Here is a 114,542-nt window from a genome sequence, read left to right as displayed (position 1 = left end):
CTCGCGCATCGACGCTTCGTTGATGCCCTGGCCACGGGTGAGCGCCTTGAGCTGCTCGTACGGGTTCGGCAGGCCGTGGCGACGCATGACGGTCTGCACCGCTTCGGCCAGCACTTCCCACGCGGCGTCGAGGTCTTCGGCCAGTCGTTGCGGATTGGCGCTGAGCTTGCCCAGGCCGCGCTGCAACGCGTCGAAACCGATCAGCGCGTGGCCGAACGCCGTGCCGAGCGCGCGCAGCACGGTGGAGTCGGTGAGGTCGCGCTGCCATCGACTGATCGGCAGCTTCGCGGCGAAGTGCTCGAACAACGCGTTGGCGATGCCGAAGTTGCCTTCGGCGTTCTCGAAGTCGATCGGGTTGACCTTGTGCGGCATGGTCGAGGAGCCGACTTCGCCGGCCTTCACCGCCTGCTTGAAGTAGCCCAGCGAGATGTAGCCCCAGATGTCGCGGCACAGATCGATCGCGATGGTGTCGATGCGGCGCTGCGCGTCGCAGATCTCGGCGATGCCGTCGTGCGGCTCGATCTGCGTGGTGTACGGCTGCCAGTTCAGGCCGAGCGAATGCACGAAGCGCTCGGAGAACGCCGGCCAGTCGATGTCCGGATAGGCGGCGACATGCGCGTTGTAGTTGCCGACCGCGCCGTTGATCTTGCCCGGCATGCGCGCGGCGGCGAGCGTTTCGCCCTGGCGTTGCAGGCGCGCGACGACGTTGGCGATTTCCTTGCCGACGGTGGTCGGCGACGCGGTCTGGCCGTGCGTGCGCGAGAGCATCGGCAGGGCGGCGTGTTCGTGCGCCATCGTGCGCAGCGTCTGGATCAGCGCATCGAGCTTGGGCAGCAGCACGAACTGGCGCGCCTCGTTGAGCATCAGCGCGTAGCTGAGGTTGTTGATGTCCTCGGAGGTGCAGGCGAAGTGCACGAATTCCAGCGCCGGGCCAAGCTCCGCGTCGTCCTTCAGGCGCTCCTTGATGAAGTATTCGACCGCCTTCACGTCGTGATTGGTCGTGCGCTCGATCTCCTTCACCCGCGCGGCGTCGGCCGGCGAGAGCTTGTCGGCCAGCCCGCGCAGGCGCGCGGCGGCGGCATCGGAGAAGGGCGCGAGTTCCACGATGCCCGGCTCGGCCCCCAGCGCCAGCAGCCATTCCACTTCGGCCTTCACGCGCGCCTTGATCAGGCCGTACTCGGAGAAGATCGGGCGGAGCGCGTCGACCTTGCCGGCATAGCGGCCATCGAGCGGGGACAGGGCTAGCAGCTGGGCTTCTACGGACATGGCGGGGTTCATGGGCGAGGCAAACCGCGATTCTACTACTCCTGTCCGGCGCGGCCCTCGCGGCCGGCCACCGGGCGATACGCGCGCAACGCGGCCGGCGTAAGCTCGGGGCCTTCGAACCGGAGGACCATTCGATGCCCAGGCAGGCAAAGGCGAGGCAGCCCCGCCGCGACAGCGGCTTCCGTACCGAACGCGACAGCATGGGCGAACTGCAGGTGCCCGCGCAGGCCCTGTGGGGCGCGCAGACGCAGCGGGCGGTGCAGAACTTCCCGATCTCCGGCCGTCCGATGCCGCGCGAGTTCATCCGCGCGCTGGGCCTGATCAAGGCCGCGGCGGCGGAGGTCAACGGTGGCCTGGGCCTGCTCGGCAAGGGCGCCTCGCAGTCGATCCGCGCCGCCGCGCTGTCGGTGGCCTCGGGCGAACACGACGCGCAGTTCCCGATCGATGTGTTCCAGACCGGTTCGGGCACCTCCAGCAACATGAACGCCAACGAGGTGATCGCCGCGCTGGCGAACGCGTCGGGCCGGACCGCCAAGGCGATCCATCCCAACGACCACGTCAACCTGGGCCAGAGTTCCAACGACGTGATCCCCACGGCGATCCGGGTGAGCGCGCTGATCGCCACGAGCGGGCAGCTGCTTCCCTCGCTGAAACACCTGCGCCGCACGATCGAGCGCCAGGGCAAGGCGCTGGGGAAGATCACCAAGACCGGCCGCACGCACCTGATGGACGCGATGCCGCTGACGTTCGCGCAGGAGTTCGGCGCGTGGGCGTCGCAGCTGGCGTCGGCGCAGGCGCGCATCGAGGATGCGCTGGTGCGCGTGCGGCGGCTGCCGATCGGCGGCACCGCGATCGGTACCGGCATCAACGCCGACGCGCGTTTCGGCAAGGGCATGGCGAAGGCGTTGTCGGCGCTGTCGGGCGTGAAGTTCGATTCGGCCGACGACAAGTTCGAAGGCATCGCCTCGCAGGACGATGCGGTCGAGCTGTCGGGCCAGTTGAACGCGCTGGCGGTCGCGCTGATGAAGATCGCCAACGATCTGCGCTGGATGAATTCCGGGCCGCTGGCCGGCCTGGGCGAGATCGAACTGCCGGCGTTGCAGCCGGGAAGTTCGATCATGCCGGGCAAGGTGAACCCGGTGATTCCCGAAGCGACCTGCATGGTCTGCGCGCAGGTGATGGGCCACCACACGGCCATCACGGTGGCCGGGCAGAGCGGCAATTTCCAGCTCAACGTGATGCTGCCGCTGATCGCCTACGACCTGCTCGATTCGATCCAGCTGCTCGGCAACGTGATGCGCCTGCTGGCCGACAGCGCGATCGCCGACCTCAAGCCGCGGCCCGATCGCGTGCGCGAGGCGCTGGACCGCAATCCAATCCTGGTCACGGCGCTCAATCCGATCATCGGCTACGAGAAGGCGGCGGCGATCGCGAAGCAGGCCTACAAGGAGGGCCGGCCGGTGCTCGACATGGCGGCGGAACTGAGCGGCTTGCCGGTGAAGGAACTGCGCGCGCTGCTGGATCCGGCGGCGCTGACGCGCGGAGGGATCCATGAGGGGGGCGGTGGCGGCGGGTGAGATCCCGCGCCGTTGTTCGTTCGCCGCAAGGAATCGGGATAGCGAATCGCTGGAATGATCGAAGTGGGAGCTGATCGCCTGACGGCTCGGCGTCTCGCTCTCAAGCCCCTCTCCCAGCGGGAGAGGGGGTGGGGTGAGGGGCGACGAAGCGGACGCGATGAACAGTCGTGGCGGAACAGTGCTGTGTTGTCCCCTGGTCGCAAGTCGAACGCCCGCGCCTTACCGCCTCGAAGGCGCCTCCGAAGCCTCCGCCGCTTCCTCCGCCGCCGAAGCCGCAACCTTGTCGCCCTTGTCCTTCGCGTCGCTGCGGCACTCGTCGATGTCCGACTGGGTCAGGTCCGCGTAAGGCCTGAATTCCGGCAGCGCCTCGGCGAGACGGTTCTGCGCTTCCATCATCCCCGGCAACGCATCGCACAGCTGCAGCGCGGCGGTTTCGACCTTCGACGTCTGCGCTTTCACCGCGCGTTCGATGTCGTCGTCGGAACCGCCGGTGAAGACGCTCTTCAGCGATTCGGTCACCGCGTGCGTCGCCAGGTCCGCGCCGTGCAAGCCGATCTGCATGCCCGCGTTGGCGACGTCGACCACGTGGCGGCGATACTCGAGCAGCAGCGCACGCTGCTGCGGCGTCACGGCCACGGGCGCGCCGTCGATGATCAGGTCGCCCTTCGGCGAGAGTTCGACGCGCCTGCCGTCCTTGCCGCTGTCGATGTTGATGTTGCCTTCGGCGATTTCCTTCTTCGCCTCGGCCAGCGCCTCCTGCACCGCGGTGGACACGATTCCGCCGGTTTTCGCCGGCTGCGGGGCGGCCTGCTGCGAGGAGGGATCGGCACTGCACGCGGACAGCAGCATGGCGCCGGACAGGGTCGCGGCAAGGGCAACGAGGCGCAGGGTCATGGCGAAGGTCCTTGGAGGAAGTGGCTTGGATGCAGGTGTGAGGATCAGTCGTCGGACGGCATGCTGACGCGGCCCTTCACGCCGCTGTGGTCGACGCCGCCGCTGCCGACGCGACGCACGGTGAGGTTGCCGCCGACATCGTGCGCATCGAGGCCGCCGGAGCCGATCTTGCCGGCGTTGACGTCGCCGCCGACCTGGTTCGCCTCGAGCCCGCCGGAGCCGATGCTGTCGACGCTGACGTTGCCGCCGACGTCGCGCAGTTCGACCTCGCCGGAACCGACGCTCCCGACCTTGGCGTCGGTCTTCACCCGACGCGCCTTCAGGTCGCCCGAGCCGACCGAGAGCACGTGCAGCGAACCGATCGTGTCCAGTTCGATGTCGCCGGAATTGACGTCCGCCGTGACCAGTCCGCGGATGTTGCGCGCCTCGACATCGCCCGAGCCCACGTCGGCGCTCAGCGCGGAGGCGCCGTGCACGCGCGCGTCGCCGGAGCCGACATCGAGCTGCACCAGCACGTTGTCCGGCACGCTCGCATCGAGCCTGAGGTAGGCGTAGTTCGTGCCGCCGAAATTGAAGTTGATCGTGTCCTGGCGCTTCGCGGTCACGATCAGCTTGTCGCCCACGCGCTGCTGGGTGAGCGAGAGCTCCTTGAGGCGGTCCGCATTGGACGCGCAGGCCGTGCCCTTCACGGCGCCCTTCGCGCCGGGCGAGGCGTTGACGGTGAGGTCATGCGGACCGATCTCGAACATCACCGACTTCACGCCGGTGAAATCGAGGGTGAGGTTGCGCGGTTCGGAATTGGTGCATTCGTCGGCGAGGGCCTGGCCGGCGAACAGGGCGAGGGGCAGGAAGGCGAAGGCGACGGTGGGTTTGCGCATGGTGTTCTCTCCGTGAAAGGCCCTACTGGGATGCGCTCGACGTGCCTACGGTTGCATCGTGCACGGGGCTCCGGTGGAGCTTAGGGCCTGGCGTTGTCGAGCGTTGGTGCTGGTATTTCGTGCTCCTGCGCTGCCTTCGAACGCGTTCTCGATGCCATCGTGGCGCTACGTTGCGGGCTTCGGGTTACCCGGCCCGGCCATCCATGGCCGGTCATCCGGCAGGCCACGCGGCGGTGCCGCGTCGGCGGTCTGCCTCATCCTTCATCCCGCCAGCGACGCAGGCGGATCGCACCGAAGATCATCACCGCGCCGGCCACCGCACCCACCCACAGCTGCGGCGTGGCGAGCACCGAATACATCGTGCGCAGGCTCAGCAGGGAGTGCACCGCCTGCGGGCCGTCGAAGTCGACGTTGGCCGTCTGCGCCGCGTCGAACCACGAACCCGGCGCCACGCTCAGCAGGCTGCGGGCCACGACGTTCTTCCAGAACCAGCCGGTTTCCAGGTCGAACAGCTGCATCAGGTCGAACCAGCTGACGAAGATGCCGGCGAACACCGGGATCATGATCGCCCACAGGAACGGCTTGCTGCGGGCCCAGGCCGAGCAGAGCATCAGCCAGCCCACGGTCGGCAGCGCCCACAGCGCATAGACCGGGATCGAGGCGATCAGGTGCAGGCTCACCTTGAGCGGGCTCGCCGGACCCCACAGCATCGAGATCGGGTTCCCGCCGTGCAGCACCACGACGAAGCTGTAGAGGACCATCGAACCGAACACCGTCGCGATGGCCGCGATGGCGGCGATCGCCGGCGCCATCAGCGTCGCGCTGGCGACCTTCGACAACACCGTGTCGCGGTCGGAGATCGGCAGCGACTTCCAGAACAGCACGCTGCGGTCGCGGCGGTCGTCGTACAGGCTGCCCAGACAGTAGAAGAACACCACGAAGGCCAGCACGATGAAGGGCCAGCTCGCGGCCATGTACAGGCTCGCGTCGATGACGCCGCCGAACTCGTGCAGCTCGCTCGGGCTCATGTTCGCGGTCAGCTGCGACAGATCGAGTCCGTTGACCTGGAAGCTGCCGCCTTCGACGTTGATCGTCGCGCGGTCGGGCACCTTGCGCAGCAACACCTCGCCCGCGCCGACGCCCATCAGCGTCAGCAGCAGCAGGATGCCGCCAGCCACCAGCGGCGCCCACAGGAAGCCGCCCTTGTGCTCCCAGAACTCGCGCTTGAGCAGCATCTTGAACGTGTGCGTCGGGTGCTTCGTCGCCACGGCGGTGGAGCGGGGGAGCTCGTGGGATTCATTGATCGCGTTCATGCGTAGGTCCCCTTCATGGTGGCGACGAACAGGTCGGCCAGTCCCGGCGTGCGGGTTTCGCCCAGGCCGGCGAGGTGCTCGCGCGGCACGCCGTCGAACAGCATCACGGTCTTGCCGAAGGGCAGGGCGCGTTCGTCGATCGGCTTCAGCGCGCGCGCGTCACCGGTGCGGTCACCGTTGACCATCACTTCGGTGAAGCGCTCGCCGAGCGTTTCCATGTCGTTGTTCAGCACGACCTTGCCGTCGCGGATGAACATGACGTCGGTGAGGATGTGCTCGATTTCCTCGACCTGATGCGTGGTGACCAGGATGGTCTTCTCCTCGTCGAAGTAGTCCTCCAGCAGGCGCTGGTAGAACTGCTTGCGGTAGAGGATGTCCAGGCCCAGCGTGGGTTCGTCGAGCACCAGCAGGCGCGCGTCGATGGCCATCACCAGCGCCAGGTGCAGCTGCACGATCATGCCCTTGGACAGCTCGCGCACGCGCATCTGCGGCTTGAGCTGGGTGTGGGCGAGGAAGCGTTCGCACTTGGCGCGATCGAAGCGCGGATGCACGCCGGCGACGAAGTCGATGGCTTCCTTCACCCGGATCCAGCGCGGCAGCACCGCGACGTCGGCGATGAAGCACACATCGCGCATGAGTTCGTCGCGTTCGGTGCGCGGATCGCGACCGAGCACGCGCAGCTCGCCTTCGAACGGAATCAGTCCGAGGATCGCCTTCAGCGCGGTGGTCTTGCCCGCGCCGTTGGGACCGATCAGGCCGACGATGCGGCCGGCGGGGATCTCGAACGCGGTGTCGTCCAGAGCGAGCTTGTTCTTGTAGGCCTTGCGCAGGCCGCGGGCGCTTACGACCGGGGCGGCTGCGGAGACGAGCGAAGCGGAGGCGTTCATGGCGAGCCTGCCTTGGCCGGGGTGAGCAGGTCTTCGGCGGTGAGGCCCAGCCGCAGGATGCGTTCGAGCACCAGCGGCCACTCCTCGCGCAGGAAGCGTTCGCGTTCGTTGAACAGCAGTTTCTTTGCCGCCTCTTCGGTCACGTACATGCCAAGACCCCTGCGTTTCTCGACGAGTGCCTCGTCCGCCAGTTCCTGGTAGGCGCGCGAGACGGTGATGGGATTGAGCTGGTACTCGGCGGCGACCTGGCGCACGGAGGGGAGGGCGTCCCCCGGCTTCAGGATTCCGTCGAGCATCATCGCGATGACGCGATCCTTCAGCTGGCGATAGATCGGAGCGCCGTCGCTCCATTGGATTGCGGTCATGGTTCAGCCCCGCGGTGCGAATGAGAAATAAGGCATGACTAGGGTTTGCCGGCGATGCCGGGCGGCGGTCCGTGCCTTGTGTTCGGTGTCGCTGTCGCGTTCGGTGTCTTCCGACACGGCCTTGGCGAGGGCCGTGGCGGTGGCGATCTCGGCCGCCAGCGTCGCCGCGTCGGCCAGGGATTCGACCCGGTCGGTACGGCGCTCGATGCTGCGGGTCAGCGCGTCGAGGTGTTCGCGCTGGCTGCGCGAGGTGTCGCTCGGCGTGAAGGTCGCGTCGACCGGACCCAGCCGCAGCGCGACGCCGCGGGACTGCGCGGCGTGCGGAGCCGGCATCGCCAGCGCCAGGCACAGCGCCAGGGTCGAGGCCGAAGCCAGGAGGGCCGTGAGGGAGTTCTGGAACCTGCGGTTCATGGTGAACGTCCTGCTCGTTAGTAGACCGGTGTTGTAGGCAACTATAACACCAAAATACGACCGGTCAACCGGCTTCCACCCAACTGATGGCATAGCCGACGAGCGGTCGCCCAGGGACCCGTTCAGCCGGCGGCGGGCGAACGTCCAAGCATCGGCCCCGGGCGGTCTCCTGTCTTTGCGGTGGATGTCCGCTGGCGCGCCGGGCGATGCGCGGCGATGCTCTCCCGGATCTCGTCCGGCTCCAGCACAAGGTGCATGCATCGCGTGCACGAACGCCGGGCGATTGCCGCCGCGCGCCCGTGCCGCGACAATGCACGGCTTGCGCGCGCCGCAACACGATGGCGCTTCGCAAGGCGCCGGCAGACGCCGGACGACGACACCCATACGGAGTAGGTTCCCGATGAAGGCAATGATGCGCGGCGCCGCCGTGTTGCTTACCACTGCGGCCACGCTGATCGGCGCGGCGGCCTATGCCCAGGACAAGAGCGTGCTGACGACCGAGAAAGAAAAGAACAGCTACATGGTGGGCACCGACATCGCCCAGTCCATCACCCCGCTGTCGCCCGACATCGACCTGGCCGCGTTCCAGCGCGCCATCCAGAACGCGTTCGACGGCGGCAAGCCGCTGATCACCGAAACCGAGGCGCAGTCCGTCGGCCCCGCGCTGATGCAGCGCATCGCCGTGCGCACCGGCCAGGCGCCGGAAGGCGCGAAGGCGCCGGACGTGCCGAAGGACAAGGTCGCCTACCTGGTCGGCGCCGACGTCGGCCGTTCGCTCGCGCCGATCAAGGACGAACTGGAACTGCCGGTGGTGATCCAGGCCATCCGCACCGCCTTCGACAAGGGCCAGCCGCTGCTCAGCGAAGCCGAGCTCGGCGCGGTGCGCCAGTCGTTCCAGCAGAAGGTGCAGGCCAGGATGCAGGCGCAGGCCGCGCAGATGGGCGAGAAGAACAAGGCCGAGGGCGCGAAGTTCCTCGCCGAAAACAAGGCGCAGAAGGGCGTGATCACGACCGGTTCGGGCCTGCAGTACATGGTGATCCGCCAGGGTTCGGGCCCGCGTCCGAAGGCCACCGACCGCGTTCGCGTGAACTACGAGGGCAAGCTGCTCGACGGCACCGTGTTCGACAGCTCCTACGCGCGCAACCAGCCGGCCGAGTTCGCGCTCAACCAGGTCATCGCGGGCTGGACCGAAGGCGTCGGCATGATGCCGGTCGGCAGCAAGTTCCGCTTCTGGATTCCGGGCGATCTCGCCTACGGCGCCAACGGCACGCCGGGCGGCCCGATCGGCCCGAACGCCACGCTGGTGTTCGACGTCGAACTGATGGGCATCCTGTAACACCGCGACGACCGGACACCGGGCGTATCGCGCATCGCCGCGGTACGCCTGTCGTTCAGTTCGCCGCTGGCAGTTTGTCAGGCCGCAGCGTCGGGACGGGCTTTCCGTTCCGGCGATCCTTCACCACTGGAGCCCTTGCCCGATGAAGTTCACCCCGCGCCACACCGGCCTCGCCCTGGCCGTCGCTTCGCTCGCCGCGCTGACCGCCGCCTGCAACAAGCCCGCCGACACCGAAGCGAAAAAGGATGCCGCCACCGCCGAGGCCGGCAAGGACGGCGCGCAGGCGATCCCGGGCCTGGCGACGGAGAAGGAACAGGTCAGCTACATGATCGGCATGGACATGGCGCGCTCGCTGGAACCGGTGAAGGGCGAGATCGACCTGGACACGCTGCACAAGGCGCTCAAGACCTCGCTCGAAGGCGGCAAGCCGCTGCTCGACGAGAAGCAGGCCGGCGAGATCCGCGAGACGTTCGCGAAGAAGATCCGCGAGCAGCAGATCGCCAAGCTCAAGGCCGATGCGAAGAACAATGAGGAAGCCGGCGCGAAGTTCCTCGCGGAGAACGCGAAGAAGCCGGGCGTCACCACGACCGCTTCGGGCCTGCAGTACCAGGTCGTCACCGAGGGGAAGGGCCCCAAGCCGACGGCGACCGATGTGGTCAGCGCGCACTACAAGGGCACGCTGCTGGACGGCAAGACCTTCGACAGCTCCTACGACCGTGGCGAGCCGGCGACGTTCGTGCTCGCGCAGATGGTGCCGGGCTGGCAGGAAGGCCTGACCCTGATGCCGGTCGGCAGCAAGTTCCGCTTCTGGATCCCGAGCAAGCTCGCGTACGGCGAGCAGGGCGCCGGCCCGATCGGCCCGAACCAGACGCTGGTGTTCGAAGTCGAGCTGCTGGACATCGTGAAGCCGGGGCAGGGCAAGCAGTAAACGGGTGAAGAGAACCGGAAGCGAGCAGGCTCTTCACTCGCCACTGGTTACCGTGCACCCCTCGCCACGCTCGGAGTAACTGCATGCGCGTCACCATCTTCGGAACGGGCTACGTTGGCCTGGTCACCGGAACCTGCCTGGCCGATGTCGGCCACGACGTGGTCTGCGTCGATATCGACCAGGCCAAGGTCGAAGGCCTCAACCGCGGGGTGATCCCGATCTACGAGCCCGGCCTGGAGCCGATGGTGAAGGCGAACCATGCCGCCGGCCGGTTGAGTTTCACCACCGACGCGGCGGCGGCGATCGGTCACGGCGATGTCATCTTCATCGCCGTGGGCACGCCGCCGGACGAGGACGGCAGCGCGGACCTCAAGTACGTCCTGGCGGTCGCGCGCACGATCGGCAAGCACCTGGAGCGCCCGTCGGTGATCGTGAACAAGTCGACGGTGCCGGTCGGCACCGCCGACAAGGTGCAGGCGGCGATCGCGGAAGAGCTGCGCGCGCGCGGCGCCGACATCGCGTTCGAAGTCGCGTCGAATCCCGAGTTCCTCAAGGAAGGCGATGCGGTCAACGACTGCATGCGTCCGGACCGCATCGTCATCGGTTCGGCGAGCCCGAACGCGGTGGAACGCCTCAAGCGCCTGTACGCGCCGTTCAACCGCAACCACGAGCGCATCGTGGTGATGGACGTGCGCTCCGCCGAGCTGACCAAGTACGCCGCCAACGCGATGCTGGCGACCAAGATCAGCTTCATGAACGAGATCGCGAACATCGCCGAGCGCGTGGGCGCGGACGTGGAAATGGTGCGACAGGGCATCGGTTCGGACCCGCGCATCGGCTGGCACTTCATCTACCCGGGTGCCGGTTACGGCGGCTCGTGCTTCCCGAAGGACGTGCAGGCACTGCATCGCACCGCGCAGCAGCACGGCTACACCGCGCAGTTGCTGGGCGCGGTGGAAGGCGTCAACGAGCAGCAGAAAGGCCACCTGTTCGAGCTGATCCAGCGCCACTACGACGGCAACGTCAAAGGCAAGACGTTCGCGGTGTGGGGCCTGGCGTTCAAGCCGAACACCGACGACATGCGCGAAGCGTCCAGCCGCCGCCTGCTGCAGCAGCTGTGGGATGCCGGCGCGAAGGTGCGCGCGTACGACCCGGAAGCGAGCGAGGAAGCGCACCGCATCTTCGGCGATCGCGACGACCTGGTGCTGTGCGATTCCGCACGCGCCGCGCTCGCCGACGCCGATGCGCTGGTGGTCGTCACCGAATGGAAACAGTTCCGCAGCCCGGACTTCGCGCGCCTGAAGCAATCCGTGGCCGACGCGGTGATCTTCGACGGCCGCAATCTGTACCACCCGGATGAAGTCGAGGCCGCGGGACTGGCGTATTACGGCATCGGGCGCGGGCGCTCGATCCGGAAGGCCTGAGATGACCGGCGAACGCGACAAACTCGAACGGCGCCTGGTCGACCTGGAAATGCGCGTCGCGTTCCAGGAGCAGGCGCTGTCGGAACTCAGCGACGCGCTGGCCGCCTCGCGCGACGAGGAAGCGCGCAACGCGCTGGCGATGCACCGCGTGATCGAGGAACTGCGGCAGATGCGCGCAGCGCTCGCGTCGAACCCGTTCGCCGCCGATCCCTCGCAGGAACCGCCCCCGCCGCATTACTGATCGCCGGCGAACCGCGTGCGGCCGGGCCGCGCGCGGGCGCCTCCGGCTGCCTATACTTCGGCCTGCAGTCCTTCCTTCTCGCAGCAGCATCATGAGCAACAGCCTCCGCGACCAGTTGATGGGCCTGGGCTTCAAGCCCGCGCCCAAGCCCGAGCGTCCCGCGCATGCCAAGGGGCCGCATCCCAAGGGCGGCAAGCCGGACCATCGATCGGGTGGAAAGCCACACGGTGCACAGACGCAGGGCGCGCAGCCGCAAGGCGCGAAGCCGCAAGGTCGCCCGGATGCCCGCCGTCCGGACGGCCGCAAGCCGGATGCGCGCAAGCCCGGTTCGCGCCATGGCGGCAAACCGCAAAGCCGCGAGGACATCGACCTTGCGAAGGCCTACGCCATCCGCGCGCAGCGCGAGAAGGACGAGCGCATCGCCGCCGAGGCCGCCAAGCAGGAAGAAGCGCGCAAGCGTCGCGAGGCGCGCGCGAAGCTCGCCGAACTGGTCAAGGACCAGGCGCTGAACGACGCCGCCGCCGAGATCGCCCGCCATTTCCCCTATGGCGGGAAGATCAAGCGCATCTACGTCAACGACGCGCAGCTCAAGCAGCTCAACGCCGGCGAACTCGGCGTGCTGCAGATGGACGGTCGTTACCTGCTGGTGACCGCCGACCTGCTCGCGCAGGCCGAAACGATCTTCGCCCCTGCGGTCGCGCTGAAGGTCGATCCGAACGCCCCGGCCGAGGACGATCCGTACGCCGATCCGAAATACCAGGTGCCGGACGACCTGGTGTGGTGATCGCGGCGCGCGCGCCGATCCGCCGCGCGCGTTCTTCGACGCTGAGCGAGCGCAGCCGCTCGCTCGATTCCTGTTCCGCCTCGCGCCCGGATCACTCCGGGTCGTAGTCGAGGTTCGACGCCAGCCAGCGTTCCGCCTGCGCGAGGCTCACGCCCTTGCGGCGCGCGTAGTCCTCGACCTGTTCCTTCGATACGCGGCCGACGACGAAGTACTGGCTGCGCGGATGGCTGAAGTAGTAGCCGGACACCGCCGCCGCCGGATACATCGCGAAGCTCTCGGTCAGGCGCACGCCGGCCCTGTTTTCCGCGTCGAGCAGGCGGAACAGCGTCGCCTTCTCGCTGTGTTCCGGGCATGCCGGATAACCGGGCGCCGGGCGGATGCCGACGTAGGCTTCGTCGATCAGCGCATTGTTGTCGAGCGATTCGGATGCGGCGTAGCCCCAGAATTCCTTGCGCACGCGCTCGTGCAGGCGTTCGGCCAGCGCTTCGGCGAAACGGTCGGCGAGCGCCTTGAGGAGGATCGCGTTGTAGTCGTCGTGATCGGCCTCGAAACGCGCGATGTGTTCCTCGATGCCCAGCCCCGCCGTCACCGCGAAGCCGCCGATCCAGTCCTGCCGCCCGCTGTCCTTCGGCGCGATGAAATCGGCGAGGCAGAAATCCGGACGATCGGCCGGCTTGTCGACCTGCTGGCGCAGGAAGTGCAGGGTGGTCTGCATGCCGTCCGCATCGACGACGACGTCGTCGCCGATCGCGTTCGCCGGCCACAGCGCGAACACGGCTTTCGCGGTCAGCCACTTCTCGCCGACGATGCGCTTGAGCATCGCGCGTGCGTCGCGATACAGCTCGCTGGCCTGCGCGCCGACCACTTCGTCAGTGAGGATCGCCGGATACTTGCCCGCCAGTTCCCAGGTGTTGAAGAACGGCGTCCAGTCGATGTAATCGACGAGTTCGGCGAGCGGGTAGTCGTCGAACACGTGCACGCCGGGCTGCCTCGGCGCGGGCGGCGTGTAGTCGCCCCAACCGCCGTCGAAGCGCTGTCCGCGCGCCTTTTCCAGCGACACCAGGCGCTTGCCGTCGCCGCGCTGGCGGTGGCGCTGGCGGATCTCGGCGTAATCGGCGTCGTTGGCGGCGACGAAATTGCCGCGCAGGTCCGGGCTGATCAGCGACTGCGCGACACCGACCGCGCGCGAGGCGTCCTTCACCCACACGGTCGGCGACTTGTAGTGCGGATCGATCTTCAGCGCGGTGTGCGCGCGCGACGTGGTGGCGCCGCCGATCAGCAGCGGAACTTCGAAACCCTGCCGCTGCATCTCGCGCGCGACGTGGCTCATCTCTTCCAGCGACGGGGTGATCAGGCCGGACAGCCCGACAAGATCGGCGTTCTCCGCCTTCGCGCGATCGAGGATCACCTGCGCCGGCACCATCACGCCCAGGTCGATCACATCGAAGTTGTTGCACGCCAGCACGACGCCGACGATGTTCTTGCCGATGTCGTGCACGTCGCCCTTGACGGTCGCCATCACGATCTTGCCGTTGGACTTGCCCACGTCGCCGGTGCGCAGCTTTTCGGCCTCGATGAAGGGCAGCAGGTAGGCGACCGCCTTCTTCATCACGCGCGCGGATTTCACCACCTGCGGCAGGAACATCTTGCCCGCGCCGAACAGGTCGCCGACGACGTTCATGCCGTCCATCAGCGGACCTTCGATCACGTCGAGCGGACGCGCGGCCTGCACGCGCGCCTCCTCGGTGTCGGCCTCGATGTACTGGTCGATGCCGTGCACCAGCGAATGCGACAGGCGTTCGCGCACCGGCTTTTCGCGCCACGCGAGGTCCTCGACCTTCTTCTCGCCCTTCCTGCCCTTGTACCGGTCGGCGATTTCCAGCAGGCGTTCGGTCGCGTCGCTCCGGCGATTGAGGACGACGTCCTCGACACGCTCGCGCAATTCGGCGTCCAGGTCGTCGTACAACGGCAGCGCGCCGGCGTTGACGATCCCCATGTCCATGCCCGCCTTGATCGCGTGGTACAGGAACACGACGTGGATCGCCTGACGCACCGGTTCGTTGCCGCGGAACGAGAACGATACGTTCGACACGCCGCCGGAGATGTGGCTGAACGGGAAACGCCGCTTCAGCTCGCGCGTGGCCTCGATGAAGGCGACGGCGTAATCGTTGTGTTCCTCGATGCCCGTGGCGATGGCGAACACGTTCGGGTCGAAGATGATGTCTTCCGGCGGGAAGCCGATTTCACCGGTCAGCAGCTTGTACGCGCGCGAACAGATCTCGATCTTGCGTTCGATGGTGTCGGCCTGGCCGGCTTCATCGAAGGCCATCACGACCACCGCGGCGCCGTAGCGGCGCACCAGTCGCGCCTGGCGCAGGAACTCGGCTTCGCCTTCCTTCATCGAGATCGAGTTGACGATGCCCTTGCCCTGCAGGCACTTGAGGCCGGCCTCGATCACGCTGAACTTCGAGCTGTCCACCATCACCGGCACGCGCGCGATGTCCGGCTCGGCGGCGATGAGGTTGAGGAACTCGACCATCGCGCGCTCGGAATCGAGCAGGCCTTCGTCCATGTTGACGTCGATCACCTGCGCGCCGTTCTCGACCTGCTGGCGCGCGACCACGACGGCCTCGTCGAGGCGGCCTTCCAGGATCAGCTTCTTGAACTGCGCGCTGCCGGTGACGTTGGTGCGCTCACCGACGTTGATGAAGTTGCTTTCCGGCGTGATCTGCAGCGGCTCCAGGCCACTGAGGCGCGTCTGGCGGGGAAGGGAGAGGGTCATTACGGTCGGGGAATCCGTTCGCGTTGGCGCGGAAAGACGAGGGGTTCGGTTCGATGCGACCAACGATCAGGCCGCCGCGACCAGCGACGGCAGCGCACGCGGCGCGACGCCCTCGACCGCCTTCGCGATCGCCGCGATGTGCGCCGGCGTGGTGCCGCAGCAGCCGCCGACGAGGTTGAGCAGGCCGGAGCGGGCGAATTCGCCGAGCACGTCCGCCATGTCTTCCGGCGTTTCGTCGTAGCCGCCGAATGCGTTGGGAAGTCCAGCGTTCGGGTGCGTGCTGACGTACGCATCGGCGACCTGCGCCAGCACGTCGACGTGCGCGCGCAGGTCCTTCGCGCCGAGCGCGCAGTTCAGGCCGATGGCGAGAGGTTGCGCGTGGCGCAGCGAATACCAGAACGCTTCCGCCGTCTGCCCGGACAAGGTGCGGCCGGACGCATCGGTGATCGTGCCCGACACCATCACCGGCAAACGCACGCCGCGCGCGTCGAAGGCTTCCTCGATCGCGAACAGCGCTGCCTTGGCGTTGAGTGTGTCGAACACGGTTTCGACCATCAGCACGTCGGCGCCGCCGTCGATCAGGCCGTCGGCGGCTTCGCGATAGGCGACGCGCAGTTCGTCGAAAGTGATCGCGCGGAATCCGGGGCGGTTCACGTCCGGGCTGAGCGAGGCGGTGCGACTGGTGGGGCCGAGCACGCCGATCACGAAGCGCGGGCGCGACGGATCGTTCGCTTCGGCGGCGTCGCAGGCTTCGCGTGCGAGGCGCGCGCCGGCTTCGTTGAGCTCGCGCGCGAGGTGTTCCAGCCCGTAGTCGGCGAGCGACACGGTGGTCGAGTTGAACGTGTTGGTCTCGATCAGGTCCGCGCCGGCGTCGAGGTATTGCGTGTGGATGCCGCGGATGATCTGCGGCTGCGTCAGGCTCAGCAGGTCGTTGTTGCCGCGCTGGTCGCGCGCGCAGCCGCAGTTGTCCTCGTGCACGTGTTCGACGTGGTCCCAGGCGTGGTCGTAGCCCTTGGCGAAGCGCTCGCCGCGATACGCGGCTTCGTCCAGCGAATGCTGCTGGATCATCGTGCCCATGGCGCCGTCGAGCACGAGGATGCGTTCGGCGAGCAGGCGCTGGAGGGCCTGGGCGCGCTGCGGGTTGAGCCAGGGCAGGGAGGTCGCGATCGGCGAGCTGCTTTTGACTTCGACGTTCATGATGCCTTCCTCGTGCGCTTTTCCGCGGGTGTCCGGTCACCGGTCCCCGGCTTCTTCCCGATCAACGCGATCACCTCGAAATGCGGCGGCCTGCGCTCGCGCGTGACGGTCTCGCAACTCGTCACCTCGATGCCGGCCTTCGTCGCGAACTTCTGCAGGTCCTTCTCGCCGAAGCCCAGGTTCACGTGGCCGTAGGCTTCGACCACGTTGCGGTGTTCGTGGCGCGCCAGGCTGGTGAGCAGCAGCCGTCCGCCCTGGCGCAGCACGCGCGCGGCCTCGGCGACGGCCTGCGCGGGATGCTCGGCGTAGGTGAGCGCGTGCATCAGCACCACCAGGTCGAAATGCGCGTCGTCGAAGGGCAGGGCGTGCATGTCGCCCTCGCGCACCTCGACGTTCTTCAGCCGGCGCAGGCGCTCGGACGCGGCGAGCACGACCTTGGTGCTCGAATCCAGGCACACGTAGCGGTGCGAATGCGGGGCGAGCAGTTCGGCAAGCACGCCGTCGCCGGAGGCCACGTCGAGCACGTCGCCCGGCTCCAGCAGGGGCAGCGCGGAACGGGCCATCGCTTCCCAGGTCCGGCCCGGCGAGTAATGGCGCTCCATGTCGCCGGCGACGGTGTCGGCCCAGTTCTGGTCGGCGGCACGGGAGGCCAGCACGTCGGCGACGCGTTCGGCGTCCTGGCGCAGCAGCGGGTCGTCGCTGCCTTCGCGCAGGGTGCTCCACAGGGCGCGCTGCGCGCCATCGAGGGCGCCATCGTCGAAGCGATAGTAGGCCGACACGCCGGCGCGGCGGTCGCGCACCAGCCCGGCTTCCTTCAGCTTGGACAGGTGGGTGGACACGCGCGGCTGGGCCAGGCGCGTGATGGCGGACAGCTCGGCGACGGTGAGTTCCTCGCGCTCCAGCAGCGCCAGCAGGCGCACCCGCGTGGCGTCGGCGAACACCTTGAGCCGTGAGGACCAGCCTTCCAGATCCATGCTTCATCAACCTATCGCGATACAGCGATAAGTTTCGGCCCGCGAGGGGGCCAGGGTCAAGCAGGGCGGCAAGCAGGACGGTGATAGCGCTCGCTTTCCGGTGCCGCGCGTGCGGGATTGTTCGAAAACGGGCGGAATCGCGCGGGTCCGTGCGTCCGACCACCCTGGCGTACCTGCGAATCCCGCACGGGCCGGCTACAATTCGCAGGCTGTTTCGCCCAACGTTCCAGAAGACCAGAGCACGAGGTAGCCCACGTGGATTTCCGCTTCACCGAAGAGCAGTTGATGATCCAGGATGTGGCCCGCCGCATCGCGCAGGAAAAGATTGCTCCCAGCGCCGAGCACCACGACAAGACGGGCGAGTTCCCGCTCGAGAACATCCGCACGCTCGGCGAGAACGGCCTGATGGGCATCGAAGTGCCGGCCGAGTACGGTGGCGCGGGCATGGATCCGGTGAGCTACGTGCTGGCGATGATCGAGATCGCCGCCGGCGACGCCGCGCACTCGACCATCATGTCGGTCAACAACTCGCTGTTCTGCAACGGCATCCTGAAGTTCGGCACCGAGGAGCAGAAGCAGAAGTACGTGCGCGCCATTGCCGAAGGCCGCGAGATCGGCGCCTTCGCGCTGACCGAGCCGCAGTCGGGCTCCGATGCCACCGCCATGCGCTGCAAGGCCACGAAGCAGGCCGATGGCACCTATCTCATCAATGGCAAGAAGAGCTGGATCACCTCCGGCCCGGTCGCCAAGTATTTCGTGCTGTTCGCGATGACCGAGCCCGACAAGGGCGCGCGCGGCATCACCGCGTTCCTGGTCGACGGCGAACGCGCCGGCTTCCATCGCGGCAAGACCGAGCCCAAGCTCGGCATCCGCGCCTCGGCCACGTGCGAGATCGAATTCGCCGACTACGTCGCGCAGCCCGACGAAGTGCTGGGCAAGGAAGGCGAGGGCTTCAAGATCGCGATGAGCGTGCTGGACGCCGGCCGCATCGGCATCGCCAGCCAGGCCATCGGCATCGCCCGCGCCGCCTACGAGAAGACGGTCGAGTACGTGAAGGAACGCAAGGCCTTCGGCGCGCCGATCGGCACGTTCCAGATGACCCAGGCGAAGATCGCCGACATGAAGTGCAAGCTCGACGCAGCCACGCTGCTCACGTTGCGCGCGGCCTGGCAGAAGGGCGAGTTCGACAAGGGCGGCGCGCGCTTCAGCAACGAGGCGGCCATCGCCAAGCTCACCGCGTCCGAAGCGGCGATGTGGATCACCCACCAGGCCGTGCAGATCCACGGCGGCATGGGGTATTCGAAGGAAATGCCGCTGGAGCGTTATTTCCGCGACGCCAAGATCACCGAGATCTACGAAGGCACCAGCGAGATCCAGCGCCTGGTGATCGCCCGCAACGAGACCGGCCTGCGCTGAAGGCCGGCCGGCACCCGCCGCCAGCACGAACCCGACATGAAACGCTTCGGATCGTCACGTCCAACCGCCTGCCCTGTTGATCGCGGTCGCGATCGTCGCCCGCGCGAGGACGCCGCAACAGCGGCTCCGCGCCAGATCGTGTCCGCGAACAGCCCGTACTGAACCGTATCCCCCGGCCCGCGCGATGAGCGTGGGCCTTCTTTCATTGGAACTTCCGTTGCCATGAGCACCAAACGTAACGCTTCCGCCAAACCCGCCAGCAAGACCGAACCGGCCAAACGCACGCCCGCGAAGCGCGCGACCACCCAGACCCGCGCGAAGGACGACACCGTTTCGCTGGAACCCATCGTCGAGGCGATGCGCAAGCGCCTGCCCAAGGCGCGCCACGCCGAAGCCGAAGCGTTCATCAACGCCTTCTACAAGCGCATGAGCAGCGACGAGCTGCCGCAGCATGACGCGAGCGGCTGGGCCGAGCTGGCCGTGGACTTCCTGGATTTCGCCCGCGCGCGCAAGCCGGGTTCGGCGCTGGTGCGCCTGTTCAACCCGACCATCAAGGGCGAGGGCTGGGATTCGACGCATACCGTCATCCAGATCGCCAACGACGACATGCCGTTCCTGGTGGATTCGGTGACGATGGCGCTGGCCGAGCAGGGCATCGGCGTGCACGTGCTGGGCCATCCGGTGGTGACGTTCGATCGCGACAAGACCGGCAAGATCCTCGCCGTCGGCGAAGGCCTGCCCGAATCGCTGATGCACCTGGAGATCGACCGCCAGCCGGCCGAGGCGATGCCGAAGATCCAGAAGGCGCTGGAATCCGTGCTGGGCGACGTGCGCGCCTCGGTGCGCGACTGGCCGCAGATGAAGGCGAAGATGCTGGCGGTGGCCGACGAACTGGGCCAGCGCAACCTGCCCGTGAGCGAGGCCGGCAAGCGCGAGGCGCAGGAATTCCTGCGCTGGGCGGCCGACAACCACTTCACCTTCCTGGGGTATCGCGAATACGAAGTCGTCCAGAAGGGCGGCGAGGAAGTGCTCAGCGCGATCAAGTCCAGCGGCCTGGGCCTGCTGCGCGGGAAGGACGTGGGCAAGCCGCGCCTGCTGACCTCGCTCGCCGCGCACTACATGCCGCAGTCCGGCGCGGTGGACGCGCTGATCCTCACCAAGACCAATTCGCGCGCGACGGTGCATCGTCCGGGCTACATGGACTACATCGGCGTGCTCAGCTTCGACGCGAAGGGCAAGCCGGTGCGCGAGGAGCGCTTCCTCGGCCTGTACACCTCCAGCGCGTACAACCGTCGCCCGTGGGACATCCCGCTGGTGCGCGAACGCCACAACTACGTGATGCAGCAGTCCGGCCTGAAGCCCGACAGCCACAGCGGCAAGGCGCTGCGCCACATCCTGGAATCGCTGCCGCGCGACGAGATGTTCCAGTCGAGCGAAGAGGAACTGCTGCGCACCGCGACCGGCATCCTCGGCCTGCAGGAGCGCGTGCGCAGCAAGCTGTTCCTGCGCCGCGACCGCTACGGCCGCTTCTTCTCGGTGCTGGTCTACATCCCGCGCGACCGCTTCAACACCGACGTGCGCCTGCGCATCGAGGCGATGCTCAAGCGCGAACTGCACGGCGAACACGTCGATTCCTCGGTCACGCTGGGCGGCGAATCGCCGCTGGCGCAGGTGCACCTGATCGTGCGTCCGAAGTCGGGCGAAGCGATCGAAACCGACAGCGCGAAGATCGAAGCCGAGCTGGCGAAGCTCGTGCGCAACTGGCAGGACGACCTGCGTGAACGCCTGGTCGTGCGTCATGGCGAACAGCGCGGCCTCACCATGGCCAACACCTACGGCCGCGCGCTGCCGGCGGGTTACATCGAGGACGTCAGCGCCGACGTGGCCGCCGACGACGTCGAGCACCTGGCCGCGCTGACCGGTCCGGACGACCTGCGCCTGAGCCTGTACCGCGCGCACAACGGCGACGGCGGGCTGCGCTTCAAGTTCTATCGCCAGAACGACGACATCCCGCTGTCGGACGCGCTGCCGATGATGGAGAACATGGGCCTGCGGGTGATCTCCGAGCATCCGTACCGGCTCAACGCGAACGGCCGGACGCTGTTCGTGCAGGATTTCGAGGTCGAGACCTCGAACCCGAACCTGGACGTGTCCAGCCTCGACGAGACCTTCGAGGACGCCTTCGCGCAGATCTGGCGCGGCAACGCCGAGAACGACGGCTTCAACCGGCTGATCCTCACGGCGAACCTGTCGTGGCGCCAGGTCGCGATGCTGCGCGGCTACTGCAAGTACCTGCTGCAGGTCGGCGTGCCGTTCTCGCAGAGCTACGTGGAGGAGACGCTCAACCGCTATCCGCTGCTCGCGCGCCTGCTGGTCGAGCTGTTCGAAGCGAAGTTCGATCCGGTCACCGGCAGCGAATCCAAGGCGCAGATCAAGGCCGGCGTGGAAGCCTTCCGCGCACAGCTTTCCGCGCTGGCGAACGGCGACGAAGCCACGCTCGCCGCGCTGGAGCCGATGCTCGACGCCCGCGCCGGCAAGCGCGACGCGCAGGTCGAGGCCACGCGCAACGCGCTCAAGGGCCTGTTCGACCGCGTCGCCAGCCTCGATGAAGACCGCATCCTGCGCAGCTTCATCGGTGTGATCGACGCCACGCTGCGCACCAGCTACTACATCCAGTACAAGGACGGCCTGCGCGCCGATGGCGGCCCGGCCGACTACATCAGCTTCAAGTTCGATTCCTCGAAGGTGCCGGACCTGCCGAAGCCGCGTCCGTACCGCGAGATCTTCGTCTACGGTCCGCGCGTGGAAGGCGTGCACCTGCGCTTCGGCCCGGTGGCGCGCGGCGGCCTGCGCTGGTCGGACCGCCGCGAGGACTTCCGCACCGAAGTGCTCGGCCTGGTGAAGGCGCAGATGGTGAAGAACACCGTCATCGTGCCGGTTGGTTCGAAGGGCGGCTTCATCGCCAAGCAACTGCCGGATCCGGCGGTGAACCGCGACGCGTGGTTCAACGAAGGCGTGGCCTGCTACAAGCGCTTCATCAACGGCCTGCTGGACATCACCGACAACCTGGTGGACGGCAAGGTCGTGCCGCCGGCGAACGTGGTGCGCCACGACAACGACGATCCATACCTGGTCGTCGCCGCCGACAAGGGCACGGCGACGTTCTCCGACATCGCCAACGGCATCGCGCGCGCGCACGGCTTCTGGCTGGACGACGCGTTCGCCTCGGGCGGTTCGGTCGGCTACGACCACAAGGGCATGGGCATCACCGCGCGCGGCGCGTGGGAGTCGGTCAAGCGCCACTTCCGCGCGATGGGCCGCGACAGCCAGAAGCAGGACTTCACCGTGGTCGGCGTCGGCGACATGTCCGGCGACGTGTTCGGCAACGGCATGCTGCTGAGCAAGCACATCCGCCTGGTCGCGGCGTTCGACCACCGCCACGTGTTCATCGATCCGAATCCGGACGCCGCGTCGACGTTCAAGGAACGCCAGCGCATGTTCAAGCTGCCGCGTTCGAGCTGGGACGACTACGACCGTTCGCTGATCAGCAAGGGCGGCGGCATCTACCCGCGTTCGGCCAAGTCGATTCCGCTGTCGGCCGAAGCCAAGACCGCGCTGGGGATCGACCCGACGATCACGGCGATGAGCCCGGCGGAACTGCTCAGCGCGATCCTCAAGGCGCCGGTCGACCTGCTGTGGAACGGCGGCATCGGTACCTACGTGAAGGCGACGAGCGAGACCAACGCCGACGTCGGCGATCGCGCCAACAACGCGCTGCGCGTCAACGGTCGCGAGCTGCGCTGCAAGGTGGTGGGCGAGGGCGGCAATCTCGGCATGACGCAGCTGGGCCGCATCGAGGCCGCGCAGCATGGCGTGCTGCTCAACACCGATTTCATCGACAACTCCGCCGGCGTGGACACCTCCGACCATGAGGTGAACATCAAGATCCTGCTCAACGGCGAGGTGCAGAAGAAGAAGCTGACGCTGCCCGAGCGCAACAAGCTGCTCGCGCAGATGACCGACGAGGTCGCGCAGCTGGTGCTCACCGACAACTACCGCCAGAACCAGGCGCTGAGCCTGATGGAGCGGATGAGCGTGCACCGCCTGGGCTCCAAGCAGCACTTCATCCGCACGCTGGAGTCGCAAGGCCTGCTCGATCGCCAGATCGAGTTCCTGCCGAGCGATGCCGAGATCGCCGAGCGCAAGTCGCGCGGCCAGGGCCTGACGCGTCCGGAACTCGCGGTGCTGCTGTCGTACAGCAAGATCGTGCTGTTCCAGCAGCTGCTGGAGTCGGACGTGCCGGAAGATCCGTACCTGTCGAAGGAACTGGTGCGCTACTTCCCGCAGCCGCTGCAGGCCAAGTACGCCAAGGCGATGGAAGGCCATCGCCTGAAGCGCGAGATCATCGCCACGGCGGTGACCAACTCGATGGTCAACCGCATGGGCGCGACCTTCACCCTGCGCATGACCGAGGACACCGGCCGCACGCCGGCCGAGGTCGCCGAGGCCTACACCATCGCCCGCGAGGCGGTGGACGCGCGCGACCTGTGGGCGCAGATCGACGCGCTCGACGGCAAGGTGCCGGAGTCGGTGCAGGTCGATGCGCTGCAGGTCATCTGGCACCTGCTGCGCTCGATGTCGCGCTGGCTGCTGTCGCGTCCGGGCAAGATGCCGGAGATCACCGCGGCGATGTCGCGTTACGGCGACGGCCTCAACGCGGTGCGCGCCTCGCTGCCGACGGTGCTGTCGGGCATGCGTCGCGATGCGTACGAAGCGCGCATGGCCGAGTGGAAGGGCAAGGGCCTGCCGGCGCAACTGGCCGAACAGCTGGCCGCGTTGCCGCTGCTGGAGTTCGGCTGCGACATCGTCGAGATCTCGCTGGCCCGCAAGCTCTCGCCGGTGGAAGTGGCGAAGGCGTACTTCTCGCTGGGCCAGGCGCTGAGCCTGCCGTGGCTGTACGAGCAGGTCGAACAGCTGTCGGTCGACGGCCGCTGGCAGGCGCTGGCCCGTGGCGCACTGCGCGACGAACTGGCCACGCAGGCCCGCTCGCTGGTCTCGCAGATCCTCGCCGACGGCGGCAAGAAGCCGGTCGAGCAGAAGGTCGAGGCGTGGCTCAAGCGTGACGACTCGTCGCTGCGCTTCACCCTCGCGATGTTCGCCGACCTGCACAACCAGAAGGCGCTGGACTACCCGACGCTGTCGGTGGCGGTGCGGAGGTTGGCGCAGGTGGCTTCGGTCGGGGCGTAAGTGCGCTGAGGATTGTGTGGATGAGAAGGCCCGGCGAATGCCGGGCCTTCTTCATTTCGCCAGCCCCTCCCGTCGGGAGGAGGGCTTAACACCGCGACCGGTTATGCTGCGCCCCTGACCCCCGGAGCCGCCGATGACCGCGACGCCACGCATCGCCTTCCTCGCCAGCCACGCCGATGGCGCGCAGCGCGCGCTCGAAGCCCTCACCGCCCAGCACGGCCAGCACGCGCCGGAGGATGCGGACGTGCTCGTGCCGCTCGGCGGCGACGGATTCATGCTCGCCACGCTGCACCGCTACGCCGCGCTGGGCAAACCCGTGTACGGCATGAAGCTGGGCACGGTCGGTTTCCTGATGAACCATCACGACGGCGACGGCCTGCTCGGTCGCCTGCACGCGGCCGAGCCCGCGGTGCTGCGGCCGCTGGAGATGGTGGCGCAGACCGAATCGGGCGCGACGGTCGGCTCGCTGGCGTACAACGAAGTCTCGCTGCTGCGCCAGACCCGCCAGGCCGCGCACCTGCGCATCGACCTCAATGGCGAGACGCGTCTGGACGAGCTCATCTGCGACGGGGTGATGGTCGCCACGCCCGCCGGCAGCACCGCCTACAACTTCTCCGCGCACGGGCCGATCCTGCCGCTGGGCGCGAACGTGGTCGCGCTGACGCCGATCGCCGCATTCCGTCCGCGCCGCTGGCGTGGCGCCGTGCTCAAGGCCGATACCGAAGTGCGCTTCCGCGTGCTCGATCCCTACAAACGCCCGGTCAGCGCGACGGCCGACTCGCATGAAGTCCGCGACGTCGTCGAAGTCACGATCCGCGAATCGCACGACCGCACGGTGACGCTGCTGTTCGATCCGGAGCACAACCTCGAAGAGCGCATGCTGGCGGAGCAGTTCGTCGCCTGACGGAAGAGCAACAGTGCAGCGTTGTACCGACGCCCTCGTTCACCGCCAAGGCTTCGTTGTCCCTCACCCCAACCCCTCTCCCGATGGGAGAGGGGCTTGCCGTCCGTCGCAATCCGCGCGACGGCGCTGCGGCATAATCGCCCCATGCCCGACCGTGATGCCGATCCGCTGATCGTCGCGATTTCCTCGCGAACCCTGTTCGACATGGAAGAGAGCCACGCGCTGTTCGAGCGCGAGGGCATCGACGCCTATGCCGATTTCCAGCGCACGCACGAGGACGACCTGCTCTCGCCCGGCATCGCCTTCCCGCTGGTGCGCAAGCTGCTCGCGCTCAACGACGGCTCGCCGCCGGAGGCGCCGCGCGTGGAGGTCATCCTGATCTCGCGCAATTCGGCCGACAGCGGCCTGCGCATCTTCAATTCGATCGCGCACCACGGGCTGGCGATCAAGCGCGCCGCCTTCAGCAACGGCGCGCCGCCGTATCCGTACATCCGACCGTTCGGGGCGGACCTGTTCCTGTCGGCCAACGCCGAGGACGTGCGCAGCGCGCTCGCCGCCGGCGTGGCCGCGGCGACGTTGCTGCCGTCGCGTGCGCCGCAGCAGCGGCACGATCAGCTGCGCATCGCGTTCGACGGCGATGCGGTGATCTTCGACGATGAAGGCGAGCGTGTGTCGCGCGAAGGCGGACTGGCCGCGTTCACCGAGCACGAGCGCAGCCACGCCGCGCAGGCGCTGTCGGGCGGGCCGTTCCGTGGCTTCCTCGATGCGCTGCACCGGTTGCAGCAGGCGTTTCCGACCGGGCAGGCCTCGCCGATCCGCACCGCGCTCGTCACCGCGCGCTCGATCCCCGCGCACGAACGGGTGATCCGCACGCTGCGCGAGTGGGACATCCGGCTGGACGAGGCGCTGTTCCTGGGCGGGCGGTCGAAGGGGCCGTTCCTGGAGGCCTTCGGCGCGGACATCTTCTTCGACGATTCCGAGCACAACATCCTCTCGGCGCGCGATCACGTCGCCGCCGGCCATGTCCCGCACGGCATCGCCAACCGCCAGGCGAAGGGCTAGGCCGATCGCCCGGCCGCGCGCCGCCGCCGCATGCGTGCGCGCTCAATCGTGGTCGTGGTCGTGCCCGAGCTGGCTGCGGATCTCGCCGCCGGGGAACAACGAACTGTGCACGTTGGCGTAGGCCACGCCCTCGCGCAGCGCTTCGATCAGTTCGTCCAGTTCGCCCGCGGCGATGCCCTGGGCGGCCGGGCCGATGATGTCGGCGGCGGTGATCACGCCGGTGATGCGCGCCGGCGGTGCAGGGCAGGCCTGCGTGCCGGCCGGGCCGTTGCCGAGGTTGCTGCACAGGAACGCCGCGATGCCGCCGTTCACGCCGCGCTGGCCGACGTGGATGTGCGCCTGGGTGACGGCGCCTTCCAGGTCGTCGTAGGCGAGTTCGTACCAGATCGCGCCCCCGTCGTTGGTGATGCGCGCGCGGAAGCTGCCGCGGGCATCGGTGGAGAGCGCGGGAACCTCCTGCGTTCCCTCCAGGATGGCGCGGAACTGGCGGTTCTCGGCCCGGCTGTCCGGGGCGTGGAATGCGGCGGCCGGAAGCAGCACGGCCATGGCGACCACGGCGATGCGGGTCATGGGGCTCTCCTCGCGATGACGGCGCGCGTCGCGCCGAGCGGACGGTCGCGCCGCCTGTGTTATCGCGGGGTCAAAAGAACGATGGCGCCGCCGCGCAGGCGACGAGCGGTCATTCGTTGCCCGCGAGCAGCGCGTCGAGCGGCAGGTGGATGTCGGTCAGCTTCCAGCGCAGCCCGTCGCGCCGCAGCACGAATACCACCGGATCGCCGTCGGCATTGAGCACGGTCGCGGTGAAGCGCGAAGGCGATTCGAAGCGGTATGTCGCGTCGCGCAGCGGATCCGGCGGCGGCGCATGGGCGAAGCTGTCGTCGGGATCCACGCCGCCGCCAATCAGGCGATGCAGCAATCCGCGGCCCTGCAGCACCGCGCCGATTCCCGCCGGCGTGGCGAGCGCATCGACGATGCCGCCGGCCGCGCGGTTCGCCAGACCGAGCGCGAAGGCACCCAGCGGATTGTCCTGTGCGTCGACGCCCGCCTTGCGTGCGATCGCGTCCTCGACCTGCGCGCGCAGGCCCCGCCGCACCGAGACGAAATCGACGTGCCGCGCGAGTTCGACCGTGTCTTCCTCCGCGACCGCCTCGCGGATCGCGTTGACCGTCAGGAACGGGCCGGCCGCGATCCAGCCGGCCAGCGCCAGCAGCACGACCACCAGCAGGGCGATCCATTTCTTCATGGGCGTCACTCGTCGGAAGACAGGCGATCGTAGGCGGGCCGCAGGCTGGCCGCGATGATTGGCCTCTTTCCCGGTTCAGTTTCGCGCGATCAGACCTGCTGCATCGGCTTCGCCGCTTCCCCTCCAGCCGGTGGCGCCATCTCGAGGCCGCGATCTTTCCCGGCATCGTCCGTCGCCGGAGCACGAGGAGCCGCCGATCGCTCAAGAACGCGGCCACCGTTCATCAGCGCGAAGCCGCGCGGCAGGTAGCGCGACATGAGCTGCCCGGCCGTCAGTCCGAGCGCGATGGTGATGGCGACGCTGCCGATGTAGTGGATCAGCATCCAGGCGTCGGTGTGCGCCGGAACCCAGGGCCAGAGCATCCACTTGATCGCCGCGAGCATCGGGAAATGCATCGCGAACAGGAAGAAGGCGAGTCCTCCGAATCGCGCCATGCGCTCGCCCGGCCGCGTCTGCGCGAGCCACAGGAACGTGCCCCAGCACGCCGCGACGCCGACCAGCCGCATCGCGCGCGTCGCGCCGGTCAGCCATTCCGGGCGCTGGTCGACCATGTCGACGAAGGCCGGCGCCCACGCACGCAATCCGACCAGGAACAGGTACAGCAGCATCAGGACGATCGTGGGCCCCGGCGCGATCCGCAGCCCGATGCGGCGCATGGCGATCAGCCCGCCGAGATAGAAGAAGAACGCGACGTCGGTGCGGAAGAAAATCCACAGGTCGTGACCGACCAGCCACGCCGCGCCAAGCACGAACAGGCCGACGTAAGGCAGCCGCTGCAACAGCAGCGCGAGGAGCGGGCTGACAAGCACGGTCACGAACAGATCGCGCACGAACCAGAACTGGTATCCGACCGGATGATGCGTCAAGGCAAACACGGCATTGACGAAATCCCAGGGCGATGCGTCCTGGAAGCGCAGGTTGATCTCCGCGAACAGCGGATGGTCCGGCACGGACAGATACAACAGCGCGAGCGCCGCCAGGAAGATCAGGTTCCAGCCCACCAGCGGTACGTAGAGCGTGCGGACCCGGTGGCGAATCTTCGCCAGCAGCACATCGCGCCCGCCCATCGTGGAGAAGAACAGCCACCCGGACAGCATGCTCAGCAGCGGCACCGCGCTGAAGAAGAAGAACAGCACGAAGCTGTTGATGAAGGTCGCCACCGGATGGTTCGCGGGATCGAGTCCATCGAACGGCGATGCGTCCGAATTCGGATAGGTCTGATAATGGAGGAAGACCAGCCCGACGATCAGGACGATGCGCGCGAGGCTGATCGTTCGCGACAGATGCTCCTTCGCCAGTGGCTTCGGCGTTCCGCGCAGCCATGCGTCGAGTCGACGGAGCGTCGATCCGAAGAAGCCCGATGCGTGATCCACTGAAGCGATCACCGCGACTTCCCGTACCTGCGATGCGCCGGAAGCGCGATTCCCTCATCGGGCAGCGCCAGCCGGCACGATCCTGCCGAAGCAGCCGAAATGGGCGTTTGGATCATGCGGTCTCCGTATGCGTGCTCGCCGCCGTGGCGATGACATGCGGACGTCCCTCGTGTACCGAACCCCTGGGCCGGACGGCAGTCCCGCAGGCGCCTGATCGTCCGGTCTGTCCGCAGCCCGCATACGGTTGCGCGCCCGTCGTGCAGGCTGTGTCGAGGAAGCCGCGTCCGTTAATGATCCGGGTCTTCGGGCGCGTTCCGTCGCGCTCCGGCTTTCGACATCTCTGAATGTGCGCCCACCGGAGGCGTTCGCCGTGACGCGGATTCATCCGCTCTCCACGTGCGCTCCCTTCAGCCGTGGCACGTGCCGCAGCAGCGGCGCGCCGAATCAGGCGCCTTCGCGGCGGCGATATAACCTTCCCGCTGGATCGCATCGATCGCGGCTTCCGCGGAGACGTGATCGCTCTCCACGTGCACTTCGGCATTCGCCAGATCGACATCGATCCGCGCATCCGCATCGAGCCTGCGAAGCGCGGCGGTGATCGTGCCCACGCAGTGGCCGCAGGTCATGCCTTCGACGAACAGTTTCATTTCGGAATCCCGGATTGCCGGCCGATCGCCGGCAGATCGGATCGTCATGCTTGCCATTGTGGGAAGGTCAAATGCTGTGCCGCGAACCGGAATTCGATGGAAACGCGCGGCGCTTTCGACGGTTTCTGTCGGAGAGTCGTTAACCGGCATCGGATTCGATGTCGTTTGGCCGGACCACGACGCACGACGCGTTCGAAACCGTGCGCCAGGCAACCGACGGCCATGCTCCCACGTGCCCGACAACTGACCCGCATCATCCGAACCGGCCTGGTGGCATTGCTGCTGGCGGGTCTTGCGATCCAGCCCGTCCTCGTCGCGGCGGGACAGCTCCATGAACTCGAACACGCCATCGCCGCCAGGGAGGCGGCGGATCACGCGCACGCGGATGGGCACACGCACCCGCACTCGCACGACCACAAGCCCCATCACGATCCCGGGCACGTCACGGGCTCGCACAGCCTGATGCACCACCACGCCGTGACCTCGGCCGCCGTCGTGCCGCCTTCCATGCGGATCTGCGCCACGACCGTTGCCGGCAAACCCGATTTCCCCGTGCCGGAGCTTCCGGCGATCCGCGGTCGATACACGGTGCAGCTGCGGCCTCCCATCGCCTGACGCGTCTTCCCCTGCGCGCCATCGGTCGTGCGCATCAGCGTCCGGCGTCGACATCGGGCGTCGTTCCCCCCGGCTTCGCGCGGGTGCGGATCCTCCGCGCCCACGGGATGCATTGCGCCGCGCACCGGATCGGTGGCCCATCCCTGTTGGATGAGGACGCCCCATGGAAATGCATTCGAAAGGGCCGCTTGCGGCCCCGCTGCTGCCGCTCGTGCGCACGATCTGGCGGCGCATCCCGACGACCCTGCGTGCGACAAGGCCGATGCGACGGCTCGGCATGGCGATCTACGACCGCTACGTCAGGCACACCGACCGTTGCCAGTCGCACTACACGTGGTTCCTGCGAAATCCGCCGCAGTTGGCGCTCGTCGCGGATCTGATCCTCACCGCGCAAGGGCGAACGCCGGTGCGCGTGATGTCGGTGGGCTGCAGTGTCGGCGCCGAACTCTATTCGCTGATGTGGTTGCTTCGCCGCCTCAAGCCCGACCTCGCGATCGATGCGAGAGGCGTCGACGTGGTCCCGGAGGCGATCGCCGTGGCCCGCCAGGCCAGCTATCGACTGGAGGCGCCGTCATCGACCGGTGGCACGCTGTGGGTCGACGGCGCGCGGGTGCTGTCGACGTCCGCACAGGCCGTGGAGGAGATGTTCGAACTTTGCCCGGACGGCGCCTGGCGGGTGCGGGACTACATCCGCCGTGGGACGACGTGGCACGTGGGCGACGCGACGGACCCGGGCCTGGTCGAATCGCACGGGCTGCAGGACGTCGTGCTGGCATGCAACTTCCTCGGGCCCATGGAACCGGAGATGGCGGAAGCCTGCCTGCGCAACGTGGCGTCGATGGTGGAGCCGGGCGGGTACCTCGTGGTCGACGGGGTGGATCTCGACCTGCGCGCGCGGGTGGTCCGGGACCTCGGCCTGCTGCCCATCACCGAGGACGCGCGGCACATCCACGAGGCCGATCCCTCGAAGCAGGACTGGCCGTGGACGCGCTGGTCGATGGAACCGTTCGACGCCTCGCATCCCGACTGGGCGTTCCGGTACGTGACGGTGTTCCAGCGGCCGATGCTCGAACGCAGTGGGCCCCGCGCTTCGCTCGCGCCCGAGGTCCAGGCCAGGTTGGCGGATCCATGAGGGCAGGGGACGTGTCGTCGGGCGGCTTCCCGCGTGCTCCAGGTCGGGGCGTCGCCCGTGCGCGGCCGGCGACCCGCCGGGCGATGCGCTTCGCGCCCGATGGCCGTGCAACATCGGGCGCCTGTCGCGCAAGCTGCACTGCACATCGCATCCGGCGACGCGATCCCGCACTATGTGCCGCTCATCCGTCGCTCCACATCGAGGTACTCCATGCAGTCTTGGCTCCGGCGCAAGGACATCGACAGGCTCACCGTCCACGAGGAAGGACGGCGGCTGGTGCCCACCCTGGGCTGGCCGCACCTGGTCGCGCTGGGCATCGGCGCCATCGTCGGCACCGGCATCTACACGCTGATCGGCGTGGGCGCGGACAAGGCCGGCCCGGCGGTGCTGCTGTCCTTCATCGTCGCCGGCGTGGTCTGCGCCTGCGCGGCGCTCGCGTATGCCGAGATGTCCACGATGATGCCGGCCGCCGGCAGCGCCTACACCTACAGCTACACGGTACTGGGCGAGGCCATCGCGTGGGTCGTGGGCTGGAGCCTGATCCTGGAATACTCGCTGGTGGTCAGCACCGTGGCGGTGGGGTGGTCCGGCTATTTCGTCGGATTCCTCGAATGGGTGCAGGCGCAGACCGGATGGAACGTGACATTGCCCGCCGCGCTCGCGGCCGGCCCGCATGCGGGCGGCGTGGTGAACCTGCCGGCGATCGTCATCACCTTCCTCGTCGCCGGCATGCTGATCGCCGGCACCCGCGAGAGCGCCACGCTCAACGCGATCCTGGTGGTGTTCAAGCTGATCGCGCTGGCGGTGTTCATCGCGGTGGCGCTGCCGGCGTTCGACATGGCGAACCTGACGCCGTTCATGCCGTACGGCTTCCCGAAGTCGATCGATGCGCAAGGCGTCGAGCGCGGCGTGATGGCCGCGGCGGCGATCATCTTCTTCGCCTTCTACGGCTTCGATGCGATCTCCACCGCGGCCGAGGAAACCAAGAACCCCGGCCGCGACCTGTCGATCGGCATCGTCGGTTCGATGATCGGCTGCACGCTGATCTACGTGCTGGTCGCCCTGGCGGCGGTGGGCGCGATGAGCTTCACCGTGTTCGGCAAGAGCGCCGAACCGCTGGCGCTGATCATGCGCGAACTCGGCCACGGCACGGCGGCGTTGGTGATCGGCATCGTCGCGGTGATCGCGCTGCCGACGGTGCTGCTGGCGTTCTTCTACGGGCAGAGCCGCATCTTCTTCGTGATGTCGCGCGACGGCCTGCTGCCGCGCGGCCTGTCGAAGGTGAACCCGCGCACGGGCACGCCGGTGGCGATCACGCTGTTCACCGCGGTGCTGGTCGCCGCGCTGGCGGGCGTGGCGCGACTGGACGAGATCGCCGCGCTGGCCAACGCCGGCACGCTGGTGGCGTTCATCGCGGTGGCCGTGTGCATGCTGGTGCTGCGCAAGCGCGATCCGAACCGCCCGCGCGTGTTCCGCACGCCGCTGGCGTGGGTGGTCGGCCCGCTGGCGATCTTCGGCTGCCTGTACCTGTTCTGGAGCCTGCCGCACACCACGCAGAAGTGGTTCCTGGTGTGGAACGTCGTCGGCGTGATCGTCTATGTGCTCTACAGCCGTCGCGCGAGCCTGCTGGCCAGGGGACAGGAGGCCTGAGGGTTCCGGTGAGTGGATGAAGAAAAGGCGCCGAAAGGCGCCTTTTCTGTTTCGCGTCATCCCCGCGAAGGCGGGGGCCAGCGGCCCGATGCATCACCCGCGTCTTTGTAGCCCGGGTAAGGCGAAGCCGCACCCGGGGAGCTGTCACCTCGTCAACCCCGGTGCGCTTCGCTTCCCCGGGCACACAAGCGGTCGGGTGCATCGGCTCATCCGGGCTCATCCCGACAACGCCGCCGAAAGCACCGCCCCCGCTTCCTCCTCGATCTTCAACGCCGCCAGCTCGTCCGCGCGCGTGCGCCCGCGATTGAGGATCGCCAGCGGAATGCCCGCCTCGTGCGCCATGCGCGCGAAACGGAATCCCGAATACACCATCAGCGACGAGCCCACGACGAGCATCGCGTCGGATGCCTTCAGCGCATCGCTGGCGCGCACCGCACGATCGCGCGGGACGTTCTCGCCGAAGAACACCACGTCGGGCTTGAGCATGCCGCCGCAGCGCTCGCAGGCCGGCACGGTGAAGCGGGTGAAATCGTGACCGTCGAGATCCGCATCGCCGTCCGGCGCGGTGCCGGCGTCCAGGTGCGTCCACCCGGGATTGGCCGCCGCCAGGCGCGATTGAAGTTCCGCTCGCGCCGATTCGGTCCGGCATTGCAGGCAGACGACGCCGTCGAGCCGACCGTGCAGGTCGACGACATGGCGACTACCGGCGCGCTGATGCAGCCCGTCGACGTTCTGCGTCAGCAGCATCGACACCCCATCGCGCGATTCCCAGTGCGCCAATGCGTGATGCACGCCGTTCGGCCGCGCCTCGTCGATGCGCGGCCAGCCGATGAAGCTGCGCGCCCAGTAGCGGGCGTTCACGCGCGGATCGCCGGTGAACGCCTGGTAGGTCACGGGCGGCGTGCGCTTCCACTGGCCGTCCGCGTCGCGGTAATCGGGGATGCCGGAGTTCGTGCTGCATCCGGCGCCGGTGAGCACGAACACGCGCCGGAACGGGGCGAGCCAGTCGCGCAGGACGCCGGCGGACTCGGCAATGGGGTTGGGCAGGGCGGACATGCCTCCATCTTATGGGCGAGGGGAGCCGCTCCAAGGCCGCACGGCGCGATCCGACCTGAACGGCCCGGCTCGGCTCCTGATCCATCGTCGTCTCACAACCTGAGACAGCCCTCCCGCACCATCGCCCGATGCCCCTGAGCGCCTTCCACCCCGCCGTCGCCGCCTGGTTCGCCAAGGCGTTCCCCGCGCCCACGTCCGCGCAGGTGCGGGCGTGGCCGGCGATCCGCAGCGGCCGCAACACGCTGGTCGCCGCGCCGACGGGCTCGGGCAAGACGCTGACCGCGTTCATGACGGCGATCGACGCGCTGGTCCGCCAGGGCCTGGCGCACGCCGGCAACGGCGCGCTGTTCGACGAAGCGGCCGGGCTGCCGGACGAAACCTTCGTCGTCTACGTCTCGCCGCTCAAGGCGCTGTCGAACGACATCCGCATCAACCTCGAGGCGCCGCTCGCCGGCATCCGCGAGGAACTGGCCGCGATGGGCCTGCCGGACGTGGAGATCCGCACCGCCGTGCGCACAGGCGACACGCCGCAGGCCGAGCGCGCCGCGAACCGCCGCAAGCCGCCGCACATCCTCGTCACCACGCCCGAATCGCTGTACGTGCTGCTGGGTTCCGAATCCGGCCGCGCGATGCTGTCCACCGTGCGTTCGGTGATCGTCGACGAAATCCACGCCGTCGCCGCGAGCAAGCGCGGCAGCCATCTCGCGCTCTCGCTGGAACGCCTGGAAGCGCTGTGCGGCCACCGCCTCACGCGCGTCGGCCTGTCGGCGACGCAGAAGCCGATCGAGCAGGTCGCGCGCTTCCTCGTCGGTTCGGCCGCCGTCGCGCCGGACGGCACGCCCGATTGCGAGATCGTCGACATCGGCTACACGCGCGAACGCGACCTCGCGCTCGAACTGCCGCCCACGCCGCTCAGCGCGGTGATGTCGTCGGACCAGTGGGAGCAGGTCTACACGCGCGTGGCCGAGCTGGTCGAACAGCACCGCACGACGCTCGTGTTCGTCAACACGCGCCGCATGGCCGAGCGCGCCGCGCATCACCTGGGCGAAAAGCTCGGCAAGGACGCGGTGGCCGCGCATCACGGCTCGCTGTCGAAGGAACTGCGCCTGGATGCCGAACAACGCCTCAAGCGCGGCGAACTGCGCGTGCTGGTGGCGACGGCGTCGCTTGAGCTGGGCATCGACATCGGCGACGTGGACCTGGTGTGCCAGCTCGGTTCGCCACGCTCGATCGCCGCGTTCCTGCAGCGCGTGGGCCGTTCCGGACACTACGTCGGTGGCACGCCGAAGGGCCGTCTTTTCCCGCAGACGCGCGACGAACTGGTCGAATGCGCGGCGCTGCTCGACGGCGTGCGTCGTGGCGAACTCGACGCGTTGATCATGCCCGACGCGCCGCTGGACGTGCTCGCGCAGCAGATCGTCGCCGAAGCGGCATGCCAGGAATGGAGCGAGGACGCGCTGTTCGACTGGGTGCGTCGCGCCTGGCCGTACGCGCAGCTCGAGCGCGAGGATTTCAACGCGATCGTGCGCATGCTCGCCGATGGCTTCACCACGCGTCGCGGCATTCGCGCGGGCTACCTGCACCGCGATGCGGTGAACCGCGTCGTGCGTGGCCGCAAGGGCGGGCGCACCACCGCGCTCATGTCGGGCGGCACCATCCCGGACACCGGCGACTACTCGGTGGTCATGGAGCCGGAGTCGGTGTTCATCGGCACGGTGAACGAGGATTTCGCGGTCGAAAGCATGGCCGGCGACATCTTCCAGCTGGGCAACGCGAGCTACCGCATCCTGCGCGTGGAGCCCGGCAAGGTCCGCGTGGAAGACGCGCAGGGCCAGCCGCCGAGCATTCCGTTCTGGCTGGGCGAAGCGCCGGGTCGTACCGATGAACTTTCCGTCGCCGTGTCGCGCCTGCGCGAGGAAGTGGCTGCGCGCCTCGCTGTTGAGCCCCTCTCTCGCCGCGAGAGGGGTTGGGGTGAGGGCCGGGACGAGCAGGGCAACGATGCGGCCGATGCTGCTTTTGCAACCGCGTCCGACGATCTGCGAACCCACATCGAATCCACCGGCGCCTTCCGCCATCTCACCGAAGAAATCCGTCTAACCCCCGAAGCCGCCCGCCAGATCATCGAATACCTCGGCAGCACCGCCGCCACGCTGGGCGCGATGCCGACGCAGCACACGCTGGTGCTCGAGCGCTTCTTCGACGAATCCGGTGGCACGCAGCTCATCATCCACACGCCCTACGGCAGTCGCATCAACCGCGCGTGGGGTCTGGCGCTGCGCAAGCGCTTCTGCCGCAAGTTCAATTTCGAACTGCAGGCGGCGGCGACCGAGGACGCGATCATCCTCTCGCTGTCCACCAGCCACAGCTTCCCGCTGATCGAAGTCGCCAGCTACCTGCATTCGGCGTCCGCCGAGCACGTGCTGATCCAGGCGCTGCTCGACGCGCCACTGTTCGGCGTACGCTGGCGCTGGGTCGCGACCACGGCGCTCGCGTTGCCGCGTTTCGTCGGCGGCAAGAAGGTGCCGCCGCAATTGCAGCGCATGAAGTCCGAGGACCTGCTCGCGACGGTTTTCCCCGACCAGGTCGCGTGCGCGGAAAACCTCGTCGGCGAGCGCGAGGTGCCCGACCATCCGCTGGTCGCGCAGACACTGCACGATTGCCTGCACGAAGCGATGGACATCGACGGCTGGCTCGATGTGCTGCGCGCGATGGAAGCGGGGGAGGTGCAGGTCGTTGCACGCGACCTGAGCGCGCCTTCGCCATTCGCCGCGGAAATCCTCAACGCGCGTCCGTACGCGTTCCTCGACGACGCGCCGCTGGAAGAGCGCCGCACGCAGGCCGTGCAGACGCGTCGCTACACCGATGCGCAAAGCGCGGACGATCTCGGCCGCCTCGACGCCGACGCCATCGACGCCGTGCGCGAGGAATGCTGGCCGCAGGTCCGCAACGCCGACGAAATGCACGAGGCGCTGATGGGGCTGGGCGTCGTCACCGAGCGCGAAGTGCGCGAGAACGGCTGGGCCGACTGGCTGTCGCGCCTGGTCAAGGCGCATCGCGCGACGAAGCTGATGCCGCCCGCGCCCGACAAGCCCGTAAGCCAGCGCGGCAGCGACGGCAACGGCCTGTGGGTCGCCGCCGAACGCCTGCCGCAGTTGCAGGCGATCTTCGCCGACGTGCCGATGCAAACCCCGATCGACGCGCCGGCCGAATACGCCGCGCAAGCGTGGGATCGCGAGGACGCGCTGGTCGAACTGCTGCGCTCGCGCCTGACAGGTCTTGGGCCGACACCGTCGTCGGTCATCGCGGACGATCTTTCGCTGCCACGCAGCGATGTCGACCTCGCGCTGCTGCGCCTGCAGAACGAAGGCTACGTCATGCAGGGTCGCTTCACGCCGGGCGCCGGCGTGGACGAGTGGTGCGAACGTCATCTGCTCGCGCGCATACACCGCTACACGCTCAAGCGGCTGCGCCGTGAGATCGAACCGGTCGCGCCGCGCGATTTCATGCGCTTCCTGTTCGACTGGCAGCGCGTCGCGCCGAGCGCGCGCGTGAACGGGCCCGAAGCCCTCGCCGGCGTGCTCGCGCAGCTGGAAGGTTTCGAAGCGCCCGCCGCCGCATGGGAAAGCGAACTGCTGCCCACGCGCGTCAACGACTATTCGATCTCGTGGCTCGACGACCTGTGCACCGCCGGCCGCACGCTGTGGACGCGCCTGCGCGCGGGCCCGGCCGACACGGGCGCCGCGAAGGGCAGCACGCCCGTGCGCGCCACGCCTGTCGTGCTGCTGCCGCGTCGCGATGCCGCCGTGTGGACGCGACTCGCGCCGCCGCCCGCAGCCGACGAAGCGCTGTCGTCGCGCGCGCAGAAGGTCGTCGACTACCTCGGCGAGAACGGCGCGTCGTTCTTCGACGAACTCGTCGGCGGCGCGCATCTGCTGCGCACCGAACTCGAAGACGCGCTTGCCGAACTCGTCGCGCGCGGACGCGTGCATTGCGACAGCTACGCCGGCCTGCGCGCCTTGCTGGTGCCCGCATCGAAGCGGCCGAGCGCCACGAACCACGGCCGTCGTCGTCGTGCCGCGTTGTTCGGCATCGAGGATGCGGGCCGCTGGGCGCTGATCCGCCGCAACGCGTCGGCGGAACAGGCGCGCACGCCGGAGGACGTCGAACACGTCGCGCGCACGCTGCTGCGTCGCTACGGTGTGGTGTGCTGGCGCCTGCTCGAACGCGAAGCGCAGTGGCTGCCACCGTGGCGCGAACTCGTGCGCGTCTACCATCGCCTGGAAGCGCGCGGCGAGATCCGCGGCGGTCGCTTCATTTCGGGCCTGTCGGGCGAGCAGTTCGCGCTGCCCGAAGCGATCGGCCTGATGCGCCAGATCCGCCAGCGTCCGCAGGACGGCGCGATGGTGTGCGTGTCGGCGGTCGACCCGCTCAATCTCGTCGGCACCATCGTCAGCGGCGAGAAGGTGCCGCGCCTGGCGGGCTCGCGCATCCTGTATCGCGATGGCGTGCCCTTGGCGACGCTGGTGTCGGGCGAGGTGAATCTGCTCGTCGAGCTGCCGCACGATGAGGAAGCGAAGGCTCGCCGCATCCTGCTGCGCGAGCCGGAGCGTTCGATCGCGGGGTTCGCCGCGCCGATTTCGGTGCCGTCGCTGGCCCCGGTGGTGCGCACGACGCATTGACGCGCCCAGACTTTTGTAGCCCGGGTAAGCGAAGCGCACCCGGGGGAACGAAGCGTGACGCATCCCGGGTGCGCTTCGCTTACCCGGGCTACAAAAGCCCCCCGTCTTCCCGTTCATTTCTTCAGACAGCCTTGACCGGCCCGATTCGAAGATGCGTCTGTCTCGGTCACGGACGTCACATTGGCCACGCGTAAGTCGCCGTCGAAACCCTCACCCCCGAAAACGCCCGCGAAGCGCGTACGCAGGCGCGTCGCTGTGCGCGACGGGCAGGCGCCGGAGCCGGTGGACGACAGCCTCGCCGCGATGCGCGAGGCGGCGAAAGGCTGCAAGCGCTGCCCCCTGTGGAAGCCCGCGACGCAGACCGTGTTCGGCGAAGGGCCTGAAGACGCGCGCGTGCTGTTCATCGGCGAACAGCCCGGCGATGCGGAAGACCTCAGCGGACAGCCCTTCGTCGGGCCGGCGGGCAAGCTGTTCGATCGCGCGCTGGCGGAACTCGGCCTGGATCGCGCGAAGTTCTACGTCACCAACGCGGTGAAGCACTTCAAGTTCGAACGCCGCGGCAAGGTGCGGCTGCACAAGAGTCCCGACGCGTCCGAGCGCGCCGCCTGCCGCATCTGGCTGGAGCGCGAACTCGCGGCCGTGCAACCCGACGTCATCGTCTGTCTCGGTGCGATCGCCGCGCGTTCGGTGCTCGGCAGCAAATTCCGGCTGATGGCGCAACGTGGCGCCTGGCAGACGCTTGCCGACGGCACGCGCGTGCTCGCGACGGTGCATCCCTCGTTCGTGCTGCGCCAGCGTGGCGACGAGGATCGCCATGCCGCCTACGCGCAGTTCGTCGCCGATCTGTCGCTGCTCCAGCGCGCGGGACGCCCTCGATGACGACGCCGCGGGGCAGGGTACGCATCGGGATTTCCGGCTGGCGTTACGCGCCGTGGCGCGGCGTGTTCTATCCCGAAGGATTGGCGCAGCGGCGTGAACTGGAATACGCCTCGCGCTGCTTCCACAGCATCGAGATCAACGGCACGTTCTATTCGCTGCAGCGCCCCGAAAGCTTCCGCCTGTGGCGCGACGAAACGCCGGACGAATTCGTCTTCGCCGTGAAAGGCAGCCGCTTCCTCACGCACCTCAAGCGCCTGAAGGACGTGGAGACGCCGCTCGCCTCGTTCTGCGCGCAGGGATTGCTGGCGCTGGGGCCGAAGCTCGGGCCGATCCTGTGGCAGCTGCCGCCGAATTTCCGTTTCGATGCGCAGCGCCTGCGCGGATTCTTCGAGCTGCTTCCCACGGATACGACGCAGGCGGAGAAGCTCGCGCGACGACGCGAAGTGACACTGATGAAAGGCCGCAGCGTGCTGAAGGCGAAGGGCGAACACGCGCTGAGGCATGCGCTGGAAGTGCGGCACGAAAGCTTCCTCGTGCCCGAATGCACCGCGCTGCTGCGCGAGTTCAACATCGCGCTGGTGGTGGCGGACACCGCGCGGAAGTTTCCGTTCGTCGGCGACGTCACGGCGGACTTCGTCTACATCCGCCTGCACGGCGACGAGGAACTGTACGCCAGCGGCTACGGCGATGAAGCGCTGGACACCTGGGCGCGGCGCATCCGGACCTGGCGCACCGGCGGCGTGCCGAACGACGTGCCGCGGATCGAACGCACGCGGCCGGCGCGACGGCCGCGCGATGTCTACTGCTATTTCGACAACGATGCGAAGGTCCGCGCGCCGTTCGATGCGCGCGGGTTGATGAAGCGGCTCGGCGGCTGACGCGCCACGGTCAACGGCGCGCAATGTTCGGCCCGGAGGATGGGCGCGGCCGGTTGCACGGGGGAGCCGGCGTCCCCTGTCCGCAAGGAGCGAACCAATGTTTGTTGCCATCTACCGGATGTTCCGCTTCGCCGCCACGACACTGCTTGCCTTCGGCATCGCCACGCCCGCCGCTTTCGCCGATGATGCGGCCGTGACCGCCGCCGACCGCCATCGTCCATCCGATCCGCCCGGCCGCCAGGGCCTGGTCGTCATCGCCCATCGCGGCGCCAGCGGTTACCGGCCCGAACACACGCTGGAGTCGTATCGCCTCGCGATCCGCCAGGGCGCGGATTTCATCGAACCGGACCTGGTCGCCACGAAGGACGGCGTGCTCGTCGCGCGCCACGAGAACGAGATTTCCGGCACGACGGATGTCGCCTCGCATCCGGAATTCGCCGGTCGCCGCGCGACCAAGACCATCGACGGCGTGACGATGACCGGCTGGTTCACCGAGGATTTCACGCTCGCAGAGCTGAAGACGCTGCGTGCGAAGGAACGCATTCCCGCGATCCGCCCGAACAACACGCGCTTCGATGGGATGTATCCGATCCCGACGCTGGCCGAGGTGATCGCGCTGGTGGAACGGGAAAGCCGCAACGGGCGTCGCATTGGCATCTATCCGGAAACCAAGCATCCGACGTATTTCGCGCGTGAGGGGCGGCGCATCGACGGGACGCCCATCAACACCTCGCTGGGCGCGAAGCTGATCGAAACGCTGGTCGCCGAAGGCTTCACCGACCCGCGTCGCATCTACATCCAGAGCTTCGAGTTCGAGAACCTGATCGAACTGAAGAAGTCGCTGATGCCGGCCGCCGGCATCGACCTGCCGCTGGTGCAGCTGTACGACGACTTCCACGGCGCTGCGCCGTACGACGTCGCGTACAACGTCGCGCATGGGTCGAATCTCGCCGCCATCTACGGTGGCCTCGTGCAGGCGGTGGGCGGAATGGATGCGGACACGCGCTATGGCGCATTCGCCACCGAACCGGCGTTGACGTGGATACGCGCGAACTACGCCAGCGGCGTCGGCCCGTGGAAGGGCAGCCTGCTGCCGCGCACGACGCTGGAAACGCCGGTCGATGCCGACGGCGACGGCAAGGCGGAACTCGCCGCGCAGAACACCGGCATCGTGCATCCGATGCTCGCGTGGGCGTTGAAGGCGGGATTGCAGGTGCATCCGTACACGTTGCGCGCGGAGGAGACGTATCTGGCGCGGACGCCGGGCGGTGTGCCGCAGTCGGTGGTCGCCGAAGCGCTGCAGCTGTACGGGCTGGGCGTGCAGGGGTTCTTCATCGACCAGCCGGACCAGGGCGTGCTGGCGCGGGAGATCTTTCTTGAAGTGAACCGGCTGCGGGGGCGATAACCCGCGGCGTGGTCGGGCGGGCTCTTGTAGTCCGGGCAAGGCCGGAAGGCCGCACCCGGGGAAGCCTTCCCGTCGCGTCACGCGAAAGCCCCGGGTGCGCTTCGCTTACCCGGGCTACAAAGGCAAAAAAAACCGCCCGGTTTCCCGGGCGGCCTTTCGTGTCACGTCGCGACGAAGCGACTTACTTCTTCGACGCCTTCGTCGTCGGCTGCGACGGCGCGGTGGTCAGGCCACGCTTCTCCAGCAGCGGCTCGATCTTCGGATCGTGCCCGGCGAAGTTGCGGAACAGCTGCAGCGCGTCGGTGCTGCCGCCCTGCGAGAGCAGGGTCTGGCGGAAGTGGTCGCCGTTCTTGCGGCTCAGGCCGCCGTTCTGCTTGAACCACTGCACCGAGTTGGCGTCGAGCACTTCCGACCAGATGTAGGCGTAGTAGCCGGCCGCGTAGCCGCCCATGATGTGGCTGAAGTACGGGGTCTTGTAACGCGGCGGCACCGCGTAGAAGTCCACGCCGTCCTTCTTCAGCGCGTTGGCTTCGAAGGCCATCACGCCGCTGGCCGCCGGCAGCTGGCCTCCGGTGGCCTGGTGCCAGTTCTGGTCGAGCATCGCCGCGCCCAGGTACTCGGTCGTCGCGAAGCCCTGGTTGAACTTCGAAGCGGCGATGACCTTGTCCAGCAATTCCTTCGGCATCGGCGCGCCGGTCTGGTAGTGCTTGGCGTAGTTGGCCAGGATCGACGGCCAGTCGGCCCACATCTCGTTGACCTGCGAGGGGTACTCGACGAAGTCGCGCGGGACGCTGGTGCCGCTGAAGTACGGGTACTTCACGTCCGAGAACATGCCGTGCAGCGCATGGCCGAACTCGTGGAACGCGGTGGTGACCTCATCCCAGGTCAGCAGCGTCGGCTTGCCTTCGCTCGGCTTGGGGATGTTGAGGTGGTTGGCGACAACCGGCTTGAAGCCGCTCAGCTCGGACTGGTCGACGTAGGAGTTCATCCACGCACCGCCGCGCTTGGACGAGCGCGCGTACGGGTCCCAGATGAAGATCGCCAGCTGCGAGCCGTCCTCGTTGAACACGTCGTACACCCAGGTGTCCGGGTGATACTTCGGCAGGTCGGTGCGCTGCTTGAACTTCAGGCCGTACAGCTGGCCGGCGGCGTAGAACACGCCGTTTTCCAGCACGTTCTGCATCTCGAAGTACGGCTTGAGCTGCGACTCGTCGAAGCTGTACTTCGCCTGGCGCACCTTCTCGCTGTAGTAGGCCCAGTCCCACGGCTCCAGCTTGAACGTCGGCTGGCCCTTGGCCTTCTGCTCGGCGTCGATCATCGCCTGCAGGTCGGCGGCTTCGCGCTTGGCGTTGGCGACGGCGGCCGGGGCGAGCTGCCCGAGCATCGCGTTGACGGCCTGCGGCGTCTTGGCGGTTTCGTCTTCCAGCACGTAGGCGGCGTAGTTCGGGTAGCCCATCAGCTCGGCGCGTTCGGCGCGCAGCTTGGTGACCTGGGCGACGATGCCGGTGTTGTCGAACTCGTTGCCGCGGCTGCCGCGCGCGACGGACGCCTTGTGCAGGCGCTCGCGCAGGGCGCGGTTGGTCAGCTGCGCTTCCGGCGGCTGGCCGGTGGTGTTGAGCAGCGCGATGACGTACTTGCCCGGCAGGTTGCGGGTCTTCGCGGCTTCGGCGGCGGCGGCGATCTGCTCGTCGGACAGCCCGTCGAGTTCTTCCTTCGTGTCGACCACGACGGCCGAGGCGTTCACTTCGGCCAGCACGTTCTGGCTGAACTTGGTGCCCAGCGCGGCCAGCTGCGCGTTGATCTGCTTCAGCTTGGCCTTGTCGGCCTCGGACAGGTTGGCGCCGGCGCGGACGAAATCGGTGTAGTAGCGCTCCACCAGGCGCACGCCCTGCGCGTCCAGGCCCAGCGAATCGCGGGTGTCGTACAGCGCCTTCACGCGCTCGAACAGCTTGCCGTTGAGGTTGATCGCGTCGCGGTGCGCGGCGAACTTCGGCGCGTAGTCGCCCTGCAGCTTCTCGCGCGCCGGGTTGGTATCGGTGCCGACCAGGTTGAAGAACACGGTCGTGGCCCGGGCCAGCGTGCGGCCCGAGTTCTCCATCGCGATGATGGTGTTCTGGAAGGTCGGCTTTTCCGCGTTGTTGGCGATCGCGTCGATTTCCTTCAGCTGCTGGGCCATGCCGGCATCGAAGGCGGGGCCGAAATCGCTGTCCTTGATCTGGTCGAACTGCGGGTAGTGCAGCGGCAGCGGGCTGTCGGCGAAGAACGGATTGGTGCCTTTGGCGGCGTCGGCTTGCGCACTCACGGCGGTACCTTGCTTGGGGGTCTTGGCGTAAGTGGGGGCGGTCGCGGCGATTGCCACGGCCAGCGCCAGCGCGAGAGGGTGCTTCATGGGCTCGGAAACCTCGTCAAAGGGAGCCCGAAGCCTACCCGATGGGCCAGGGTGCGACCCATGACGAAAGGCATGCCTTCATCAACCGACCGCACGGGCACAGGCTGGCTACACTCCGGGGACAACCGGGCCGCCGGTCCGGGCACATCAGCGGGACACGCATGGACATGAACACGAGAACTCGCGCGGCGCTGGCCGGCACGCTCGCCCTCGGGCTGCTGGCGCTGGCCCCGCAGGCGCTGGCGGCGGAAACCCTCCGCTACGTGGCCCTGGTGGACGGCGGCAAGCAGGCGGGACAGCAGGTCGTGACCCGCGGCGACGACGGCACGACGAAGGTCGAATTCATCTTCAAGGACAACGGCCGCGGCCCGGAACTGAAGGAGGAATTCACCCTCGCGCCGGACGGCACGTACCGCACCTATCAGGTGCAGGGCACGTCCACGTTCGGGGCGAGGATCGACGAGAGCTTCCGCCGCGAGGGCGATGAGGCGCAGTGGAAATCCACCTCCGACGAAGGCCGCCAGACGGTGCGGGGCACCGCGCTGTACCAGCCGTTGGGCGGCTCGCCAGCGGCGTTCTCGGTGGCGTTCAACGCGCTCTCGCAGCGCAGCGACGGCAAGCTGCCGCTGATCCCGAGCGGCACGCTCACCTCGCGCAGGGTCGCGCAAGCGCAGGCGCAATGCGGCGCGCAGACGCGCGACGTGCAACTCGTCGCGATGACCGGCGTGGGCTTGGTGCCGACCTTCGTGTGGGCGACGACCGACGCCAATCCGCGCCTGTTCGCCTACATCTATCCCGGGTTCCTGCAGCTGATCGAGGACGGCTGCCAGGCCGCCGCCGCGGACCTGGAAACCCGCCAGAAGCAGGCCGAAGGCGATGCGCTGGTCGATCTGGCCAAACGTCTGGGCCATCCGCTCGCCGGCACGACGCTGATCCGCAACGCGCGCGTGTTCGACAGCGAGAAGGCGACGCTGGGCGCGGCCAGCGACGTGCGGGTGATGGACGGAAAGATCGTGTCGGTCTCGCCCGCGTCGAAGGACACGTCCGCCGCCGACCACGTCATTAACGCCGACGCAAAGGTGCTGCTGCCCGGCCTGTTCGACATGCACACGCACGTCGGCCGCTGGGACGGCGGGCTGAATCTCGCCGCCGGCGTCACCACCGTGCGCGATATGGGCAACGACAACGCCACGCTCCAGCAGATGATGGGCGAGATCGCCGGCGGCACGCTGATGTCGCCGGACGTGGTGCCGGCCGGTTTCATCGAGGGCGAGAGCAAGTTCTCCGCGCGCAACGGCTTCGTGGTGAAGAACCTGGACGACGCGAAGAAGGCGGTGGACTGGTACGCGCAGCACAAGTACCCGCAGATCAAGATCTACAACTCCTTCCCGAAGGACATCCTCAAGGAAACGGTCGCCTACGCGCATGCCAAGGGGCTGCGCGTGAGCGGTCACGTGCCGGCGTTCCTGCGCGCGCAGGACGTGGTGGACGACGGCTTCGACGAGATCCAGCACATCAACCAGCTGATGCTGAACTTCTTCGTTGACGAGAAGACCGACACGCGCACGCTGGCGCGCTTCTACCTCGTCGCCGACAGGGCCGACGGGCTCGACCTCGACAGCAGGCCGGTGCAGGACTTCATCCACACGCTGGCGGAAAAGCAGGTGGTGATCGATCCGACGCTGGCGACGTTCGAGTTCCTGCACCAGCGCGAAGGCGAGATGTCGCCGATCGTGGCCGACGTCGCCGACCACCTGCCGCCGGACGTGCAGCGCGGCCGGCGCGCGGCGGAGATGAACATCCCCGACGATGCGACCGCGGCGAAGTACAACCGTTCGTTCGCCAAGCTGGTGGACTTCGTCGGCCGCGCCTACAAGGCGGGCGTGCCGATGGTGGCCGGCACCGACGAGATGGTCGGTTTCACCCTGCAACGCGAGCTCGAACTGTACGTGCAGGCCGGCCTGACCCCGTCGCAGGCGCTGCAGGTGGCGACCTGGAACGGCGCGAAGTACAGCCGCACGCTGGCCGAACGCGGTTCGGTGACGCCGGGCAAGCGTTCGGACCTGGTGCTGATCGACGGCGACCCGACGAAGGACATCGCCGACATCCGGAAAGTGGCGCTGGTGCTCAAGGGCGACACCGCGTACTACCCGGAGGAAATCCACGAGGCGCTGGGGATCAAGCCGTTCGCGCCGGCGGTTCGGGTGCTCAACAGCCGCTGATGGCGTCTCCTCCCCCTGCTCGCGGGGGGAGGTTGCAAGCAGGGCGGGGAGCGAAGGCGGCAGGGCTCTCGCCGGCCCCGATACGCGCCGGTACGGCCCTTTAACACTCTGGTAACATTCCCGCGTCATGTCGAGCAGCCAGGGCGCGGGACCGGGTCCGCGCCAGGCCGTCAAGGGACGGTCCCCGAGTTGATCCATCCGCTCATCGCATCGCCGCATCGCATGCCGGAGAGAGCATCGATGCGTCGGCCTTCGAACCCTTGGCGCCTCCATCCTTCGGCGCCGCTTATCGAGACCGCCCCATGTCCGCCACGCGCGCTTCCCGCAAGTTTCCCCGCCACGCCCTGACCGTCGCCATCGCGCTGATGCTGCCGGCGCAGGCCGCCTTCGCGCAGGATGCGCAGACCACGCAGGCACCGGACACCACGCCGTCCGCCACGACGCTGGACGCCGTGCAGGTGACCGCGCAGCGCAAGGTCGAGAACCTGCAGGACGTGCCGGTCTCGGTCAGCACGATCGACGCGCAGGCGCTGGACGTGCTCAGCTCCGGCGGCACCGACGTGCGCTTCATGTCCGGCCGCGTGCCGAGCCTGAACATCGAATCGTCCTTCGGCCGCGCCTTCCCGCGCTTCTACATCCGCGGCTACGGCAACACCGACTTCCGCCTCAACACCTCGCAGCCGGTGTCGCTGGTCTATGACGACGTCGTGCAGGAAAACCCGATCCTCAAGGGCTTCCCGGTGTTCGACCTGGACCGCGTGGAAGTGCTGCGCGGCCCGCAGGGTTCGCTGTTCGGCCGCAACAGCCCGGCCGGCGTGGTGAAGTTCGAATCGGCGCGTCCGTCGCAGGAATTCGGCGGCTACGGCAAGCTCGGCGTGGGCACCGACAACATGGTGAACTTCGAGGGCGCCGTCGGCGGCGGCCTGACCGAGAACCTCTCGGCGCGCGCCTCGGTGCTGTTCCAGCGTCGCGACGACTGGGTCGACAACACCTATCCGGGCCCGAACGACGGCTTCGAAGGCTATGACGAATCCGCCGGCCGCGTGCAGTTCCTGTACGAAGGCGGCGACTGGGACCTGCTGCTCAACGCGCACGCGCGCCACCTCAACGGCACCGCGCGCCTGTTCCGCGCCAACATCATCGAGCCGGGCACGAACGAGCTGGTCGCCGGCTTCGACGAGGACAGCGTCTCGCTCAACGGCCTCAACCATTCCGAACTCGACAGCAAGGGCGCCAGCGCGCGCCTGAGCTGGAACCTGAGCGACACCTACACGCTGTACGCGATCACCGGCTACGAGTCGGTGGAAACCTACAGCCGCGGCGACATCGACGGCGGCACGCCGGACGGCCCGGGCGTGATTCCGTTCCAGTCCGAAACCGCCGACGGCATCCCGCGCCACGCGCAGTGGACGCAGGAATTCCGCATCGAATCGAACACCGGCACGCCGTGGAACTGGCAGGGCGGCGTGTTCTATTTCAACGAGGACTACGACGTCGAGAGCTTCAGCTACGACTCGCTCAACAACGGTGCGCCGGACGGCTACGAGCGCGTGCGCCAGACCAACGATTCGTGGGCGGTGTTCGCCGCCGCGACCTGGCAGGCCACCGACGCGCTCGAGCTGCGCGCCGGTGCGCGCTACACCTGGGACGAGAAGGAACTGAACGTCCTGGAGTACTGGAACACCGGCTTCGCCCCGTGCATCGGCCCGACGCTGGGCATCATCCCCGGCCCGGTGCTGTGCACCATCGACGACCTGCTGGCCGCCGAAGGCCCGGGCGGCACGCTGTCGGCCGCGCCGGAAGACAAGAAGTTCAGCTGGGACCTGTCGGCGACGTACGAGATCAACGACGACGTGAACCTCTACGCGCGCGTCGCGACCGGTTATCGCGGCAGCTCGATCCAGGCCGCCGGCGCGTTCAACCGCATGTCGGTCGCCGGTCCGGAGACCTCGACCTCGTACGAGGCGGGCGTCAAGGCCGACCTGTGGAACAACCGCGCGCGCCTCAACGCGGGCGTCTTCTACTACGAGGTCGAGGACCAGCAGCTCACCGCCGTGGGCGGCGCGGCGAACGCCAACATCCTGCTCAACGCCGATCGTTCGGTGGGCCAGGGCTTCGAAATGGACTTCCAGGCCTACCTGACCGACAACCTGCTGGTCACGCTGGGCAGCAGCTACAACGACACGGAGATCAAGGACAGCGATCTCAACGTCGCCGGCTGCGTGGCGTGCACGGTGACCAACGAGCCGGTGCTCGATCCGGTCACGGGCCTGCCGACCGGCAGCTACTACATCGACGGCAACGTGCTGCCGCAGGCGCCGAAGTGGACGCACAACCTCACCGCGCGCTGGGGTTTGCCGATGGACAACGGCAACGAGTTCTACGTCTACACCGACTGGATGTACCGCAGCGAGGTCAACTTCTTCCTGTACGACTCGATCGAGTTCACCGGCAAGTCGCTGGTGGAAGGCGGCCTGCGCGTGGGCTACAGCTGGAACTACGGCAAGTACGACCTGGCGCTGTTCGGCCGCAACATCACCGACGAGGTGCAGGTGGTGGGCGCGATCGACTTCAACAACCTCACCGGCATGATCAACGAGCCGCGCACGTTCGGTGCGGAGTTCCGCGCTTCGTTCTGATGGTGGTTGCCTGATGCGAGTGGTGACGACGACGCCGGGCTTGTCCCGGCGTTGTTGTTTCTGGAGTGCGTCGGTTTCGCGCTCGTCGCGGGTCCTCTTTCCGTCATCCCGGCCTTCGCCCGGACGACGGTGAGAGGGCAGGAGGCGCGACGTGGCGTGACCGGGCGGCGTTATCCTTGGAGCACCCTCCACCCGGACCACCCCCATGCCCACCGCCTACGACTTCACCGCCACCGACATCGACGGCCAGCCGCGCGCGTTGCGCGAGTTCGAAGGCAAGGCGCTGCTGATCGTCAACGTCGCCTCCAAGTGCGGCTTCACTCCGCAGTACACGGGCCTCGAAAAACTCCAGCGCGATTACGCCGGGCGCGGCTTCGCGGTGCTGGGTTTCCCGTGCGACCAGTTCGGCCATCAGGAGCCGGGCGACGAAGCCGAGATCAGGAATTTCTGCTCGCTCACCTACGACGTGACCTTCCCGATGTTCGCCAAGATCGACGTCAACGGCGACGCGGCGCATCCGCTGTGGAAGTGGCTGAAGGACGAGAAGGGCGGCTTCCTCGGCATCGACGCGATCAAGTGGAACTTCACCAAGTTCCTGATCGGCCGCGACGGCCGCGTGCTCAAGCGCTACGCGCCGAACGAGAAGCCGGAGTCGATCGTCAAGGACATCGAGGCGGCGCTGGCGTAAGCGTGCCGGCGCCCGCGCACGAAACGCGGGCGCCAGGACGGATCACTGCGCGGTATACCCACCATCCACCAGCAGCGAGGCGCCCGTGACGAAGGACGCATCGTCGCTGGCGAGGAACAGTACCGTGCGGGCCACTTCCTCGGGGCGGCCCAGGCGTCCCATCGGGTGCAGGCTGGCCAGCTCCGCCTTGGCTTCGGCAGGAATCTCCTTCAGCAGCGGCGTGTCGATGTAGCCGGGGCAGACCGCGTTCACGCGGATGCCGCGCGCGCCGTAGTCGATCGCCAGCGTCTGCGTGAGCAGTTTCACGCCGCCCTTGGCCGCGGCGTACGCGGTGACGCCGGCCTTGCCGACGTGGCTGTGGATCGAGCCGCAATTGACGATGACGCCGCCCCCCTGCGCGAGCATCTGCTCGATGACGTATCTGTCGCACAGATAGACGCCGGTGAGATTGACGTCCAGCGTGCGCGTCCACGCGGCTTCGTCGAGCTGGTCGATCGGCGCGTCGTGTGCGATGCCGGCGTTGGCGAACAGCACGTCGATGCGGCCGAAGGCCTCGACGGTGCGCTGGACCATGTTCCGCACGCTGGCGCTGTCGGCCACGTCGGTCCTGACGAAGAGCGTGCGCGGGCCGTCCTGGGCGATCGCGTCGGCGACGGCCTGGCCGCGTTCCGAGAAATCGGCGATCACCACGTGCGCGCCTTCGTCGGCGAACTGCCGCGCGGTGGTCTCGCCGATGCCGCTGGCGCCGCCGGTGACGATCACGACCTTGTCCTGGAATCTCATCGCGCTGCTCCATCCGGGGGAGGAGCCAGTCTATTCCTGCCGGGCGACGAGCCTGGCGACGCCCTCGCGGGCGCGCGGGTCTGGCGATTACTTCTCGACGAACGCGCGCTCGAACACGTACTGCCCCGGCGTGCCGATGCGCGGAGCGGCGGTGAAGCCGCGCCGATCGAGGATGTCGCGGAAATCGGCGAGCATCTGCGGGCTGCCGCAGATCATCGCGCGGTCGTGTTCCGGGTCCAGCGCGGGCAGGCCGAGGTGCTCCATCATCCGGCCGCTGTCGAACAGCCCGGTGAGGCGGCCACGCTGGTCGCGGCCATCGACCTGGAATGCCTCGCGCGTCACCGCCGGGTAGTACTTCAGCTTCGCGGCGATCTGCTCGCCGAGGAACTCGTGGCGCGGCAGTTCGTTGACGAAGTAGTCGCGATAGGCGAGGTCCGTCGCGCTGCGCACGCCGTGCGTCAGGATCACGTTGTCGAAACGCTCGTAGGTTTCCGGGTCCTTGATCACCGCCAGCCACGGCGCGAGACCCGTGCCGGTGCCCAGCAGGTACAGGTTGCGGCCCGGATGCAGGTCGTGGATCAGCAGCGTGCCGGTGGGCTTGCGGCCGATCAGCACCTGATCGCCCGGGCGGATCGACTTCAGCCGCGAGGTCAGCGGCCCGTTCGGCACCTTGATGCTGAAGAACTCCAGCTGCTCCTCCCAGTTCGCACTGGCGATGGAGTACGCGCGCAGCAGCGGCTTGTGCGAGCCGTCGGGCTGTTCGACCTGCAGGCCGATCATCACGAACTGGCCGTTCTCGAAGCGGAAGCCGTCGTCGCGGGTGGTGGTGAAGCTGAAGTAATCGTCCGTCCAGTGACGGACATCCAGCACCGTCTCGGTGCCAAAGGCGGAGGACATCGGGTGTCTGGGGCGAGTGGGGGAAGCGCGGCCATTGTAGCCCAGCCGGCTTCACTTGATATTGATTCTCATCTGGGCGACACGCCTCCGACTATGCTCGGGGCATGCGAACGATCTGGACCGTGGGCCATTCCACGCGCGAATGGACGCAATTCCTCAGCCTGCTGATGCAGGCGGGCATCGAGGCCGTGGCGGACGTGCGGCGCTATCCCGGCTCGCGCCGGCACCCGCAGTTCGCCGCGGCGAACATCGCCGCGGGGCTGGCGGAAGCGGGAATCGAGTACCTGCCAATGGTCGACCTGGGCGGGCGCCGCAATCCCCGCAAGGATTCGCCGAACACCGCCTGGCGCAACGCGTCCTTCCGCGGCTACGCCGACTACATGGCGAGCGCCGAGTACCGGCAGGCGCGCGACCGGCTGGAGGCGATCGCGTCGACGCGCCGCACCGCCGTGATGTGCGCCGAGGCGTACTGGACGCAGTGCCATCGCAGCCTGATCAGCGACGATCTGAAATCGCGCGGGTGGACGGTGGTGCATCTGATCTCGCCCGGCCGCACCGAGGAACATCCGTACACGAAGGCGGCGCGGATCGTCGACGGCCGGCTGGATTACGGCGCGGTCGTGGAAACCGCGCCGCAGGGCGACCTGTTCTGAAGGCTACTTCGCCTCGGCGACGCGCGAGGAGTGCGAGGCGATCATCTTCCACGCGCCATCGCGCTGCACCCACACGCGCGTGAAGCGGAAGCGGCCGTTCCACGGCACGCCGTTGCTGATGCCCGACTGCACGCTGGTGCCGGTGACGACGACCGTGTCGTCGTAGCGACGCACGCGCACGTCCTCGTTGCCGATGCCGGAATTGCGGCGCGTGCTCGTGCGCAGTTCGTCGAGGTAATCGGTCTTGTACTGCACGCGGCCGTCGGAATGCGTGAGCATCCAGTCGTCGGCGAGGATGCGTTCCAGCCCGGCGACGTCGGGTTTCATGCGCAGCTCGTTCCAGTTCGCGTCCATCGCGAGCAGTTCGGCGTCGGTTTCGGACGCGAAGGCGGGGAAGGAGACGAGCAGGGCGAGGGTGAGGAGGATCGTCCGGATCATGTTTTGCCCTTCTGGGTGGTTCGGTTGGATGGCCTGTGCGGCGACTCGCCATTCCCGCGTGGACGGGAATGAGGGGATGTCGTTGACGTGGGGAGTGCCCGGGAGTTACGGGCTGGATCCCGGCCTTCGCCGGGATGACGCTTCTATCGAGGCAACTCTATCGAGCCGGCCTGTCGAGTCGGCGCACGCACGACTGCCGTGCGCCAGCCCGGCGCAGCCTTACGCCTTCGGCGCGTCCAGCCGCAGCAGCTTGCCGTCGGTCTCGTCGGTGAGCACGTACACCGCGCCGTCGGGGCCCACGCGCACGTCGCGGACGCGGGCGCCGATTTCCTTCAGCAGGCGCTCCTCGCCGGTGATCCTGTCGCCGTCCAGCGAGAGGCGGATCAGGCTGCCGTCGGCGAGCGCGCCGAGGAACAGGCTGTCGTTCCACTTCGAACCCGCCTGGCCGGTGAGGAAGGCCATGCCCGACAGGCCCGGCGACTTCTCCCACACGTGGTAGGGCTGCTCCATGCCGGGCGCGGAGGTGCCGACGGCCTCGGGGATCTTCAGGCCCGAGTAGTTGATGCCGTGCGTGATGATCGGCCAGCCGTAGTTCTTGCCCGGCTCGGGCAGGTTGATCTCGTCGCCGCCCTTCGGGCCGTGCTCGGCTTCCCACACCTTCCCGGTGCGCGGATCGAGCGCCAGCGACTGCATGTTGCGATGGCCGTAGCTCCAGATCTCCGGGCGCGCGTCGTTGCGGCCCACGAACGGGTTGTCGGCCGGCACGCTGCCGTCGAGGTTCAGGCGCACCAGCTTGCCCTGCAGCATGTCGAGCTTCTGCGAGGTCGGGCGGTCGTTGCGTTCGCCCTGGCTGATGAAGACGTGGCCCTTGCCGTCGAACACGATGCGCGAGCCGAAATGGTTCGGGCCGACCAGCTTGGGTTCCTGCCGGTAGAACAGCTTCACGTCCGTCAGCGCGCCGTCGCCGAGGGTCGCCGTCGACACCGCGGTGCCGGCGCTGCCGTCGGCGCCGGCTTCCGAATAGCTCAGGAAGATCTTCCGGCTGGCGGCGAAGTCCGGCGCGAGCACGACGTCGAGCAGGCCGCCTTGGCCCTGCGCCCAGACTTCGGGCACGCCGGTGATCGGAGCGGAAACCGCACCGTCGGCCGACACATGACGCAAACGCCCCGGGCGTTCGGTGACGAGGAATCCGCCGTCGGGCAGCAGGGCGACGCTCCAGGGGTGTTCCAGTCCAGAAGCGATCGTGGTGACGGTCACCGAACCGTTCTGGCTGGCGACCGTCTGCGTCGGCAGCGCCTTCGGTGCGGCGGTGGCGGCCTTCGCCGGGGCCGCGTCGCCTTCGTCCTGGCGCGCCTGGCAGGCGACGAGGGTCAACGAGAGGGCGATCGCAAGCGTGGTGCAATGCAGGGCATGGCGCATGGGGGCAGGGCTCCTGTCCGTTCGTGCGTGGGATGTGTGCGTGACGCGGCCGGGGACCGGGCGCGATTGGCTCAACGATAACCGGCCGCCTGCAACTCGAACAATTCGGCGTAGCGACCGCCCTGCGCCAACAGTTCCTCGTGCGTGCCGCTGGCCTCCAGGCGGCCGTCGGCCAGGACCAGGATGCGGTCCGCCATCCGCACGCTGCTGAAGCGGTGCGAGATCAGCACCGCGGTCTTGCCGCGCGAGAGGTCCTTGAAGCGCTGGAAAACCTCGAATTCGGCGCGCGCGTCGAGCGCGGCGGTGGGTTCGTCGAGGATCATCACCTGCGCATCGCGCATGTAGGCGCGCGCGATGGCGAGCTTCTGCCATTGCCCGCCGGACAGGTCCACGCCGGTCTTGAAGCGGCGGCCGATGAGCTGGTCGTAGCCGTTGGGCAGGTGGTCGATCATCTCGTCGGCCATCGCGCGGCGCGCGGCGTCGCGGATGCGCGCGGCGTCGTCCATCGCGTCGATGCGGCCCACGCCGATGTTCTCGCCGGCGGTGAGGTGGTAGCGCACGAAGTCCTGGAAGATCACGCCGACGTTGCCGCGCAGGTCGTCCAGGTCGTAGTCGCGCAGGTCTCGGCCGTCGAGCAGGATGCGGCCTTCGTCCGGGTCGTACAGGCGCGCGAGCAGTTTCACCAGCGTGGTCTTGCCGGCGCCGTTCTCGCCGACCAGCGCCAGCACTTCGCCGGCGCGCAGTTCGAAGTCGAGGCCGCGCAGCGCCCATTTCTGCGCATCGGGATAACGGAAGCCGACGTTCTCGAACGCGAAGCCGCGCGTGATCGGGCGCGGCACCGGCAGCGCGTTGGCGGGCGAGACGATCTCCGGCCTGATCGCGAAGAACGAGAACAGGTCGTCCAGGTACAGTGCCTGCCCGGCGACCTGCGAGAAGCCCACCAGCAAGCCTTCCAGCAGTTGCCGCAAGCGCAGGAAGCTGCCGGCGAGGAAGGTCAGGTCGCCGATGCTGAAATCGCCGCGCACCGTGCGCCAGGCGATGTAGCCGTAGGCGACGTAATAGCCCAGCGTCCCCAGGCCGGCGAGCACCGCGCCCCAGAACGCGCGACGCCGCGCGAGCGCGCGGTTGGCGCGGAAGAAGGCCTCGGCGAGCTGGCGGTAACGCGCGATCAGGAAGCGGTGGAGGTTGAAGATCTTCACCTCCTTCGCCGTTTCCACGCTCGCGCCCATCTGCCGCACGTATTCGAGTTGGCGGCGCTCGGGCGTCCACGCGAAATTCAACGAATAGCCCAGCGCGTTGAAATGCGCCTCGCCGACGAACGCCGGCACCAGCGCGATGGCCAGCAGCACGATCAGCCACGGCGCGTACACCAGCAGGCCGGCGGCGAAGCTCACCACGGTGATCGCGTCCTGCACCTGGCCGAACAGCTGGCTCATCAGGTTCATGCGGCCCATCGTCTGGCGGCGCGCACGGTCGAGCTTGTCCTGCAGGTCGGGGTCTTCGAAATCCTCCAGGTCGAGCGTCGCCGCGTGTTCCATCAGGCGCACGCTGGTGGCGTTGGTGAACAGCTCCGAGAGCAGCGCGTCGCCATAGCTGACGAGACGGCCGAGCAGGTCGGAACCGATCGCCAGCGCGAACTCCAGCCCGAGCAGCGCCAGCAGCGTGTCCAGCTGCCCGCTGCGCCAGGCGTCGCCCAGGGTGTCGAAACCGTTGCCGGCGGCGACCAGGCGCACGGCCTCGTCGATGATCAGCTTGCCGACGTAGAGTGTCGCCACCGGCAGGAAGGCGCGCACGATGCGCAGGCCGATGGTCGCCAGCGTGAGCGCGGGGCTGGTGGACCAGATCTGCCGGAGGAACGGCGGCAGGTTGCGCAGGGCGTCGAAGCGCTCGCGAAGGGAAGGGCGGGAAGCGGGTACGGCCGCGGCGTGATCGCTCATGCGGCCGATTGTGCCCTGTGCGCGGCCGTCGCCGTCATTCCCCGATTGCCGTCACCCGCGTCCGGCGCGTGTCGGGACGAGCGTCAATGCTCCCGCGCGCGCCGCATTGGCCGGCGACGGTTCTCGTCGTGCTCATCGTCGTCGATGTCGTCGCGCTGATCGAACGAGGAACTGGAAAACCCGCTGCCCTGCTGGTCCAGGCCGCTGCGCACGGCGCGACCCGGCGGTCCGAACGACGCCGAGCCCCTGTCGACCTGCAACCGGTTCTGCACGTCGCGCACGCCCTGCACGGCGGCGGCGAGATCCTCCGCCAGATGCTTCATGCGCCGCTCGGGCACTTCGCCGGTGAGGGTGACGTTCCCGGCATCGACCGCGACCAGGATCTCGCTCGCGTCGATATCCTCGTTTCGCGTCAGGCGTTCGATCAGATCGTCGGCGATGCGCTCGTCCGAACGCAGGATGTTGCGCGGTCCGCGCCCGCGATGACCGCCGGCACGCTCGCTTGCGCCGCGTCCGGACGGATCGCCGCGCGATTCGCCGTAGCCGCCCTGGCCCCCGTACCCGAAGCCGTCGTCCTGCTTCGGCGTGCCCCAGCTGCGATTGGTCACCGAGGGCATGCCGCGGTAGAGCTCGTGGCGATGATCGTCGTCCGGATGCCTGGCCATGCCCGCTCCTGTCGTAGTGGATGCGGGCATGCTGCGAAGACGGCGGTTAGCGCGACGGCAACGGGTCGTGATCGCTTCGTTTCATTGTGTCGTGCGTCGCGTCCGCTTCTTCGGCGCGTCGGTGGTCGATGCGGCCTTCTTCGCGGCTTTCTTCGCCGCGGTCTTCCGGGCGGTGGTCTTCTTCACTGCCGTCTTCTTCGCCGCCGGACGTCGGGCCTTCGCCGGCGCGAGTTCGATCCACGTCGGCGCATGGTCGCTCGGCTTGGTCTGGCCGCGCACCCAGCGGTCCACGCCGGCCGCGCGCAGGCGCGGGGCGAGCGCGGCATTCAGCAGGAGGTGGTCGATGCGCAATCCGGCGTCGCGCTCCCAGTGCTGGCGGAAGTAGTCCCAGAACGTGTACACGCGTTCCTCGCCGAACACGTGCCGGACCGCGTCCAGCCAGCCCTGGTCGAGCAGGCGCTGGTAGCGTTCGCGGCTTTCCGGCTGCAGCAGCGCGTCCTTGCGCCAGGATTTCGGGTTGTAGATGTCCTCGTCGGTGGGCACGACGTTGTAGTCGCCGGCCATCACCACCGGCTGGCCGCTGTCGACCCAGTGCTGCGCGCGCTGGTGCAGGCGCTCCATCCACGCGAGCTTGTAATCGAACTTCGGTCCCGGCTGCGGATTGCCGTTGGGCAGGTACAGGCAGATCACCACAATGCCGCCGACGGCCGCTTCGATGTAGCGGCTCTGCACGTAGTCGGGATCGCCCGGCAGGCCGCGGCCGATTTCCACCGGCTCGGCGTCGCGCGCGAGGATCGCCACGCCGTTCCAGGATTTCTGCCCGTGCCAGATCGCGCCGTAGCCGGCCTCCATGACGGCCTGCGCGGGGAAGGCGTCCTCGGGCGCCTTCAGCTCCTGCAGGCAGGCGACGTCGGGCTGTTCCCGGCGCAGCCATTCGAGCAGCGCCGGCAGGCGCGTGTTGACGCCGTTGATGTTGAACGTGGCGATCTTCACGCGCGATGCCGTCCTCGGTGGGCTTCGCCGCACGCTAGCCGGGGCGTCGTGAAGGCGCGGTTCGGCCGCTGCGATCCGGCAGTCCCGATCAAGCCGGCGACAGGCGAGGGCGGCTAGACTCGGCCCACGATCTTCCGGGGGAATGCCCATGCTTCGACACGCACTGCTTGCCGCGGCCGTCGCCGCCTGCCTGTCCGCGCCGGCCGCCTTCGCGCAGGCGCCGTCCACGACGCGCGCCACCGCGACCGTCACCGCCGACAATCCCGCCGCAACGGCGCTGCACGCGCTGTTCGCCGACGAGTGGGAGCGCGACATGCGCGAGAACCCCGAGGAGGCGAGCTGGCGCGGCGACAAGCGCTACAACGATGCCTGGAACGACCTGGGCATGGCCGCGATCGAGCGTCGCCTGGACGGCGACCGCCAGGCACTGGCGCGGCTGAAGGCCATCGACCGCAATGCGCTGGGCGAAGCGGACCGCCTCAGTTACGACGTCTTCGCGTGGGAGATGGAAAAGGCCGTCGAGCGCCAGAAGTACCGCGAATACCTGCAGCCGATCGGCCTCAGCGGCGGCGTGCAGACCGCCGACGGCATCGCCGAGGTGCTGCCGTTCGCCACGGTGAAGGATTACCGCGACTGGCTGGCGCGCATGCGCGCGCTGCCGGCGCTGATCGGACAAAACCAGGCGCTGCTGCGCGAAGGCGCCGCCACCGGCAACACGCCGCCGCGCGTGCTGATGGAGCGCGTGCCGGCGCAGATCCAGGCGCAACTGGTGGACGATCCCGCGAAGAGCCCGTTCTACAAGCCGTTCACGAAATTCCCGGACGCCATCGGCGAGGCCGATCGCGCCGCCTTGCAGGCCGAGGCGAAGCGGGTCATCGCGCAGACCATCGTGCCGGCGTATCGCGAGTTCGCGACGTTCTTCAAGAACGACTACCTGCCGAAGACGCGCACCTCGATCGCCGCGACCGATCTGCCCGATGGCAAGGCGTACTACGACTTCGTGGCGCGCTACTTCACCACCACGGACCTGTCGGCCGACCAGATCCACCAGATCGGCCTGAAGGAAGTCGCGCGCATCCGCGCCGAGATGGAGAAGGTGAAGGCGGAGGTGGGGTTCAAGGGCACGCTGGCGGAGTTCTTCGAACACCTGCGCACCGATCCGAAGTTCTTCTACAGGACGCCGCAGGAACTGTTCACCGCCTACCAGGCGATCGCCAAGCGCATCGATCCGGAGCTGGTGAAGATCTCCAAGACCATCCCGCGCCTGCCGTACGGCGTGCGGCCGATCCCGGACAACATCGCGCCCGACACCACCACCGCGTACTACCAGCCCGGCGCCGTGGACGGCACGCGCGCGGGCTTCTACTACGTGAACCTGTACAAGCCGGACGTGCGACCGAAGTGGGAGATGATGGCGCTCTCGCTGCACGAGGCGGTACCGGGGCACCACTTCCAGTTCGCGCGCGGCATGGAACTGCCGGACGTGCCGATGTTCCGCCGCGTGGGTTACTTCGTCGCCTACGGCGAGGGCTGGGGCCTGTACGCCGAACGCCTGGGCTACGACATGGGCCTGTACGACGACCCGTACGACCGCATGGGCCAACTGGCGTACGACATGTGGCGTGCGGTGCGCCTGGTCGTGGACACCGGCATGCACAGCAAGGGCTGGAGCCGCGACAAGGCCATCGCCTTCTTCATGGACAACTCGCCCAAGACCCGCCAGGACGTGGTCAACGAGATCGACCGCTACATCGGCTGGCCCGGCCAGGCGCTGGCGTACAAGATCGGCCAGCTGAAGATCTCCGAGCTGCGTGAGAAGGCGGCCAGGCAGCTCGGCCCGGACTTCGACCTGCGCGAGTTCAACGACGCCGTGCTGGCGACCGGCTCGGTGCCGCTGGAGGCGCTGGAGGCGCATATCGACGCCTGGATCGAGAGCCGGCGGGCGGCGGGGCCGGCGAGAAGCTGAACCGCGCGGCGGGCAGGGGCCCGAGTGCCCACGCCAGGTTGTTTCAACCCATTGAATCGGCCATAATTTCTGGCTCCCACGGCTCCGGCCGGCGGGAGACCTTGCTCCACCGCGTCCATTCCGGGACGTCGGGGGGCTGATCCGGACGCGGCGAAGCCCGCGCCCATCATCCACAAGGAATCACACATGCGTCATTACGAAGTCGTGTTCCTGGTCCATCCGGACCAGAGCGAGCAGGTGCCGGCCATGATCGAGCGCTACAAGGGCCTGATCGAAGGCGGCGAAGGCAAGATCCACCGTCTCGAGGACTGGGGCCGCCGTCAGCTGGCCTACCCGATCGAGAACCTGGTCAAGGCCCACTACGTCCTGCTCAACATCGAGTGCACCCAGAACGTCCTGAACGAGCTGGTCGACGGTTTCCGTTTCAACGACGCCGTCCTGCGCCACCTGGTGATCAAGCGCGACGGCCCGGACACCGAGCAGTCGCTGATCATGAAGTACAAGGACGAGAAGGGCGACAAGCCCGAGCGTGGCGAGCGTCGCCGCCGTGACGAGGAAGGCGTCGGTTCGACCGACGAGTCCTCGGACGACAACGCCGAAGCCGCCTGATCCCGCCCTAGGAGCGCACACTCATGTCCAAGTTCTTCCGTCGCCGCAAGTTCTGCAAGTTCACCGCCGAGGGTGTGAAGGAGATCGACTACAAGGATCTCAACACCCTGCGCCAGTACCTCACCGAGACCGGCAAGATCGTGCCGAGCCGCGTGACCGGTACCAAGTCGAAGTACCAGCGCCAGCTGGCCACGGCCGTCAAGCGCGCCCGTTACCTGGCCCTGATTCCGTACACCGACAACCACAACGCGTAACGCGGATCCCTCCGCAGGAGCCCGCACGTCCATGTGCGGACTCCTCACGAAAACCGGACTTCGATTTGGCGCTTTGCAATGAGCGCCTGAGAGACGTCATTCGGACAGCCACCGCTGCGGGCCCCCGGCTCGCTAACGAATACGGAGCAACACCATGCAACTGATCCTCCTGCAGAACGTGCAGAACCTCGGCAAGCTCGGCGACAAGGTCAACGTCAAGCCGGGCTTCGGCCGCAACTACCTGATCCCGTACGGCAAGGCCGCGCCGGCGACCGAGGCCAACCTGGCCGAGTTCGAGGCCCGCCGCGCCGAGTACGAAGCCAAGGCCAAGGCCGCGCTGGAAGGCGCCGAAGGCCGCAAGGCCGCGCTGGACGGCGTCGAGGTGACCATCACCGCGAACGCGTCGACCGAAGGCAAGCTGTACGGCTCGATCACGCCGCGCGACATCGCCGATGCGCTGACCAAGCACGGCCACAAGGTCGAGAAGTCGGAAGTCGTGCTGGGCGAAGGCCCGCTGCGTCGCACCGGCGAGTACGAGATCGTCGTGCACCTGCACGCCGACATCGAAGCCACCGTCAAGGTCATCGTGGTCGGCGAAGTCGCCTGATCGCGGTTACCGCACGAGCTTGAAGCAAGGGCGCCTCCGGGCGCCCTTTCTTTTTGCGCGAGTCAGTCGAAGGCACTCGACCCGTCAGCCTATGTAGCCCGGGTAAGCGAAGCGCACCCGGGGACCCCGGACGGCGCGCCGGACGCAGGCGTTGCGCCAATCCCATGTCAGAGGACCGGCAAACCTTTTCGGATTTTTCCGATAGGGCGCCGGAATGGTGCGTGACAAAGTCGCGACACTTAATCCGATACCGCCGCCGCCATGGACCAGCGCCTCGACCTTCCCGCGCTCGACCCGTCGCTCGAGCTGACCCTGCATTCGCTGACCGCCTGCTCGCTGCCGTCGGCGCCGCTCTCCTTCGCCGACCTGATCGCCGCCAGCCTGCGCGAAGCCTGCGAGGCCGATGGCGACACCGTGTTCCCGATCATCGCGCGCCTGATCGACCAGCACATCGCCGGCGCCCTGCAGCCGCGCCGCGTGGGCCGCTGGCGCGACGAAGCGCTGGACGAGCTGCTGTCGGTCATCTCGCCGGGGATGCGCGCCCGCGCCGGCATCGCCGGTTGAGTCCGACGCAGGGCTCACCGGCTGGCGTTCGACCGTCCATCGCGGGACGGGGTGTCGCAGCCAGTGCGACGGTGGCGTGGCCCCATGCCGACATGAGTATCCACGCGATATCCACAGACTTATCTGCAACGCCCCGGGGCATTCCGCGTCTACGATGCCCGACCCGCGACAACGACACGCGCCGCCACGACGGTGCAGGGAAAGGGTGACTGAGGGCATGAGCGCACGACCTGGTTTCCGCAGGGAGAAGCGGTTCGAGACGCGCAACGAACAGCGCATCGACCAGCTGCGCGTGCCGCCCCAGTCGATCGAGGCGGAGCAGGCGGTGCTCGGCGGCCTCATGCTGGCGCCCGATTCCTGGGACCGCATCGCCGACCAGCTCACCGACAGCGACTTCTACCGCCGCGATCACCAGCTGATCTACCGGGCGATCCGCGAGCTGGCCGAGAAGAACCGGCCGTTCGACGCGGTCACCCTCGGCGAATGGTTCGAATCGCAGGGCCTGAGCGAGGAAGTCGCCGGCGGCGCCTACCTGATCGAACTGGCCACCAACACGCCGTCGGCGGCGAACATCACCGCCTACGCCGAGATCGTCCGCGACAAGGCGATCCTGCGGCAGCTGATCGACGTGGGCACCACGATCGTCAACGACGGTTTCCAGCCGGACGGGCGCGATTCGGCCGAGATCCTGGAAGAAGCCGAGCGCCAGGTACTGGCGATCGCCCAGGCCAACACCTCCGGCAAGACCGACTTCACGCCGGTCACCAAGGCGTTGTCGGAAGCGTTCGACACGCTGCAGACGCGTTACCAGAACGGCGGCGGCGTCACCGGCCTGCCGACCGGCTACACCGAATTCGACATGATGACGGCCGGTCTGCAGAAGACCGACCTGATCATCCTGGCCGCGCGTCCGGCGATGGGCAAGACCACGCTCGCGCTGAACATGGCCGAATACGCCGCCTTCCGCAGCAAGCTGCCGGTGGCGGTGTTCTCGATGGAAATGTCGGCCAGCCAGCTGGCGATGCGACTGATTTCCTCGGTCGGCCGCGTCAACGCGCAGCGCCTGCGTACCGGTCAGCTGGAAGACGAGGACTGGAGCCGCGTCACCAGCGCGATCCGCCAGTTGCGCGAGGTGAAGATCTTCATCGACGACGAGCCCGGCCTGTCGCCGGTGAAGCTGTCCGCGAAGGCACGCCGCCTCAAGCGCGAACACGGCCTGGGCCTGATCGTCATCGACTACCTGCAGCTGATGTCGGTCCCCGGCAACAGCGAGAACCGCGCGACGGAAATCTCCGAGATCTCGCGTTCGCTCAAGGGCCTGGCGAAGGAACTGCAGGTGCCGGTGATCGCGCTGTCGCAGCTCAACCGCTCGCTGGAAACGCGAACCGACAAGCGACCGGTGATGGCCGACCTTCGCGAATCCGGCGCCATCGAGCAGGACGCGGACATGATCGTCTTCATCTATCGAGACGACTACTACAACAAGGAGAACTCGCCGGACAAGGGACTGGCCGAAGTCATCATCGGCAAGCAGCGTTCGGGCCCGACCGGCTCGGTGAAGCTCAAGTTCTTCGGCGAGTACACCCGTTTCGACAACCTGTCGCACGATTCGGTGGGAAGCTTCGAATAGGCGTCCGCGCCTCGACGGCGGAGTAACGGCGGCAGCGCTAGAGTCCGCTGCCGATGGAACGCGAGCACGTGGAATCGGAAGCCATTGCGGGCGTCGGCTACGACGAGGCGGGGCGCGTGCTCGAGATCGAGTTCACCAGCGGCGGGATCTACCTGTACTTCGACGTGCCGCGCTACCTGTACGTGGGGCTCATGGGCGCGGACTCGCATGGACAGTACTTCGCGGAGCACATCCGCAACGCCGGATTCGACTACCGGCACCTGGACGAAGATGAAGCGCGGCGAACGCGCAGGGCGCGGAAAGGGCGTGGATTGACGCGTTCCTAACGAGGTCCGGCGCAGCGTGAATCGAACCCGCCAAAGGAGTGCAGTCATGCGCCGCATCCCCGACATCCTCATCGCCTCGATCGCCATGTGCGCGCTCGCCGGCCCGGCGATGGCGCAGTCGAGCGGTTCCTCCACCCAGGGCAAGCGCTGCTACGACGTCGAAGTGCAGAAGCCCAAGGAAGTGAAGGACGAACACAAGATCACCGGCACCGTCGCCGGCGGCGTGGTCGGCGGGCTGCTCGGCAACCAGGTCGGCGGCGGCAGCGGCAAGAAGCTCGCGACCGCGGCCGGCGCGGTCGGCGGCGCGTTCGCCGGCCGGAAAATCCAGGAAAACCAGCAGAACAAGACGGAGACGGTGATCGAGCGGCGCTGCGATTGAGCCGCTTCGAATCCCGGCGCTCGCGCGACTCGCACCTCCCAACCTCCCGCTGCAAGCAGGGGAGGGTTGGGGAGGGGTGAAGCCCACAGCGCGGAACAGCTGTGCACTGAATGCGGTTGCACCGCACGTCCCAACTCCTGACCCCAACCCCTCTCGACTCTGTCCCGCCGGTCGCGGAAGTGAGCGGGGCCAGCCTCACCCATCGACCAACCCCACCGCTCGCTAGAATGCGCGTTCGAGCCCTCCGCACCGGACACGCAGTGCACCCCACGCCTGGCATGCCTCCCGCCGTCAGCGAGCGTCCGACTCGCATCACGGTCGATCTCGACCATCTGTCCCACAACCTGCGTGCGATCCGCGCGCACGTGGGCGTGCCCGTCATGGGCATCGTCAAGGCGAACGCGTACGGCCACGGGCTGGTGCCGGTCGCGCTGCACCTGCAGGCGCAGGGCGTGGATCAGCTGGGCGTGGCGTTCGTGGAGGAGGGCATCGCGCTGCGCCGTGCCGGCGTGACCGCGCCGGTGCTGGTGCTGGGCGGCATTTTCGGTCCGCAGGTGTCGCAGTTCATCGCGCACGACCTGGAGATCACCGTGTCCTCGCTGGACAAGCTGCGCCAGGTCGAAGCCGCGGCCGAGGCGATGGGCCGGCGTGCGGTGATCCACCTGAAGATCGACACCGGCATGGAACGCGTCGGCGTGCACAGCTATTCGTCGCGGCCGTTCGTGGAAGCGGCGGTGGCGTCGAAGTGGTGCGTGCTGAAGGGCATCTATTCGCACCTGGCGTGTTCGGACGACCCGGCTTCGCCGATGACGCTGCAGCAGGTCGAACGCTTCCACGACGCCTGCGCGCACATCGAACGCCTCGGTGCGCCGATGCCGGTGCGCCACCTCGCCAATTCCGGCGGCGTGCTGCATTTCCCGCAGACGTGGCTGGACCTGGTGCGGCCCGGCATCGTGCTCTACGGCGTGCTGCCCGATCCCGCGTCGCAACGCACCATCGACGTGAAGCCGGCGATGTCGCTGCGTTCGCAGGTCGTGTACTTCAAGGTGGTGAAGGCGGGCAATCCGGTGAGCTACGGCGCGACGTGGCGAAGCGACCACGACACGCGCGTGGTGACCGTGCCGATCGGCTACGGCGACGGCTTCCCGCGCGCGCTGTCCTCGCGTGGCGAGGTGCTGATCCGCGGGCATCGCTATCCCATCGTCGGGCGCGTGTGCATGGACCAGTTCATGGTCGACATCGGCGGCGACAGCGCATTCAACGAGGACGAGGTCGTGCTGATCGGTGCGCAGGGCGACGAGGCGATCGGCGCCGAGGACGTCGCCGCGCTCGCCGGGACGATTCCGTACGAGATCCTGGTCGGCCTCAACGACCGCATCCCGCGCGAATACCGCGGCGGCTGACGGCCCCCGCGCGGCGGACGCGGGCTTGGGCATACTGGCGGCGACGAGTCCGTCCGAGGCCGGGGGCCCGATGTCCGCAGGCGAATCCAACGCGCTGGCGCTGGTGTGGTTCCGCAACGACCTGCGCCTGGACGACAACCCGGCGCTGCAGGCGGCGCTCGACAACGGCTACGTGCCGATCCCGGTCTACATCCACGCGCCGGACGAAGCCGGCGACTGGGCGCCGGGTGCGGCGTCCAATGCCTGGCGCCACCGTTCGCTGGCCGCACTCGATGCGGCGCTGCGACGGCGCGGCTCGCACCTGCGCCATTTCTTCGGCCCGAGCCTGACGACGCTGCAATCGCTGATCGCGACCACCGGTGCCGAGGCGGTGTTCTGGAACCGCCGCTACGAACCCGCGCACGAGCGCCGCGACGCGAACATCAAGACCACGCTGCGCCAGCAGGGCATGCGCGTGGAGAGCTTCAACGCGGCGCTGCTGTTCGAGCCGTGGACGGTGCGGAACCGGCAGGGGCTGCCGTTCAAGGTGTTCACGCCGTATTGGAAGACACTGCTGGCGCAGTGGCAGCTCGGCCTGTGCATCGATGCGCCCGGGCATATACGCAGCAGCGTCGAAGGCCCGGCCGGCGTGCCGCTCGACGCGCTGGGACTCGCGCCGCGACATGGCTGGGACCGCGCCTTCTGGAACGAATGGACGCCCGGCGAAACGGGGGCGCACGCGGCGCTGGAAGCCTTCGTGGAAGGCGCGCTGCGTGGATATCGCGAACAGCGCGACCGCCCGGACCGCATCGGCACGTCGCGTCTTTCGCCGCACCTGCATTTCGGCGAGATCGCTCCGTGGCGCGTGGCGTCGATGCTCGAACGCGAGCGCACGGCAGGCAACGGCGGCGATATCGACGGCTTCCTGCGCGAGCTCGGCTGGCGCGAGTTCGCCCACCACCTGCTGCACCACTTCCCCGAAACGCCGGACCGCGACTTCGACGCGCGTTTCAACGATTTCGCGTGGTCGAACGTGTCGCCCGCGCGCATGGCCGACTGGCAGCAGGGCCGCACCGGCGTGCCGATCGTCGATGCGGGCATGCGCGAGCTGTGGCACACCGGCTGGATGCACAACCGCGTGCGGATGATCGTCGCGAGTTTCCTGACCAAGCACCTGCGTTACCACTGGCGGCACGGCGCGCGCTGGTTCTGGGACACGCTGGTGGATGCGGACCTGGCGAACAACACGCTCGGCTGGCAGTGGGTCGCCGGCACCGGCGCGGACGCGGCGCCGTACTTCCGTGTGTTCAACCCGGTGCTGCAGGCTGCGAAGTTCGATCCGGACGGCAGCTACATCGCACGCTGGGTGCCGGAGCTGGCCGGCCTGCCGGTGCCGCTGCGCTTCGCGCCCTGGCAGGACCCGCCGGCGCTGCGCCGGGGCGCGCCGGATTACCCGCCGCAGCCGCTGGTGGAGATGGGCGCGGGCCGCGATTCGGCGCTGGCCGCGTATCGCAAGCTGCGCGGCTGATGGAGCCGCGTTGACGCTGCTCGCGAGGGCGTGATTCACTCGGCCGGCACACGCACGGGAGCCAGGGCCATGGCGCGGACGCGGACTGGGGCACGCCGGCGTGGTCGCCGGGAACCGATGTCGCGGGTCGACACCGCCTGGCTGCGCATGGAGCGGCCGACCAACCCGATGATGATCACCGGCGTGCTGATGTTCGCCGAACCGATGTCGTTGGAGCGCCTCAAGCGCGTGGTGAAGCAGCGCTTCCTCTCGTACGGACGGTTCCGCCAGAAGGCCGTGGTCACGCCGGCCGGCGCGCACTGGGAAAACGACCTGAACTTCAACCTCGACTGGCACGTGCAGCACGCCGCGCTGCCCGGTCGCGGCGACAAGCGCGCGCTGGAGCGCTTCGTCAGCCAGCTCGCGTCCTCGCCGCTCAACCACGATCGCCCGCTGTGGCAGTTCCATCTGGTCGAACGTTTCGACGGCGGCGGTTCGGCGCTGGTGGCGCGCATCCATCACAGCTACGCCGACGGCATCGCGCTGGTGCAGGTGCTGCTCTCGCTCACCGATACCGAACCCGACGCGGCCGACGGCAGCGAACTGCCGCGCACGTGGCTCAAGCAGCAGCACGCGGGCGTCGCGCGTCGCGTGGGCGCGGTCGATCGCTACGTGCAGCTGGGCAGCAAGGTCGTGGAGAAAGGACTGGAGATGTACCGCGATCCCACGCTCGCCGCGGTGCTGGCGAAGGAGGGCGGCGAGATCGCGCGCGAGCTGCTGCACGCGCTCGCTTTGCCGGACGATCCCCCGTCGCTGCTGCGCGGCCGGCTGGGCGTGAGCAAGCGCGTCGCCTGGGCCGAACCGCTCGACCTGGAAGAAGTCAAAGCCGTCGGCCGCGCCTGCGACTGCACCGTCAACGACGTGCTGATGGCCACCGCCGCCGGCGCGCTGCGCAGCTACATGATCGAACGCGGCGATCACGTCGACGGTCTGACGTTGCGTGCGACGGTGCCGGTGAACCTGCGTCCGCTGGAACACGCACGCAAGCTCGGCAACCACTTCGGCCTGGTGTTCCTCGAGCTGCCGGTGGGCGAGGGCAATCCGATCCGGCGCGTCGAACACGTCGCGCGCTGCATGGAGGACCTCAAGCGCTCGCGGCAGGCGATCGTCGCGTACGGACTGCTCGCGGCGCTCGGCATGGCGCCGTCGCCGGTGCAGGGGCTGGCGCTGGAACTGTTCAGCCGCAAGGCCACGGCGGTCGCCACCAACGTGCCCGGTCCGCAGCAGCCGCTGTACCTCGCCGGCTGCATGCTGCGCGAAATGATGTTCTGGGTGCCGCAGACCGGTTCGATCGGCATCGGCATCTCCATCCTCAGCTACAACGGGCGCGTGCACTTCGGGCTGATCGCCGATGGCCGGCTCATTCCCGATCCCGATGCGGTGATCCGCCGCTTCGGCGCGGAGTTCGACAAGCTGCTGTACCTGGCGTTGATGGGAAACTGGGACGCGCGCCTCGATGGGGATGCGGCGGCTGCGCTGATTCCTGCCGCCGACTGAACACGGAACGTCGCGATCACTTGCGCCAGACGTGAACGCGGTTAGCTTGTGCGCGTTCAGTTCCATTCCGTCTTCCACGCAAGGACCCCGCTCATGAAGAATTTCGTCAAGGCCGCGTGTGTGGCCGTCGTCACCACCGCGCTGCTCGCCGGTTGCGCCACCAGCGGCGGCGGTTACTACGGCCAGCCCTATCCGCAGCAGCAACCGCCGCAGCAGGGCCAGCAGCAGGGTATGAGCAAGACCAGCAAGGGCGCGATCATCGGCGCGCTGGCCGGCGTTGCGGCGGGCCTGCTCAGCGGCGACGACGCGACCGAGCGCCGCCAGCGCGCGCTGGTGGGCGCTGGCGTCGGCGGCCTCGCCGGTGCGGCCATCGGCAACTACCAGGATCGCCAGGAAGCCGCGCTGCGCCAGCAGACCGCCGGCACCGGCGTCGATGTCGTGCGCCAGGGCAACAACATCACGCTCAACATGCCCAGCGGCATCACCTTCGACTTCGACAAGTCGAACCTGAAGCCCGAGTTCTACCCGGTGCTCGACAACGTTGCCCGCACGCTGCAGGAGTACAACCAGACGGTGATCGAAGTGGCCGGCCACACCGACAGCGTCGGCAGCGATGCGTACAACCAGAAGCTGTCCGAGCAGCGCGCCAATGCGGTCTCCAGCTACCTGCAGGGCCGTGGCCTGAACCGCGAACGCTTCATCGTCGTCGGTGCCGGCGAATCCCGCCCGATCGCCAGCAACGACACCGAAGCAGGCCGCGCGCAGAACCGCCGCGTGGAGATCACGCTGGTGCCGATCGAGTCCTGATCGCCGCATCGCATCGCACGAAGAACGGGCCGCGTCTGCGGCCCGTTCCATTTGGCAGCAGGACCTTCATGCCACACGATTTCGTACTGCTCTTCGACCTGGACGGCACGCTCGTCAACACCGACGAGCTCCACTTCGCCGCGTTCCAGACGCTGCTCGCGGATTTCGACCGCACGCTCACGATGGAGACGTACCGCTCGCGGATCATGGGCGCATCGAACGAGGCGATCATGCGCGAGCTGTTCCCCGACCAACCGATCGAGGCGCACGCACGCCTGGCCGATCGCAAGGAGGCGCTGTTCCGTTCGGCGGTGACGACGCTGGAACCCACGCGCGGCGCGATCGAACTGCTCGACTGGGCGCGCCGCCACGACGTGCGCGTCGGCGTGGTGACGAATGCGCCGCGCGCGAATGCGGAGCTGATGCTCGGTGGCATCGGCGTCCTCGACCGGATCGACGCGCTGGTGATCGGCGAGGAACTCGCGCGGGGCAAGCCCGATCCGTTGCCGTATCTCACGGGTCTCGAACGTCTCGGCGGCACCGCACGCTGCGCGCTTGCGTTCGAGGATTCGCTGTCCGGCATCCGGTCCGCGCGCGCCGCCGGCATCCGCACCTTCGGTCTGCGCGGCGCCTTGTCGGACGACGCGTTGTGCGACGCGGGCGCGGACGAGGTCATCGACGACTTCCTGTCACCGGTGCTGTTGCGGACGCTCGCGCGCATCGAATCCGGCGACGCGTTCCGAAGCGAGCCCGCCGACGCTTCCGTGTAGCCCGGAACCGGGCTGTCCGGCGCAAACGAAAAGGCCCGCGTGCGCGGGCCTGTTCGTTACCGTCGCGACAGGCGCGATCAGTCGTGGTGCATGCCGTGCAGGTCCTGCAGCGAACCCTTGCGCGAACCGAAGTAGGCGGCGAGGTCGGCGATCTGCTGGTCGGTCAGTTCCTTCGCCTGGCTCGACATCAGCGGATGTTCGCGGTCGCCGTCGCGGTAGGCCTGCAGCGAGTGCGCGATGTAGTCGTAGTACTGGCCGGCGAGCTTCGGGTAGGTCTCGTCGATCGGCGCGTTGCCTTCGGCGCCGTGGCAGTCGACGCACGACTGGCCGGTGGCCTTGCCCTTGGTCTGCGCCAGCTTCTCGCCCGCGGCGATGTGGCCGGCCGGCAGGCCCGCGGAGGACGAGGTGTGGCCTTCGCTGCGGTCGGCCGCCGAATGCTCGGCCGGCGTGTCGCCGCCGGAACAGCCGACCAGCGCGATGGAGGCGAGCAGGGCGATGGCGAGGAACTTGTTGGTCAAGGCCGGGTTCGTCATGGGTCTGCTGCTCACTTCACGGTCGAAAGGAAGGCGGCGATATCGGCGATGTCCTGGTCCGAGAAGCTCTGCGCCTGGGCCTGCATCGTCGGGTGCTTGCGCGTGCCCTTCTTGTATTCGGTCAACGCGTTGGTCAGGTAGACCTCCGACTGCCCGCCGATGCGCGGCACGTGGTAGTTCGGATAGGCGTTCTTGTAGCCGGTGACGCCGTGGCAGCCCTGGCAGGTGTAGGTGAGCTGCTTGCCCCGGGCGGCGTCGCCCTTCAGTGCGACCGGAGCGGCCGGGGCCGGAGCGGTCGGCGCGGCAGCGGCGGCCGGGGCGGCGGGAGCCTGCACATCCTGGGCCGACGCACCGAACGCGGTGGCGGTCAGGAGGAAGCAGGCGGCGATCATCAGCGGTCGCATCATGTCGTAGTCCGCAATCTCGTGTGGCTAGCGAAAGGTTCTTAGTGCTGGCTGCGTGGCGCCTCCCCATTTATCAAGGCGACCGCGCACAAGTCGGCAAGTATAGCCATGGTTCGGATTGCAACGAAGCCGCTCCGTTTTGCATCGATGGTTCTTGCGTACCGTCTTCGCCTGCGGCAGGGGCGGTCGACGACGTGGCTCCAGTCACCATGACCTTCGGCGGATGGAGGGTGACTGGGGCGGTGATATACCTATATACAACACCGGTACAAGCGCCGGTCTCAGCCACCTTGGGGTCCAATTCATGCGTCACTTCGCCCGAAATCGCAGCCGTGGTTTTGCCCGCGCCGCTGTCGTCCTGCTGCCGTGCCTGTTGTTGCTGAGCGCCTGCAAGGGCGGGGGCGAAGGCGAGGCGCAGGCCAAGGCCGGGGAAGACAAGAAGGGTCCCGAAGCCGTGCCGGTCGAGGTCGCCAAGGCCTCCCGCCGCGCCGTCGCCGCCAGCTATACCGGCACCGCGCCGCTGGAGCCGGTGGCCGAATCGCAGGTGGTCGCCAAGACCTCGGGCGTGGCGCTGAACGTGATGGTCGAGGAAGGCCAGCCGGTCCGCGCCGGGCAGACCCTGGTGCGCCTGGACTCCGCCCGCGCCGAGCTGCAGGCCGCGCAGACCGGCGCCGCCATGCGCAAGCTGGAAGCCAACTACAGCCGCGCCAAGCAGATGGCCGAGCAGAAGCTGCTCAGTGCCAACGACAACGACCAGCTGCGCTACGACCTGGAGAACGCCCGCGCCGCCAACCGCCTGGCGAACCTCGAACTGTCGTACGCGAACGTCGAAGCGCCGATCTCCGGCGTGATCGCCTCGCGCTCGATCAAGACCGGCAACTTCGTGCAGATCAACACGCCGATCTTCCGCATCGTCGACACCTCGCGCCTGGAGGCCACGCTCAACGTGCCCGAGCGCGAGCTGGTGACGCTCAAGGCCGGCCTGCCGGTCGCGCTGGTGGTCGATGCGCTGCCGGGCAAGACCTTCCAGGGCATGGTGGACCGCGTTTCGCCGGTGGTGGATTCGGGCAGCGGCACCTTCCGCGTGGTGTGCGCGTTCAAGGGCGACGGCATCCTGCAGCCGGGCATGTTCGGCCGCATCCGCATCGACTACGACCAGCGCGCCGACGCGCTCGTCGTCCCGCGCGTCGCGCTGCTGGACGACGATGGCGATCCGGCGGTGTTCGTGGTCAGTGGCGACAAGACCAAGCGCGTGCCGGTCAAGCTGGGCTACATGGACGGTTCGTGGGCCGAAGTGCGCGACGGCGTGAAGGAAGGCGAGCAGGTCGTCGTCGCCGGCAAGACCGCGCTGCGCGACGGCACCGCCGTGCAGATCCTGGGCCAGCCGCAGGCGAAGAAGGAAGTCGCTTCGGTCGCCAAGTCCGAAACCAAGAAGTAATCCCGGAGAATCCACGTGACGCAACCCGCGCACACGCCCGGTTTCAACCTGGTGGAATTCTCCACGCGCCGTCGGGTGACGGTGTTCATGGTGACGCTCACCTTCGTCCTGTTCGGCCTGATCGCGCTGGGCGACCTCAAGGTCAACCTGCTGCCCGATCTGAGCTATCCCACGCTGACGGTCCGCACCGAATACACCGGCGCGGCGCCGTCGGAAATCGAAACCCTGATCAGCGAGCCGGTGGAGGAAGCCGTCGGCGTGGTGAAGGGGCTGCGCAAGCTGAAGTCTGTGTCGCGAACGGGCCAGAGCGACGTCGTGCTCGAGTTCGCCTGGGGCACGGACATGGACCAGGCCAGCCTGGAAGTCCGCGACAAGATGGAAGTGCTGCAGCTTCCGCTGGAAGCCAAGGCGCCGGTGCTGCTGCGCTTCAATCCGTCGACCGAGCCGATCCTGCGCATCGCACTGTCGCCCAAGACCGAAGCGTCCAGCGACACCGAGGCGATGCGCCAGCTCACCGCGCTGCGCCGCTACGCCGACGACGATCTGAAAAAGAAGCTCGAACCGGTCGAAGGCGTCGCCGCGGTGAAGGTCGGCGGCGGCCTGGAAGACGAGATCCAGGTCGACATCGACCAGCAGAAGATCGCGCAGCTGAACCTGCCGATCGACACCGTCATCCAGCGCCTGCAGCAGGAAAACATCAACATCTCCGGCGGCCGTCTGGAGGAAGGCTCGCAGCGTTACCTCGTGCGCACGGTGAACCAGTTCGCCAGCGTGCCGGAAATGCGCGAGATGCTGGTCACCACGCAGAGCGGCGGCGACAGCGCGGCGGCGTCGGCGGCAGCGCAGATGGCGGCGATCGCCGCGCAGACCGGTTCGGCCGAGGCGATGGCCGCGGCGGCGTCGGTGCAGAGCGCCAACTCCGCCGGCGGTGCGTCGGTCGCGGGCGGCATGCCGGTGCGGTTGAAGGACATCGCCGAGGTGCGTCAGGGCTTCAAGGAACGCGAGGCGATCATCCGCCTGGCGGGCCGGGAAGCGGTCGAACTGGCGATCTACAAGGAAGGCGACGCGAACACGGTCGCCACCGCCGACGCGATCCAGAAGCGCCTGGACGAACTCAAGGAGCAGGTCCCGCCGGACGTCGAACTGACCACCATCGACGATCAGTCGCAGTTCATCCGCCACGCGATTTCCGACGTCAAGATGGACGCGGTCATCGGCGGCGCGCTCGCCGTGCTGATCATCTTCCTGTTCCTGCGCGATGGCTGGAGCACGTTCGTCATCGCGCTGTCGCTGCCGGTGTCGATCATCGCGACGTTCTTCTTCATGGGCCAGATGGGCCTGAGCCTCAACGTCATGTCGCTCGGCGGCCTGGCGCTGGCGACCGGCCTGGTGGTGGACGACTCCATCGTGGTGCTGGAAAGCATCGCGAAGGCGCGGGAACGCGGGCTCGGAATACTCGAAGCCGCCATCGCCGGCACGCGCGAGGTGAGCATGGCCGTGGTCGCGTCCACGCTGACGACGATCGCGGTGTTCCTGCCGCTGGTGTTCGTGCAGGGCATCGCGGGCCAGCTGTTCCGCGACCAGGCGCTGACCGTGGCGCTCGCCATCGGCATCTCGCTGATCGTGTCGATGACGCTGATCCCGATGCTGAGCGCGCTCAAGGGCCGCCCGCCCATGGCCTTCCCGGAGGAAGCGCCGCATCCCCGCTGGGAGCCGAAAACGAAACTGGGCAAGCCGCTGTCGTGGTTCCAGCGCGGGCTCAACTGGGTGCTGCGGACGTTCTTCTTCAGCATCGCCTGGACGATCGTGCGCCTGTGGCGCGTGCTGGTGGCGGTGGTCGGTCCGATCATGCGCAAGGCCAGCGACATCGCGATGTCGCCGTACGGCCGCGCCGAACGCAGCTACCTCAAGCTGCTGCCGAACGCGTTGAACCGTCCGGTGCTGGTGCTCGGCTCGGCGGCGGTGGCGTTCGCGCTGACGCTGCTGGCGGTGCCGCTGCTGGGCGCGGACCTGATCCCGCAGCTGGCGCAGGACCGCTTCGAGATGACGGTGAAGCTCCCGCCCGGCACGCCGCTGCGCGACACCGACGCGCTGGTGCGCGAGCTGCAGCGCAAGCATGCCGACGACGACGGCATCCGCGCGCTATACGGCGTGAGCGGCAGCGGTACGCGCCTGGACGCCAATCCCACCGAGAGCGGCGAGAACATCGGCAAGCTCACCGTGGTGATGGAGAACGGCGGCAGCAAGGCGGTGGAAGCGCGCGAGACGGAGCGCCTGCGCGGGACGATGCAGGCGCATCCGGGCGCGCAGGTCGACTTCGCCCGTCCGGAGCTCTTCAGCTTCTCCACGCCGCTCGAAATCGAACTGCGCGGGCAGGACCTGGAAGGCATCCAGCAGGCCGGCCAGCGCATGGCCAAGCTGCTGCGCGCCAATCCGCACTACGCCGACGTGAAGTCGACGGTGGAAGAGGGTTTCCCTGAAATCCAGATCCGCTTCGACCAGGATCGCGCCGGTGCGCTCGGCCTGACCACTCGCCAGATCGCCGACGTCGTGGTGAAGAAGGTGCGCGGCGACGTCGCCACGCGCTACAGCTTCCGCGATCGCAAGATCGACGTGCTGGTGCGCGCACGCGAAACCGACCGCGCGTCCGTCGACAGCATCCGCCGCCTGATCGTCAACCCGAACAGCAGCCGTCCGGTGACGCTGGACTCGGTCGCCGACGTCGTCGCCACCACGGGCCCGAGCGAAATCCACCGCGCCGACCAGGTGCGCGTGGCGATCGTCTCGGCGAACCTGCGCGACATCGACCTGGGCACGGCCGTGCGCGAGGTCGAGGAGATGGTGTCGAAGGAACCGCTCGGCGCCGGCGTGAGCATGCACATCGGCGGCCAGGGCGAGGAGCTTGCCGAATCGGTGACCTCGCTGCTGTTCGCCTTCGGCCTGGCGGTGTTCCTGGTGTACCTGGTGATGGCCTCGCAGTTCGAATCGCTGCTGCATCCGTTCGTCATCCTGTTCACCATTCCCCTGGCGCTGGTCGGTGCCGTGCTCGCGCTGCTGCTCACCAATTCGCCGGTGTCGGTGGTGGTGTTCATCGGGTTGATCCTGCTGGTCGGCCTGGTGGTGAAGAACGCGATCATCCTGGTCGACAAGGTCAACCAGCTGCGCGAGGCGGGCGTCGCCAAGCGCGAGGCCCTGGTCGAAGGCGCGCGTTCGCGACTGCGCCCGATCATCATGACCACGATGTGCACGCTGTTCGGCTTCCTCCCGCTCGCGCTGGCGATGGGCGAGGGCGCCGAGGTGCGCTCGCCGATGGCGATCACGGTGATCGGCGGCCTGCTGGTCTCCACGCTGCTGACGCTGGTGGTGATCCCGGTGGTGTACGACCTGCTGGATCGCCGCGCCGACGAGTACTACGTCAATCGCGCCAAGCGCACGCACGCGCCGGTGGCGACGGGCGAAGGCGCCGGCGGCCATGCCGAGCCGGTCTGAGGAGCGCGCCAGATGACCATTGCGGAGCTCAGCATCAAGCGGCCGGTCACGGCGATCATGTTCTTCGTGTCGCTGTTCGTGATCGGCCTGATCGCGGCGATCCGCCTGCCGCTGGAGGCCTTTCCCGAAGTCTCGCCGCCCTTCATCTTCGTGCAGGTTCCCTACACCGGCTCCACCCCCGAGGAGGTGGAGCGCACGCTGCTGCGTCCGGTGGAGGAAGCGCTGTCGACGATGACCGGCATCAAGCGCATGGATGCGAACGCGCGTGCCGACGGCGCCGAGATCTTCATGCAGTTCTCCGACTGGAACCGCGATGTCGCCATCGCGGCGTCGGAGGCGCGCGAGCGCATCGACGCCATCCGGGACGAACTGCCCGAGGACCTGCAGCGCTACAACGTCTTCAAGTTCTCCACCACGGACGAGCCCGTCCTGCGCGTGCGCCTGGCCAGCAAGAGCGACCTGACCGGCTCGTACGACATGATCGAGCGCGAGTTCAAGCGCCGCATCGAGCGTATTCCCGGCGTGGCGCGCGTGGACGTGACCGGTGCGGCGCCGAACGAGGTGGAGATCGCGATCGATCCCGATCGGCTCACCGCGCACAACCTCAGCCTCAACGAGCTCAACGAGCGGTTGAAGGCGGTGAACTTCTCGATTTCCGCCGGGCAGATCGACGACGGCGGTCGCCGTCTTCGCGTGCAGCCGGTGGGCGAGATCACCGACCTGCAGCAGCTGCGCGATCTGGTGATCAACAACTCGGGCGTGCGGCTGGGCGACATCGCGCAGGTGCGGCTCAAGCCGCAGCGCATGAATTACGGGCGCCGCCTCGATGGCCGTCCGGCGATCGGCCTGGACATCTTCAAGGAACGCAACGCGAACCTCGTCGACGTGTCGAGCAAGGCGCTGGCGGAAGTGGAGGCGATCCGCAAGCAGCCGGAGCTCTCCGACATCCGCATCATCATCATCGACAACCAGGGCGACAACGTCACCAAGTCGCTGCTCGAACTCGCCGAAGCCGGCGCGATCGGCCTGATCCTGTCGATCGCGGTGCTGTTCTTCTTCCTGCGCCATTGGCCGTCGACGCTGATGGTGACGCTGGCCATCCCGATCTGTTTCGTGATGACGCTGGGCTTCATGTACTTCGCCGGCGTCACGCTCAACATCCTGTCGATGATGGGCCTGCTGCTGGCGGTCGGCATGCTGGTGGACAACGCGGTCGTGGTGGTGGAAAGCATCTACCAGGAACGCGAACGCATGCCCGACCAGCCGGTGCTGGCGTCGATCCTGGGTACCAGGCACGTCGCCATCGCGCTGTCGGCCGGCACCTTGTGCCACTGCATCGTGTTCCTGCCGAACCTGTTCGGCGAGCGCAATTTCCTTTCGATCTATCTCTCGCAGATCGCGATCACGATCTCCGTCTCGCTGCTCGCTTCGTGGCTGGTGGCGGTGAGCCTGATCCCGATGATCTCCGCCCGGCTGAAGACGCCGCCGGCCGTGAAGTCCCACCGCGGCGTGATCCCGCGCATGCAGAAGCGCTATGCGACGTTCCTGCGCTGGACGCTGGAACATCGCGGCAAGGCCGTGCTGGGCATCCTGATGATCATCGCGGTGAGCATCGTGCCGTTCATGCTGACCAAGAAGAACATGTTCGGCGGCGACGACGGCACCGAGACCAACATCTTCTACCAGTGGAAGGGCGCGTACACGAAGGAGCAGATGTCGGACGAGATCCTCAGGATCGAGAAGTTCCTGGAGACCAACCGCAAGAAGTACAACATCACCCAGATCTACTCGTACTACAGCGAGCAGGGCTGGGGCGGCACGCGCATCACCTTCGATACCGACAAGATCAGCGAGTCCAAGGGCATCGTCGAACAGTTGCGCAAGGACCTGCCGAAGTCGGCGCGCGCCAACATCGGCATCGGCAACCAGGGCGGCGGTGGCGGTGGCGGCGGCCCGGGCCAGAACGTGCAGGTGCAGTTGGTGGGCGACTCGACCGAAACGCTGGTCGAGTTGGCCAACGACATCGTCCCGATCATGGCCAAGCGCAAGGAACTGCGCGACGTGCGCGTGGACATTGGCGACCAGAACAGCGAGCTGTCGGTGCGCGTGGATCGCGAACGCGCGGCGTCGTTCGGCTTCAGCGCGCAGGAAGTGGCGAGCTTCGTCGGCCTCGCGCTGCGCGGCGCGCCGCTGCGCGAGTTCCGTCGCGGCGACACCGAAGTGCCGGTGTGGGCGCGCTTCGAAGGCGCCGAGCAGTTCGGCATGGCGGACGTGGCGAGCTTCACCGTGCGTGCGCCGGACGGCCGCACCGTGCCGCTGCTGGCGATGGTCGACGTCGCGGTGAAGCCGTCGGCGACGCAGATCCAGCGCGCCAACCGGCAGACGACGGTGGCGATCCAGGCCAACCTCGGCGACAAGATCACCGTGCCGGAAGCGCGCAAGGCGATGGAGGAAGTGTTGAAGGCGGTCGCGTTCCCGGCCGGCTACAACTTCAGCTTCGATACCGGCGCGTTCGAGGACGAAGCCGAAGCGAACAAGCAGATGATGTTCAACCTGCTGATCGCGCTGATCATGATCTACGTGGTGATGGCGGCGGTGTTCGAATCGCTGCTGTTCCCCTCGGCCATCATGACCGGCGTGCTGTTCTCGGTGTTCGGCGTGTTCTGGTTGTTCTGGCTCACCGGCACCGAGTTCAACATCATGGCCTTCATCGGCATCCTGGTGCTGATGGGCGTGGTGGTGAACAACGGGATCGTGATGATCGAGCACATCAACAACCTGCGCCGCCGTGGCCTGTCGCGCACCGACGCCTTGGTGGAAGGCAGCAAGGAACGCCTGCGCCCGATCCTGATGACGATGGGCACGGCGATCCTGGCGATGGTGCCGATCTCTCTGACGCAGACGCAGATCGGCGGCGACGGCCCGCCGTACTACCCGATGGCACGCGCGATCGCCGGCGGCCTGGCGTTCTCCACCGTGGTGAGCCTGCTGTTCCTGCCGACGATCTACGCGATGCTCGACGACCTGCGCAACAGCACCTCGCGCATGATTCGCCGGGCTCGCGGGAAGCAGGTCGATGGCCCGGTCGCCGGCGCGACGATCACGGCGATCAAGGTCGATTGAGTTTCCCGACCTGACGGCGCCGCAATGAAAAAGGCCGGAGCATTCGTGCTCCGGCCTTTGCTTTTTTCTCCGACGAGTTCTGGCGACACGCAGAAGATGAGCTTTGGCAGCCCGGGTAAGGCCAGAGGCTGCACCCGGGGAACGTCAACCTCACGCCGTCCGAAACCCGGGTGCGCTTCGCTTACACGGGCTACAAACGCTTTGGATCAGTGCAGCAACCGCCCGCCGATGCGGAACAGGCCCGTCCAGGCGCCGATCATCGAGCCCAGGTTGGTCAGCAGGAACGTGAGCAGCACGCGCGCGACGCGGTTGCGGTACCAGCCGCGCAGCGTCTGCACGTCGTCGCGCAGGGACATGAAATCGGCGTACGTCGGCTTGCGGATGCGCGCTTCGGTCAACGCACTGAACGTGCCGGTGGGTACGCCGAGGCGGAACGGCTTGAGCGGGGCGAAGAGCGCGGCGGTGAGGATGCTCAGCGGATGCGCCGTCGCCAGCGCGCAGCCCAGCGCGGCGAAGCCGGCGGTGCAGGCGATCCACTGCAGCAGCAGGTCGGCGCCCATCGCGAAACCGCCGCGCCAGATGCCGACGCTGATCGCGGCGACGATGAACGCGACGATCGCGATGCCCAGCCACGGCGTCCTGCTCTTCTTGCCGACCGTTTCGAGTTCCGTGCGGATCGCGTCCGGATCGCGTGTCTCATCGCGCAGATGGCGCGCGAGGCCCTGCAGATGGCCGGCGCCGACCACCGCCAGCACTTCGCGCGCGTCGCCATGCGTTTCACGCAGACGCGCGGCCATGTAGCGGTCGCGTTCGGCGATGACGGCTTCGTACAGTTCGGGGCTGTCGTTGGCGAATTCGCTGAAGCTCGATTCGAGCATGTCGCCCTGCTTGAGCTTCTCGATGTCGGCCTCGCCGACTTCCTCGTCGACGAACAGCGCGGTGACCAGGCCGGCACCGAGCTTGATGCGCCCCCAGAACCCCAGCCCCGCGCTGGCGCGGCGGAAGGTCAGGCCGACGTCGCGGTCGATCAGGTGCACCGGCAGCTCGCGCTGGCGCGCTTCGAGCACGGCGCGCTTGAGTTCGGCGCCGGGCTCGATGCCGAGCTGCTCGGCGAGGCGGCGCTGGTACGCGGCCAGCGCGAGGTTCGCCGCGAACAGCGCGGTCTTGCCGTTGCGGATCACCTGCACCAGGTCCATCCGCGCCATCGCATCCGGATCGGTCAACGCCTGCAGGCGTTGCGGGTCCAGCTCGACCGCGACCGCGTCGAACGCACCGCTGCCGACCGCGTCGCGTACCGCTTCCACGCTCGCCAGCGAGACGTGCGCGGTGCCCAGCAGGGTGTAGCGCACGCCGTCGCGTTCGACGATGGCGTGCGGCTGGCGTTCCAGCAGCGCGTGCAACGACTCAGACATGGAAGCGCCCTTCGACGCGAGCGTGGGGCGCGGTGTGGATCGGCATGGATTCGCGGGTCCTGCAGCAAGACGGCGCCCGCAGGCGCCGTCGTGGGAAATCGGTTGCAGGAAGCTTAGGGCCTGATCCGGAACGGGGCAATGAACGCCCGTCTCACGCCACGCCGAACGGCAGGTTGGGGGAGGACACCGCGCGCTCGCCGACGGTTTCGCCGTGCAGGAAGCGCATGACCGAGCCGATCACCGCCTCGTCGTCGAGTACCCGCCGATGGCCCAGGCCGCGCGTGGTCAGCAGGCGCGAATCAGGCCAGTAGCGCGCGTAGCGCTCGCCCTCGGACCAGGGGACGTCGCGGTCCTCCAGATCGTGGATGATCAGGGCCGGCCGTCCGATCACCGGCGCGGTGCGATGCGCCTGCTGCTCGTCGAAGCTCAGGCCGATGCGGCTTTCGAAATACTCGAACATCCGCCGGCACACATTGGCGCCGATCCACAGCAGGTCGGCGAAGCGTTCGGCGGCGGCGATCGGATCGGCGGCGGGCGCGATCAGCACCGCGCGGTCGGCCTTCAGGCCGCGCGCGAGCGCGTTCGCCGTCGCAGCGCCGCCGAGCGAATGGCCGATCACCACGGCCGCCGGCCCGAAGTGTTCGCCCACCGCGAGCAGGTGCCGGGTGAAGCAGGGCAGGGTCGCGATCTCGCCGGGGCTGCGGCCGTGCGCCGGCTGGTCGAAGGCGACCAGCGCATAGCCTGCGTCGCGCAGGCGCGGAAGCCACGCGCCGACGCGCGTGCCGTGACTCGACCATCCATGGGCGAACAGCACGTACGGCTGGCGCCGCGGATCGCCCCAGACGTAGGCGGTGATCGCGTGGCCGTCGACGTCGATGGATTCCTCGCGTGCGCCGAACGTCGGCGCCGCCAGTGCGCGACTGCGCGAGGAGGACAGCGGCGTGCAGAAGATCCGGGCCGCACGCGCGACGGTGCGCCTCGGCGCGACGCGACTGCCGACGGCGAACCACACACGCGGCCCGTACAGGCCGAAGAGCTTACGAACGGTCGTGCTAATTCCGGCGATGAGCGGGTACATGGGCGATCCCTCCGTGGGTGCGTCAGGCGTGGGGGGCGTAGGAGCGGAACAGCCGCTCCAGCGCGCGACGGCCGCGGTCGGCGGCGGATTCGAAGCCGAACAGGCCGGCGTCGTGGTGGACGATCAGGGCGAGGCTGGCGAGTTCGAACGCCATCTGATCCGGGTCGGTATCGCCGGCGAGCTCGCCGGTGCCGATGGCGAGCGTGACGGCGCGGGCGACCTCCTGGCGCCAGCGGCGCTCGTGTTCGACCAACCGGTCGCGCAGCGGGCCGGGGCGGTCGTCGTATTCGCTGGCGGCGCTCAGCAGCAGGCAGCTGCCTTCGGTCTGGCGGACCCAGTCGTACCAGGCTTCGAGGATCGCCCGCACGCGGGCCAGCCCGCGCGGCTTCGACAGGGCGGGGCGCAGGACGTGATCGACGAACCGCACGGCGGCCTCGTCGAGGACGGCGAGCTGGAGGTCCTCGCGCGAGCCGAAATGCGCGAATACGCCGCTCTTCGACATGCCCACCGCCTGGGCCAGCGGCCCGATCGACAGGCCTTCCAGGCCGGCAGCACAGGCGATGCCGTAGGCCCGGTCGATGATGGCCTCGCGGGTCGCGGCGCCCTTGCTGGTGGCGGTCAGAACGGTCATGGGGCGGAAAATAGCACGGCCGTTCGTTTTATTTCTACCGCTCGTCGGCCGGGGTCACACCGGGTCCGTTTCGTGTCCCGGGCCTAGCCTCCGCTGCATCTGGACCGTGTCGAGCCAGCGGCCGTGCTTGCGACCGAGCCCCTGGAACACGCCGACTGTGCGGAATCCGAGCTTCTCGTGCAGCGCGATCGAGGCCACGTTGGTGACGTCGCCGACGACCGCGACCATCTGCCGCAGGCCGAGCGCGGTGCAGTCGTCGATCAGCCGCTGCAGCAGCGCGCGGCCGACGCCGCGGCCGACGTGGTCCGGGTGCACGTAGACGGTGTCCTCGACCGTCCAGCGGTACCCCTCGCGCGTGCGGTAGGCGCTGGCGTAGGCGTAGCCGGCGAAGCGGCCGTCGCGTTCGGCGACCAGGTACGGATACCCCTGCGCGACGATCGCCTGCCAGCGGCGGGCCATCTCCGCTTCGTCGGGTTCGTCGTATTCGTAGGTGGCGACGTGATCGCGAACTTCCTGCGCGTAGAGCGCAGTGATGGCGGGGAGGTCGGCGGTGGTGGCGCTGCGCAGATGCAGGGCGCTTGAGGCGAGGGTGGATGCGGTGGGCGTGGGCATGCGGCAAGCGTAACTGCCGGAGCGGTTCGCGTCGCCGCATGCAGGCTTTCGAGACGCGAAGGTCTTGGCCGAAGGGCCGCGGCCTTCGGCCAAGAGCAACAACGAGATGGATTCCAGCTTTCGCTGGAAGGACGGTGAGGTGGAGCGTTGCGGTCGGAGTGCTCCGGCGCTACGGGCCTGGCCCCGCGCCTGGATGACGGCTTCCCGCGGCGCTCTGCCCGTCCGCTGCCCGGCGCTTGCACTCATCGTTCGCTGGAGATGTCGGTTCGCCGCGCGCGGACCGACACCGCAGGATCAATCGCGATAGCGCTTCAGCAGGTCGCCATACGCGTCGATCCGGCGATCGCGCAGGAACGGCCAGATGCGGCGCACGTGTTCGCTGCGTTCCATGTCGACTTCGGCCATCAGGATTTCCGGCTCGTCCGTGTTGGCTTCGGCCAGGAACTCGCCCTGCGGGCCGAGCACGTGGCTGCTGCCCCAGAACTGGATGCCCGAAGCGCCCATCGGCGAAGCCTCGTGCCCGACGCGGTTGCAGCTGAGCACGGGCAGGCCGTTGGCGACGGCATGGCCGCGATGGCTGAGGATCCACGCGTTGCGCTGGCGATCCTTCTCGGCCTCTACGTCGTCCGGATCCCAGCCGATGGCGGTGGGGTAGAGCAGCAGCTCCGCGCCGGCGAGCGCCATCAGGCGCGCGCCTTCGGGATACCACTGGTCCCAGCACACCATCACGCCGAGGCGACCGACCGAGGTGTTGATCGGTTCGAAACCGATGTCGCCCGGCGTGAAATAGAACTTCTCGTAGAAGCCCGGATCGTCCGGGATGTGCATCTTGCGGTACTTGCCGGCGACGCTGCCGTCGGCTTCGAAGACCACCGCGGTGTTGTGGTACAGGCCGGTCGCGCGCTTCTCGAACAGCGAGCTCACCAGCACCACGCCGTGCTGCTTCGCGAGCGGGGCGAGGCGTTCGGTGCTCGGGCCGGGAATGGTTTCGGCCAGGTCGAACTCGCAGACGTTCTCGTGCTGGCAGAAATACGGGCCGTTGTGCAGCTCCTGCAGCAGCACGAGCTTCGCGCCGCGATTGGCGGCCTCGGCCACGCGCTGTTCGATCACCGTCAGGTTCGCATCGGCGTCGCCGTGGTTGCGCTCCTGGATCAGCGCGACGGGGAGGGTGGTCTTCTTCATCGGTTCCGGATCGAAAGCTGCGCAACGCGCGAAGGCCTGTAATTGTAGGCCTTGCGCATGACGCGAACGAAAACGTGGGCGAAATGCAGCGGTCGGTGCCGCTGCGTGGGGATCAGGCGACGACGCCCCGCGGCAACTGCATCGTGATGCAGTGCAGGCTGCCGTTCTGCCAGATCAGCGGGCGGCACGGGACCGGCACGATCTCGCGGCCCGGGAACGCTTCGGCGAGCACGGCCTGCGCCTTCGCGTCGGCCTCGTCGCCGTAGGCCGGCATCAGCACGGCGCCGTTGACGATCAGGAAGTTGGCGTAGCTCGCGGCGAGGCGACGGCCGTCGTCGAGGATGGGCTTTGCCCACGGCAGCGGGAACAGGCGGTACGGCTTGCCGTCCTTCGTGCGCAGCGCGGCGATCTCGTCGCCCATCGCCTTGAGTTCGGCATAGTGCGAGTCGGTTTCGTCGTCGCAGGCCTGGAAGACGATGGCGTCATCCGGCGCGAAGCGGGCGAGGGTGTCGACGTGCGCGTCGGTGTCGTCGCCTTCCAGGTAGCCGTGGTCGAGCCACAGCACGCGGTCCTGCTGCAGCCAGTCGGCCAGCTTGTTCGTCAGTTCCTCGCGGGAGGCATCCGGGTGGCGCTCGCGCAGGCACTGCCAGGTGGTCAGCAGCGTGCCGTCGCCGTCGGTGTCGATGGCGCCGCCTTCCAGAGCAAACTCAATCGCTTGGCGCTCACTTTTCGAGAAGATTCCCGCGTCCGTCAGGCGTTCCACCAGCAGGTCGTCCTGGCTGGCGTCGAACTTCCCGCCCCAGCCGGTGAAACGGAAGTCGAGCAGCCGGAATCCATCGCCATCGCGCAGGGTGATCGGGCCGGAGTCGCGCAGCCAGGTGTCGTCGTAGGGCGCCTCGATGAAGCGCACCTTCGACATGTCCACGCGTGCGGAGGACAGGCGCGCACGCGCGTAGGCCTCCACGTCCTCGTCGGCAACGCACACGATCGCGTCCTGGAAGCGGGTGATCGCCGCGACGAGCGCGATGTAGGTCTCCTCGACCTCGCCCAGGCGGTCGGCCCAGTCGGTGTCCGCGTTAGGCCAGGCGATCAGGACGGCCGACTGGGGTTCCCATTCGGCGGGAAAGCGTGCGTGTGCGTTCTGGTTCATGACGTCATCGAGAGGGGCTCAGCGGATGGGTGGCTTGGGACCCACTTCCTCCGCGCTGGCCTTGTTGGCTACGGCGTCGATCACCTTGTTCTTCTCGAAGTAGACGGTGAAGGACGGGTAGACCCAGCGGTTGATGGTCGGCCACTGGCGCTTCTGTCCACCTTCGGCCTCCAGCTTCTGCGACGGTGCGCCGTAGCTGGCTTCCACCTGCGCCATGGTCTGGCCACGCGCGGGCAGGGTGGCCTGGTTTTCTTCCTGGACGCGCTCGACCAGCAGGGTGTCGGCCGAGGCGACACCGGACAGGGCGAGCGCAGCGAACAGCGGAACGGCGGCAATGCGATGCTTCATGGCGGATTCCCCTTCGAGCCCCCTCGTGGTAGTGCGCGATTGTACGCACAACCCCTGATGCCCCGGCAGCGCGCGGCCGTCACGTTTTGAAGGTTTGCGCCTGCGATAACGCCAATTCGAAGGCGGGGAACGCCACAATGCAGAAGGCCGCCCGAGGGCGGCCTTCTCGCGTTTCAGCCCGGCGCAGGACGCCGGACGGAATGGATCAGCGCTGACGCGCCTTGAAACGCGGGTTCGACTTGCAGATCACGAAGACCTTGCCACGGCGGCGAACGACCTTGCAGTCGCGGTGACGGGCCTTCGCCGACTTCAGGGAGGACAGGACCTTCATGACAGACCTCGGCTACAGGTAAATGGGTTAACGGACGAAGCCGGCGATTCTAACGGGTAAATCTCCCGTCGATCAAGTGGTTGCGGCGACCATCGCCTAATCCCGGGTACGCATCCCGAATGGCGGGGGCGGCAACCGGGTCCCGCATAATGCCCCCATGAACAGCCCACACCCGAACTCCAGCGTCCCCGTCCTCACCATCGACGGCCCTTCCGGCTCCGGCAAGGGCACCATCAGCCGTCTGGTCGCCGCCCGCCAGGGCTGGCATTACCTGGACTCCGGCGCCCTGTACCGCGCCGTCGGCGTCGCCGCCGGCTGGGCCGACCTGGACCTCGCCGACCCGGCCGCGCTGGTCCGCTGCACCTTCGACACCCGCATCGAATTCGAGGAAGACCCGGTCTCGCGCGAGCTGCGGATCCTGGTCAACGGCATGGACGCCACCGACGAGCTGCGCACCGAGACCGCCGGCGCCGCCGCCTCGGCGATCGCCGCGATCCCCGAAGTCCGGTCCGCCCTGAAGGACCGCCAGCGTGCCTTCCGCCAGGCGCCAGGCCTGGTCGCCGACGGCCGCGACATGGGCACGGTGATCTTCCCGGACGCCCCCTACAAGGTGTTTCTGACCGCCAGTGCCGAGGAAAGAGCGGAAAGGCGCTATAAGCAGTTGAAAGACAAGGGGGTTTCCGTTAATTTAGACGGTCTGCTGCGGGAGATCCTCGCCCGCGACGCGCGCGACGCCAACCGCGCGGTGGCTCCGTTGAGGCCGGCCGAAGACGCCGTCCGCATCGATACCACCGGCCTCGGCATCGATGACGTGGTCGAACGCGTGCTGGCCTTGTTGCCTGCGCGCTGAGCGTGCTTCAAACGTAAGTGTTTCAACCGTAGCAGATCAAAGTGCCATCGCAATCCCGTGATGGTTCAACCACAACACATGGCGCAGTTGCATCGCGCCACACAACGGGTGGGTCGACCACGCGCTGCTTGATGCCTTCTAACTCAGTTAGGCCCTGACAGCCGGTGCGGCCCGTGTGTTCAACCGAGTATTTTTTCCAATGACCGAATCATTTGCCGAACTGTTTGAACAGAGCCAGACCAACCTGGCCAAGCTGAAGCCGGGCGCCATCGTCACCGGCGTCGTCGTGGAAGTCCGCGGCGACGTGGTGGTGATCAACGCCGGCCTGAAGTCCGAAGGCATCGTGCCGATCGAACAGTTCCGGAACGACGCCGGTGAAATCGACGTGGGCGTGGGCGACGAAGTCAAGGTCGCGCTCGACTCGATCGAGAACGGCTTCGGCGAGACCGTCCTGTCGCGCGAGAAGGCCAAGCGCGCCATGGTGTGGGACGAACTCGAGCAGGCGCTCGAGAAGAACGAGACCATCACCGGCCGCATCAGCGGCAAGGTCAAGGGCGGCTTCACCGTCGACATCAAGGACGTGCGCGGCTTCCTGCCGGGCTCGCTGGTCGACGTGCGCCCGGTGCGCGACTCGGCCTACCTCGAAGGCAAGGAACTCGAGTTCAAGCTCATCAAGCTCGATCGCAAGCGCAACAACATCGTCGTCTCCCGCCGTGCGGTGGTCGAGAGCGAGTACAGCGTCGAGCGCGAGCAGCTGCTCGAGAAGCTGCAGGAAGGCGCGATCCTCAAGGGCGTCGTCAAGAACCTCACCGATTACGGTGCGTTCGTCGACCTCGGCGGCATCGACGGCCTGCTGCACATCACCGACATGGCGTGGAAGCGCGTGCGTCACCCGTCCGAAGTCGTGGAAGTCGGCCAGGAGCTGGACGTCCGCGTGCTCAAGTACGACCGCGAGCGCAACCGCGTCAGCCTCGGCCTGAAGCAGCTGGGCGAGGATCCGTGGGACAACATCGCCCGTCGCTACCCGGCCAACACCCGCGTGTTCGGCAAGGTCTCCAACGTCACCGATTACGGTGCGTTCGTCGAGATCGAGCCGGGCGTGGAAGGCCTGGTGCACGTGTCCGAGATGGACTGGACCAACAAGAACGTCAACCCGTCGAAGATCGTGCAGGTCGGCGACGAGGTTCAGGTCATGGTCCTGGACGTCGACGAGGAGCGTCGCCGCATCTCGCTGGGCATGAAGCAGGTCACCAGCAATCCGTGGGAAACCTTCGCCGCCATCCACAAGAAGGGCGACAAGGTGTCGGGCCAGATCAAGTCGATCACCGACTTCGGCATCTTCATCGGCCTGGACGGCGGCATCGATGGCCTGGTGCACCTGTCCGACCTCAGCTGGAACACCACCGGCGAGGACGTGGTCCGCAACTTCAAGAAGGGCGACACGCTGGAAGCCGTCGTCCTGGCCGTGGACCCGGAACGCGAGCGCATCAGCCTGGGCGTCAAGCAGCTTGAGCAGGACCCGATGGGCCAGTACGTGGCGTCCAACGCCAAGGGCTCGATCGTCCGCGGCAAGGTGAAGGAAGTCGACGCCAAGGGCGCGACCGTCGAACTGGACAATGGCGTGGAGGGCTACATCGCCGCCCGCGACATCGCCAAGGAGCGCGTCGAGGACGCTTCGCAGTACCTGAAGGTCGGCCAGGAAATCGAAGCCAAGATCATCGGCACGGACCGCAAGGGCCGTTCGATGCAGCTGTCGATCAAGGCCAAGGACGAGGCGGAGCAGCAGGAAGCGCTGGCCGATTACAACCGTGCTTCGGCCGAAGCCTCCAGCGGCACCACCAAGCTGGGCGCGCTGCTGCGCGAGCAGCTGGGCAACAAGTCCGAGTAACAACCGCTGTAGCGTTGTACCCGAAGGCGGTCCGGTTCGTCCGGACCGCCTTCGATATGCGAGAGCCTCGCAACTGTCCGCATCCGTGCGGCGTTTCACTCCCGAGCGTGCATGACCAAGTCCGAACTTATCGAGATCCTCTCCCAGCGTCAGGCCCACCTGAAGGGCGAGGACGTGGATCTGGCGGTGAAGGCGCTCCTGGAAATGATGGGCGGCTCGCTCGCCACCGGGGAGCGGATCGAGATCCGCGGCTTCGGCAGTTTTTCGCTGCACTACCGTCCGCCGCGCCTGGGTCGCAATCCCAAGACCGGCGAGTCCGTCGCGCTGCCCGGCAAGCACGTTCCGCACTTCAAGCCCGGCAAGGAGCTGCGCGAGCGCGTGAGCGGCGTGGTGCCCATGGACGAGGCCGATTGACGGCCCGCGGCGCGCGCGATTCGTGCGACCGCATCGTCCCTTCTTTGAACCTCTGGACCTGCGAACGAGGTCCGTTAAGCTAAAGCAGACCACAGCGGTCCGATGGAGGCCGTCATGCGCCTGCTCCGTTTCCTGATCGCGATCGCGTGCCTGGCGGCAGGCGCCATCGTCGGCGCGTTGAATCGCGCACCGGTCGTGGTCGATCTTGGATTCTCGCGGCTGCCGACCAACCTCGGCGTGTCGCTGCTCGTCGCGCTGCTGCTGGGCGTGCTGATTGGCGGCCTTGCGATCAGCGCCAGCGTGGTCCTTCCCATGCGCCGTCGGCTGGCGCGCGCGCAACGCCAGGGTGCGACGATCGCGCCCCCTTCCGGAAGTTGATGCATGGCTTTCATCAGTGAGTGGTTCTGGTTCTTCCTCCTGCTGCCCATCGCGGCCGTCAGCGGCTGGATCATCGGCCGTCGTGGCGGCGAGCGACACAGCGACACGCAGGTCAGCCGGTTGTCGACGACCTACTTCCGTGGCCTGAATTACCTGCTCAACGAACAGCCCGACAAGGCGATCGAGCTGTTCCTGCACATCGCCGAACTCGACAAGGACACCTTCGAGACGCAGGTCGCGCTCGGCCATCTGTTCCGCCGTCGTGGCGAAGTGGATCGCGCGATCCGCCTGCACCAGGCGCTCGTGCAGCGTCCCGGCCTGAGCGACCAGCAGCGGGTGCAGGCGCTGCTCGCGCTGGGCGAGGACTACATGCGCTCGGGCCTGCTCGATCGCGCCGAAACCGTGTTTTCTGATCTGGTCGCACTCGACATGCGCGCGCCGCTCGCGCTGCGCCATCTCATCGGCATCTACCAGTCCGAACGCGACTGGGACAAGGCCATCGAGAACGCGCGTCGCTACGAGGAAGCCACCGGCGAGCCGATGGGCAAGCTCATCGCGCAGTTCGAATGCGAGCTCGCCGACCGCCACCGTGCCGCCGGCGAAACCGATGCCGCGCGCGAAGCGGTCAAGCGCGCGTACGAGGCCGACGCGAACTCCGTGCGCGCGGGCATGATCGAAGGCCGCCTGGAAGTGGATGCCGGTAACGACGCCGGCGCGATCCGCGCCTTCGAACGCGTGGCGCGCGTCGACCCCGACTACCTGCCGGAAATCCTGCCGGCTCTGCTGGACTGCTACGCGCGCGTCGGCGACGCGACCGGTGCGCGTGCGTTCCTCGCCGAGATGACCGAACACTATCGCGGCATCGCGCCGGTGCTCGCGCTCACGCGCATGGTCGAAGGCGAGGAGGGCGTTCCGGCGGCGCGTGCGTATCTTGCGCGCCAGCTGAAGGATCGCCCCTCCGTGCGTGGCGAAGCGGCGCTGATCGACCTGACCCTGGCCGAAGGCGCCGATCCGGCCGCGACGCTGCACGACCTCAAACACATCACCGACCAGTTGCTGGTGCGCAACCCGAGCTACCGCTGCAACCGTTGCGGCTTCGGCGCGCGCAGCCATCACTGGCAGTGCCCGAGCTGCAAGGAGTGGGGCACGATCAAGCCGCTGCTCAATTACGCAGTGGTCTGATCGCATGCTCGAATGGCTGGCGGTGCACTTCTGCATCGGCGTCGCGGGCACGTGGCTCGCACGCCGTTATGCCCTCAGGCAATCGTTGATCGACCAGCCGGGCGAACGGCGCAGCCACAGCGTGGCGACGCCGCGCGGCGGTGGCATCGCGATCGTCATTGCCTTGCTGGTCGCGGCGGTCGCGCTCGGCCTGCGACAGCCGGCGCAGGCGCCGCTGATGCTGGCCTTCGGCGTGGGCCTGCTGATGGTCGCGGGCATCGGCTGGGTGGACGACCATCGGCCGCTCTCGCCGTGGCTCCGCCTCGGCGTGCACGTGGTCGCGTCGGGGCTGTTCGCGCTGGTCGTCGGCGACCTGTACGACTCGGTGTGGCTTGCGCTTGCGGCCTTCGTCGCCACGCTGGTGCTGACCAACGTCTGGAACTTCATGGACGGAATCAACGGCCTGGCCGCGAGCCAGGCGCTGATCGCCGCCGTGGGGCTGGCGTGGCTGGCCGGCGGCGCATGGGGCCTGCTCGCGTTGGCGCTGGCGGCGGCCTGCGCGGGGTTCCTGCCGTTCAATTTTCCGCGCGCCCGCATCTTCATGGGCGACGTCGGCAGCGGTGCGATCGGGTTCGCGCTGGGCGCGCTGTGCGTCGTGGCCGGCGCCCGGCTGGGTGAGAAATTCGCGCTTGTCCTGCTGCCGGTTTCCGTGTTTCTCGTCGATGCCAGCCTGACCTTGCTGCGCCGTCTCCTGCGGGGCGAACGCTGGTGGACGCCGCATACCCAGCATGCCTACCAGGGGTGGTCCCGTGCGGCCGGTCACGCCCGGGTCACTGCATGCTATGCGGCCGTTTCGCTACTGGTCATAATCGCAAGCTGGGGGGGTGTACCGCGTGATGCGTTCTTCATCGCCGGTACCACGATCGCGTGGTATATGTGCTGCGCTTTTTTTTGGCTGGTCCTGCAGAAGAAGTTTCCGGGCGCAGCTTCCTGATTGAATAACTGGCAGTCTGAAACAAACAAAAGGGGCGAAGGATGAGCTCATGGCGTGATCGGTGGAAGAGCGGCCTGCCGCGCCTCGCGGTGGTCGTGCACGATCTCGCCATGGTGTGGGTCGTCTGGCAGGCGCTGCATCGCCTGCGTTGGGGTATCGAAACCAATGCGCCCGCCATTCCGTTGTGGTCGGCGGAAATCGTGCTGGTGCTCGCCGCGCAGGGGCTGGTCTTCTGGCAGGTCGGCCTGTATCGCGGACTGTGGCGCTTCGCCGGCGTGCCGGATCTGTGGAACATCCTCAAGGCCTCGGTGCTCGGGCTGTTTGCGATCGTCCTCGGCCTGTTCCTCTATAACCGCCTCGGCACCGTGCCGCGGACGGTCCTCGTGCTGTATCCGCTGGTCCTCATGGGCATGCTGGGCGCGCCGCGCCTGCTGTACCGCGCGTGGAAGGACAGCCGCGTCGAATCGGCTTCCAAGTCGTCGGTGCGCATCCTGATCCTCGGTGCCGGTCACGCGGGCGAAGCGCTCGTGCGCGACCTGCGTCGTTCGGGTACCTACCAGCCGGTCGGCTTCCTCGACGATGCCGTGCGCCTGCGCGGCAGCAAGGTGCAGGGCGTGCCGGTGCTCGGGCGCGTGCAGGACGTCGCCGAGATCGCGCGCGAAACCGCGGCGAAGCTGCTGGTGATCGCCATGCCCTCGGCCGATGCCAACGCGCTGCAACGCGTGGTCGTCTCGTGCGAGCGCACCGGTCTTCCGTTCCGCATGGTGCCGAAGCTGCAGGACGTGCTCGAAGGCCGTTCGCTGCCCGGCGAACTGAAGGAAGTGGCGATCGAGGACCTGCTCGGTCGCAAGCCGGTGCTGCCGGACTGGAAGGCGATCCGCGGCTGGCTTGGTGCTCGTTCGGTGCTGGTCACCGGCGCCGGCGGTTCGATCGGTTCGGAACTGTGCCGGCAGTGCGCGCGCCACGGTGCGCGCCGCATCGCGCTGATCGAAGTAGACGAGCTCGCGCTCACCACCACCGAAGCCGCGTTGAAGCGCGATTTCCCCGACGTGGAATACATCGCCATCCTGGGCGACTGTGGCGACCCGGCGGTGATCGCCCACGCGCTCGCACGTGCCGAACCCGATGCCGTCTTCCATGCCGCCGCCTACAAGCAGGTGCCGCTGCTAGAACTGCAATTGCGCGAGGCCGTGCGTAACAACTCGCTGGCGACGGAAACCGTCGCGCGCGCCTGTTGCCAAGCCGACGTCGGCACCTTCGTGCTGATCTCCACCGACAAGGCGGTCGATCCGGTCAACGTGCTCGGTGCGACCAAGCGCCTGGCCGAGATGGCCTGCCAGGCGCTGGCCGGGCAGCACGCGACGCGGTTCGTCACCGTGCGCTTCGGCAACGTGCTGGACTCGGCCGGCAGCGTGGTGCCGCTGTTCCGCGAGCAGATCCGCGCCGGCGGTCCGGTCACCGTGACCGATCCGGAAGTGACCCGCTTCTTCATGACCATTCCGGAAGCCTGCCAGCTGATTCTGCAGGCCTCCGCGCTGGGCACGCACGAAGCCATCTACACGCTCGACATGGGCGAGCCGGTGCCGATCAGGCTGCTCGCCGAACAGATGATCCGCCTCGCCGGCAAGCTGCCGGGCCGCGACATCGCCATCGTCTACACCGGCCTGCGCCCCGGCGAAAAGCTGCACGAAACGCTCTTCCACGCGGACGAGCGGTACCGTCAGACCGCGCACCCGAAGATCCTCCAGGCCGAGCCGCGCGACGTCTCGGCGACGCACCTGGACAACGCCCTTGGGCAGCTGCGCGAAGCCAGCGCCCGGTACGACCTGGACCAGCTCAACCACCTCCTGCGGATGGCCGTCCCTGAATTCCAGCCGGTCGGTACACATCCGGATTACCAGGAATCGGCCACAGTGGTGGCCTTTCCCGCCCGCAACGCCAGGAAGGTTTGATGTCCGCACGTATTCGCAAGGCTGTTTTCCCGGTCGCCGGCCTCGGCACCCGCTTTCTTCCCGCCACCAAGACCGTTCCCAAGGAGATGCTGCCGATCATCGACCGGCCGCTGATCCAGTACGCGGTCGATGAAGCCATCGAGGCCGGTTGCGACACGCTGGTGTTCGTGACCAACCGTTACAAGCACGCCGTCGCCGACTACTTCGACAAGGCCTACGAGCTGGAACAGAAGCTCGAGCGCAGCGGCAAGACCGAACAGCTGGAACTGGTGCGCAACGTGCTGCCCGAAGGCGTGCGTGCCGTGTTCGTCACGCAGGCCGAGGCGCTGGGCCTTGGGCATGCGGTGCTGTGCGCCAAGTCGGTGATCGGCGACGAACCGTTCGCCGTGCTGCTGCCCGACGACCTCATCTGGAATCGTGGCCCCGGCGCGCTCAAGCAGATGGCCGACGCAGCCGAAGCCTCGGGTGCGAGCATGATCGCCGTGCAGGACGTGCCGCGCGAGCAGACCGCCAGCTACGGCATCGTCGCCACCGAGAATTTCGAGAAGCGCCAGGGCCGGATCCGCGCCATCGTCGAGAAGCCCAAGCCCGAAGTCGCGCCGAGCAATCTCGCCGTGGTCGGTCGCTACGTGCTGAATCCGCGCATCTTCTCGTTGCTGGAATCGACTACGCCGGGCGCCGGCGGCGAGATCCAGCTGACCGACGCCATCGCCGCGCTGCTGGAGGAAGAGGCGGTCAATGCCTACCGTTTCCAAGGCACGCGTTTCGATTGCGGCACGCACATCGGCCTGGTGGAGGCGACGATCCGCTACGCGCTGGACCACGAGAAGCTCAGCGACTCGGCACGCCAGCTGATGGCGAACGCGCTGTCCGAACTCGGCGTCGAAGAGCTCAACTGAGCGACGCGCGACCTTCGGGCGCCGCCACTCGGCGCCTTCGCCGCTAGACTTCGGGGAAGCAAGCGGCGTCGTCCCGATCGCCGCCAAGGTTCGATGGCATGAGCGGCCCGGACACCAGTTATTACCTGGCGACCGTTCCCGAGCGCGAACTCGGGTTCGGACCGTTGCGTGGGCCGGTCGCCGCCAGCGTGTGCGTCGTCGGCGGCGGTTTCGCCGGCCTGAACACCGCGCTGGGACTGGCCGAGCGCGGCGTGCGCGACGTGGTGCTTCTCGAATCGGAACGCGTCGGGTTCGGTGCGTCCGGGCGCAACGGCGGTTTCGTGTTCGGCGGTTTCTCGCGCGGCGAGGACAGCCTGCTGCAGGACCTTGGCCCCGAACGCGCGCGCCTACTGTATTCGGGAACGACCGACGCGGTCGAGCTCATCCGCGCGCGTACCGATCGCTACGCCATCGACTGCGATCGCGTCGATGCGGGCGTGCTCTGGGCGAACTGGTTCCGCGACCCGCAGGTGCTGCGCGAGCGCCAGCACCTGCTGGAACAGCAATTCGGCGTCCACTGGGAATGGATGCCGCGCGAGCGCCTGCGTTCGCTCGTGCACACGCAGCGCTATCACGACGGCCTGTTCGAACCCCGGGCGTTCCACTTCCATCCGCTGAAATACGCGCGCGGCATCGCACGCGCCGCGATGGCGCAGGGCGTCGCGATCCACGAACAGACACCGGCCGTCGCGCTGGAGCGTGCCGGCCCCGGCTGGCGCGTGCGCACGCCGGAAGGCGTGGTGGAAGCCGACCTGGTCGTGCTCGCGTGCGGCGGCTACCTCGCCGGATTGCGCGCGGAGGTGGATGCCGGCGTATTGCCGATCGCCACCTACGTGATGGTGACGCAGCCGCTGGGCGCGCGCCTCGACGACGTCATGACCACGCGGGCGGCCGTGTACGACACGCGTTTCGCCTTCGACTACTATCGCCCGCTGCCCGACACGCGCCTGCTGTGGGGCGGTCGCATCTCGGTGCTGGACCGCTCGCCGGCGGAGGTCGAAGCGGTGTTGTACCGCGACATGCTCAAGGTCTTCCCGCAGCTGGACGGCGTACGCATCGATCATGCGTGGTCGGGCCTGATGAGCTACGCGCGCCACCAGATGCCGCAGATCGGCGCGATCGACGACGGGCTGTGGCTGGCGCAGGCGTTCGGTGGCCACGGCGTGGCGCCGACGACGTTCGCGGGCGAGCTTCTGGCCAGTGCGATCGCGAACGGCGATCCGCGCTGGCGCGAACTCAGCGACTACGGGCTGGTGTCGGCGATCAAGCCGGTCGGCTTCGTCGGCGCGCAGTTGAGTTACTGGTGGGCCGAGTTCAAGGACGAGTGGAAGGACCGGGTGGAACGGGCGAGGGCAGGATGAGCGGAACGATCAGCTGGGCGGATTTCGAGAAGGTGATGCTCTGCGCCGGCACGGTGCAGCGGGTGGAGGAGTTCCCCGAGGCGCGCAAGCCGGCGTGGAAGCTCTGGGTCGATTTCGGCCCGCACGGCGTGCGCAAGACGAGTGCACAGGTGAAGCACCTGTATTCGGCGGACGACCTGGTCGGCCGGCAGATCGTGGGCGTGATCAACTTCCCGCCCAAGCAGGTGGGCCCCTTCATTTCGGAATTCCTGCTGACGGGCTTTCCGACGGAGGAGGGCGTGGTCATCACCACGATCGAACGACCGGTACCGAACGGAACGCGCCTGGCCTGAGCGCGGCGTCGTGAAGGAGGCGGCCACCCGGCCGCCCCTTTCGTCATGCGGATGCGCGTTATTTCGCAGGCGTCACGCGGGCTTCTTCGCCGCTTCCCTGGATGAAGACCTTCTGCCCGACGCGCAGGTTGGTCGGCTCCTGCGTGACCGACACGAGCACGCCATTGGTGAGCCGCACGATGATGTCCTGCCCCGGGACGGGTGCCTGGTTGCGCCGCTGCACCGTGCTGCCGGTGACGGCGCCGCCGATGGTGCCGAGGACCATGGCCACGTCGCGTCCGGTGCCGCCGCCGATCAGGCTGCCCACGCCCAGGCCGAGCGCGCCGCCGACCACTGCACCGAGACCTCGCGTCTTGGTGTTGGAAATCTGCACGTCGGTGATCTGTTCGATCACGCCCGAGCGCACCTCCACGGCGCCTTGCATCGAACCGGGCGTGGTCGTCCGGCAAGCGGCGATCGATAGCGAAAACAGCAGGGCCAGCGTGAGGCCGGCGAGATTGCGCAGGGACATGAGCGTTCTCCTTGTCGAAATGACGAACGGAACGAACAAGGGCGCCGCATCCAATGGACGTGCCGACGCCGCGCCGACGCCGCGAACACGACGACGCGCTGCGATGCTGGGCTCAGCTGCGCGACAGGGACGTGAAAATCGCGAGAAGGCGGCCTGACCCGCGAACGAAAAAGGGCAGCCCGGAGGCTGCCCTTTTTTGCTGTCCGCAGGGTGAGTCAGAGGGCTTCGAAAATGCCGGCCGCGCCCATGCCGGTGCCGATGCACATGGTCACCATGCCGTACTTCTGCTGGCGGCGACGCAGGCCGTGCACGATGGTCGCGGTGCGGATCGCACCGGTCGCACCGAGCGGGTGACCCAGCGCGATCGCGCCGCCGAGCGGATTGACCTTCGACGGATCCAGGCCGCTGTCGCGAATGACGGCCAGCGCCTGCGCGGCGAAGGCTTCATTGAGCTCGATCCAGTCCAGCTGGTCCTTCGTCAGGCCCGCCTGCTTGAGCGCCTTCGGGATCGCCGCGATCGGGCCGATGCCCATCACTTCCGGGCGCACGCCGGCGACCGAGAAGCTCACGAAGCGCGCCAGCGGCGTCAGGCCGTAGTCCTTGATCGCCTGCTCGGACGCCAGCAGCACGCCGGCCGCGCCGTCGCTCATCTGCGAGCTGTTGCCCGCGGTGACGCTGCCGCCGAACTGGCCGTTGCGGAACACCGGCTTGAGCTTGGCGAGGCCTTCGATGGACGAATCCGGGCGCGGGCCCTCGTCGATCTCGACGATCGACTTCTTCACGCGCACCGCGTTGCCGGCAAGGTCCGGAATGCGTGAGATCACTTCATACGGCGTGATCTCCGACTTGAACTCGCCGGCCTGGATCGCCGCGATGGCCTTCTGGTGCGAGGCCAGCGCGAAGGCGTCCTGTTCCTCGCGCGAGACCTTCCATTCCTCGGCGACCTTCTCGGCGGTGATGCCCATGCCGTAGGCGATCGCGACGTTCTCGTCCTTCGCGAACACCTGCGGGCTCAGTGCCACCTTGTTGCCCATCATCGGCACCATCGACATCGATTCGGTGCCGCCGGCGAGCATCAGGTCGGCGTTGCCAAGGCGGATCTGGTCGGCCGCCATCGCCACGGCCTGCAGGCCCGACGAGCAGAAACGGTTGATCGTCTGCGCGGCGATGGTGTTCGGCAGGCCGGCGAGCAGCGCGCCGATGCGCGCCACGTTCATGCCTTGCTCGCCCTCGGGCATGGCGCAGCCGATGATCGCGTCGTCGATGCGGCGCAGGTCGATGCCCGGTGCCTGCGCGACCACGGACTTGAGCACGTGGGCGAGCATTTCGTCGGGACGGGTGTTGCGGAACACGCCGCGCGGCGCCTTGCCGACCGGGGTGCGGGTGGCGGCGACGATGTAGGCGTCTTGAACTTGCTTGGTCATGGTTCTTTCCAAAGCGTGATTCGTGATTGGTGATTCGTGATTCGTGGGAAACGGACTTCGTGACGGCCGATGTTGCTTTGCCCAATCACGAATCCCGAATCACGAATCACGGCCGCTTCAGTTACGCAGCGGCTTGCCGGTCTTGAGCATGTGCGCGATGCGTTCCTGCGTCTTGGGCATCTGTGCGAGCGCGACGAAGTGTTCGCGTTCGAGCCTCAGCAGCCATTCCTCGTCGACGATCGCGCCGCGGTCGACTTCACCGCCGCACATCACCGTGGCGATGCGGGTGGCGATCTCGTAGTCGTGCGGCGAGATGAAGCGGCCCTCCAGCATGTTGACCAGCATCATCTTGAAGGTCGCGATGCCGACGTCGCCGGCGACCTGGATGCGGCGCGCGGGCAGGGGCGGGCGGTAGCCGGATTCGGCCAGTGCGCGTGCCTGCGCCTTGGCCACATGCAGCAGTTCGAATGCGTTGAAGACGACCGCATCGCCTTCGCGCGCGAGCTTGAGCTCCTTCGCCTCGAACGCCGACGCCGACACCTTGCCCATCGCGACGCTTTCGAACGCCGTCTTGAGCTGCGCGAACACGTCGCCGCCCGGGACAGCGGCTTCGGAGGCGCGCACCGCGAATTCCTTCAGGCCACCGCCGGCGGGCAGCAGGCCGACGCCCGCTTCGACCAGGCCGATGTAGCTTTCCAGCGCGAACACGGCCTTGGCCGAATGCATCTGGAACTCGCAACCGCCGCCCAGCGCCAGGCCGCGCACGGCCGTGACGACCGGCACCAGCGCGTACTTGATGCGCTGACTGGTGGCCTGGAAGTTGGCGACCATCGCCTCGAAGCCCTTCACGTCGCCCGCCTGCAACAGGCCGAGCGCGCCGGCCAGGTCGGCGCCGGCGGAGAACGGCTCCTTCGGCTGCCAGATCACCAGGCCGGCGAAGTCGCGCTCGGCGATGGTGATGGCTTCCTGCAGGCCGTTGAGCACGTGGTCGTTGACCGTGTGCATCTTGGTCTTGAACGAGACCACGGCGATGTCGTCGCCTTCGTCGGCCCACATGCGGATGCCGTCGTTCTCGAAGACCGTGCGGCCCTGCGAGAACTTCTCACCGAGCAGCGGATCGGGGAAACGCTGGCGTGCATAGACCGGGTTGGACGAGCGGGGCACCTGCGCCTTGCGGGCGGGGCTGAAGCTGCCGTCCTTGTCGTGCACGCCGTCGCGGCCGTCAAACACCCAGTCGGGCAGCGGCGCGCTGCTCATCGCCTTGCCGCCGACGATGTCCTCGGCGATCCAGTCGGCGACCTGCTTCCAGCCGGCCGACTGCCAGGTTTCGAACGGGCCGAGCGACCAGCCGTAGCCCCAGCGCATCGCGAAGTCGATGTCGCGAGCGGTTTCGGCTATGGATTCAAGGTGATACGCGCTGTAGTGGAACGAATCCCTGAAGATCGCCCACAGGAACTGCGCCTGCGGATGCTGGCTCGCACGCAGCGCGGCGAACTTCTTCGCCGGGTCGCGTTCCTTCAGCAGCGCGGCGACCTCGGCGTCCAGTTCGCCCGCCGAGACGCGGTAATCCTGCGCCTTCAGGTCGAGCACGAGGATGTCCTTGCCACGCTTGGTGTACACGCCCGCGCCGGTCTTCTGGCCGAGCGCGCCCTTCTCGATCAACGCCGCCAGCCACTTGGGCGCCTTGAAGTACTGATGCCACGGATCGTCCGGCAGCGTGTCGGCCATCGTCTTGATGACGTGCGCCATCGTGTCCAGGCCGACCACGTCCGCGGTGCGGTACGTCGCCGACTTCGGACGACCGATCGACGGGCCGGTGAGCGCGTCGACCGTGTCGAAGCCCAGGCCGAACTGCTCGGTGTGGTGCATCGCGGCCAGCATCGAGAACACGCCGATGCGGTTGCCGATGAAGTTCGGCGTGTCCTTGGCGATCACCACGCCCTTGCCGAGCGCGGTGGTGAGGAAGGTTTCCAGCGCCGTCAGCACATCGGCGTCGGTGGTCTTGGCCGGGATCAGCTCGGCCAAGTGCATGTAGCGCGGCGGGTTGAAGAAGTGCACGCCGCAGAAGCGGTGGCGCAGCTGCTCGGGCAGCACCTCGGCCAGCTTGTTGATGCCCAGGCCCGAGGTGTTGCTGGCGAGGATCGCGTGTTCGGACACGAAGGGCGCGATCTTCTTGTAGAGGTCCTGCTTCCAGTCCATCCGCTCGGCGATGGCTTCGATGATCAGGTCGCAGTCGCGCAGCTGCTCCAGGCCGGTCTCGTAATTGGCCGGCGTGATGCGTTCGGCGAGCGACTTGCTGGCGAGCGGGGCGGGGCTGAGCTTGGCCAGGTTCGCGATGGCCTTGCCCACGACGCCGTTGGGGTCGCCTTCCTTGGCGGGAAGGTCGAACAGGACGGTGTCGACGCCTGCGTTGGTCAGGTGGGCGGCGATCTGCGCACCCATGACACCGGCGCCCAGCACGGCCACTCGGCGTGCAAGCAGTTTCTTAGGCATGTTATGCAAATCCTTGTTTAACAAGTAATTTGAAGCGTGGGTTTCAACGAATCAGGACTTGAAGCCGGCCGCGGCGAAGCGGATCAGCTCGCGGGCCGCGCGCTCACGATGGGCCGCCTCGGTGACACCGGCGGGTCGCTTGATCAGGCCGAAATCGGCCATCGCGTAGGTCAGCGAACCGGCCAGGAAGTCGAGGCGCCAGTACAGCTCCTCCTTGCTCAGGCCGGGCACGCAGCCGGCGATCGCCTTGGCGAACTCGCGCAGCACGTGGCCGTAGTGGTCGGACAGGAACTTGCGCAGGCGGTCGTTCTTCTCGGCGTAGGCACGGGCGACCACGCGCACGAAGGCGCCGCCGCCGTGGCGGTCCTGCGCCATCGCCAGCGCGGGCTGGACGAACGCGGCCAGGATCGGCTCGAGCTCGCCCGGATGCGTTTCCAGCGCGGTTTTCAGCGCGCCGAGGCGCTGGGCGCTCATGTCGTCCATGCGGCGGCGGAAGACCTCGTTGACGAGGTTCTCCTTGCTGCCGAAGTGGTAGTTCACCGCCGCGATGTTGACGTCGGCGCGGCTGGTGACCTGGCGAAGGGAGGTGCCGGTGAAACCGAACTGGGCGAACAGTTCCTCGGCGGCGCCAAGGATCCGGTCCTTGGTGGAGAAGTGGGCAGTGGTGGCCATGGGTACTGCGTGGGTCCTGCGGCTGCGGTGGCTGAATCAAACGCTTGTTTGATGCTAGTCCGGCGCGGCCTGAACCGTCAACGGACATCGCGCAAAACCCGCCGCCAGACCCTGCAAAAATGCCCAACGATCCGTTAGAATTACCGGAGCCTTGTGGGCTAAACCCGCGTCCGTACGCGGGTTTTTCTGTTATCCTCGGGCGCGAACCCTGGTCAAGTCACCACGTTCGGCGGCCCGCCTACCCGGAGAGATTCCATGGCGCTGGAGCGCACCCTTTCGATCATCAAGCCCGACGCCGTCGCCAAGAACGTCATCGGTGAGATCTACACCCGCTTCGAGAAGGCCGGCCTGAAGGTCGTCGCCTCGAAGATGAAGCAGCTGTCGAAGCAGGAAGCCGAGGGCTTCTACGCCGTGCATCGCGAGCGTCCGTTCTTCAACGCGCTGGTCGAGTTCATGATCTCCGGCCCGGTGATGATCCAGGTGCTGGAAGGCGAAGGCGCCGTGCTGAAGAACCGCGACCTGATGGGCGCAACCAACCCGAAGGATGCCGCGCCGGGCACGATCCGCGCCGACTTCGCCGACAGCATCGATGCCAACGCCGTGCACGGTTCGGACAGCCTGGAGAACGCCGCGATCGAAGTCGCGTACTTCTTCCCGGCGACCGACGTGTACGCCCGCTAAGCGACTGAAGATCCGGCCATGACCACGCAACGCGAACGCATCGACATCCAGCTCGCTGGCGACACGCCCGCGACGGACTCGGCTGCGCGCGTGGAAGCAGGCGTGGCCGCGAAGGGCGCGGGCGAGGGGAAGATGAACCTCTTCGACCTCGACCGCGCTTCGCTCGAGCGTTTCTTCGAAGAGACGCTCGGCGAGAAGAAGTTCCGCGCGCACCAGGTGATGAAGTGGATCCATCACCGGTACGTGACCGACTTCGCCGAGATGACCGACCTGGGCAAGGCGCTGCGCGCCAAGCTCGAAGCCAGCGCCGAAGTGCGTGTGCCGCAGGTCGTGTTCGACAAGGCGTCCACCGACGGCACGCACAAGTGGCTGCTCGGCATGGACCCGAAGAACGCCATCGAGACCGTCTACATCCCCGACAAGGGGCGCGGCACGCTGTGCGTGTCGTCGCAGGTGGGCTGCGCGCTCAACTGCCAGTTCTGTTCCACCGCCACCCAGGGCTTCAACCGCAACCTGTCCACCGCCGAGATCATCGGCCAGGTGTGGGTCGCCGCGCGTCACCTGGGCAACGTGCCGCACCAGCAGCGCCGCCTCACCAACGTGGTGATGATGGGCATGGGCGAGCCGCTGGCGAATTTCGACAACGTCGTGCGCGCGATGAGCATCATGCGCGACGACCTCGGCTATGGCCTTGCGAACAAGCGCGTCACGCTGTCGACCGCCGGCATGGTGCCGATGATCGACCGCCTCGCGCTGGAGAGCGACGTCTCGCTCGCCGTGTCGCTGCATGCGCCCAACGACGAGCTGCGCAGCGAGCTGGTGCCGCTCAACAAGAAGTACCCCATCGAACAGCTGATGGACGCCTGCGTGCGCTACGCGCTGCGCAAGCGCGGCACGTCGGTGACGTTCGAGTACACGCTCATGAAGGGCGTGAACGACCAGCCGCAGCACGCACGCCAGCTGCTGCGCCTGATGCGCCAGTTCGACAACGCCGTGCAGATGAAGGACGCGGCGAAGGTCAACCTCATCCCGTTCAATCCGTTCCCGGGCACGCGCTTCGAGCGTCCGGACGACGCGGCCATCCGCGCGTTCCAGAAGCTGCTCAACGAAGCGGGCATGATCGCCCCGGTGCGGCGGACGCGCGGCGACGACATCGACGCCGCCTGCGGCCAGCTCAAGGGGCAGGTCATGGACCGCACCCGACGCCAGGCGGAATTCAACAAACGATTGCAGGCGCAAGGTCTCGGGAACGAGGCTGCGTAATGTCAGGAGCCCGCTAGCCATGGACGTCCGCGGTCGCCCGCTGAGCCTCACGATCACGACCGTCCTGGCGGTCGCGGTGCTGGCGACCAGCGCGTGCAGCCGCATGACCTTCGTCCGGCAGGACTTCAAGCGCCAGGACTTCGAGCGGACCACGCCCGAGGTCAACGTCAGCGGCAACGCGCGCAACAAGGACGCGATCGCCGCCAGCCGCACGCTCGAAGTGGCCCAGCTCCGCCTGATGAGCGGCGATTACGCCGCGGCCGAGACGGAAGCCCGGAAGGCGCTCCGGATCGATCCGAACTCCGTCGACGCCGAAACCGTGCTGGCCGTGGCCGCCGCGCGCCGCGGCGACTCGGCCGAAGCCGGCCGCCATTACCTTCGCGCCGCCGAACTCGGCCCGGACAACGGCGCCGTGCAGAACAACTACGGCGTCTGGCTGTGCAGGGAAGGGAAGACGGCCGAGTCGCTGGCATGGTTCGACCGCGCCTTGCAGGACCCCCGTTATGCGACGCCGGCCGTGGCGCTGGCCAACTCCGGCAGCTGCGCCGCGCGCGCCGGCCAGGACGACCGCGCCCGCCGCGATCTGCGCCGCGCGATCCAGTTGGACCCAGGCAACGCCACCGCACTGGGCGCCCTGGCGGAGCTTGAGTTCCGTCAAGGAAACGCCTTCGAAGCGCGCGCATTCTCCGAGCGCCGCCTCTCGGCAGCACCACCCGACCCCGAGGCGTTGCAGCTTGCGTCACAAATCGAAGAGAAACTCGGCGACACGGCAGCCGCCGCAAGATACGTTCAGCGAATGAGGGCGGAGTTCCCGCAGACGCGGGGCTCCGGCATGGGGGATGACGGAAAGCGATGAACTCGAACAACGTCGCGCCTGAAATGGGCGCCAGCATCGGCGTGCGCCTGAAGCAGGCCCGCGAGGAGGCGGGACTGTCGCAGGAGGACGTCGCCGCCAGCCTGAAGATTCCGGTCAAGGTGATCCGGCAACTCGAATCCGGGGATTCGAGCCAGCTGGGCGCACCGGTCTTCGTACGCGGGCAGCTGCGCAGCTATGCGCGCCTGCTCGGCGTCAAATTCGACGAGGAGCTCGGCCAGGGCGCGCGTCCGATCGCGCCGTCCGAGCTCGTCAGCCACACCCACACGCCGCGCTATCGCCGCGTGTTCGAGCAGGCCACGCGCCGTGCGATCTACATCGTGCTGACCGCGGCCATCGCGGTGCCGATCTGGATGGCTTCCCGTGAGCTCAAGAAGGACGACGCCAAGGTCGAATCGCTCGACGTGGCGAGCGCGCCGGCCGCGCCTGCGAACAATGCCCAACCGGCCGCGCCGGCGCCGGTGCATCGCACGCCGCTGGTCGCCTCGATGGCGACGTTGCCGACGCCCGCGCCCGCGGCGACGCAACCCGCGCTGGCGCTCAACTTCATCGGCAACAGCTGGGTGGAAGTGCGCGGCGCCGATGGCCGCGTGATCGAAAGCGGCGAGCTTGGCACCGGCCAGCAACGCACCTACGCCGCAGGCGAGGTTTCGCGCGTGGTGCTGGGAAATTCTTCCGCCGTGGAAGTCCGCCACGCGGGCAGGACGGTCGATCTGGCGCCGTTCAGCCGCGCGAACGTGGCGCGCTTTACGCTATCCTCTGACGGTTCCCTCACGCCGGGCGATTGACCGGCGGATTGGGAAATCCTCACTGCACCGGCCCGCCATGCGGGCCGATGCTCCTATTGGATTCCCGCCACCGCGGCGGGCCACAGAGTACGGCAGCCACCAGATGGCGATTGACGACCTTCTCGACGAACACGAACAAAGCGAACGCGTCCTCCAGTGGCTGCGCAACAACGGCGCGGGCCTGATCGGCGGCATCGCCCTGGGCCTGGCGGCCATCGGCGGCTGGAAGTGGTGGGACCAGCGCCACGAACAGCAGCGCATGGACATGGCCACGCAGTACCAGCAGGCCATCGACGCCATCGACGCGAAGGACGCCTCGGCGCAAGCCAAGGTCAAGGCACTGGCCGAAGGTTCCAGCTACCGCGCGCTGGCCGCGCTCGAACTCGCCCGCTCGCAGGTCGATGCGAAGCAGAACGACGCGGCGCTCGCGACGTTGCAGGGCATCAGGACCGAAGACCCGGCGGTCGCGCAGATCGTCGAGCAGCGCATCGCGCGCCTGCTCATCGAGAAGAAGCAGGCCGATGCCGCGCTGAAGCTGGTGGCCGACGCCGACACGGCGTCGGGCATCGAAGTGCGCGGCGACGCGCACCTGGCGCTCGGCCAGAAGGAGCAGGCACGCACCGCGTACGCCGAAGCGATGGCGAAACTCGACGTGGCCTCGCCGCATCGCCGCCTGCTCGAACTCAAGCTCACCGAAGTCGGCGGCGCGCCCGCCAAGCCCGAGGCCAAGTCCTGATGAAGCACCGCTCCATGCTGCTGCGTACCTCCGTCGTGCTGCTGTGCGCGGCCTCGCTCGCCGGCTGCTCGACTATCAAGGGCTGGTTCGGCGGCGACAAGAAGAAGGACGACGGCAAGCCGAACGAACCGGCCGAGCTGACCGACATCACCCCGTCGGTGACGGTCCAGAAGATCTGGTCGGCCAACGCCGGCAAGGGCGAAGACCGCATCGGCGTGGGCCAGGGCCCGGCCGTGGCCGACGGTCGCGTGTTCGCGGCGGCCATCGAAGGCGGCGTGCACGCCTTCGACCTGCAGACCGGCAAGCAGATCTGGGAATACCGCCCCGACAAGAAGGCCAACCTGCGCCTGTCCGGAGGCCCCGGCGTGGGCGAGGGCCTGGTCGTGATCGGCGGCCTGGACGGCGAAGTCATCGCGCTCGACGCCAGCACCGGCGAAGAGAAGTGGCAGGCCCGCGTGCCCAACGAGGTCATCGCGGCCCCGGCCATCGGCATGAACACCGTGTTCGTGCGTTCCAATGACGGCCGCGTCACCGCCTTCGACGCCGCCAGCGGCGAGCGCCGCTGGTTCTGGGTGCAGGAAGTCCCGATGCTGTCGGTGCGCGGCAACGACGGTCCGGTGCTCGGCCCGGGCTTCGTCTTCATCGGCAACGACGACGGCACCGTCTCCGCACTGGCGGCGGCCGATGGTCGCCCGATGTGGGAGCAGCCGGTCGCGCAGGCCGAAGGCCGCACCGAACTGGATCGCATGGCCGACGTCGACGGCACGCCGGTGCTGGACGGCACCACGCTGTTCGCCACCAGCTTCAAGAAGCAGACGCTGGCCATCGACGCGCCCAGCGGCCGCCCCATGTGGTCGTCCGAGCACGGCGGCGCGGGCCGCATCGGCCTGGCGCCCGACCGCCTGGTCGTGACCGATCCGAGCGGCGCCGTCTTCGGCCTCGACAAGAACAGCGGCGCGGCCATGTGGCAGCAGCCGGCGCTGGCCCGGCGCAACGTGACGGGCGCGGCGGTGCAGGGCGATTTCGCCGTGGTCGCCGATTTCGACGGCTACGTGCACTGGCTCAAGCTCGACAACGGCGAGTTCGCCGCGCGCGAGCGCGTCGGCGGCAAGGCCGTGAAGGCGGCCCCGGTAGTCGCCGACGGCATCGCGATCGTGCAGAACGTCAACGGCGAGCTCACCGCGTTCCGCCTGCAGTAAGGCGCGAGCCCGCGGTTCGGACTTCGGAGACGACCGGCCCCGTGCCGGTCGTTTCCTTTTTTCCGCCCGGCCCGTCATCATGGCGCCCTCGGATTCGGTGCGGCCCGCGCGGCCCGCACTGTGCAAATCCCGGCTCCCCAATCCAATCCCGGCCCTGACCATGCTTCCGCTCGTCGCCCTCGTTGGTCGCCCCAACGTCGGAAAATCCACGCTGTTCAATGCGCTGACGCGCACCCGCGACGCCCTGGTCCACGACCAGCCCGGCGTCACGCGCGATCGCAACTACGGCGTGGCGCGACCGGAGGGGAAGCGCCCGTTCGCCATCGTCGACACCGGCGGCATCGCCGGCGAGGACGAGGGGCTGGCCGGCGCCACCGCCCGGCAGGCGCGCTCGGCGGCCGAGGAGGCCGACCTGGTGCTGTTCGTGGTCGACGGCCGCGAAGGCGCCTCGGCGCTGGACGACGAGATCCTCGCCTGGCTGCGCAAGTCCGCGCGCCCGGCGATGCTGGTGGTGAACAAGACCGACGGTCTCGACGCGCAGGCCGCGATCAACGAATTCGCCCGCTACGGCATCAACGACGTCATCGCCGTGTCCTCGGCGCACCGCCAGGGCATCGACGAACTGATCGACCGCGTGCTCAAGCGCGTGCCGGAAGAGGGCGCGGCCACGGAGCTCGACACCGATCCCTCGCGCATCCGCGTGGCCTTCATCGGTCGCCCCAACGTGGGCAAGTCGACGCTGGTGAATCGCCTGCTCGGCGAGGAGCGCATGATCGCGTCCGAAGTACCGGGCACGACGCGCGACTCGGTTTCCATCGACATGGAGCGCGACGGTCGCCTGTACCGCCTGATCGACACCGCCGGCCTGCGCCGCAAGGCGCGCGTGGAGGAAGCGGTGGAGAAGTTCTCCATCGTCAAGACGCTGCAGGCGATCGAGCAGTGCCAGGTCGCGGTGGTGATGCTCGACGCCAGCGAAGGCATCACCGACCAGGACGCCACCGTGCTGGGCCACGCACTCGATGCGGGCCGCGCGCTGGTCGTCGCCGTCAACAAGTGGGACGGCCTGACCGACTACCAGCGCCAGCAGGCCGAGGCGCTGCTCACGCGCAAGCTGGGCTTCGTCGACTGGGCCGAAGCGGTGCGCATCAGCGCGAAGCACGGTTCGGGGCTGCGTGAACTGTTCCGGGCGATTCATCGCGCGCACGCGTCGGCCACGCACGAGTTCAGCACCAGCGAAGTGAACAAGGCGCTGGAAGTCGCCTACGAAACCAACCCGCCGCCGACGGTGCGCGGTCACGTCGCCAAGCTGCGTTACGCGCATCCGGCAGCGAACAATCCGCCGACCTTCGTCGTGCACGGCACGCGCCTGCGCACGCTGAGCGACACCTACAAGCGCTATCTGGAGAACTTCTTCCGAAAGCGCTTCAAGCTGGTCGGCACGCCGGTGCGTTTCGTGTTCAAGGAAGGCGCGAACCCGTACGAAGGCAAGAAGAACGTGCTCACCGATCGCCAGGTCGCGCGCAAGCGCCGGATGCTGCGGCACGTCAAGAAGGGGAAGTGACGCGATCCCGCTTTCGCGCACGGCGCGAAGGTTTTTGTGATGGCGTATCCCGGCGAAGTGAGTCATCCGGGGAAGTGATTGCGTCGTCCCAGCGAAGTGGTCGGGCGTCATCCGACGAAGGCCGGGATCCAGGCTCGTATCGGACGGGCACTCCCGTGCGGCAAACCACTTCACCGTCCTTCCAGCGAATGCTGGAATTCATTTGCTACCCGCTGGAGCGGCGAAAGCAGCAGCGCAGCACGGCACCGGTCGTTCAGCGCCATCGCTTCGTTGCCCCTCACCCCAACCCCTCTCCCATGGGAGAGGGGCTGACCGTCATTCCAGCGCAAGCCGGAACCCATCCTGCTTTTTCGCTTGACGGCCTGGATCGCGGCCTTCGCCGGGATGGCGAGGTTGACGCGGTGCGGGGCAGTTCAGTGGACAGCCCCCAATCCCTCACGGATCAAGTCGCCGCCGCGTCCACGCCGTAAAATCCCGCACATGGCGCTCCGGTCCTCTGACATCACCCTCGGCATCCTCGCGGGCGGACGCGCGAGCCGGCTGGGCGGTGTCGACAAGGCATGGCTCACGCGCGATGGGGTGCCGCAGGTCGAACGCTGGCGCCGCCGCTTTGCCGCCGAAACCGCGACGATCCTGGTCAGCGCGAATCGCCATGCCGAGCGTTACGAGGCCATCGGCCTGCGTGCGATCGCCGATCGCGCGGGCCCCGATCTCGGCCCGCTTGCCGCGCTCGACGCACTCGCCGATGCCTGCGCGACGCGGTGGCTGCTGACGCTTCCGGTGGATCTGGTCGGCGTCAGCGACTGCCTGGTCCAGAGCCTATGCGCCGCAGCCGGCGAGCACGGCGCGCATGCCGTGGACGACGACGGCCCGCAGCCGCTCGTCGCGTTGTGGCCCGTCGCACCGCTGCGCAGCGCGGCGGTGCAGGCGATCGAAGCCCGCGACCTCGCCATCCATTCGCTGCAACGCCGCCTTCGCATGACCGCCGTTCGACTGGACGGCGTACGCTTCGGCAACCTCAACACGCCGGAGGATCTCGCCGCCGCCGGCGCGATGCCCGGCGAATCCGACGGACGCGATCGACCCGAATGAGCGACTTCCCCACGCAACTGGCTTTCGACGCCGCCGTCGCCATCGTCCGCGACATCGCGGCGAAACACCGGCTCGATACGGAAAGCCTGCCGCTCGGGCGCACGCACGGCCGCATCCTCGCCGCCGATGTGCGTGCGCCGATCGCACTGCCGCCGTTCGACAACAGTGCGATGGACGGGTTCGCGCTGCGCCATGCCGACCTGCGCGAAGGCGAGACCACGCTGCGCCTCGCCGGCGAGCAGTTCGCGGGCCGCGCGCTCGACCTGACGGTGGGCGAGGGCGAATGCGTTCGCATCACCACCGGCGCGCCGATGCCGGCGGGCGCCGACACCGTCGTGATCAAGGAGAACACGCGGGCCGAAGGCGACCGCATCGTGGTCCTCAAGTCCCCGGACGCCGGTGCGAACCTGCGCCACGCCGGCGAGGACGTGCAGCCCGGCGACGTCGTGCTGCATGCGGGCCAGCGCCTGACGCCGGCGCGCGTGTCGCTGGCCGCGTCGCTGGGCGTGCCGTCGCTGTCGGTGTTCCGCAGGCCGACGGTGGCGGTGTTCAGCAGCGGCGACGAACTGGTGGAACCGGGCATGCCGCTGTCGCCGGGCGAGATCCACGACAGCAACCGCGAATTGCTGATGGGCCTGCTGCGCGCCGAGGGCCTCGAACCGACCGCGTGGCCGCGCCTGCCCGACGACCCGAAGCAGGTCGAGATCGCACTGCGCGACGCGGGCTGCGCGTTCGACCTGATCGTCACCTGCGGCGCCGTGTCGGCCGGCGAGAAGGACCACATTCCGGCCGTCGTGCGGCAGTTCGGCCAGGTGCATTTCTGGAAGGTGCGGATGAAGCCGGGCATGCCGGTGCTGTTCGGCAGCCTCGACCAGGCGCGCGTGTTGGCGCTGCCGGGAAATCCCGTATCGGTGTTCGCGACCTTCCTCGGCTTGGGCCGGCCGCTGATCGACGCCCTGCAGGGGCGCACCGAGCCACGCACCGTGGAGCGCGCGCAGCTCGTCTCGCCGCTGGAAAAGACCCACCCGCGCCGCGAATTCCTGCGCGCCACCGTGTTCTGCGACGACCACGGCGTGCTGCGCGCCGATCCGAATCCCGCCGCCGGCTCGCACCGGCTGCGCGCGGTCGGCGAGTCGAACGCGCTGATCGTCGTGCCGGATGGACCGCAGCGTTTGGCCGCCGGCACCGTGGTCGAGGTCCTGCGCTACGCGTAAGGCGCGATAATCGGCCCATGAACACCGCGGCAAGGATCGAACTCATCGCCCCCGCCGACGCCCTGCGCCGCCAGCGCGAAGGCGCCGTCATCGTGGACGTGCGCGAGTCGCACGAACGCGCCACCGGTTTCGCCGAAGGGGCGCTGGGCATCGCACGCGGGGAACTGGAAGCCGATCCGCGGGCCGCGTTGCCCGATCGCGGCGCGGACGTATTGCTGATCTGCCAGTCCGGTGCGCGTTCGATGAAGGCGGCGCAGGCGCTGCACGCGGCCGGGTATTCGCGCGTCGCGTCGGTGGAAGGCGGCACCACGCGCTGGATCGCCGAAGGGTTGCCGATCACCCGCGACGAACGCGACTTCGATTTCTACGACCGCTACTCGCGCCACCTGCGCCTGCCGGAAGTCGGCGAGGCGGGGCAGCGCAGGCTCCAGGACGCCCGCATCGCGATGGTCGGCGCGGGCGGACTCGGTTCGCCGGCCGCGTTCTATCTCGCGGCGGCGGGCATCGGCACGATCGTGCTGGCGGACGACGACATCGTCGATCGCAGCAACCTGCAGCGGCAGATCCTGCACACCGAAGACCGCATCGGCGTGCCGAAGGTCGAATCGGCGCGCATCGCCCTGTCGGCGCTGAATCCGACGGTGGCGATCGAAACCTTCCAGGAGCGGATCACGGCGGCGAACGTCGAACGGCTCATCGAAGGCGCCGACGTCGTGATCGACGGCGCCGACAATTTCCCGGTGCGTTACCTGCTCAACGATGCCTGCGTGAAACTGGGCAAGCCGCTGGTGTACGGCGCGGTGCATCGCTTCGAAGGGCAGGTGAGCGTGTTCGATGCCGGGCGCCATCGCGGCCACGCGCCGTGCTATCGCTGCCTGTTCCCCGAGCCGCCGCCGCCGGAAGCCGCGCCGAACTGCGCCGAAGCCGGCGTGCTCGGCGTGCTGCCCGGCGTGATCGGCATGCTGCAGGCGACCGAGGCGATCAAGCTGATCCTCGGCATCGGCGAACCGCTCGCCGGGCGGCTGCTGCATTTCGATGCGATGGGCATGCGCTTCCGCGAGACGCGGCTGCCGGCCGATCCGGACTGCCCGGTGTGCGCGGCGGAACGCGAATTCCCGGGCTACATCGACTACGTGAAGTTCTGCGCGGCGTAGTCTTCAGCGCAGGAAGTCGGCCAGCGCCCGCTCGAACACCGGATCGCCGCTGATCGTGTTGTGCCCGGCCTGCGGCAGGTCCACCACCTTCGGTGGCTTGCCGAACGCGGCGATCAGGCGGTTGGTGTTCGCCGGCGGCACCACCTGGTCGAGCGCGGCGCGCACGATCATCACCTCGCCTTCGTAGCCGCGCAGACGGTCGATGGAATCGAACCGGTCGCGCAGGATCCACCGTACCGGGAACATCGGGTAGTGCGCCTGCGCCACGGCCGTCAGGCTGTCGAACGGCGCGATGAGCACCAGTTGCGAAACCGCCCGCTGGCTGGCCACGTAACTGGCCACGCCGCTGCCCAGGCTGGAGCCGATCACCGCGATGGGTTCATCCGGATGGCGCGCGCGCACGTCGTCGAACAGCGCCAGCGCATCGCCGAGCAGCATCGTCTCGGTGGGCTGGCCGCCGCTGGTGCCGTAGCCGCGATACGAAACCAGGTAGACCGCGCGATCGGGCAGCAGGCGGTCGAGCATTTCCCGCCGGTTGTGGACGCTTTCGGCATTGCCGCCGAAGTAGATCACGGGCCGGCCTGCCTGCGCATGCAGCACCCAGCCATGCAGCTGCACGTCGCCGCGCGCCAGGGTGAAATCGGTCTGCGGCACGTCGATGCGCGTGCCTTCGGGCAGATAGATCAGGTCGCGCTGCTTGGAGAACAGCCACGCGACCAGCCCGGCGTAGCCGAGCACCGGCAGCGCCGCCCAGCCCAGCAACTGGCGGCGCATCGCGCTCATCCTGCGTGCCGGCGTTGCGCCGCCTCGAACGCCGCCAGCTGTTCCGGCGTCGCCTCGCGCTGGTGCTGCGCCTTCCACTGCGCGAAGGGCATGCCGTAGATGGCTTCGCGCGCCTCGTCCTTGGTCATCGTGATGCCGCGCTGCTCGGCGGCCTCCCGGTACCAGTCGGCCAGGCAGTTGCGGCAGAAGCCGGCGTTGATCATCAGGTCGATGTTCTGCACGTCCGGGCGCTCCTGCAGCAGGTGCTGGAGCAGGCGCCGGAACGCGGCGGCCTCGATCTGGGTGGTTTCGAAATCGGTGTCGGTCATGTGCGGTGTCGGGCGGTCCGGAGTGGGGGAGGCGGGGGCCAGGCACGGCGGGCCGGCCTTCCGGGATGGCTTGAGCGATAATCCTCGGCCCGAATGTACTCCAGCCCACGGCATGACCGTCTCCACGACCCACGCACCGGCCCGCATCCTCGATGGCAAGCGCATCGCCGAAGACCTGCTCGACACGCTCAAGAGCCGCGTCGATGCGCGCGTCGCATCGGGCAAATCGCGCCCGGGGCTGGCGGTGGTGCTGGTCGGCAACGATCCGGCGTCCAGCGTCTACGTGAAGAACAAACGGCGTGCGGCGCAGAAAGTGGGCATCCGCGCGATCGACTACGACCTGCCGGCCGACACCGGCAACGATGAGCTGCTCGCGCTGATCGACGCGCTCAATGCCGATCCGGACGTGCACGGCATCCTGGTCCAGCTGCCGCTGCCGGATCGCCGCGACGCGACGGAGCTGATCCACCGCATCGACCCGCGCAAGGACGTGGACGGCTTCCATCCGGAGAATGTCGGCCACCTCGCGCTGCGCCAGTTCGGCCTGCGCCCGTGCACGCCGCGCGGCATCACCACGCTGCTGGCCTATACCGACCGCCCGGTGCGCGGGCAGAGCGCGACGATCGTCGGCGTCTCCAACCACGTCGGCCGCCCGATGGCGCTGGAACTGCTGATCGCCGGCTGCACGGTCACCAGCTGCCACAAGTTCACGCCGCCCGAGGTCCTCGAAGCCTCGGTCCGCAACGCCGACATCCTCGTGGTGGCGGTCGGCCGCCCGGGGCTGATCCCCGGTGAATGGGTGAAGCCGGGCGCGGTCGTGATCGACGTGGGCATCAACCGCCTCGACGACGGCCGCCTGGTGGGCGACGTCGGCTTCGACGCGGCCGCCCAGCGCGCCAGCTGGATCACGCCGGTCCCGGGCGGCGTAGGCCCGATGACGGTCGCCACGCTGATGCAGAACACGCTGGAAGCGGCAGAGGCCGCGGATTCGGGGCAGGGGTGGCACGCGGTTAAGTAGTCGCGGGCTCGCCAGCGGTGTTCCCATGAGGCAAACGGTTCCGCTGCCGCTTCGTTGCCCCTCACCCCAACCCCTCTCCGGTAGGGAGAGGGGCTCAAAAAGCGAGGCAGCAGTGGCGAACGAAGCCGGGCTTTGCCCCAGCCCCTAAGTTAGGGGCGGTCGCGGCGAAGCCGCGAGGGGCGGGTGTGGCGCTAGCCTCGGACGTGATTTGCGAAGCAAATCGCGTCAAGCGCGACCGGCAGCCTCAGTAGAACGACTTGTCCCGGCGCGAAGCAGGCGTGAGGGACGCCAGACACGCTACAATGTCGCGCTTCATCCGCCTCCCGGCCCCCGCCCATGCTGCGCATCCAGGCTGAAGCACTGACCTACGACGACGTCTCGCTCGTCCCGGCCCATTCGACGGTCCTGCCCAAGGACGTCTCGCTCACGACCCGCCTCACCCGCGACCTGAACATCCGGCTGCCGATCCTTTCGGCCGCGATGGACACGGTCAGCGAAGCGCGCCTGGCCATCGCCATGGCCCAGCTCGGCGGCATCAGCATCATCCACAAGAACATGACGCTGCAAGCGCAGGCCGCGCACGTCGCGCAGGTCAAGAAGTTCGAGGCCGGCGTGATCAAGGAGCCCTTCACCGTCGGGCCCGACACGACGATCGGCGAAGTGCTCAAGCTCACCCGCGCGCGCAACATCTCCGGCGTGCCGGTGGTGGAAGGCGGCCAGCTGATGGGCATCGTCACCAGCCGCGACATGCGCTTCGAAAAGAAGCTCGACGATCCGGTCCGCCACATCATGACCAAGAAGGACCGCCTGGTGACGGTGCGCGAAGGCGCCACCGACGAGGAAGTCCTGAGCCTGCTGCACAAGCACCGCATCGAGAAGGTGCTGGTGGTCAACGACGGCTTCGAGCTGCGCGGCCTGATCACCGTGAAGGACATCCAGAAGAAGTCCGACAACCCCAACGCCGCCTACGACACCAGCGAACGCCTGCTGGTCGGCGCGGCCGTGGGCGTCGGCGGCGACACCGAGGCGCGCGTGGAAGCGCTCGCCGCGGCCGGCGTGGACGTGGTCGTGGTCGATACCGCGCACGGCCATTCGCAGGGCGTGCTCGATCGCGTCAACTGGGTGAAGAAGAACTTCCCGCAGCTGCAGGTCATCGGCGGCAACATCGTCACCGGCGATGCCGCGCTCGCGCTGATGGACAACGGCGCCGACGCGGTGAAGGTCGGCGTCGGCCCGGGTTCGATCTGC

General features: G+C 68.0%; 94 protein-coding genes and 3 pseudogenes (2 of these 97 only partly in view). 58 read left to right on the top strand and 39 right to left on the bottom strand.

Annotated features, from left to right (window positions below; genetic code table 11):
- A protein-coding gene (purB, locus tag I4U41_RS01205; RefSeq protein WP_206858977.1) for an adenylosuccinate lyase crosses the window boundary here: on the bottom strand, positions 1–1,266 show its 5' portion. It extends 105 nt beyond the left edge of the window; the window shows 1,266 of its 1,371 coding nt (coding positions 1–1,266); its start codon is at positions 1,264–1,266; its stop codon lies off the left edge, out of view.
- A gap of 134 nt (positions 1,267–1,400) precedes the next feature.
- On the opposite strand from purB, the gene I4U41_RS01200 reads away from it, so the two are divergent.
- A complete protein-coding gene (locus I4U41_RS01200; protein WP_206858976.1) occupies positions 1,401–2,843 on the top strand; it encodes a class II fumarate hydratase in 1,443 nt (480 codons plus the stop codon).
- A gap of 219 nt (positions 2,844–3,062) precedes the next feature.
- Here I4U41_RS01200 and I4U41_RS01195 read toward each other — a convergent pair whose 3' ends face one another.
- The 6 genes from I4U41_RS01195 to I4U41_RS01170 all read right to left on the bottom strand — a co-directional run bounded on the left by I4U41_RS01195 (position 3,063) and on the right by I4U41_RS01170 (position 7,591).
- Entirely contained in the window at positions 3,063–3,737 is a 675-nt protein-coding gene (locus I4U41_RS01195) for a YggN family protein (RefSeq protein ID WP_206858975.1), read from the bottom strand.
- A 44-nt stretch (positions 3,738–3,781) separates the two neighbouring features.
- Positions 3,782–4,615, bottom strand: a complete 834-nt coding sequence (locus tag I4U41_RS01190; RefSeq protein WP_206858973.1) for a DUF4097 family beta strand repeat-containing protein — start codon at positions 4,613–4,615, stop codon at positions 3,782–3,784.
- A 254-nt stretch (positions 4,616–4,869) separates the two neighbouring features.
- Positions 4,870–5,928 (bottom strand): hypothetical protein, encoded by a 1,059-nt coding sequence (locus I4U41_RS01185; RefSeq protein ID WP_425492446.1) that lies wholly within the window; start codon positions 5,926–5,928, stop codon positions 4,870–4,872.
- Positions 5,925–6,815 carry an ABC transporter ATP-binding protein gene (locus tag I4U41_RS01180; protein ID WP_206858971.1) on the bottom strand — a complete coding sequence of 297 codons (891 nt, stop codon included), beginning with the start codon at positions 6,813–6,815 and terminating at the stop codon, positions 5,925–5,927. The genes I4U41_RS01185 and I4U41_RS01180 overlap by 4 nt, the downstream gene beginning before the upstream one ends.
- Positions 6,812–7,180, bottom strand: coding sequence for a GntR family transcriptional regulator (locus tag I4U41_RS01175; RefSeq protein ID WP_115840567.1), 369 nt, complete (start codon positions 7,178–7,180; stop codon positions 6,812–6,814). The genes I4U41_RS01180 and I4U41_RS01175 overlap by 4 nt, the downstream gene beginning before the upstream one ends.
- Before the next feature lie 3 nt (positions 7,181–7,183).
- Positions 7,184–7,591 carry a hypothetical protein gene (locus I4U41_RS01170; RefSeq protein ID WP_206858969.1) on the bottom strand — a complete coding sequence of 136 codons (408 nt, stop codon included), beginning with the start codon at positions 7,589–7,591 and terminating at the stop codon, positions 7,184–7,186.
- Positions 7,592–7,991: 400 nt separating this feature from the next.
- Between I4U41_RS01170 and I4U41_RS01165 the strand changes: the two genes are divergently transcribed.
- The 5 genes from I4U41_RS01165 (at position 7,992) to I4U41_RS01145 (ending at position 12,304) form a co-directional block, all read left to right on the top strand.
- A complete protein-coding gene (locus tag I4U41_RS01165; protein ID WP_206858968.1) occupies positions 7,992–8,927 on the top strand; it encodes an FKBP-type peptidyl-prolyl cis-trans isomerase N-terminal domain-containing protein in 936 nt (311 codons plus the stop codon).
- 142 nt (positions 8,928–9,069) lie between these two features.
- A complete protein-coding gene (bamJ, locus tag I4U41_RS01160; RefSeq protein ID WP_206858967.1) occupies positions 9,070–9,855 on the top strand; it encodes a BamJ family beta-barrel-assembly machinery protein in 786 nt (261 codons plus the stop codon).
- An 83-nt stretch (positions 9,856–9,938) separates the two neighbouring features.
- The gene (locus I4U41_RS01155; RefSeq protein ID WP_206858966.1) at positions 9,939–11,279 is read left to right on the top strand and encodes a UDP-glucose dehydrogenase family protein; all 1,341 of its coding nucleotides are present in this window, start codon (positions 9,939–9,941) and stop codon (positions 11,277–11,279) included.
- A 1-nt stretch (position 11,280) separates the two neighbouring features.
- Entirely contained in the window at positions 11,281–11,520 is a 240-nt protein-coding gene (locus I4U41_RS01150) for a SlyX family protein (protein WP_206858965.1), read from the top strand.
- Between the two features lie 91 nt (positions 11,521–11,611).
- On the top strand, positions 11,612–12,304 hold the full coding sequence (locus I4U41_RS01145; RefSeq protein WP_206858964.1) for a DUF2058 domain-containing protein: 693 nt from the start codon (positions 11,612–11,614) through the stop codon (positions 12,302–12,304).
- A 91-nt stretch (positions 12,305–12,395) separates the two neighbouring features.
- On the opposite strand, the gene metH is transcribed toward I4U41_RS01145, so the two are convergent.
- The 3 genes from metH to I4U41_RS01130 all read right to left on the bottom strand — a co-directional run bounded on the left by metH (position 12,396) and on the right by I4U41_RS01130 (position 17,257).
- Positions 12,396–15,086, bottom strand: coding sequence for a methionine synthase (gene metH, locus I4U41_RS01140; protein WP_206858962.1), 2,691 nt, complete (start codon positions 15,084–15,086; stop codon positions 12,396–12,398).
- Positions 15,087–15,152: 66 nt separating this feature from the next.
- Positions 15,153–16,283: a homocysteine S-methyltransferase family protein gene (locus I4U41_RS01135; protein WP_206858953.1), complete on the bottom strand. Its 1,131-nt coding sequence runs from the start codon at positions 16,281–16,283 to the stop codon at positions 15,153–15,155.
- Entirely contained in the window at positions 16,280–17,257 is a 978-nt protein-coding gene (locus I4U41_RS01130) for an ArsR/SmtB family transcription factor (RefSeq protein ID WP_206858948.1), read from the bottom strand. The genes I4U41_RS01135 and I4U41_RS01130 overlap by 4 nt, the downstream gene beginning before the upstream one ends.
- Positions 17,258–17,512: 255 nt before the next feature.
- Between I4U41_RS01130 and I4U41_RS01125 the strand changes: the two genes are divergently transcribed.
- From I4U41_RS01125 to I4U41_RS01110, 4 genes are all read left to right on the top strand, one after another.
- Positions 17,513–18,673 (top strand): acyl-CoA dehydrogenase family protein, encoded by a 1,161-nt coding sequence (locus tag I4U41_RS01125; RefSeq protein ID WP_206858945.1) that lies wholly within the window; start codon positions 17,513–17,515, stop codon positions 18,671–18,673.
- A 222-nt stretch (positions 18,674–18,895) separates the two neighbouring features.
- Positions 18,896–23,920, top strand: a complete 5,025-nt coding sequence (locus I4U41_RS01120; RefSeq protein WP_206858940.1) for an NAD-glutamate dehydrogenase — start codon at positions 18,896–18,898, stop codon at positions 23,918–23,920.
- A gap of 133 nt (positions 23,921–24,053) precedes the next feature.
- Positions 24,054–24,824, top strand: a complete 771-nt coding sequence (locus I4U41_RS01115) for an NAD kinase (RefSeq protein WP_206858939.1) — start codon at positions 24,054–24,056, stop codon at positions 24,822–24,824.
- 144 nt (positions 24,825–24,968) lie between these two features.
- On the top strand, positions 24,969–25,886 hold the full coding sequence (locus tag I4U41_RS01110; protein ID WP_206858936.1) for a 5'-nucleotidase: 918 nt from the start codon (positions 24,969–24,971) through the stop codon (positions 25,884–25,886).
- 42 nt (positions 25,887–25,928) lie between these two features.
- Here I4U41_RS01110 and I4U41_RS01105 read toward each other — a convergent pair whose 3' ends face one another.
- The 4 genes from I4U41_RS01105 to I4U41_RS18245 form a co-directional block, all read right to left on the bottom strand.
- Entirely contained in the window at positions 25,929–26,456 is a 528-nt protein-coding gene (locus I4U41_RS01105) for a CHRD domain-containing protein (RefSeq protein WP_206858935.1), read from the bottom strand.
- Positions 26,457–26,565: 109 nt separating this feature from the next.
- Complete coding sequence (locus I4U41_RS01100; protein ID WP_206858933.1) at positions 26,566–27,129, bottom strand: DUF2939 domain-containing protein; 564 nt, start codon at positions 27,127–27,129, stop codon at positions 26,566–26,568.
- A gap of 89 nt (positions 27,130–27,218) precedes the next feature.
- Positions 27,219–28,514, bottom strand: coding sequence for an acyltransferase family protein (locus I4U41_RS01095; protein ID WP_206858932.1), 1,296 nt, complete (start codon positions 28,512–28,514; stop codon positions 27,219–27,221).
- Between the two features lie 395 nt (positions 28,515–28,909).
- Entirely contained in the window at positions 28,910–29,818 is a 909-nt protein-coding gene (locus tag I4U41_RS18245; RefSeq protein WP_242524938.1) for a heavy-metal-associated domain-containing protein, read from the bottom strand.
- Between the two features lie 109 nt (positions 29,819–29,927).
- Between I4U41_RS18245 and I4U41_RS01085 the strand changes: the two genes are divergently transcribed.
- Positions 29,928–30,896, top strand: a complete 969-nt coding sequence (locus I4U41_RS01085) for a CheR family methyltransferase (RefSeq protein ID WP_206858930.1) — start codon at positions 29,928–29,930, stop codon at positions 30,894–30,896.
- Between the two features lie 210 nt (positions 30,897–31,106).
- Positions 31,107–32,546, top strand: a complete 1,440-nt coding sequence (locus I4U41_RS01080) for an amino acid permease (protein WP_206858928.1) — start codon at positions 31,107–31,109, stop codon at positions 32,544–32,546.
- A gap of 216 nt (positions 32,547–32,762) precedes the next feature.
- On the opposite strand, the gene I4U41_RS01075 is transcribed toward I4U41_RS01080, so the two are convergent.
- Positions 32,763–33,602, bottom strand: a complete 840-nt coding sequence (locus I4U41_RS01075) for an NAD-dependent protein deacetylase (protein WP_206858927.1) — start codon at positions 33,600–33,602, stop codon at positions 32,763–32,765.
- A gap of 128 nt (positions 33,603–33,730) precedes the next feature.
- Between I4U41_RS01075 and I4U41_RS01070 the strand changes: the two are divergent.
- From I4U41_RS01070 to I4U41_RS01055, 4 genes and pseudogenes are all read left to right on the top strand, one after another.
- Positions 33,731–38,206 (top strand): annotated as a pseudogene (locus tag I4U41_RS01070) (DEAD/DEAH box helicase); the annotation flags it as partial.
- Positions 38,207–38,518: 312 nt separating this feature from the next.
- A pseudogene (locus I4U41_RS01065) lies at positions 38,519–39,160 on the top strand (UdgX family uracil-DNA binding protein); the annotation flags it as partial.
- Entirely contained in the window at positions 39,157–40,038 is an 882-nt protein-coding gene (locus tag I4U41_RS01060; protein WP_206858924.1) for a DUF72 domain-containing protein, read from the top strand. The pseudogene I4U41_RS01065 and the gene I4U41_RS01060, both read left to right, overlap by 4 nt.
- 97 nt (positions 40,039–40,135) lie before the next feature.
- Positions 40,136–41,443, top strand: coding sequence for a glycerophosphodiester phosphodiesterase family protein (locus I4U41_RS01055; protein WP_242524937.1), 1,308 nt, complete (start codon positions 40,136–40,138; stop codon positions 41,441–41,443).
- 181 nt (positions 41,444–41,624) lie between these two features.
- Here the strand turns inward: I4U41_RS01055 and I4U41_RS01050 are convergent, their stop codons facing one another.
- Entirely contained in the window at positions 41,625–43,832 is a 2,208-nt protein-coding gene (locus I4U41_RS01050; protein WP_206858923.1) for a M3 family metallopeptidase, read from the bottom strand.
- Positions 43,833–43,999: 167 nt separating this feature from the next.
- On the opposite strand from I4U41_RS01050, the gene I4U41_RS01045 reads away from it, so the two are divergent.
- The 3 genes from I4U41_RS01045 to I4U41_RS01035 all read left to right on the top strand — a co-directional run bounded on the left by I4U41_RS01045 (position 44,000) and on the right by I4U41_RS01035 (position 49,381).
- The gene (locus I4U41_RS01045; protein ID WP_206858922.1) at positions 44,000–46,054 is read left to right on the top strand and encodes an amidohydrolase family protein; all 2,055 of its coding nucleotides are present in this window, start codon (positions 44,000–44,002) and stop codon (positions 46,052–46,054) included.
- A 302-nt stretch (positions 46,055–46,356) separates the two neighbouring features.
- Positions 46,357–48,693 carry a TonB-dependent receptor gene (locus I4U41_RS01040; RefSeq protein ID WP_206858919.1) on the top strand — a complete coding sequence of 779 codons (2,337 nt, stop codon included), beginning with the start codon at positions 46,357–46,359 and terminating at the stop codon, positions 48,691–48,693.
- Positions 48,694–48,898: 205 nt separating this feature from the next.
- Positions 48,899–49,381 carry a glutathione peroxidase gene (locus I4U41_RS01035; RefSeq protein ID WP_206858915.1) on the top strand — a complete coding sequence of 161 codons (483 nt, stop codon included), beginning with the start codon at positions 48,899–48,901 and terminating at the stop codon, positions 49,379–49,381.
- Between the two features lie 42 nt (positions 49,382–49,423).
- Here I4U41_RS01035 and I4U41_RS01030 read toward each other — a convergent pair whose 3' ends face one another.
- Together I4U41_RS01030 and I4U41_RS01025 are read right to left on the bottom strand one after the other, a co-directional pair.
- Positions 49,424–50,164 (bottom strand): SDR family NAD(P)-dependent oxidoreductase, encoded by a 741-nt coding sequence (locus I4U41_RS01030; RefSeq protein WP_206858913.1) that lies wholly within the window; start codon positions 50,162–50,164, stop codon positions 49,424–49,426.
- Between the two features lie 87 nt (positions 50,165–50,251).
- Positions 50,252–51,061, bottom strand: a complete 810-nt coding sequence (locus I4U41_RS01025) for a ferredoxin--NADP reductase (RefSeq protein ID WP_206858912.1) — start codon at positions 51,059–51,061, stop codon at positions 50,252–50,254.
- A 122-nt stretch (positions 51,062–51,183) separates the two neighbouring features.
- Here I4U41_RS01025 and I4U41_RS01020 point away from each other — a divergent pair, with 122 nt between their 5' ends.
- Positions 51,184–51,714, top strand: coding sequence for a DUF488 domain-containing protein (locus I4U41_RS01020; RefSeq protein ID WP_320415122.1), 531 nt, complete (start codon positions 51,184–51,186; stop codon positions 51,712–51,714).
- A gap of 3 nt (positions 51,715–51,717) precedes the next feature.
- Here the strand turns inward: I4U41_RS01020 and I4U41_RS01015 are convergent, their stop codons facing one another.
- The 5 genes from I4U41_RS01015 to xth form a co-directional block, all read right to left on the bottom strand.
- A complete protein-coding gene (locus tag I4U41_RS01015) occupies positions 51,718–52,152 on the bottom strand; it encodes a nuclear transport factor 2 family protein (RefSeq protein WP_206858907.1) in 435 nt (144 codons plus the stop codon).
- Between the two features lie 219 nt (positions 52,153–52,371).
- A complete protein-coding gene (locus tag I4U41_RS01010; RefSeq protein WP_206858905.1) occupies positions 52,372–53,571 on the bottom strand; it encodes a PQQ-dependent sugar dehydrogenase in 1,200 nt (399 codons plus the stop codon).
- Between the two features lie 71 nt (positions 53,572–53,642).
- Entirely contained in the window at positions 53,643–55,508 is a 1,866-nt protein-coding gene (locus I4U41_RS01005; RefSeq protein ID WP_206858903.1) for an ABC transporter ATP-binding protein, read from the bottom strand.
- 83 nt (positions 55,509–55,591) lie between these two features.
- Complete coding sequence (locus I4U41_RS01000) at positions 55,592–56,173, bottom strand: BON domain-containing protein (RefSeq protein WP_206858900.1); 582 nt, start codon at positions 56,171–56,173, stop codon at positions 55,592–55,594.
- An 81-nt stretch (positions 56,174–56,254) separates the two neighbouring features.
- Entirely contained in the window at positions 56,255–57,166 is a 912-nt protein-coding gene (xth, locus tag I4U41_RS00995) for an exodeoxyribonuclease III (RefSeq protein ID WP_320415121.1), read from the bottom strand.
- A gap of 148 nt (positions 57,167–57,314) precedes the next feature.
- On the opposite strand from xth, the gene I4U41_RS00990 reads away from it, so the two are divergent.
- From I4U41_RS00990 to I4U41_RS00930, 13 genes are all read left to right on the top strand, one after another.
- Positions 57,315–59,132 (top strand): DUF885 domain-containing protein, encoded by a 1,818-nt coding sequence (locus I4U41_RS00990; RefSeq protein WP_206858897.1) that lies wholly within the window; start codon positions 57,315–57,317, stop codon positions 59,130–59,132.
- Positions 59,133–59,318: 186 nt separating this feature from the next.
- Positions 59,319–59,741: a 30S ribosomal protein S6 gene (gene rpsF / locus I4U41_RS00985; RefSeq protein WP_206858895.1), complete on the top strand. Its 423-nt coding sequence runs from the start codon at positions 59,319–59,321 to the stop codon at positions 59,739–59,741.
- A 23-nt stretch (positions 59,742–59,764) separates the two neighbouring features.
- Entirely contained in the window at positions 59,765–59,995 is a 231-nt protein-coding gene (gene rpsR, locus I4U41_RS00980) for a 30S ribosomal protein S18 (RefSeq protein WP_123769111.1), read from the top strand.
- Between the two features lie 154 nt (positions 59,996–60,149).
- Positions 60,150–60,602: a 50S ribosomal protein L9 gene (gene rplI, locus I4U41_RS00975; RefSeq protein ID WP_206858894.1), complete on the top strand. Its 453-nt coding sequence runs from the start codon at positions 60,150–60,152 to the stop codon at positions 60,600–60,602.
- A gap of 261 nt (positions 60,603–60,863) precedes the next feature.
- Complete coding sequence (locus I4U41_RS00970) at positions 60,864–61,166, top strand: hypothetical protein (protein ID WP_206858892.1); 303 nt, start codon at positions 60,864–60,866, stop codon at positions 61,164–61,166.
- 217 nt (positions 61,167–61,383) lie between these two features.
- The gene (locus I4U41_RS00965) at positions 61,384–62,796 is read left to right on the top strand and encodes a replicative DNA helicase (protein WP_206858890.1); all 1,413 of its coding nucleotides are present in this window, start codon (positions 61,384–61,386) and stop codon (positions 62,794–62,796) included.
- Between the two features lie 53 nt (positions 62,797–62,849).
- Positions 62,850–63,122 carry a KTSC domain-containing protein gene (locus I4U41_RS00960; RefSeq protein ID WP_206858887.1) on the top strand — a complete coding sequence of 91 codons (273 nt, stop codon included), beginning with the start codon at positions 62,850–62,852 and terminating at the stop codon, positions 63,120–63,122.
- Between the two features lie 46 nt (positions 63,123–63,168).
- Positions 63,169–63,501: a glycine zipper 2TM domain-containing protein gene (locus I4U41_RS00955; protein ID WP_206858885.1), complete on the top strand. Its 333-nt coding sequence runs from the start codon at positions 63,169–63,171 to the stop codon at positions 63,499–63,501.
- A gap of 278 nt (positions 63,502–63,779) precedes the next feature.
- Positions 63,780–64,904 carry an alanine racemase gene (alr, locus tag I4U41_RS00950; protein WP_206858881.1) on the top strand — a complete coding sequence of 375 codons (1,125 nt, stop codon included), beginning with the start codon at positions 63,780–63,782 and terminating at the stop codon, positions 64,902–64,904.
- A gap of 70 nt (positions 64,905–64,974) precedes the next feature.
- On the top strand, positions 64,975–66,411 hold the full coding sequence (locus I4U41_RS00945) for a cryptochrome/photolyase family protein (protein WP_206858879.1): 1,437 nt from the start codon (positions 64,975–64,977) through the stop codon (positions 66,409–66,411).
- A 117-nt stretch (positions 66,412–66,528) separates the two neighbouring features.
- Complete coding sequence (locus tag I4U41_RS00940; RefSeq protein ID WP_242524936.1) at positions 66,529–67,947, top strand: WS/DGAT/MGAT family O-acyltransferase; 1,419 nt, start codon at positions 66,529–66,531, stop codon at positions 67,945–67,947.
- Positions 67,948–68,040: 93 nt separating this feature from the next.
- Complete coding sequence (locus tag I4U41_RS00935; protein WP_206858875.1) at positions 68,041–68,754, top strand: YiaD family glycine zipper/OmpA-like lipoprotein; 714 nt, start codon at positions 68,041–68,043, stop codon at positions 68,752–68,754.
- A 68-nt stretch (positions 68,755–68,822) separates the two neighbouring features.
- Positions 68,823–69,524, top strand: coding sequence for an HAD family hydrolase (locus I4U41_RS00930; protein ID WP_206858873.1), 702 nt, complete (start codon positions 68,823–68,825; stop codon positions 69,522–69,524).
- Positions 69,525–69,601: 77 nt separating this feature from the next.
- Here the strand turns inward: I4U41_RS00930 and I4U41_RS00925 are convergent, their stop codons facing one another.
- Complete coding sequence (locus I4U41_RS00925) at positions 69,602–70,057, bottom strand: c-type cytochrome (RefSeq protein ID WP_206858871.1); 456 nt, start codon at positions 70,055–70,057, stop codon at positions 69,602–69,604.
- Between the two features lie 11 nt (positions 70,058–70,068).
- Positions 70,069–70,461: a c-type cytochrome gene (locus I4U41_RS00920; RefSeq protein ID WP_206859176.1), complete on the bottom strand. Its 393-nt coding sequence runs from the start codon at positions 70,459–70,461 to the stop codon at positions 70,069–70,071.
- 304 nt (positions 70,462–70,765) lie between these two features.
- On the opposite strand from I4U41_RS00920, the gene I4U41_RS00915 reads away from it, so the two are divergent.
- The 3 genes and pseudogenes from I4U41_RS00915 (at position 70,766) to I4U41_RS00905 (ending at position 78,511) form a co-directional block, all read left to right on the top strand.
- On the top strand, positions 70,766–71,899 hold the full coding sequence (locus I4U41_RS00915; protein ID WP_206858870.1) for an efflux RND transporter periplasmic adaptor subunit: 1,134 nt from the start codon (positions 70,766–70,768) through the stop codon (positions 71,897–71,899).
- A gap of 48 nt (positions 71,900–71,947) precedes the next feature.
- Positions 71,948–75,388 (top strand): annotated as a pseudogene (locus tag I4U41_RS00910) (efflux RND transporter permease subunit); the annotation flags it as partial.
- 12 nt (positions 75,389–75,400) lie between these two features.
- Positions 75,401–78,511, top strand: a complete 3,111-nt coding sequence (locus I4U41_RS00905) for an efflux RND transporter permease subunit (protein ID WP_206858869.1) — start codon at positions 75,401–75,403, stop codon at positions 78,509–78,511.
- A gap of 206 nt (positions 78,512–78,717) precedes the next feature.
- On the opposite strand, the gene I4U41_RS00900 is transcribed toward I4U41_RS00905, so the two are convergent.
- The 8 genes from I4U41_RS00900 to ykgO all read right to left on the bottom strand — a co-directional run bounded on the left by I4U41_RS00900 (position 78,718) and on the right by ykgO (position 85,255).
- A complete protein-coding gene (locus tag I4U41_RS00900) occupies positions 78,718–79,923 on the bottom strand; it encodes a TraB/GumN family protein (protein WP_206858868.1) in 1,206 nt (401 codons plus the stop codon).
- Between the two features lie 151 nt (positions 79,924–80,074).
- Positions 80,075–81,001, bottom strand: a complete 927-nt coding sequence (locus tag I4U41_RS00895) for an alpha/beta hydrolase (RefSeq protein ID WP_206858866.1) — start codon at positions 80,999–81,001, stop codon at positions 80,075–80,077.
- Positions 81,002–81,023: 22 nt separating this feature from the next.
- Positions 81,024–81,632 carry a TetR/AcrR family transcriptional regulator gene (locus I4U41_RS00890; RefSeq protein WP_206858865.1) on the bottom strand — a complete coding sequence of 203 codons (609 nt, stop codon included), beginning with the start codon at positions 81,630–81,632 and terminating at the stop codon, positions 81,024–81,026.
- A 54-nt stretch (positions 81,633–81,686) separates the two neighbouring features.
- A complete protein-coding gene (locus tag I4U41_RS00885; protein ID WP_206858863.1) occupies positions 81,687–82,244 on the bottom strand; it encodes a GNAT family N-acetyltransferase in 558 nt (185 codons plus the stop codon).
- 294 nt (positions 82,245–82,538) lie between these two features.
- Positions 82,539–83,426, bottom strand: a complete 888-nt coding sequence (locus I4U41_RS00880) for a carbon-nitrogen hydrolase (RefSeq protein WP_206858856.1) — start codon at positions 83,424–83,426, stop codon at positions 82,539–82,541.
- A gap of 112 nt (positions 83,427–83,538) precedes the next feature.
- Positions 83,539–84,576 carry an agmatine deiminase family protein gene (locus I4U41_RS00875; RefSeq protein ID WP_206858855.1) on the bottom strand — a complete coding sequence of 346 codons (1,038 nt, stop codon included), beginning with the start codon at positions 84,574–84,576 and terminating at the stop codon, positions 83,539–83,541.
- A gap of 18 nt (positions 84,577–84,594) precedes the next feature.
- The gene (locus I4U41_RS00870) at positions 84,595–84,924 is read right to left on the bottom strand and encodes a hypothetical protein (RefSeq protein ID WP_206858854.1); all 330 of its coding nucleotides are present in this window, start codon (positions 84,922–84,924) and stop codon (positions 84,595–84,597) included.
- Positions 84,925–85,129: 205 nt separating this feature from the next.
- The gene (gene ykgO, locus I4U41_RS00865) at positions 85,130–85,255 is read right to left on the bottom strand and encodes a type B 50S ribosomal protein L36 (protein WP_010342887.1); all 126 of its coding nucleotides are present in this window, start codon (positions 85,253–85,255) and stop codon (positions 85,130–85,132) included.
- 157 nt (positions 85,256–85,412) lie between these two features.
- On the opposite strand from ykgO, the gene cmk reads away from it, so the two are divergent.
- From cmk to I4U41_RS00815, 10 genes are all read left to right on the top strand, one after another.
- Complete coding sequence (gene cmk / locus I4U41_RS00860) at positions 85,413–86,105, top strand: (d)CMP kinase (RefSeq protein ID WP_206858853.1); 693 nt, start codon at positions 85,413–85,415, stop codon at positions 86,103–86,105.
- A 199-nt stretch (positions 86,106–86,304) separates the two neighbouring features.
- Positions 86,305–87,993 carry a 30S ribosomal protein S1 gene (rpsA, locus tag I4U41_RS00855; protein ID WP_206858851.1) on the top strand — a complete coding sequence of 563 codons (1,689 nt, stop codon included), beginning with the start codon at positions 86,305–86,307 and terminating at the stop codon, positions 87,991–87,993.
- An 81-nt stretch (positions 87,994–88,074) separates the two neighbouring features.
- Positions 88,075–88,407, top strand: a complete 333-nt coding sequence (locus I4U41_RS00850; RefSeq protein ID WP_320415126.1) for an integration host factor subunit beta — start codon at positions 88,075–88,077, stop codon at positions 88,405–88,407.
- Positions 88,408–88,521: 114 nt separating this feature from the next.
- Positions 88,522–88,785: a lipopolysaccharide assembly protein LapA domain-containing protein gene (locus I4U41_RS00845; protein WP_206858849.1), complete on the top strand. Its 264-nt coding sequence runs from the start codon at positions 88,522–88,524 to the stop codon at positions 88,783–88,785.
- 3 nt (positions 88,786–88,788) lie between these two features.
- Complete coding sequence (gene lapB / locus I4U41_RS00840) at positions 88,789–89,967, top strand: lipopolysaccharide assembly protein LapB (RefSeq protein WP_206858848.1); 1,179 nt, start codon at positions 88,789–88,791, stop codon at positions 89,965–89,967.
- A 4-nt stretch (positions 89,968–89,971) separates the two neighbouring features.
- Complete coding sequence (locus tag I4U41_RS00835) at positions 89,972–90,940, top strand: MraY family glycosyltransferase (RefSeq protein WP_206858847.1); 969 nt, start codon at positions 89,972–89,974, stop codon at positions 90,938–90,940.
- 41 nt (positions 90,941–90,981) lie between these two features.
- Positions 90,982–92,892 carry a polysaccharide biosynthesis protein gene (locus I4U41_RS00830; protein WP_206858846.1) on the top strand — a complete coding sequence of 637 codons (1,911 nt, stop codon included), beginning with the start codon at positions 90,982–90,984 and terminating at the stop codon, positions 92,890–92,892.
- Positions 92,892–93,791 (top strand): UTP--glucose-1-phosphate uridylyltransferase GalU, encoded by a 900-nt coding sequence (galU, locus tag I4U41_RS00825; RefSeq protein ID WP_206858845.1) that lies wholly within the window; start codon positions 92,892–92,894, stop codon positions 93,789–93,791. Before I4U41_RS00830 ends, galU begins: the two co-directional genes overlap by 1 nt.
- Positions 93,792–93,889: 98 nt before the next feature.
- The gene (locus I4U41_RS00820; RefSeq protein ID WP_206858844.1) at positions 93,890–95,191 is read left to right on the top strand and encodes an NAD(P)/FAD-dependent oxidoreductase; all 1,302 of its coding nucleotides are present in this window, start codon (positions 93,890–93,892) and stop codon (positions 95,189–95,191) included.
- On the top strand, positions 95,188–95,523 hold the full coding sequence (locus tag I4U41_RS00815) for a tRNA-binding protein (RefSeq protein ID WP_206858842.1): 336 nt from the start codon (positions 95,188–95,190) through the stop codon (positions 95,521–95,523). Before I4U41_RS00820 ends, I4U41_RS00815 begins: the two co-directional genes overlap by 4 nt.
- A 58-nt stretch (positions 95,524–95,581) precedes the next feature.
- Here I4U41_RS00815 and I4U41_RS00810 read toward each other — a convergent pair whose 3' ends face one another.
- From I4U41_RS00810 to I4U41_RS00795, 4 genes are all read right to left on the bottom strand, one after another.
- Positions 95,582–96,034, bottom strand: coding sequence for an outer membrane lipoprotein (locus tag I4U41_RS00810; RefSeq protein ID WP_206858840.1), 453 nt, complete (start codon positions 96,032–96,034; stop codon positions 95,582–95,584).
- 215 nt (positions 96,035–96,249) lie between these two features.
- The gene (locus tag I4U41_RS00805) at positions 96,250–97,458 is read right to left on the bottom strand and encodes an acetyl-CoA C-acyltransferase (protein WP_206858833.1); all 1,209 of its coding nucleotides are present in this window, start codon (positions 97,456–97,458) and stop codon (positions 96,250–96,252) included.
- Positions 97,459–97,575: 117 nt separating this feature from the next.
- Complete coding sequence (locus I4U41_RS00800) at positions 97,576–99,951, bottom strand: 3-hydroxyacyl-CoA dehydrogenase/enoyl-CoA hydratase family protein (RefSeq protein ID WP_206858831.1); 2,376 nt, start codon at positions 99,949–99,951, stop codon at positions 97,576–97,578.
- A 51-nt stretch (positions 99,952–100,002) separates the two neighbouring features.
- Positions 100,003–100,623 (bottom strand): TetR/AcrR family transcriptional regulator, encoded by a 621-nt coding sequence (locus tag I4U41_RS00795; RefSeq protein WP_115840501.1) that lies wholly within the window; start codon positions 100,621–100,623, stop codon positions 100,003–100,005.
- A gap of 255 nt (positions 100,624–100,878) precedes the next feature.
- Between I4U41_RS00795 and ndk the strand changes: the two genes are divergently transcribed.
- The 10 genes from ndk to moeB all read left to right on the top strand — a co-directional run bounded on the left by ndk (position 100,879) and on the right by moeB (position 111,185).
- The gene (gene ndk, locus I4U41_RS00790) at positions 100,879–101,304 is read left to right on the top strand and encodes a nucleoside-diphosphate kinase (protein WP_115840500.1); all 426 of its coding nucleotides are present in this window, start codon (positions 100,879–100,881) and stop codon (positions 101,302–101,304) included.
- Between the two features lie 132 nt (positions 101,305–101,436).
- Complete coding sequence (rlmN, locus tag I4U41_RS00785) at positions 101,437–102,567, top strand: dual-specificity RNA methyltransferase RlmN (RefSeq protein ID WP_242524949.1); 1,131 nt, start codon at positions 101,437–101,439, stop codon at positions 102,565–102,567.
- A gap of 19 nt (positions 102,568–102,586) precedes the next feature.
- Positions 102,587–103,423 carry a type IV pilus biogenesis/stability protein PilW gene (gene pilW, locus I4U41_RS00780; RefSeq protein WP_206858820.1) on the top strand — a complete coding sequence of 279 codons (837 nt, stop codon included), beginning with the start codon at positions 102,587–102,589 and terminating at the stop codon, positions 103,421–103,423.
- Positions 103,420–104,229, top strand: coding sequence for a helix-turn-helix domain-containing protein (locus I4U41_RS00775; RefSeq protein WP_206858816.1), 810 nt, complete (start codon positions 103,420–103,422; stop codon positions 104,227–104,229). Before pilW ends, I4U41_RS00775 begins: the two co-directional genes overlap by 4 nt.
- Positions 104,230–104,332: 103 nt before the next feature.
- Entirely contained in the window at positions 104,333–104,965 is a 633-nt protein-coding gene (locus tag I4U41_RS00770) for a YfgM family protein (protein WP_206858815.1), read from the top strand.
- Positions 104,965–106,164 (top strand): outer membrane protein assembly factor BamB, encoded by a 1,200-nt coding sequence (bamB, locus tag I4U41_RS00765; protein ID WP_206858814.1) that lies wholly within the window; start codon positions 104,965–104,967, stop codon positions 106,162–106,164. The genes I4U41_RS00770 and bamB overlap by 1 nt, the downstream gene beginning before the upstream one ends.
- Before the next feature lie 160 nt (positions 106,165–106,324).
- Positions 106,325–107,725 (top strand): ribosome biogenesis GTPase Der, encoded by a 1,401-nt coding sequence (der, locus tag I4U41_RS00760; protein WP_206858812.1) that lies wholly within the window; start codon positions 106,325–106,327, stop codon positions 107,723–107,725.
- Between the two features lie 480 nt (positions 107,726–108,205).
- Entirely contained in the window at positions 108,206–108,817 is a 612-nt protein-coding gene (gene mobA, locus I4U41_RS00755; RefSeq protein ID WP_206858809.1) for a molybdenum cofactor guanylyltransferase, read from the top strand.
- Positions 108,814–110,031, top strand: coding sequence for a molybdopterin molybdotransferase MoeA (locus I4U41_RS00750; protein WP_206858808.1), 1,218 nt, complete (start codon positions 108,814–108,816; stop codon positions 110,029–110,031). The genes mobA and I4U41_RS00750 overlap by 4 nt, the downstream gene beginning before the upstream one ends.
- Positions 110,032–110,048: 17 nt before the next feature.
- A complete protein-coding gene (moeB, locus tag I4U41_RS00745; protein ID WP_206858807.1) occupies positions 110,049–111,185 on the top strand; it encodes a molybdopterin-synthase adenylyltransferase MoeB in 1,137 nt (378 codons plus the stop codon).
- A 3-nt stretch (positions 111,186–111,188) separates the two neighbouring features.
- On the opposite strand, the gene I4U41_RS00740 is transcribed toward moeB, so the two are convergent.
- Complete coding sequence (locus tag I4U41_RS00740) at positions 111,189–111,959, bottom strand: alpha/beta hydrolase (protein WP_206858806.1); 771 nt, start codon at positions 111,957–111,959, stop codon at positions 111,189–111,191.
- A gap of 5 nt (positions 111,960–111,964) precedes the next feature.
- Positions 111,965–112,276, bottom strand: coding sequence for a DUF1244 domain-containing protein (locus tag I4U41_RS00735; RefSeq protein WP_206858798.1), 312 nt, complete (start codon positions 112,274–112,276; stop codon positions 111,965–111,967).
- Between the two features lie 112 nt (positions 112,277–112,388).
- Here I4U41_RS00735 and folD point away from each other — a divergent pair, with 112 nt between their 5' ends.
- Positions 112,389–113,294, top strand: coding sequence for a bifunctional methylenetetrahydrofolate dehydrogenase/methenyltetrahydrofolate cyclohydrolase FolD (folD, locus tag I4U41_RS00730; protein WP_206858795.1), 906 nt, complete (start codon positions 112,389–112,391; stop codon positions 113,292–113,294).
- 336 nt (positions 113,295–113,630) lie between these two features.
- On the top strand, positions 113,631–114,542 hold the 5' portion of the coding sequence (gene guaB / locus I4U41_RS00725; protein ID WP_206858792.1) for an IMP dehydrogenase. Its footprint extends 546 nt past the window's final position; only the first 912 of its 1,458 coding nucleotides appear in the window; it begins with the start codon at positions 113,631–113,633; the stop codon falls past the right edge of the window.

The sequence above is a fragment of the Lysobacter changpingensis genome (genome assembly GCF_017308985.1).
Classification (GTDB): Bacteria; Pseudomonadota; Gammaproteobacteria; order Xanthomonadales; family Xanthomonadaceae; genus Lysobacter_J; species Lysobacter_J changpingensis.
The sequence above is the reverse complement of the archived record's forward strand: the minus strand, read 5'-3'. Positions and strand labels throughout refer to the sequence as shown.

What these genes read in the sequence shown, in the direction of transcription:
- I4U41_RS01200 (WP_206858976.1), top strand. Translation starts at nt 1,401, where the DNA reads ATGCCCAGGCAGGCAAAGGCGAGGCAGCCCCGCCGCGACAGCGGCTTC.
- I4U41_RS01195 (WP_206858975.1), bottom strand. Translation starts at nt 3,737, where the DNA reads ATGACCCTGCGCCTCGTTGCCCTTGCCGCGACCCTGTCCGGCGCCATG.
- I4U41_RS01190 (WP_206858973.1), bottom strand. Translation starts at nt 4,615, where the DNA reads ATGCGCAAACCCACCGTCGCCTTCGCCTTCCTGCCCCTCGCCCTGTTC.
- I4U41_RS01185 (WP_425492446.1), bottom strand. Translation starts at nt 5,928, where the DNA reads ATGAACGCGATCAATGAATCCCACGAGCTCCCCCGCTCCACCGCCGTG.
- I4U41_RS01180 (WP_206858971.1), bottom strand. Translation starts at nt 6,815, where the DNA reads ATGAACGCCTCCGCTTCGCTCGTCTCCGCAGCCGCCCCGGTCGTAAGC.
- I4U41_RS01175 (WP_115840567.1), bottom strand. Translation starts at nt 7,180, where the DNA reads ATGACCGCAATCCAATGGAGCGACGGCGCTCCGATCTATCGCCAGCTG.
- I4U41_RS01170 (WP_206858969.1), bottom strand. Translation starts at nt 7,591, where the DNA reads ATGAACCGCAGGTTCCAGAACTCCCTCACGGCCCTCCTGGCTTCGGCC.
- I4U41_RS01165 (WP_206858968.1), top strand. Translation starts at nt 7,992, where the DNA reads ATGAAGGCAATGATGCGCGGCGCCGCCGTGTTGCTTACCACTGCGGCC.
- bamJ (WP_206858967.1), top strand. Translation starts at nt 9,070, where the DNA reads ATGAAGTTCACCCCGCGCCACACCGGCCTCGCCCTGGCCGTCGCTTCG.
- I4U41_RS01155 (WP_206858966.1), top strand. Translation starts at nt 9,939, where the DNA reads ATGCGCGTCACCATCTTCGGAACGGGCTACGTTGGCCTGGTCACCGGA.
- I4U41_RS01150 (WP_206858965.1), top strand. Translation starts at nt 11,281, where the DNA reads ATGACCGGCGAACGCGACAAACTCGAACGGCGCCTGGTCGACCTGGAA.
- I4U41_RS01145 (WP_206858964.1), top strand. Translation starts at nt 11,612, where the DNA reads ATGAGCAACAGCCTCCGCGACCAGTTGATGGGCCTGGGCTTCAAGCCC.
- metH (WP_206858962.1), bottom strand. Translation starts at nt 15,086, where the DNA reads ATGACCCTCTCCCTTCCCCGCCAGACGCGCCTCAGTGGCCTGGAGCCG.
- I4U41_RS01135 (WP_206858953.1), bottom strand. Translation starts at nt 16,283, where the DNA reads ATGAACGTCGAAGTCAAAAGCAGCTCGCCGATCGCGACCTCCCTGCCC.
- I4U41_RS01130 (WP_206858948.1), bottom strand. Translation starts at nt 17,257, where the DNA reads ATGGATCTGGAAGGCTGGTCCTCACGGCTCAAGGTGTTCGCCGACGCC.
- I4U41_RS01120 (WP_206858940.1), top strand. Translation starts at nt 18,896, where the DNA reads ATGAGCACCAAACGTAACGCTTCCGCCAAACCCGCCAGCAAGACCGAA.
- I4U41_RS01115 (WP_206858939.1), top strand. Translation starts at nt 24,054, where the DNA reads ATGACCGCGACGCCACGCATCGCCTTCCTCGCCAGCCACGCCGATGGC.
- I4U41_RS01110 (WP_206858936.1), top strand. Translation starts at nt 24,969, where the DNA reads ATGCCCGACCGTGATGCCGATCCGCTGATCGTCGCGATTTCCTCGCGA.
- I4U41_RS01105 (WP_206858935.1), bottom strand. Translation starts at nt 26,456, where the DNA reads ATGACCCGCATCGCCGTGGTCGCCATGGCCGTGCTGCTTCCGGCCGCC.
- I4U41_RS01100 (WP_206858933.1), bottom strand. Translation starts at nt 27,129, where the DNA reads ATGAAGAAATGGATCGCCCTGCTGGTGGTCGTGCTGCTGGCGCTGGCC.
- I4U41_RS18245 (WP_242524938.1), bottom strand. Translation starts at nt 29,818, where the DNA reads ATGTCGACGCCGGACGCTGATGCGCACGACCGATGGCGCGCAGGGGAA.
- I4U41_RS01085 (WP_206858930.1), top strand. Translation starts at nt 29,928, where the DNA reads ATGGAAATGCATTCGAAAGGGCCGCTTGCGGCCCCGCTGCTGCCGCTC.
- I4U41_RS01080 (WP_206858928.1), top strand. Translation starts at nt 31,107, where the DNA reads ATGCAGTCTTGGCTCCGGCGCAAGGACATCGACAGGCTCACCGTCCAC.
- I4U41_RS01075 (WP_206858927.1), bottom strand. Translation starts at nt 33,602, where the DNA reads ATGTCCGCCCTGCCCAACCCCATTGCCGAGTCCGCCGGCGTCCTGCGC.
- I4U41_RS01060 (WP_206858924.1), top strand. Translation starts at nt 39,157, where the DNA reads ATGACGACGCCGCGGGGCAGGGTACGCATCGGGATTTCCGGCTGGCGT.
- I4U41_RS01055 (WP_242524937.1), top strand. Translation starts at nt 40,136, where the DNA reads ATGTTTGTTGCCATCTACCGGATGTTCCGCTTCGCCGCCACGACACTG.
- I4U41_RS01050 (WP_206858923.1), bottom strand. Translation starts at nt 43,832, where the DNA reads ATGAAGCACCCTCTCGCGCTGGCGCTGGCCGTGGCAATCGCCGCGACC.
- I4U41_RS01045 (WP_206858922.1), top strand. Translation starts at nt 44,000, where the DNA reads ATGAACACGAGAACTCGCGCGGCGCTGGCCGGCACGCTCGCCCTCGGG.
- I4U41_RS01040 (WP_206858919.1), top strand. Translation starts at nt 46,357, where the DNA reads ATGTCCGCCACGCGCGCTTCCCGCAAGTTTCCCCGCCACGCCCTGACC.
- I4U41_RS01035 (WP_206858915.1), top strand. Translation starts at nt 48,899, where the DNA reads ATGCCCACCGCCTACGACTTCACCGCCACCGACATCGACGGCCAGCCG.
- I4U41_RS01030 (WP_206858913.1), bottom strand. Translation starts at nt 50,164, where the DNA reads ATGAGATTCCAGGACAAGGTCGTGATCGTCACCGGCGGCGCCAGCGGC.
- I4U41_RS01025 (WP_206858912.1), bottom strand. Translation starts at nt 51,061, where the DNA reads ATGTCCTCCGCCTTTGGCACCGAGACGGTGCTGGATGTCCGTCACTGG.
- I4U41_RS01015 (WP_206858907.1), bottom strand. Translation starts at nt 52,152, where the DNA reads ATGATCCGGACGATCCTCCTCACCCTCGCCCTGCTCGTCTCCTTCCCC.
- I4U41_RS01010 (WP_206858905.1), bottom strand. Translation starts at nt 53,571, where the DNA reads ATGCGCCATGCCCTGCATTGCACCACGCTTGCGATCGCCCTCTCGTTG.
- I4U41_RS01005 (WP_206858903.1), bottom strand. Translation starts at nt 55,508, where the DNA reads ATGAGCGATCACGCCGCGGCCGTACCCGCTTCCCGCCCTTCCCTTCGC.
- I4U41_RS01000 (WP_206858900.1), bottom strand. Translation starts at nt 56,173, where the DNA reads ATGGCCAGGCATCCGGACGACGATCATCGCCACGAGCTCTACCGCGGC.
- I4U41_RS00990 (WP_206858897.1), top strand. Translation starts at nt 57,315, where the DNA reads ATGCTTCGACACGCACTGCTTGCCGCGGCCGTCGCCGCCTGCCTGTCC.
- rpsF (WP_206858895.1), top strand. Translation starts at nt 59,319, where the DNA reads ATGCGTCATTACGAAGTCGTGTTCCTGGTCCATCCGGACCAGAGCGAG.
- rpsR (WP_123769111.1), top strand. Translation starts at nt 59,765, where the DNA reads ATGTCCAAGTTCTTCCGTCGCCGCAAGTTCTGCAAGTTCACCGCCGAG.
- rplI (WP_206858894.1), top strand. Translation starts at nt 60,150, where the DNA reads ATGCAACTGATCCTCCTGCAGAACGTGCAGAACCTCGGCAAGCTCGGC.
- I4U41_RS00970 (WP_206858892.1), top strand. Translation starts at nt 60,864, where the DNA reads ATGGACCAGCGCCTCGACCTTCCCGCGCTCGACCCGTCGCTCGAGCTG.
- I4U41_RS00965 (WP_206858890.1), top strand. Translation starts at nt 61,384, where the DNA reads ATGAGCGCACGACCTGGTTTCCGCAGGGAGAAGCGGTTCGAGACGCGC.
- I4U41_RS00960 (WP_206858887.1), top strand. Translation starts at nt 62,850, where the DNA reads ATGGAACGCGAGCACGTGGAATCGGAAGCCATTGCGGGCGTCGGCTAC.
- I4U41_RS00955 (WP_206858885.1), top strand. Translation starts at nt 63,169, where the DNA reads ATGCGCCGCATCCCCGACATCCTCATCGCCTCGATCGCCATGTGCGCG.
- alr (WP_206858881.1), top strand. Translation starts at nt 63,780, where the DNA reads ATGCCTCCCGCCGTCAGCGAGCGTCCGACTCGCATCACGGTCGATCTC.
- I4U41_RS00945 (WP_206858879.1), top strand. Translation starts at nt 64,975, where the DNA reads ATGTCCGCAGGCGAATCCAACGCGCTGGCGCTGGTGTGGTTCCGCAAC.
- I4U41_RS00940 (WP_242524936.1), top strand. Translation starts at nt 66,529, where the DNA reads ATGTCGCGGGTCGACACCGCCTGGCTGCGCATGGAGCGGCCGACCAAC.
- I4U41_RS00935 (WP_206858875.1), top strand. Translation starts at nt 68,041, where the DNA reads ATGAAGAATTTCGTCAAGGCCGCGTGTGTGGCCGTCGTCACCACCGCG.
- I4U41_RS00930 (WP_206858873.1), top strand. Translation starts at nt 68,823, where the DNA reads ATGCCACACGATTTCGTACTGCTCTTCGACCTGGACGGCACGCTCGTC.
- I4U41_RS00925 (WP_206858871.1), bottom strand. Translation starts at nt 70,057, where the DNA reads ATGACGAACCCGGCCTTGACCAACAAGTTCCTCGCCATCGCCCTGCTC.
- I4U41_RS00920 (WP_206859176.1), bottom strand. Translation starts at nt 70,461, where the DNA reads ATGCGACCGCTGATGATCGCCGCCTGCTTCCTCCTGACCGCCACCGCG.
- I4U41_RS00915 (WP_206858870.1), top strand. Translation starts at nt 70,766, where the DNA reads ATGCGTCACTTCGCCCGAAATCGCAGCCGTGGTTTTGCCCGCGCCGCT.
- I4U41_RS00905 (WP_206858869.1), top strand. Translation starts at nt 75,401, where the DNA reads ATGACCATTGCGGAGCTCAGCATCAAGCGGCCGGTCACGGCGATCATG.
- I4U41_RS00900 (WP_206858868.1), bottom strand. Translation starts at nt 79,923, where the DNA reads ATGTCTGAGTCGTTGCACGCGCTGCTGGAACGCCAGCCGCACGCCATC.
- I4U41_RS00895 (WP_206858866.1), bottom strand. Translation starts at nt 81,001, where the DNA reads ATGTACCCGCTCATCGCCGGAATTAGCACGACCGTTCGTAAGCTCTTC.
- I4U41_RS00890 (WP_206858865.1), bottom strand. Translation starts at nt 81,632, where the DNA reads ATGACCGTTCTGACCGCCACCAGCAAGGGCGCCGCGACCCGCGAGGCC.
- I4U41_RS00885 (WP_206858863.1), bottom strand. Translation starts at nt 82,244, where the DNA reads ATGCCCACGCCCACCGCATCCACCCTCGCCTCAAGCGCCCTGCATCTG.
- I4U41_RS00880 (WP_206858856.1), bottom strand. Translation starts at nt 83,426, where the DNA reads ATGAAGAAGACCACCCTCCCCGTCGCGCTGATCCAGGAGCGCAACCAC.
- I4U41_RS00875 (WP_206858855.1), bottom strand. Translation starts at nt 84,576, where the DNA reads ATGAACCAGAACGCACACGCACGCTTTCCCGCCGAATGGGAACCCCAG.
- I4U41_RS00870 (WP_206858854.1), bottom strand. Translation starts at nt 84,924, where the DNA reads ATGAAGCATCGCATTGCCGCCGTTCCGCTGTTCGCTGCGCTCGCCCTG.
- ykgO (WP_010342887.1), bottom strand. Translation starts at nt 85,255, where the DNA reads ATGAAGGTCCTGTCCTCCCTGAAGTCGGCGAAGGCCCGTCACCGCGAC.
- cmk (WP_206858853.1), top strand. Translation starts at nt 85,413, where the DNA reads ATGAACAGCCCACACCCGAACTCCAGCGTCCCCGTCCTCACCATCGAC.
- rpsA (WP_206858851.1), top strand. Translation starts at nt 86,305, where the DNA reads ATGACCGAATCATTTGCCGAACTGTTTGAACAGAGCCAGACCAACCTG.
- I4U41_RS00845 (WP_206858849.1), top strand. Translation starts at nt 88,522, where the DNA reads ATGCGCCTGCTCCGTTTCCTGATCGCGATCGCGTGCCTGGCGGCAGGC.
- lapB (WP_206858848.1), top strand. Translation starts at nt 88,789, where the DNA reads ATGGCTTTCATCAGTGAGTGGTTCTGGTTCTTCCTCCTGCTGCCCATC.
- I4U41_RS00835 (WP_206858847.1), top strand. Translation starts at nt 89,972, where the DNA reads ATGCTCGAATGGCTGGCGGTGCACTTCTGCATCGGCGTCGCGGGCACG.
- I4U41_RS00830 (WP_206858846.1), top strand. Translation starts at nt 90,982, where the DNA reads ATGAGCTCATGGCGTGATCGGTGGAAGAGCGGCCTGCCGCGCCTCGCG.
- galU (WP_206858845.1), top strand. Translation starts at nt 92,892, where the DNA reads ATGTCCGCACGTATTCGCAAGGCTGTTTTCCCGGTCGCCGGCCTCGGC.
- I4U41_RS00820 (WP_206858844.1), top strand. Translation starts at nt 93,890, where the DNA reads ATGAGCGGCCCGGACACCAGTTATTACCTGGCGACCGTTCCCGAGCGC.
- I4U41_RS00815 (WP_206858842.1), top strand. Translation starts at nt 95,188, where the DNA reads ATGAGCGGAACGATCAGCTGGGCGGATTTCGAGAAGGTGATGCTCTGC.
- I4U41_RS00810 (WP_206858840.1), bottom strand. Translation starts at nt 96,034, where the DNA reads ATGTCCCTGCGCAATCTCGCCGGCCTCACGCTGGCCCTGCTGTTTTCG.
- I4U41_RS00805 (WP_206858833.1), bottom strand. Translation starts at nt 97,458, where the DNA reads ATGACCAAGCAAGTTCAAGACGCCTACATCGTCGCCGCCACCCGCACC.
- I4U41_RS00800 (WP_206858831.1), bottom strand. Translation starts at nt 99,951, where the DNA reads ATGCCTAAGAAACTGCTTGCACGCCGAGTGGCCGTGCTGGGCGCCGGT.
- I4U41_RS00795 (WP_115840501.1), bottom strand. Translation starts at nt 100,623, where the DNA reads ATGGCCACCACTGCCCACTTCTCCACCAAGGACCGGATCCTTGGCGCC.
- ndk (WP_115840500.1), top strand. Translation starts at nt 100,879, where the DNA reads ATGGCGCTGGAGCGCACCCTTTCGATCATCAAGCCCGACGCCGTCGCC.
- rlmN (WP_242524949.1), top strand. Translation starts at nt 101,437, where the DNA reads ATGAACCTCTTCGACCTCGACCGCGCTTCGCTCGAGCGTTTCTTCGAA.
- pilW (WP_206858820.1), top strand. Translation starts at nt 102,587, where the DNA reads ATGGACGTCCGCGGTCGCCCGCTGAGCCTCACGATCACGACCGTCCTG.
- I4U41_RS00775 (WP_206858816.1), top strand. Translation starts at nt 103,420, where the DNA reads ATGAACTCGAACAACGTCGCGCCTGAAATGGGCGCCAGCATCGGCGTG.
- I4U41_RS00770 (WP_206858815.1), top strand. Translation starts at nt 104,333, where the DNA reads ATGGCGATTGACGACCTTCTCGACGAACACGAACAAAGCGAACGCGTC.
- bamB (WP_206858814.1), top strand. Translation starts at nt 104,965, where the DNA reads ATGAAGCACCGCTCCATGCTGCTGCGTACCTCCGTCGTGCTGCTGTGC.
- der (WP_206858812.1), top strand. Translation starts at nt 106,325, where the DNA reads ATGCTTCCGCTCGTCGCCCTCGTTGGTCGCCCCAACGTCGGAAAATCC.
- mobA (WP_206858809.1), top strand. Translation starts at nt 108,206, where the DNA reads ATGGCGCTCCGGTCCTCTGACATCACCCTCGGCATCCTCGCGGGCGGA.
- I4U41_RS00750 (WP_206858808.1), top strand. Translation starts at nt 108,814, where the DNA reads ATGAGCGACTTCCCCACGCAACTGGCTTTCGACGCCGCCGTCGCCATC.
- moeB (WP_206858807.1), top strand. Translation starts at nt 110,049, where the DNA reads ATGAACACCGCGGCAAGGATCGAACTCATCGCCCCCGCCGACGCCCTG.
- I4U41_RS00740 (WP_206858806.1), bottom strand. Translation starts at nt 111,959, where the DNA reads ATGCGCCGCCAGTTGCTGGGCTGGGCGGCGCTGCCGGTGCTCGGCTAC.
- I4U41_RS00735 (WP_206858798.1), bottom strand. Translation starts at nt 112,276, where the DNA reads ATGACCGACACCGATTTCGAAACCACCCAGATCGAGGCCGCCGCGTTC.
- folD (WP_206858795.1), top strand. Translation starts at nt 112,389, where the DNA reads ATGACCGTCTCCACGACCCACGCACCGGCCCGCATCCTCGATGGCAAG.